Annotated in this window: 114 protein-coding genes, 1 tRNA gene, 1 pseudogene and 1 CRISPR repeat array (2 of these 117 only partly in view); of the genes and pseudogenes, 67 read left to right on the top strand and 49 right to left on the bottom strand. The window is 47.1% G+C overall.

Annotated features, from left to right (window positions below):
- The 4 genes in view from THAL_RS01145 to THAL_RS01135 are tightly spaced (each overlapping or abutting the next) and all read left to right on the top strand, a layout consistent with a single transcriptional unit that may run on beyond the window.
- On the top strand, positions 1–20 hold the 3' end of the coding sequence (locus THAL_RS01145; RefSeq protein WP_012991274.1) for a hypothetical protein. It extends 406 nt beyond the left edge of the window; the window shows 20 of its 426 coding nt (coding positions 407–426); its start codon lies off the left edge, out of view; its stop codon occupies positions 18–20.
- Positions 20–418 carry a phosphatase PAP2 family protein gene (locus tag THAL_RS01140; protein ID WP_012991273.1) on the top strand — a complete coding sequence of 133 codons (399 nt, stop codon included), beginning with the start codon at positions 20–22 and terminating at the stop codon, positions 416–418. Before THAL_RS01145 ends, THAL_RS01140 begins: the two co-directional genes overlap by 1 nt.
- Positions 352–528, top strand: coding sequence for a phosphatase PAP2 family protein (locus THAL_RS08495; protein WP_281054481.1), 177 nt, complete (start codon positions 352–354; stop codon positions 526–528). Before THAL_RS01140 ends, THAL_RS08495 begins: the two co-directional genes overlap by 67 nt.
- Complete coding sequence (locus THAL_RS01135) at positions 521–1759, top strand: ArnT family glycosyltransferase (protein WP_012991272.1); 1239 nt, start codon at positions 521–523, stop codon at positions 1757–1759. The genes THAL_RS08495 and THAL_RS01135 overlap by 8 nt, the downstream gene beginning before the upstream one ends.
- Here THAL_RS01135 and THAL_RS01130 read toward each other — a convergent pair.
- Entirely contained in the window at positions 1738–3918 is a 2181-nt protein-coding gene (locus THAL_RS01130; protein ID WP_012991271.1) for a lipoyl protein ligase domain-containing protein, read from the bottom strand. The genes THAL_RS01135 and THAL_RS01130 overlap by 22 nt on opposite strands.
- A gap of 101 nt (positions 3919–4019) precedes the next feature.
- Here THAL_RS01130 and THAL_RS01125 point away from each other — a divergent pair, with 101 nt between their 5' ends.
- The 18 genes and pseudogenes from THAL_RS01125 (at position 4020) to THAL_RS01045 (ending at position 24286) form a co-directional block, all read left to right on the top strand.
- Complete coding sequence (locus tag THAL_RS01125) at positions 4020–4232, top strand: FeoA family protein (protein WP_012991270.1); 213 nt, start codon at positions 4020–4022, stop codon at positions 4230–4232.
- On the top strand, positions 4229–6160 hold the full coding sequence (gene feoB, locus THAL_RS01120; RefSeq protein WP_012991269.1) for a ferrous iron transport protein B: 1932 nt from the start codon (positions 4229–4231) through the stop codon (positions 6158–6160). Before THAL_RS01125 ends, feoB begins: the two co-directional genes overlap by 4 nt.
- A gap of 118 nt (positions 6161–6278) precedes the next feature.
- The gene (locus THAL_RS01115) at positions 6279–7790 is read left to right on the top strand and encodes a hypothetical protein (RefSeq protein ID WP_012991268.1); all 1512 of its coding nucleotides are present in this window, start codon (positions 6279–6281) and stop codon (positions 7788–7790) included.
- Positions 7787–9946 carry a BadF/BadG/BcrA/BcrD ATPase family protein gene (locus THAL_RS01110; protein ID WP_012991267.1) on the top strand — a complete coding sequence of 720 codons (2160 nt, stop codon included), beginning with the start codon at positions 7787–7789 and terminating at the stop codon, positions 9944–9946. Before THAL_RS01115 ends, THAL_RS01110 begins: the two co-directional genes overlap by 4 nt.
- A complete protein-coding gene (locus tag THAL_RS01105; RefSeq protein WP_148209085.1) occupies positions 9870–11042 on the top strand; it encodes an acyl-CoA dehydratase activase-related protein in 1173 nt (390 codons plus the stop codon). Before THAL_RS01110 ends, THAL_RS01105 begins: the two co-directional genes overlap by 77 nt.
- A gap of 6 nt (positions 11043–11048) precedes the next feature.
- Entirely contained in the window at positions 11049–12044 is a 996-nt protein-coding gene (locus THAL_RS01100) for a 3-dehydroquinate synthase II (RefSeq protein ID WP_012991265.1), read from the top strand.
- On the top strand, positions 12041–12886 hold the full coding sequence (locus THAL_RS01095) for a glycosyltransferase family 2 protein (RefSeq protein ID WP_012991264.1): 846 nt from the start codon (positions 12041–12043) through the stop codon (positions 12884–12886). Before THAL_RS01100 ends, THAL_RS01095 begins: the two co-directional genes overlap by 4 nt.
- Entirely contained in the window at positions 12865–13401 is a 537-nt protein-coding gene (gene hpt / locus THAL_RS01090; protein WP_012991263.1) for a hypoxanthine phosphoribosyltransferase, read from the top strand. Before THAL_RS01095 ends, hpt begins: the two co-directional genes overlap by 22 nt.
- A 7-nt stretch (positions 13402–13408) precedes the next feature.
- Entirely contained in the window at positions 13409–15688 is a 2280-nt protein-coding gene (gene pheT, locus THAL_RS01085; RefSeq protein WP_012991262.1) for a phenylalanine--tRNA ligase subunit beta, read from the top strand.
- A gap of 201 nt (positions 15689–15889) precedes the next feature.
- A complete protein-coding gene (locus THAL_RS01080) occupies positions 15890–16465 on the top strand; it encodes a 5-formyltetrahydrofolate cyclo-ligase (RefSeq protein ID WP_012991261.1) in 576 nt (191 codons plus the stop codon).
- A complete protein-coding gene (rny, locus tag THAL_RS01075) occupies positions 16458–18068 on the top strand; it encodes a ribonuclease Y (protein WP_012991260.1) in 1611 nt (536 codons plus the stop codon). The genes THAL_RS01080 and rny overlap by 8 nt, the downstream gene beginning before the upstream one ends.
- Positions 18049–20595 (top strand): DNA mismatch repair protein MutS, encoded by a 2547-nt coding sequence (gene mutS, locus THAL_RS01070; RefSeq protein WP_012991259.1) that lies wholly within the window; start codon positions 18049–18051, stop codon positions 20593–20595. Before rny ends, mutS begins: the two co-directional genes overlap by 20 nt.
- Positions 20589–21326 (top strand): annotated as a pseudogene (gene ispE, locus THAL_RS08555) (4-(cytidine 5'-diphospho)-2-C-methyl-D-erythritol kinase); the annotation flags it as partial. The gene mutS and the pseudogene ispE, both read left to right, overlap by 7 nt.
- Positions 21327–21393: 67 nt before the next feature.
- A tRNA-Gln gene (locus THAL_RS01065) sits at positions 21394–21466 on the top strand.
- Between the two features lie 32 nt (positions 21467–21498).
- Complete coding sequence (locus tag THAL_RS01060; protein ID WP_012991258.1) at positions 21499–22428, top strand: ribose-phosphate diphosphokinase; 930 nt, start codon at positions 21499–21501, stop codon at positions 22426–22428.
- A 105-nt stretch (positions 22429–22533) separates the two neighbouring features.
- Positions 22534–23115 carry a 50S ribosomal protein L25/general stress protein Ctc gene (locus THAL_RS01055; protein WP_012991257.1) on the top strand — a complete coding sequence of 194 codons (582 nt, stop codon included), beginning with the start codon at positions 22534–22536 and terminating at the stop codon, positions 23113–23115.
- Entirely contained in the window at positions 23112–23684 is a 573-nt protein-coding gene (pth, locus tag THAL_RS01050; RefSeq protein WP_012991256.1) for an aminoacyl-tRNA hydrolase, read from the top strand. The genes THAL_RS01055 and pth overlap by 4 nt, the downstream gene beginning before the upstream one ends.
- Entirely contained in the window at positions 23681–24286 is a 606-nt protein-coding gene (locus tag THAL_RS01045) for an L-threonylcarbamoyladenylate synthase (protein WP_012991255.1), read from the top strand. Before pth ends, THAL_RS01045 begins: the two co-directional genes overlap by 4 nt.
- On the opposite strand, the gene secA is transcribed toward THAL_RS01045, so the two are convergent.
- Together secA and THAL_RS01035 are read right to left on the bottom strand one after the other, a co-directional pair.
- The gene (gene secA / locus THAL_RS01040) at positions 24266–27064 is read right to left on the bottom strand and encodes a preprotein translocase subunit SecA (protein ID WP_012991254.1); all 2799 of its coding nucleotides are present in this window, start codon (positions 27062–27064) and stop codon (positions 24266–24268) included. The two genes, THAL_RS01045 and secA, sit on opposite strands and share 21 nt — an antisense overlap.
- 15 nt (positions 27065–27079) lie before the next feature.
- A complete protein-coding gene (locus THAL_RS01035) occupies positions 27080–28474 on the bottom strand; it encodes an FAD-binding oxidoreductase (RefSeq protein ID WP_012991253.1) in 1395 nt (464 codons plus the stop codon).
- A gap of 29 nt (positions 28475–28503) precedes the next feature.
- Between THAL_RS01035 and THAL_RS01030 the strand changes: the two genes are divergently transcribed.
- A complete protein-coding gene (locus THAL_RS01030; RefSeq protein WP_012991252.1) occupies positions 28504–29508 on the top strand; it encodes a hydroxyacid dehydrogenase in 1005 nt (334 codons plus the stop codon).
- On the opposite strand, the gene THAL_RS01025 is transcribed toward THAL_RS01030, so the two are convergent.
- Positions 29477–29695, bottom strand: a complete 219-nt coding sequence (locus tag THAL_RS01025) for a hypothetical protein (RefSeq protein ID WP_012991251.1) — start codon at positions 29693–29695, stop codon at positions 29477–29479. The genes THAL_RS01030 and THAL_RS01025 overlap by 32 nt on opposite strands.
- 30 nt (positions 29696–29725) lie before the next feature.
- On the opposite strand from THAL_RS01025, the gene THAL_RS01020 reads away from it, so the two are divergent.
- The 6 genes from THAL_RS01020 to THAL_RS00995 are packed head-to-tail and all read left to right on the top strand — an operon-like array spanning position 29726 to position 34489.
- On the top strand, positions 29726–30352 hold the full coding sequence (locus THAL_RS01020) for a 3'-5' exonuclease (RefSeq protein WP_012991250.1): 627 nt from the start codon (positions 29726–29728) through the stop codon (positions 30350–30352).
- 56 nt (positions 30353–30408) lie between these two features.
- Positions 30409–31401, top strand: coding sequence for a phosphate ABC transporter substrate-binding protein PstS (gene pstS / locus THAL_RS01015; RefSeq protein ID WP_012991249.1), 993 nt, complete (start codon positions 30409–30411; stop codon positions 31399–31401).
- A gap of 7 nt (positions 31402–31408) precedes the next feature.
- The gene (pstC, locus tag THAL_RS01010) at positions 31409–32353 is read left to right on the top strand and encodes a phosphate ABC transporter permease subunit PstC (protein ID WP_012991248.1); all 945 of its coding nucleotides are present in this window, start codon (positions 31409–31411) and stop codon (positions 32351–32353) included.
- On the top strand, positions 32353–33231 hold the full coding sequence (pstA, locus tag THAL_RS01005) for a phosphate ABC transporter permease PstA (RefSeq protein WP_012991247.1): 879 nt from the start codon (positions 32353–32355) through the stop codon (positions 33229–33231). The genes pstC and pstA overlap by 1 nt, the downstream gene beginning before the upstream one ends.
- The gene (gene pstB, locus THAL_RS01000; protein ID WP_012991246.1) at positions 33228–33983 is read left to right on the top strand and encodes a phosphate ABC transporter ATP-binding protein PstB; all 756 of its coding nucleotides are present in this window, start codon (positions 33228–33230) and stop codon (positions 33981–33983) included. The genes pstA and pstB overlap by 4 nt, the downstream gene beginning before the upstream one ends.
- Positions 33984–33985: 2 nt before the next feature.
- Positions 33986–34489, top strand: coding sequence for a DsbC family protein (locus tag THAL_RS00995; RefSeq protein ID WP_012991245.1), 504 nt, complete (start codon positions 33986–33988; stop codon positions 34487–34489).
- Between the two features lie 10 nt (positions 34490–34499).
- On the opposite strand, the gene THAL_RS00990 is transcribed toward THAL_RS00995, so the two are convergent.
- Complete coding sequence (locus tag THAL_RS00990; RefSeq protein ID WP_041434149.1) at positions 34500–36512, bottom strand: heavy metal translocating P-type ATPase; 2013 nt, start codon at positions 36510–36512, stop codon at positions 34500–34502.
- Positions 36513–36602: 90 nt separating this feature from the next.
- Here THAL_RS00990 and THAL_RS00985 point away from each other — a divergent pair, with 90 nt between their 5' ends.
- Genes THAL_RS00985 through recG form a run of 5 tightly spaced genes read left to right on the top strand, consistent with a single transcriptional unit; the run spans position 36603 to position 43191 of the window.
- Positions 36603–37901 carry a succinate--CoA ligase subunit beta gene (locus THAL_RS00985; protein ID WP_012991243.1) on the top strand — a complete coding sequence of 433 codons (1299 nt, stop codon included), beginning with the start codon at positions 36603–36605 and terminating at the stop codon, positions 37899–37901.
- Between the two features lie 2 nt (positions 37902–37903).
- Entirely contained in the window at positions 37904–38929 is a 1026-nt protein-coding gene (locus tag THAL_RS00980) for a succinate--CoA ligase subunit alpha (RefSeq protein ID WP_012991242.1), read from the top strand.
- Positions 38926–40395, top strand: a complete 1470-nt coding sequence (gene metG / locus THAL_RS00975; RefSeq protein WP_012991241.1) for a methionine--tRNA ligase — start codon at positions 38926–38928, stop codon at positions 40393–40395. The genes THAL_RS00980 and metG overlap by 4 nt, the downstream gene beginning before the upstream one ends.
- On the top strand, positions 40392–40862 hold the full coding sequence (locus tag THAL_RS00970; RefSeq protein WP_012991240.1) for a nucleoside deaminase: 471 nt from the start codon (positions 40392–40394) through the stop codon (positions 40860–40862). Before metG ends, THAL_RS00970 begins: the two co-directional genes overlap by 4 nt.
- Positions 40840–43191 carry an ATP-dependent DNA helicase RecG gene (gene recG, locus THAL_RS00965; protein ID WP_012991239.1) on the top strand — a complete coding sequence of 784 codons (2352 nt, stop codon included), beginning with the start codon at positions 40840–40842 and terminating at the stop codon, positions 43189–43191. The genes THAL_RS00970 and recG overlap by 23 nt, the downstream gene beginning before the upstream one ends.
- Here the strand turns inward: recG and THAL_RS00960 are convergent.
- The 12 genes from THAL_RS00960 to THAL_RS00910 all read right to left on the bottom strand — a co-directional run bounded on the left by THAL_RS00960 (position 43179) and on the right by THAL_RS00910 (position 56081).
- Positions 43179–43934, bottom strand: coding sequence for a hypothetical protein (locus THAL_RS00960; RefSeq protein ID WP_041434049.1), 756 nt, complete (start codon positions 43932–43934; stop codon positions 43179–43181). The genes recG and THAL_RS00960 overlap by 13 nt on opposite strands.
- A gap of 34 nt (positions 43935–43968) precedes the next feature.
- On the bottom strand, positions 43969–45399 hold the full coding sequence (locus THAL_RS00955; protein WP_012991237.1) for an ArnT family glycosyltransferase: 1431 nt from the start codon (positions 45397–45399) through the stop codon (positions 43969–43971).
- A complete protein-coding gene (gene plsY / locus THAL_RS00950) occupies positions 45396–45977 on the bottom strand; it encodes a glycerol-3-phosphate 1-O-acyltransferase PlsY (protein WP_012991236.1) in 582 nt (193 codons plus the stop codon). Before plsY ends, THAL_RS00955 begins: the two co-directional genes overlap by 4 nt.
- A gap of 27 nt (positions 45978–46004) precedes the next feature.
- Complete coding sequence (locus THAL_RS08395) at positions 46005–46151, bottom strand: hypothetical protein (protein ID WP_012991235.1); 147 nt, start codon at positions 46149–46151, stop codon at positions 46005–46007.
- A gap of 190 nt (positions 46152–46341) precedes the next feature.
- A CRISPR array of direct repeats spans positions 46342–49035; the repeat unit is 29 nt; unit sequence GTTTCTAATGTACCGTGTGGAGTTGAAAG.
- A gap of 210 nt (positions 49036–49245) precedes the next feature.
- Complete coding sequence (locus THAL_RS00945) at positions 49246–49692, bottom strand: delta-60 repeat domain-containing protein (RefSeq protein ID WP_012991234.1); 447 nt, start codon at positions 49690–49692, stop codon at positions 49246–49248.
- Between the two features lie 84 nt (positions 49693–49776).
- Positions 49777–50502: a tRNA pseudouridine(38-40) synthase TruA gene (gene truA / locus THAL_RS00940; protein WP_012991233.1), complete on the bottom strand. Its 726-nt coding sequence runs from the start codon at positions 50500–50502 to the stop codon at positions 49777–49779.
- Positions 50495–51211, bottom strand: coding sequence for a PP2C family protein-serine/threonine phosphatase (locus tag THAL_RS00935; RefSeq protein ID WP_012991232.1), 717 nt, complete (start codon positions 51209–51211; stop codon positions 50495–50497). Before THAL_RS00935 ends, truA begins: the two co-directional genes overlap by 8 nt.
- Positions 51212–51231: 20 nt before the next feature.
- Positions 51232–51465: a DUF167 domain-containing protein gene (locus tag THAL_RS00930; RefSeq protein ID WP_012991231.1), complete on the bottom strand. Its 234-nt coding sequence runs from the start codon at positions 51463–51465 to the stop codon at positions 51232–51234.
- Positions 51428–51916 (bottom strand): hypothetical protein, encoded by a 489-nt coding sequence (locus THAL_RS00925; RefSeq protein ID WP_148209113.1) that lies wholly within the window; start codon positions 51914–51916, stop codon positions 51428–51430. Before THAL_RS00925 ends, THAL_RS00930 begins: the two co-directional genes overlap by 38 nt.
- On the bottom strand, positions 51900–53597 hold the full coding sequence (gene uvrC / locus THAL_RS00920; protein WP_012991229.1) for an excinuclease ABC subunit UvrC: 1698 nt from the start codon (positions 53595–53597) through the stop codon (positions 51900–51902). The genes THAL_RS00925 and uvrC overlap by 17 nt, the downstream gene beginning before the upstream one ends.
- A gap of 2 nt (positions 53598–53599) precedes the next feature.
- Positions 53600–55099 (bottom strand): L-aspartate oxidase, encoded by a 1500-nt coding sequence (gene nadB / locus THAL_RS00915; RefSeq protein ID WP_012991228.1) that lies wholly within the window; start codon positions 55097–55099, stop codon positions 53600–53602.
- Complete coding sequence (locus THAL_RS00910; RefSeq protein WP_012991227.1) at positions 55089–56081, bottom strand: gluconeogenesis factor YvcK family protein; 993 nt, start codon at positions 56079–56081, stop codon at positions 55089–55091. The genes nadB and THAL_RS00910 overlap by 11 nt, the downstream gene beginning before the upstream one ends.
- 24 nt (positions 56082–56105) lie before the next feature.
- On the opposite strand from THAL_RS00910, the gene THAL_RS00905 reads away from it, so the two are divergent.
- Genes THAL_RS00905 through THAL_RS00880 form a run of 6 tightly spaced genes read left to right on the top strand, consistent with a single transcriptional unit; the run spans position 56106 to position 61162 of the window.
- A complete protein-coding gene (locus tag THAL_RS00905) occupies positions 56106–56585 on the top strand; it encodes a YceD family protein (protein WP_012991226.1) in 480 nt (159 codons plus the stop codon).
- A gap of 28 nt (positions 56586–56613) precedes the next feature.
- Positions 56614–57870 (top strand): adenosylhomocysteinase, encoded by a 1257-nt coding sequence (ahcY, locus tag THAL_RS00900; RefSeq protein ID WP_012991225.1) that lies wholly within the window; start codon positions 56614–56616, stop codon positions 57868–57870.
- Positions 57867–58898 (top strand): glycine cleavage system aminomethyltransferase GcvT, encoded by a 1032-nt coding sequence (gcvT, locus tag THAL_RS00895; RefSeq protein WP_012991224.1) that lies wholly within the window; start codon positions 57867–57869, stop codon positions 58896–58898. Before ahcY ends, gcvT begins: the two co-directional genes overlap by 4 nt.
- Positions 58895–59668 carry a pyrroline-5-carboxylate reductase gene (gene proC, locus THAL_RS00890; protein WP_012991223.1) on the top strand — a complete coding sequence of 258 codons (774 nt, stop codon included), beginning with the start codon at positions 58895–58897 and terminating at the stop codon, positions 59666–59668. The genes gcvT and proC overlap by 4 nt, the downstream gene beginning before the upstream one ends.
- Entirely contained in the window at positions 59668–60258 is a 591-nt protein-coding gene (locus THAL_RS00885; RefSeq protein ID WP_012991222.1) for a purine nucleoside phosphorylase YfiH/LACC1 family protein, read from the top strand. The genes proC and THAL_RS00885 overlap by 1 nt, the downstream gene beginning before the upstream one ends.
- A 10-nt stretch (positions 60259–60268) precedes the next feature.
- Positions 60269–61162 (top strand): cation diffusion facilitator family transporter, encoded by an 894-nt coding sequence (locus THAL_RS00880; protein ID WP_012991221.1) that lies wholly within the window; start codon positions 60269–60271, stop codon positions 61160–61162.
- Here the strand turns inward: THAL_RS00880 and dnaA are convergent.
- The 8 genes from dnaA to THAL_RS00840 form a co-directional block, all read right to left on the bottom strand.
- Entirely contained in the window at positions 61130–62314 is a 1185-nt protein-coding gene (gene dnaA, locus THAL_RS00875) for a chromosomal replication initiator protein DnaA (RefSeq protein ID WP_012991220.1), read from the bottom strand. The genes THAL_RS00880 and dnaA overlap by 33 nt on opposite strands.
- Before the next feature lie 100 nt (positions 62315–62414).
- Positions 62415–63425 (bottom strand): aldo/keto reductase, encoded by a 1011-nt coding sequence (locus THAL_RS00870; RefSeq protein ID WP_012991219.1) that lies wholly within the window; start codon positions 63423–63425, stop codon positions 62415–62417.
- 3 nt (positions 63426–63428) lie between these two features.
- Positions 63429–63875 (bottom strand): 50S ribosomal protein L9, encoded by a 447-nt coding sequence (rplI, locus tag THAL_RS00865; protein ID WP_012991218.1) that lies wholly within the window; start codon positions 63873–63875, stop codon positions 63429–63431.
- 11 nt (positions 63876–63886) lie between these two features.
- A complete protein-coding gene (gene rpsR, locus THAL_RS00860; RefSeq protein ID WP_012991217.1) occupies positions 63887–64102 on the bottom strand; it encodes a 30S ribosomal protein S18 in 216 nt (71 codons plus the stop codon).
- Positions 64103–64206: 104 nt separating this feature from the next.
- Positions 64207–64626 (bottom strand): single-stranded DNA-binding protein, encoded by a 420-nt coding sequence (gene ssb, locus THAL_RS00855; protein WP_012991216.1) that lies wholly within the window; start codon positions 64624–64626, stop codon positions 64207–64209.
- Positions 64616–64954: a 30S ribosomal protein S6 gene (gene rpsF, locus THAL_RS00850; RefSeq protein ID WP_012991215.1), complete on the bottom strand. Its 339-nt coding sequence runs from the start codon at positions 64952–64954 to the stop codon at positions 64616–64618. Before rpsF ends, ssb begins: the two co-directional genes overlap by 11 nt.
- A gap of 69 nt (positions 64955–65023) precedes the next feature.
- Positions 65024–65683, bottom strand: coding sequence for an energy transducer TonB (locus tag THAL_RS08160; protein ID WP_012991214.1), 660 nt, complete (start codon positions 65681–65683; stop codon positions 65024–65026).
- Positions 65684–65685: 2 nt separating this feature from the next.
- The gene (locus THAL_RS00840) at positions 65686–67680 is read right to left on the bottom strand and encodes a TonB-dependent receptor (RefSeq protein WP_012991213.1); all 1995 of its coding nucleotides are present in this window, start codon (positions 67678–67680) and stop codon (positions 65686–65688) included.
- Positions 67681–67779: 99 nt separating this feature from the next.
- On the opposite strand from THAL_RS00840, the gene THAL_RS00835 reads away from it, so the two are divergent.
- Positions 67780–68556, top strand: a complete 777-nt coding sequence (locus THAL_RS00835; protein ID WP_012991212.1) for a ribonuclease HIII — start codon at positions 67780–67782, stop codon at positions 68554–68556.
- On the opposite strand, the gene speE is transcribed toward THAL_RS00835, so the two are convergent.
- A complete protein-coding gene (gene speE / locus THAL_RS00830; RefSeq protein ID WP_012991211.1) occupies positions 68544–69386 on the bottom strand; it encodes a polyamine aminopropyltransferase in 843 nt (280 codons plus the stop codon). The two genes, THAL_RS00835 and speE, sit on opposite strands and share 13 nt — an antisense overlap.
- A 58-nt stretch (positions 69387–69444) precedes the next feature.
- On the opposite strand from speE, the gene trpB reads away from it, so the two are divergent.
- The 3 genes from trpB to miaA are packed head-to-tail and all read left to right on the top strand — an operon-like array spanning position 69445 to position 72129.
- Complete coding sequence (gene trpB / locus THAL_RS00825; protein ID WP_012991210.1) at positions 69445–70641, top strand: tryptophan synthase subunit beta; 1197 nt, start codon at positions 69445–69447, stop codon at positions 70639–70641.
- Positions 70625–71191, top strand: coding sequence for a thiamine phosphate synthase (gene thiE / locus THAL_RS08550; protein ID WP_012991209.1), 567 nt, complete (start codon positions 70625–70627; stop codon positions 71189–71191). Before trpB ends, thiE begins: the two co-directional genes overlap by 17 nt.
- On the top strand, positions 71188–72129 hold the full coding sequence (gene miaA, locus THAL_RS00815) for a tRNA (adenosine(37)-N6)-dimethylallyltransferase MiaA (RefSeq protein WP_012991208.1): 942 nt from the start codon (positions 71188–71190) through the stop codon (positions 72127–72129). The genes thiE and miaA overlap by 4 nt, the downstream gene beginning before the upstream one ends.
- On the opposite strand, the gene THAL_RS00810 is transcribed toward miaA, so the two are convergent.
- Entirely contained in the window at positions 72062–72598 is a 537-nt protein-coding gene (locus THAL_RS00810) for an NTPase (protein WP_012991207.1), read from the bottom strand. The genes miaA and THAL_RS00810 overlap by 68 nt on opposite strands.
- Complete coding sequence (carB, locus tag THAL_RS00805; RefSeq protein WP_012991206.1) at positions 72595–74193, bottom strand: carbamoyl-phosphate synthase large subunit; 1599 nt, start codon at positions 74191–74193, stop codon at positions 72595–72597. Before carB ends, THAL_RS00810 begins: the two co-directional genes overlap by 4 nt.
- 26 nt (positions 74194–74219) lie before the next feature.
- Here carB and THAL_RS00800 point away from each other — a divergent pair, with 26 nt between their 5' ends.
- Entirely contained in the window at positions 74220–75740 is a 1521-nt protein-coding gene (locus tag THAL_RS00800) for a bifunctional ADP-dependent NAD(P)H-hydrate dehydratase/NAD(P)H-hydrate epimerase (RefSeq protein WP_012991205.1), read from the top strand.
- Entirely contained in the window at positions 75703–76155 is a 453-nt protein-coding gene (locus tag THAL_RS00795; RefSeq protein WP_012991204.1) for a murein hydrolase activator EnvC family protein, read from the top strand. Before THAL_RS00800 ends, THAL_RS00795 begins: the two co-directional genes overlap by 38 nt.
- Here the strand turns inward: THAL_RS00795 and THAL_RS00790 are convergent.
- Positions 76116–77636 carry a tRNA nucleotidyltransferase/poly(A) polymerase-related protein gene (locus THAL_RS00790; protein ID WP_012991203.1) on the bottom strand — a complete coding sequence of 507 codons (1521 nt, stop codon included), beginning with the start codon at positions 77634–77636 and terminating at the stop codon, positions 76116–76118. The two genes, THAL_RS00795 and THAL_RS00790, sit on opposite strands and share 40 nt — an antisense overlap.
- 1 nt (position 77637) lies before the next feature.
- On the bottom strand, positions 77638–79080 hold the full coding sequence (locus tag THAL_RS00785; protein ID WP_012991202.1) for an RtcB family protein: 1443 nt from the start codon (positions 79078–79080) through the stop codon (positions 77638–77640).
- A gap of 58 nt (positions 79081–79138) precedes the next feature.
- Here THAL_RS00785 and argF point away from each other — a divergent pair, with 58 nt between their 5' ends.
- Positions 79139–80053 (top strand): ornithine carbamoyltransferase, encoded by a 915-nt coding sequence (gene argF, locus THAL_RS00780; protein ID WP_012991201.1) that lies wholly within the window; start codon positions 79139–79141, stop codon positions 80051–80053.
- On the opposite strand, the gene glmS is transcribed toward argF, so the two are convergent.
- The gene (glmS, locus tag THAL_RS00775) at positions 80040–81818 is read right to left on the bottom strand and encodes a glutamine--fructose-6-phosphate transaminase (isomerizing) (RefSeq protein ID WP_012991200.1); all 1779 of its coding nucleotides are present in this window, start codon (positions 81816–81818) and stop codon (positions 80040–80042) included. The two genes, argF and glmS, sit on opposite strands and share 14 nt — an antisense overlap.
- Before the next feature lie 21 nt (positions 81819–81839).
- Here glmS and yihA point away from each other — a divergent pair, with 21 nt between their 5' ends.
- Positions 81840–82355, top strand: a complete 516-nt coding sequence (gene yihA, locus THAL_RS00770) for a ribosome biogenesis GTP-binding protein YihA/YsxC (RefSeq protein ID WP_012991199.1) — start codon at positions 81840–81842, stop codon at positions 82353–82355.
- Between the two features lie 3 nt (positions 82356–82358).
- Here yihA and THAL_RS00765 read toward each other — a convergent pair whose 3' ends face one another.
- The 4 genes from THAL_RS00765 to THAL_RS00750 are packed head-to-tail and all read right to left on the bottom strand — an operon-like array spanning position 82359 to position 86508.
- Complete coding sequence (locus THAL_RS00765) at positions 82359–83003, bottom strand: response regulator transcription factor (protein WP_012991198.1); 645 nt, start codon at positions 83001–83003, stop codon at positions 82359–82361.
- Complete coding sequence (gene radA / locus THAL_RS00760) at positions 82978–84342, bottom strand: DNA repair protein RadA (RefSeq protein ID WP_012991197.1); 1365 nt, start codon at positions 84340–84342, stop codon at positions 82978–82980. Before radA ends, THAL_RS00765 begins: the two co-directional genes overlap by 26 nt.
- Positions 84339–85379 (bottom strand): glycosyltransferase family 9 protein, encoded by a 1041-nt coding sequence (locus THAL_RS00755; protein ID WP_012991196.1) that lies wholly within the window; start codon positions 85377–85379, stop codon positions 84339–84341. Before THAL_RS00755 ends, radA begins: the two co-directional genes overlap by 4 nt.
- Positions 85363–86508 (bottom strand): hypothetical protein, encoded by a 1146-nt coding sequence (locus tag THAL_RS00750; RefSeq protein WP_012991195.1) that lies wholly within the window; start codon positions 86506–86508, stop codon positions 85363–85365. Before THAL_RS00750 ends, THAL_RS00755 begins: the two co-directional genes overlap by 17 nt.
- Positions 86509–86520: 12 nt before the next feature.
- Between THAL_RS00750 and rsmH the strand changes: the two genes are divergently transcribed.
- Both rsmH and THAL_RS00740 read left to right on the top strand, forming a co-directional pair.
- The gene (rsmH, locus tag THAL_RS00745) at positions 86521–87390 is read left to right on the top strand and encodes a 16S rRNA (cytosine(1402)-N(4))-methyltransferase RsmH (RefSeq protein ID WP_425598184.1); all 870 of its coding nucleotides are present in this window, start codon (positions 86521–86523) and stop codon (positions 87388–87390) included.
- Positions 87387–87626 (top strand): hypothetical protein, encoded by a 240-nt coding sequence (locus THAL_RS00740; RefSeq protein ID WP_012991193.1) that lies wholly within the window; start codon positions 87387–87389, stop codon positions 87624–87626. Before rsmH ends, THAL_RS00740 begins: the two co-directional genes overlap by 4 nt.
- On the opposite strand, the gene tyrS is transcribed toward THAL_RS00740, so the two are convergent.
- The 4 genes from tyrS to THAL_RS00720 are packed head-to-tail and all read right to left on the bottom strand — an operon-like array spanning position 87619 to position 90368.
- Entirely contained in the window at positions 87619–88803 is a 1185-nt protein-coding gene (gene tyrS / locus THAL_RS00735; RefSeq protein WP_012991192.1) for a tyrosine--tRNA ligase, read from the bottom strand. The two genes, THAL_RS00740 and tyrS, sit on opposite strands and share 8 nt — an antisense overlap.
- A 19-nt stretch (positions 88804–88822) precedes the next feature.
- A complete protein-coding gene (gene mltG / locus THAL_RS00730) occupies positions 88823–89788 on the bottom strand; it encodes an endolytic transglycosylase MltG (RefSeq protein WP_012991191.1) in 966 nt (321 codons plus the stop codon).
- Positions 89785–90186: a Holliday junction resolvase RuvX gene (gene ruvX / locus THAL_RS00725; RefSeq protein WP_012991190.1), complete on the bottom strand. Its 402-nt coding sequence runs from the start codon at positions 90184–90186 to the stop codon at positions 89785–89787. Before ruvX ends, mltG begins: the two co-directional genes overlap by 4 nt.
- Positions 90183–90368, bottom strand: a complete 186-nt coding sequence (locus tag THAL_RS00720) for a YgaP family membrane protein (protein WP_012991189.1) — start codon at positions 90366–90368, stop codon at positions 90183–90185. The genes ruvX and THAL_RS00720 overlap by 4 nt, the downstream gene beginning before the upstream one ends.
- A gap of 85 nt (positions 90369–90453) precedes the next feature.
- Here THAL_RS00720 and THAL_RS00715 point away from each other — a divergent pair, with 85 nt between their 5' ends.
- Positions 90454–91212: an SAM hydrolase/SAM-dependent halogenase family protein gene (locus THAL_RS00715; RefSeq protein ID WP_012991188.1), complete on the top strand. Its 759-nt coding sequence runs from the start codon at positions 90454–90456 to the stop codon at positions 91210–91212.
- A 29-nt stretch (positions 91213–91241) separates the two neighbouring features.
- Positions 91242–91505: a flagellar biosynthesis anti-sigma factor FlgM gene (locus THAL_RS00710; protein ID WP_012991187.1), complete on the top strand. Its 264-nt coding sequence runs from the start codon at positions 91242–91244 to the stop codon at positions 91503–91505.
- Here the strand turns inward: THAL_RS00710 and THAL_RS00705 are convergent.
- Genes THAL_RS00705 through THAL_RS00695 form a run of 3 tightly spaced genes read right to left on the bottom strand, consistent with a single transcriptional unit; the run spans position 91492 to position 93046 of the window.
- Positions 91492–92235 carry an ABC transporter ATP-binding protein gene (locus THAL_RS00705; RefSeq protein ID WP_012991186.1) on the bottom strand — a complete coding sequence of 248 codons (744 nt, stop codon included), beginning with the start codon at positions 92233–92235 and terminating at the stop codon, positions 91492–91494. The genes THAL_RS00710 and THAL_RS00705 overlap by 14 nt on opposite strands.
- Complete coding sequence (locus THAL_RS00700) at positions 92229–92720, bottom strand: HIT family protein (protein WP_012991185.1); 492 nt, start codon at positions 92718–92720, stop codon at positions 92229–92231. Before THAL_RS00700 ends, THAL_RS00705 begins: the two co-directional genes overlap by 7 nt.
- The gene (locus THAL_RS00695; RefSeq protein ID WP_012991184.1) at positions 92717–93046 is read right to left on the bottom strand and encodes a thioredoxin family protein; all 330 of its coding nucleotides are present in this window, start codon (positions 93044–93046) and stop codon (positions 92717–92719) included. Before THAL_RS00695 ends, THAL_RS00700 begins: the two co-directional genes overlap by 4 nt.
- Before the next feature lie 32 nt (positions 93047–93078).
- Between THAL_RS00695 and THAL_RS00690 the strand changes: the two genes are divergently transcribed.
- From THAL_RS00690 to THAL_RS00640, 12 genes are all read left to right on the top strand, one after another.
- Positions 93079–94365, top strand: a complete 1287-nt coding sequence (locus tag THAL_RS00690; protein WP_012991183.1) for a flippase — start codon at positions 93079–93081, stop codon at positions 94363–94365.
- The gene (gene wzy, locus THAL_RS00685) at positions 94346–95743 is read left to right on the top strand and encodes an O-antigen polysaccharide polymerase Wzy (RefSeq protein WP_012991182.1); all 1398 of its coding nucleotides are present in this window, start codon (positions 94346–94348) and stop codon (positions 95741–95743) included. The genes THAL_RS00690 and wzy overlap by 20 nt, the downstream gene beginning before the upstream one ends.
- On the top strand, positions 95740–96897 hold the full coding sequence (locus THAL_RS08155) for a glycosyltransferase (RefSeq protein WP_012991181.1): 1158 nt from the start codon (positions 95740–95742) through the stop codon (positions 96895–96897). The genes wzy and THAL_RS08155 overlap by 4 nt, the downstream gene beginning before the upstream one ends.
- Positions 96894–97880: a hypothetical protein gene (locus THAL_RS00675; protein WP_012991180.1), complete on the top strand. Its 987-nt coding sequence runs from the start codon at positions 96894–96896 to the stop codon at positions 97878–97880. Before THAL_RS08155 ends, THAL_RS00675 begins: the two co-directional genes overlap by 4 nt.
- Before the next feature lie 73 nt (positions 97881–97953).
- Positions 97954–99057 (top strand): glycosyltransferase family 4 protein, encoded by a 1104-nt coding sequence (locus THAL_RS00670; protein WP_012991179.1) that lies wholly within the window; start codon positions 97954–97956, stop codon positions 99055–99057.
- Positions 99054–100163, top strand: coding sequence for a glycosyltransferase (locus tag THAL_RS00665; RefSeq protein WP_012991178.1), 1110 nt, complete (start codon positions 99054–99056; stop codon positions 100161–100163). The genes THAL_RS00670 and THAL_RS00665 overlap by 4 nt, the downstream gene beginning before the upstream one ends.
- 104 nt (positions 100164–100267) lie before the next feature.
- Positions 100268–101299, top strand: a complete 1032-nt coding sequence (gene gmd / locus THAL_RS00660; protein WP_012991176.1) for a GDP-mannose 4,6-dehydratase — start codon at positions 100268–100270, stop codon at positions 101297–101299.
- Positions 101300–101332: 33 nt separating this feature from the next.
- Positions 101333–101512, top strand: a complete 180-nt coding sequence (locus THAL_RS00655) for a hypothetical protein (protein WP_041434038.1) — start codon at positions 101333–101335, stop codon at positions 101510–101512.
- A complete protein-coding gene (locus tag THAL_RS00650) occupies positions 101505–102329 on the top strand; it encodes a Wzz/FepE/Etk N-terminal domain-containing protein (RefSeq protein WP_012991175.1) in 825 nt (274 codons plus the stop codon). The genes THAL_RS00655 and THAL_RS00650 overlap by 8 nt, the downstream gene beginning before the upstream one ends.
- A complete protein-coding gene (locus THAL_RS00645; RefSeq protein ID WP_012991174.1) occupies positions 102326–103408 on the top strand; it encodes an MraY family glycosyltransferase in 1083 nt (360 codons plus the stop codon). Before THAL_RS00650 ends, THAL_RS00645 begins: the two co-directional genes overlap by 4 nt.
- Before the next feature lie 6 nt (positions 103409–103414).
- Positions 103415–103591, top strand: coding sequence for a hypothetical protein (locus tag THAL_RS08390; RefSeq protein ID WP_012991173.1), 177 nt, complete (start codon positions 103415–103417; stop codon positions 103589–103591).
- Positions 103560–104534 (top strand): RluA family pseudouridine synthase, encoded by a 975-nt coding sequence (locus tag THAL_RS00640; RefSeq protein WP_012991172.1) that lies wholly within the window; start codon positions 103560–103562, stop codon positions 104532–104534. The genes THAL_RS08390 and THAL_RS00640 overlap by 32 nt, the downstream gene beginning before the upstream one ends.
- Here the strand turns inward: THAL_RS00640 and lpxB are convergent.
- Both lpxB and THAL_RS00630 read right to left on the bottom strand, forming a co-directional pair.
- On the bottom strand, positions 104496–105599 hold the full coding sequence (gene lpxB / locus THAL_RS00635) for a lipid-A-disaccharide synthase (protein ID WP_012991171.1): 1104 nt from the start codon (positions 105597–105599) through the stop codon (positions 104496–104498). The genes THAL_RS00640 and lpxB overlap by 39 nt on opposite strands.
- Positions 105596–106015: a hypothetical protein gene (locus tag THAL_RS00630; RefSeq protein WP_012991170.1), complete on the bottom strand. Its 420-nt coding sequence runs from the start codon at positions 106013–106015 to the stop codon at positions 105596–105598. The genes lpxB and THAL_RS00630 overlap by 4 nt, the downstream gene beginning before the upstream one ends.
- 25 nt (positions 106016–106040) lie before the next feature.
- Between THAL_RS00630 and THAL_RS00625 the strand changes: the two genes are divergently transcribed.
- Positions 106041–108833 (top strand): [protein-PII] uridylyltransferase family protein, encoded by a 2793-nt coding sequence (locus tag THAL_RS00625; RefSeq protein WP_012991169.1) that lies wholly within the window; start codon positions 106041–106043, stop codon positions 108831–108833.
- Here THAL_RS00625 and THAL_RS00620 read toward each other — a convergent pair whose 3' ends face one another.
- The 4 genes from THAL_RS00620 to THAL_RS00605 all read right to left on the bottom strand — a co-directional run bounded on the left by THAL_RS00620 (position 108834) and on the right by THAL_RS00605 (position 112940).
- Positions 108834–109919 (bottom strand): DUF4382 domain-containing protein, encoded by a 1086-nt coding sequence (locus tag THAL_RS00620; protein ID WP_012991168.1) that lies wholly within the window; start codon positions 109917–109919, stop codon positions 108834–108836. It abuts the gene before it with no gap.
- A 74-nt stretch (positions 109920–109993) separates the two neighbouring features.
- The gene (gene lpxA / locus THAL_RS00615; RefSeq protein ID WP_012991167.1) at positions 109994–110779 is read right to left on the bottom strand and encodes an acyl-ACP--UDP-N-acetylglucosamine O-acyltransferase; all 786 of its coding nucleotides are present in this window, start codon (positions 110777–110779) and stop codon (positions 109994–109996) included.
- Positions 110776–111447: a CinA family protein gene (locus THAL_RS00610; RefSeq protein ID WP_012991166.1), complete on the bottom strand. Its 672-nt coding sequence runs from the start codon at positions 111445–111447 to the stop codon at positions 110776–110778. Before THAL_RS00610 ends, lpxA begins: the two co-directional genes overlap by 4 nt.
- Positions 111444–112940: a molybdopterin-dependent oxidoreductase family protein gene (locus THAL_RS00605; RefSeq protein WP_012991165.1), complete on the bottom strand. Its 1497-nt coding sequence runs from the start codon at positions 112938–112940 to the stop codon at positions 111444–111446. The genes THAL_RS00610 and THAL_RS00605 overlap by 4 nt, the downstream gene beginning before the upstream one ends.
- A 28-nt stretch (positions 112941–112968) precedes the next feature.
- Here THAL_RS00605 and THAL_RS00600 point away from each other — a divergent pair, with 28 nt between their 5' ends.
- Positions 112969–113646: a YggS family pyridoxal phosphate-dependent enzyme gene (locus THAL_RS00600; protein ID WP_012991164.1), complete on the top strand. Its 678-nt coding sequence runs from the start codon at positions 112969–112971 to the stop codon at positions 113644–113646.
- On the opposite strand, the gene THAL_RS00595 is transcribed toward THAL_RS00600, so the two are convergent.
- Positions 113617–114297, bottom strand: a complete 681-nt coding sequence (locus tag THAL_RS00595) for an ABC transporter ATP-binding protein (protein ID WP_012991163.1) — start codon at positions 114295–114297, stop codon at positions 113617–113619. The genes THAL_RS00600 and THAL_RS00595 overlap by 30 nt on opposite strands.
- An 18-nt stretch (positions 114298–114315) precedes the next feature.
- Here THAL_RS00595 and THAL_RS00590 point away from each other — a divergent pair, with 18 nt between their 5' ends.
- Positions 114316–114670: the 5' end (the start) of an NAD(P)H-dependent glycerol-3-phosphate dehydrogenase gene (locus THAL_RS00590; protein ID WP_012991162.1), read on the top strand. The gene runs 626 nt beyond the window's last position; the window shows 355 of its 981 coding nt (coding positions 1–355); the start codon lies at positions 114316–114318; its stop codon lies beyond the right edge, outside the window.

Raw genomic sequence — 114670 nt, 5'->3', positions numbered from 1 at the left:
TAGTTTACGTGTACAGTTGATGGTTTTTGAGGATTTACCGCTAAATGTGGAGCTCTTTTACCTTATCAACCACAGTAGGCATCCTCTGTTGGATTCTTTTTTCTCCTACTTCTATCTTCTTGGGAAGGGCTGGGTACTTCTGATCCCTCTTTCCTTCCTCCTTTTATTTCAGAGAAAACACTTAAGGACTTTCCTACTCACCTTATCTCTGGAAACCCTCCTTGTGGAAGTTCTTAAAACACTCACTGGACAACCGAGACCTGCCTCTTTATTACCCGACGTGTATCTAATAGAACCTGTGTATCACCGTTCCTTTCCTTCCGGAGATACAGCTATGGCCTTTATGCTGGCTTGTTTTTTTTTCCTCGTGTTGGTCCATACGGAAGGCTGCTTCTGTCAGTGTATGCTCTACTCATAGCTTATGGTAGGATATACGTAGGTGCTCATTTCCCGTTAGATGTCCTGGTGGGTGCCCTCTTGGGGTTAGCTTCTTGCCTCTTTGTAAGACGTGTCACAGGCTATGGTTAGGATACTACTTCTGGGACTCTTCTTTTATGTGGTAGGAAACTGGATCCTTAGTTTCACATCTTTGGACGAGGGTAGGAACGCATTTGTCGTGTGGTATATGCTGGTGAGAGAAGACTACCTTCTGCCTTTCTACAACTGTCATCTTAGGTTAGAGAAACCTCCCATGCTTTACTGGATGGCTCTTCTCACCTCTCTTCCTTTTGGCATCAACGAGTTTTCTCTGAGGCTAGTCTCGGGTCTTTCTGGGATAGGGCTTCTTTGGATCACCTATAAGGTGGGAACAACCTTTTACGACAGAGACACCGCCCTTAAAGCCACCGTTATACTTGCCACGCTTCCCCACATGTGGATAGAGACCCGTGCCTTCGTACCAGAGATGCTTTTTACCTTTTTTATGCTCTCATCTCTTTACCTTTTCCTTTCTGGCAGATACCTTATGGGTCACCTTCTCCTGTCCTTAGCTCTCCTCACCAAGGGACCTGTGGCTCTCCTTTTAGTTCTGCCTTTGGCCCTAATCTGGAAGAGGGACCTTAATATTCTACACTGGCGCTATCTTCTTCTACTGTTCCTCTTGGGTGGTAGTTGGTACTTTCTGATGGTCTACAAGCTGGGACTTTACTACCTTTACCGTTTCTTTGTAGAAGAGAACATAATGCGCTTTACAGGACAACGTATTATACATCCTTACCCCTTTTATTACTATCTGGTGGTACTGGCTGTAGCCTTCCTCTTCTACATACCCAAGATCCCATCTGTGGTGAAAAACATAAGGAAAAATCACGTGTTTCTTCTGTTGTGGGCCGGCTGGGTGATAGTTTTCTTTAGTTTGGCTAAAAACAAACTACATCATTACATCTTGTTTTCTTATCCTCCGATAGCTCTCCTTTTGGCTAACAGCGTTAGTTTCAGATATATAAAAAGGGTTCTTTTTCTAGCTTCTGCTCTGTTGTTGATGCTTCTTTTTACGGCAAGCGTTTTAGAAAAACAACGCTTTTTGTCAAAAGCTCTAAAAGTTGTTGGTAAAGAGGATGTTCCCCTTTACTTTTACAGGGCGGAGTTATCGCCGGTCCCTTTCTATCTCAGAAAGTGCGTGCCTACTACGGAAAGTACAGCGGTGGATGGCTACGTTATAACAAAGGAAACTGTAACGAACTGTACCCTCCTTCTGGAGGGTTACGAGCCTGACGGCCGCTACAGACTCTACAGATGTCAGAGTAGTCGAGAAAGATAATACAGCTTTTCTGCGTCAGTGAAGCTCACCGAGAGGTGAGCGGTTGGATGTCCGTAAAGTCCACAGAGGGTAACAACACGGGTGGGTGTGTGTTTTCTCAGTAGCCTTATAACAAAGTCGGTACGGTAACAGTGAACACCCACCAGCAGTGTAAGATCGTTTCTGTCGTGAAGCACGCATTGATGAGGGTTGGGCGGATCCATCTCCACCGATGGGTCGTACTTACCCAACTTGGGTCTGTAATCGGGCAGCACCTTTACCTTAAGGTGGGGTATCTTCTCTATCAGTGTACGCAGAGCCTCAGCCTTCTGTCGTAGTTCTTCCTCTCCCCAATCCCACACCAAAAGGGGACCAACCACAAGGGTTGGTCTCTCTGCTCTCTTTATCCAGTCGGCAAGGGTAGCCAGGGCTTCAGAAGAGCTAACTATTCTGTCTTCTATGGTAGCTTCGCCGAGAAAGACCTCTTCTTGAACAGCTGTTCTCGTTCTGTCTTCCTCAGGTGATGGCACAGCCTTAGGTTTCTTGTAATAGGTAGGAACAAAGTCACGGAAGTATGGGGAAAAATCGAAGGTTCTGCTCTGTCTCTTGGGTTTCTCCCACACATCTTCCTTTACCTTTAACGTTTTGTACAGCTCTTCTTTAAGGAGGTCTAACTCCACAGTGAACTCACCGTGATAAGCTTTTTCCTCTTCCTCTACTCCTAAACTGTAACAAGTGGTACCCACAATATCCAACAGAACCCCCTTGGCTCCTTCCTGTGCCGCCCTTTGGAATATCTCGTACCGTTTTTCGAAAAACTCGTAACAACAGTGACCTATGTAGGTGTATCCGTTTCTGGCGCACCATAGAAGTGTGTCCCGTAACAGTTCAAAGGAAGTTATAGTAATAGGTATCATACCCTTCTGGTAGGCTAACCTATAAGCGTCTCCTACCGTGCATCCTCCACACTCACCGCAGTCATCTAGATGTCGGTAATCACACCAGCGGGGTTTTGCACAGTAAGGGAGGAGCATCACCTTTGCTTTACGGAGGTTCTCTATAAGGCCATCTCCTATGCTGGCTATTATGTTGTTAAGTTTTTTTTTATCTATTCCCAGCTGCAGTCCCTCAGCCTTTCTGATGGGAAACAGAATAGCTTCCACAAAGTCGTTCACCGTCAGGTTAAGACCCTCCCACTGACGTTGGCTGAAGAACTCCTCCACCTTAGTCTTCACATCCTGAAGGGGAGTGTGCTTGAGGTACGCTTCCAAATCGTAGACCAGTCTTCTGGGATTTACGAAAAAGTCTCCGTTTATGTTCACCTGCTGTAAGATGTTTCTCTCTAGATCAACGCGCACCGACACACGGAAGGTACCACCGGGACACCTGTAGATACCGTAAAGGCTCTGCATCTGGTGGGGAGCTCTCCTTATGTGAAAAACCCAGTCTTCACTCCTGTAGTACTCCTTGTTCTTCTCCAAAAGACTTTCCTCTTCCGGCGTGAGATGTCCCCAGTTATACTCTATGCCCAGTTCCTCCTTAAGTCCCTCCAACAAGGCGGAGAAAATCTTCTCGTCAGAGGGCAGATATCCCAGGTATCTTTTTACCCACTCTACCCTGTCCTCGGCGGCCTTTATTCCTTTAGAGGTGAGTTTCTCCACAGGTATCTGGAGAGATTTGAGCATCCTTTCCACGTTGAAGTCCATGAGAAGGGTTCCCTGATAAAGAAAGGCGTTACCTTCAAAGACACCACCTGTTCCGGAAATCTTCCTACCATCCACCTCTATGTCGTTACGCGGCCTAAACTGGGCGGGTATACCCAGCTTTCGGAGCCCTCTAGCTATACCTCTGCATATCTTTGCTGTTATCTCTTCAAAGTTTCCGCCTCCCACACTTTCTCTGTCTGCTATGATCTCCCACCCTATCTGGGTTTCGTCAAAGTAAATGGCTCCTCCTCCCGTTATCCTCCTTCCTACCTGTATACCTTCTCTCTCCACATACTCCAATCTCACCTCTTGCTCCACAGCTTGATGAAAACCTATCAGCACACATTCAGGCTTGAACTTGAGGAACCTTATAGTGTTGGGTATCTTTCCCTCTCCTCTCAGATCCAACATTATCCTGTCTAGGGCGACGTTCTCGTAGTGGGGCCTCTCTCCCGTAAATACCACACGCCACATGCCTTTAAATTTTATGAGTCCAAAGAGCTTCCCATTATGACTTAGGTCACCCCTTGACAGATTATCTTGAGATTGTATATTAATATCCACAGGAGGCAAGGATGCGTCTTGAGGATATCCCGGTGGGTGCCATCGTGCGAGTAGAGGGTTTTGATGGTGAGGATGCTGTCATAAGAAAGTTGGAGGCCATGGGTTTGAGAAAGGGCAAGGAAGTACGCATACTTCAGAGAGTGGGTCGTGTCATACTGTTACGTTTAGGTAACTCACGTCTTGTACTCAGCAGAGATGTGGCAAGTAAAGTAAGGGTGGCATGAAGAAAGTTTTGGTTGCCCTGGTGGGCAACCCTAACGTAGGTAAGACCAGTCTTCTCAACCATATCGCCGGGACCACCTTACGGGTGGGTAACTGGCCAGGTGTCACGGTAGAGAAAAGGGAGGGAAAGATCTTTTACGGTGATTATGAGATAACCTTTGTAGATCTACCGGGTATATACACTTTGGAACCTGTTTCGGAAGACGAGCAGATAGCCTACCATTTCCTGAAAGAGGAGAAAGTGGATCTCATCATAAACGTCATAGAAGCACCCAATATGGAAAGGGATCTCTTCTTAACGGCACAACTCATGGAGTTGGGGAAACCGATGGTGATAGCCCTCAACATGTGGGATGAGGCACTGAGATTGGGTATAGATATAGATACTTCCAGAATGCAGGAGCTGTTAGGCTTACCTGTAGTGAAGACCAACGGTAGAAAAGGTGAGGGTGTAAAGGATCTTCTGGAGGCTGTAGTGAGAGCTATAGAAAGTGACCTCCGCCCCTTCCCATTGCCTTACCTGAGAACTCCTCTCCAGGATCAGGAACTGAGAGACAGAAGGTTGGGTTTTGCCCACGGCCTCTACACGGAAGTGGTGAAGAGAAGGTCTACCGTATCACAGGACATCACGGAAGCCCTTGACAGGATAGTGTTACACCCTGTAATGGGACCCGTGTTCTTTGTTTTTGTTATGTTTCTTCTCTTTAAGGTGGCCTTTGACGTTTCTTCACCCTTTATGGATTGGCTGGACGGTTTCTTCCAAAACTTTCTGGGACCGTTGGTGAAAAGGTATGTGGGGAATGGCTTTTGGGGAAGTTTCCTATCGGAAGCTGTGGTGGGTGGAGTTGGTTTTGTACTAACCTTTGTTCCCCTCATAGCATCTCTGTTCTTTCTTCTGTCCTTTCTTGAGTTTTCCGGTTACATACCAAGGGTAGCTTTTCTCACCGATCGTTTTATGCACAGAATAGGTCTTCACGGTAAAGGTGTGATACCTCTTCTTCTGGGTTTTGGATGTAACGTGCCTGCTGTTTTAGCTACTCGTACTCTTGATACCAAAAGAGATAAGATGTTGGTACTGGCCATGATACCTTTCATGAGTTGTCCTGCACGCTTGGTGGTTTTCTCCTTTTTTGCAACCCTCTTCTTTCCATCTCCCGTCCTCGTTATGCTAGGTCTCTATCTGATGGGCGTGATGACAGCTATTGTAACGGGTTTTGTCTTAAAGAAACTGGTTTACACGGGAAGTTTGACCCATTTTGTTATGGAGTTACCACCTTACCGGCTTCCTACCCTCAAGCTCCTTTTACGCATCACATGGGTACACGTTAAAGACTTCCTTTACAGGGCTGGAACCCTCATCTTGGCGGTGGCGGTGGTGGTGTGGTCCCTCTTACACTTACCGGTAGGAGTCAGTAAGGTGGAGGACAGTGTGGCCGCTCACATAGGAAAGGTGCTGCTGCCCATCTTTGAACCTATGGGAATACACGACTGGAGGATAACCACCTCTCTCATCCCAGCTTTTATGGCAAGAGAGGTGGTGTTAGGTTCCATGGCCACCATATACGCGGTGGAAGAAGAAAGTAGAGAGTTAGAAGACCCATGGAAAGCTCTTGAGGAACAAGGAGTGGCACTGTTGAGCGCCTTTAAAGAGGCCGGGAGAAACCTCCTGAGTCCTGTCCCCAAAGTCTTTGAAGTGAAGGAGGAACACTCTCCACTGAGACAAGCGGTGTCCCGTGTGATGGATCCTCCCACGGCTTTGGCCTTTATGGTGTTTATGCTCCTCTATATGTCCTGTTTGGGAACCTTTTCTGTGTTGAAAAGAGAAGCAGGAGGTAGATTTGCCCTCCTCTTTCTGGCGTACAGCTTTTTGATTGCTTGGATGGCGGGTGTAGGAATCTACAGGCTATGGAGTATCTTGTTATCTCTGTGACAGCCCTACTGATTCTGGTTTTCCTCTTTAAAAGGAGACGTTGCTGTGAATGATTAAAATCATCTTACATCCCTCCAACACCCGGTAAATTTATGGTAAAAACGTCAGGGGGAGAGTCATGAGAGGACAGCAGGATTATCTGGCATACAGACCAAGGCCTTTCAGGAAGGAGGAGAGATCCAAGGTTACCCTTCTGTACGGAGGTCTTACCTGGAAGCACGAGAGATTACTGCAGGGAGCTCTTGAGAATATGGGCTATAGAGCTAAGCCGTTACCTCAGATAGAGAGGAAGGATTTGGATATAGGTAAGGAATTTGTAGATGTAGGTGCGTGCTGCCCCACCACTTTTACAGCGGGTAACTTGGCAAGAACTCTGGAAACTCTTAAGAAAGAAGAAGGGGAAGATGGGGTGAAGGAGAACTACGTTTTTGTCACTGTAGGTGCTTGTGGGCCCTGCAGGTTCGGGCAGTATCATGAATCCTACGAGAGGGTCCTTGAGGGACTTAATCTGAGAGAGTTCAGAATGTACCTGTTGGATCTTATGCGTATGGAGCAGGCGGTGGAAGGGGGTGGTCTGGAGATAAACACGCCCCTGACGCTGGGACTCTTCATGGGTATGTTCTTGGGAGATCTCATAACCGATATGGAGTACAGCACGAGACCTTACGAAAAGGAGCAGGGAAAGACCGATAAGGTGGTGGAGGAGAGCATCCAAATCCTCTACGAGGCCCTCAAAAACAGACCTTTGAGGGGTAAAAAGTGGGGAAATCTTCTGTGGCATCTGTTTACCGATTACTTTACAAAGGCTTTGAAAGAGGTTAAGAAGCTTTGGGACGAGGTGGAGGTGGACAGACTCCAACCCAAACCAAAGGTGAAGATAACGGGAGAGTTCTGGCTTCAGACCCACGAAGGTGAAGGTAACTACAATATAAAAAGATGGTTGGAGAGGGAGGGGGCTGAGGTCATACCTCCGCCTGTAGCCGTGTGGATGGATTATCTGATTCATATGGAGATCTTTAAGCTAGAGGATGCGAAACCCTTCGTGAAGGGTTATTTCCTCAAGAAGACGGTGGCAACTTTGGTGGCCTATCTTTATAGAAGAACTTACGACAGACTCCGAAAGGCTCTTGGAAACATTCCAAACCCTCTGCCTTCCCAGAGAGAGCTGCGCCGTTTGGCGGAACCTTACTTTCATTACCGCCTCACAGGTGGTGAAGGACACATGCTGATAGGTAAGGCTCTGTACGCTCTAAAACACAAACAGGCTCATATGATATGCGAACTGTCACCTTACGGATGTTTGCCCAACACTATGTCGGTGGGTGCCATGGCAAAGGTTTTGGCTGATTATCCTCACCTGCTCTATGCACCCATAGAGGTAAAAGGTGACGCAGAGGTCCACGCTCTCTCCCGTTGTCAGATGGTGCTCACGGAGGCTAAGAAAAGAGCTAAGGAGGAGTTTTACCAAGTGTTGGAGATGACTGGTCTTACCTTGGAGAGGATCAGGGAATTTGAGGAGGATAACCCTCATATAAGGAGAGCCACCTATCACGTACCTCGTTACGGTTTTGTTGGGACAGCTGCCAATTACGTGTATCACGTGGCACAACTTATGAGGGGTAGAAGATGATAGTGGGTATAGATGTGGGAAGTACCACATGTAAGTATGTCCTCGTGGACGACAACGGTAACATCTTGGATAAAGCTTACGAACGCCATAACACTCACACTGCAGAGAAGGTTTTGGAGTTCTTAATTAGGTTGGAAGAGAAATACCATCTCAGTCCTGGTAAGGACAGGGTCTATTTTACAGGCTCTGGGGCGAGTTTCATACACACCTTGGTGGGGGGCAGGTTTCTGCAGGAAGTTGTGGCGGTTTCTACAGCGGTGGAGAAGCTCCATCCTGATGTTAGGTTCGTCAGCGAGATAGGTGGTGAGGATATGAAGGCGGTTTTCATAAGGGAAATAGACGGAAGAAGGACGAAACAGGTGGTTATGCAGAACGCCTGCGCAGGAGGGACAGGTACCTTTATAGAGAAAACGGCGAGAAAACTGGGTATTCCCCCTGAGAAACTTATGTATATGGGATACAAAGGTTACAGTATTCACAGGGTGAGTTCCAAGTGTGGTATCTTTGCAGAGGCAGATGTGAACACCCTCATAAAGGCGGGTGTGCCGGTAGAAGAAGTTATGGCTTCCCTCTTTGACGCTGTAGTTTACCAAAACCTTACGCAGCTTACAAAAGGTAACACACCTTATCCTAAGGTGTTGCTGTTGGGGGGCCCTAATCTCTTCTTCAGAGGCCTGAGGGAGGCTTGGATGGTACATTTACAGAGACTTTGGAAAGAGAGAGGTGTAGGAGACTTCAGCGATCAGGAGATGGAAGAGCTGGTGGTAGTTCCCGAAAACTCTCTGTATTACGCCTCCCTTGGATGTGTTCTGACCGCCATGGAAGAGGAAGGAGGTGTTTATCAGGGTACAGAAAAACTCCGTTGGTGGGTGGAGGAAGGTCAGTACCAGCAGAAGTTGAAGGAAGGTAAAGGTGGGCTCGTGAGGTCTCCCAAGGAGTTAGAGAGTTTTCTTAAGAAGTACAGCAGCAGCTTCTCTCGTGTTACACCTAAAAAGGTTGACAAGATAGTGGTGGGATGTGACTTTGGTTCCACCAGTGCTAAGGCTGTGTGCCTTTCTGAAGAGGGTCAGGTAGTTTACACCTGCTACACCCTTAGCAAGGGTAACCCCATAGAGGATGCTCGCTCCATCTTCGGTCAGATACGTGCCTTTATGGGCGATGTTCAAGTGCTGGCATTAGGTGTCACAGGATACGGCAAGGACCTGATGGGAAGTGTGCTGGGTGCTGATGTAACGGTGGTTGAGACTGTGGCGCATGCTACCGCAGGGCTGCACTTTTTCCCCGATGCTGATTGTATATGCGATGTGGGTGGTGTGGATGTTAAGATCCTGATACTGCGTAACGGCTCCGTTGTAGACTTCAGGTTAAACTCCCAGTGTTCTTCAGGAAACGGGGCTTTCCTGCAGGGTGTGGCCGAAAGGTTCCAGATACCTCTGGAAGAGGTAGCAGATAGGGCTTTTTCTGCGAAGGCTGTACCATCCTTCAGTATGGGATGTGGAGTTTTCCTTCAGAGCGACATAGTAAACCAACAGAGAAAAGGCTGGAAAGCGGAGGAAATACTGGCGGGTCTGTGTGCCGTTCTACCCCTCAACGTTTGGGTGTATGCGGGAAACATCAACAATCTGGCTCAGGTGGGCAGAAAGTTTATACTTCAGGGTGGCACTCACCGTAATCTGGCGGTGGTGAAGGCGCAGGTGGATTTTATAACGTCCCGTGTCCCAGACGCTGAGGTGTACCTGCATCCCTTCCCTGGAGAGGCGGGTGCGCTGGGTGTAGCCCTTCTGGCACTGGAGTATTACCGTAGAGGTAACAAAAGCAACTTTCGTGGCTTCCCCCTTCTAGAGAAACTCAACTACAGGGCCACCACTGACTCACGTACCGTCTGCAGGTGGTGTCCCATCCATTGTCAGAGAACCTTCATAGACGTAGATGTAGGTTATGGCGAGGGAAGAGAATGGAGTCAGGTACCTCTCGAAAAAGGATGGATAAGGTTAATTGTGGGTAACGCATGTCCCAAAGGACTGGTGGAGGATGAAAGAGAGCTGGCCGTTATAAAAGAGAGATTGAGGAGGGTGCAGAATGAGTTTCCTAACGTCGCTCACTTTGTTAAAAAGGAGGCCTTCAGGTACAGAAAGGAAAAGCAGGGAGTGGGTTAAGGTAGGTATACCCAGGTTCCTGAACGTGTGGGGAACAGCACCTTTCTGGACAGCCTTTTTCCAGAGTCTTGGAGTGGGTAAGGTGGTCTTCAGCTCGGAGACTTCGGAGGAGCAGTACAGAACCTACGGTAAAGGTAGAGTAACGATGGACAGCTGTTATCCGGTAAAAGCCCTTGCCGGACATATAGGAGAGTTACTTCATAAGGACATAAACTTACTGGTGGTCCCCATGATATACTCCCTTCCCTCCTTCCTAAAGGGTTATGTTCAGGACACCTTGTCCTGTACGAGGGTGATGATGGCACCTGAGAACATAAAGGCAGGCTTTCTACGGGAGGGTGATGAGTTTGCAAAGAGAGGAATAAGGTACGTATCTCCCTTCGTCCCCTTCGGTGAGCCAGAACTTCTGCCCCTGTATCTTTACCGAGCCCTACGTTCTGCAATTGAGGATATAACGATGGAGGAAGTTAAGCTGGCCGTTGAGGAAGGCTTCAAAGCCCTTAGGGAGTTTGACAGAAAGGCCAGAGAGCTTTCCTTGAAAATTATAAGATGGTGCACCACCAACAACAGGCCCGCCGTTCTGATCTTAGCAAGACCGTACCACATGGATCCGGGTATAGGCCATGAGATAGATGCAGAATTTCAGCTACTGGGATATCCGGTGTTATGGTACAACTACCTACCGCTGGAGGATTGGCTTTTGAACTGGCTCTTTGGAAAAGATGTGGAAGAAGGAAGAATAAGACATCCCCTTGACATCTCCGATGTGTGGACTTCTTCGTACAGTTCTAATACCAACGAGATCATATGGGGTGCCAAGTTCGGTAGTAGACTTCCCTGGATAACCGCCGTGATAAGGCTCTCCTCCTACGAGTGCGGCATGGACCAACCTACCTTCACCCCCGTTCAGCGTATTGTGGAAAGTTCGGGAACTATGTTCTTCAAGTTTGGTGAGCTTGACGAGACAAAACCTTCGGGAAGTGTGAGGATAAGGGTGGAGACTATAGCCTACTACCTCCAACAGTATTCCCAGAAGATTATCGAAGCTAAGCTGAAGAGACTACCTCCTGTACCACACCAGCTGGTGGTATACTAAAACTCTATGAAGGAACTGTGGGTTTGGCCAGATGTGCCCGACAAAAATGTGGTAACCGCGGCTATAGAAGCCGGTGCCAAAGTTTTGGTGCTTTCAAAACCAGAGGATGTGAAAGAGGTCAAAAAACTCAGTAGGATCCTGGTGGCAGGTCCGGAAGGTGATCTCAAAGAAGGTGAGGACTACGTGTATGTTCTCATAAAGGGAAAAGAGGATGAGGAGCGTGCCGCCAAGTTCGCGCCTCATGTTAAGGTGGTGGTGGAGACCACCGACTGGACCATTATACCCCTTGAGAACCTTATAGCCCAAAGGGAGGAGCTTTACGCCGTTGTGAGAAACGAAGAGCAGGCCAAGACAGCCATCAAGATTCTGGAAAAGGGGGTCAAGGGTGTGGTCTTGAGAACCTCGGATCCAGATCTGGTGAGAAAAGTGGCCAGAGTTTTGGAAGAGGAAGAGGAAACCATACCTCTGGTGAAGGTGCGCATAACCAGGGTGCTACCCCTCGGACTGGGAGACAGGGTGTGCGTAGACACCACGTCTCTCCTGAAGAGGGGAGAGGGCATGTTGGTGGGTAACTCTTCGGGGGGTATGTTTTTGGTACATGCCGAGACAGAAGAGAACCCTTACGTGGCGTCAAGACCTTTCCGTGTGAACGCAGGTGCCGTTCATATGTACATAAGAGTTCCGGAAAACAGAACGCGCTACCTGTGTGAGCTTAAAGCGGGAGATGAGGTTATGGTATATGACCACACAGGTAAGGGAAGGGTCGTTTACGTGGGAAGGGCTAAGGTGGAGAGAAGACCCATGCTTCTGGTGGAGGGTAAGGTAAACGGTAAAAAGGTGAGTGCTATTCTCCAAAACGCAGAAACTATAAGATTGGTCAAACCTGATGGTAATCCTGTGTCGGTGGTGGAACTCAAGGAAGGAGACGAGGTTTTAGGTTATGTGGAAGAAGCCGGCAGACACTTCGGTATGAAGGTGGAGGAGACCATCTTAGAGAAGTGAAGGTATCTGTAGTTATTCCCGTTTATAACGGTGAAAACTTTGTGGCCAGAGCCATTGAGTCCGCTCTGGCTCAAACTTATCCCGTGGAGGTGGTTGTGGTGGATGATGCCTCCACCGATAACACATCCAAGATAGTGAGTTCTTACCCTGTGGTGTATTACAGAAACCAGTACCGACAGGAGAGGTGTTTATCTCGCAACCTAGGTGTGGAGATAAGTTCCGGTGATGTTATATTCTTTCTGGATCACGATGATCTTTGGGACAAAGACCACGTGATTCGTATGCTGTCCCTGTTGGAAGATGCGCAGGTGCTTTACTCTGTGCCGCGCACCTTTGTGGATGGTGAGGGGAGGGTTATAAGAAGATCCCATAAAAAAATACCCAAAGATCCCCTTCTTCTCCTCTTTGGTGGAGAGGTGGGCTACCCTTCTGCCTGTGCCTTCAGAAGAAATGCCTTTCTGGGTTATAGAAACGAATACCTACATAGAGAGGACTGGGAATTACTCCTCAGAAGTGCTGTAAACGGTTTGAAAATAAAGATAGTGGACACAGACACCGTTATGATAAGGGATCATCCTCACAGAAACAGTTATAAGAACATAAAGCTATACACAGTTACCCTCAAGATCTACGAGGATTATGTGGGTAGAATACCTGTACAGTATGTGCCGGCTTTTACCTTTCATGTGGGTGACGTGTGTCTGCGTTTTGGAGACTTTAAGAGGGGTTGGGCCTTTGTGTTTAAAGCCTTTACCGCGCAGCCTTCTATCCTGATGGATAAAAGGCGGATTTTAAATCTTCTTAAGAGGGGGTTCCGACTATGGAGAAGACTCCCAGTATAAAGGGCAGGCCGTTGAAACTCCTCATACCTGAAAGGAAAATAAAGACAAGGGTACGCCAGCTGGCTAAACGCATACAGCGAGATATGGGGGGACCCTTCTTGGTGGTGGGGCTTCTGAAGGGCTCCTTCATCTTTGTGGCTGACCTGATACGCTTTATGGAGATCCCTGTGCAGGTGGACTTTATGTGGGTCTCCAGTTATGGATCTTCTCAGGAGAGTGAAGGGAACGTAAGGGTCATACAGGATCTGAGTGTGGACATAAAAAACAGAAAGGTGTTGCTGGTAGATGATATACTTGATACAGGTTACACCCTCAGGGAGATAGTGGAACTCCTTAGGTTGCGTGAACCTGCAGATCTGAAGGTATGCGTCCTCTTGGATAAGAAACCGAGGAGAAAGGTACACGTAGATGTGGATTACGTAGGTTTTGAGGTGCCGGATATGTTTCTGGTAGGTTACGGTCTTGACTGGGATGAGGAAGGCAGAAACCTGAGAGGTATCTACGGCGTAGTATAATAGTCTCATGATAGTCCCCTTCTCTCTTCTTTCTCAGCTGGTGGACACAGAGGGATTAAAGCCGGAGGAGATAGCTCACCGACTAACTCTTTGCAGCGCGGAGACCAGCTTACTGGTGTGGGAGAGGGACATAGAGGGAGTTTTGGTAGGTAAAGTACTGAGTTGTGAACCCCATCCCTCCGACATAGGTCTCCTTTTGGTGAAAGTTTACACAGGTAGGGAGACCCTTCAGGTGATCACCCGTGACGGTGGAGTTAAAGAGGGACACTTGGTCTTGTTGGCACCTGCAGGATCTTTCGTTATGGGTAAGCGCGTGGAGAAAAGGACCATAGGTGGTGTGGTTTCGGAGGGTGTACTTCTCTCTTACCAAGACCTTAAGCTGGAGGACTCGGAGCAGGGTGTTATAAAGTGGATGGATGACACACCTCTCGGAACAAGTGGGAGGGATCTCCTATCCTTTGGGGAGATTCTTTTGGAGATAGATGTGACACCCAACAGAGGAGATCTTCTGAGTGTGAGGGGTGTGGCTCGTGAAGTGGCGGCTCTTTTCGGAAGACCTATGCTGAAGGAAGATACACCCACCTTTGAGGAGACAGGTAGTCTGGACATAGAGGTACATGACGGGGACTGCAAACGCTACAGGGGTGTCTACATAGAGAAGGTGAAGGTGGGACCTTCTCCTCTCTGGCTTAAGAAAGTCTTGTGGCAGTGTGGCATGAAAAGCATCAACAACGTGGTAGACGTGACCAACTACATAACCATTAGAGACGGACAACCCCTTCATGCTTTCGATATGGACCAAGTAAAGGGTGGTATAAGGGTAAGATCTGCTGAAGAAGGCGAAAGATTAATCACATTGGCCCACCAGGAGATAACCCTTACCAAAGAAGATCTCGTCATAGCGGATCAAGAGAGACCTCTTGCACTGGCGGGAGTGATAGGTGGTCTGGACAGTGGTGTGACTCACTCCACCAACAAGATTCTGTTGGAATCGGCCTTCTTTGATCCCGTGAGGGTTAGACGTTCAGCCAAAAGGCACAAAATCCAGACAGAGAGCTCTTATCGCTTTGAGAGGGGTGTAGATATAGAAGGTGTAGCCTTCTATCAGAACTCAGCGGTGGATTTAATCCTCCGCCTGGCTGGTGGCCAGCTGGTAGCCGTCAAGGACATCTACCCAACACCTTACACCCCAAAAACCATCATGGTGACCATCGGTAAGATGGAGAGGTACACAGGCAAAAGGTGGGATCTAAGAGAACTTCAAAAACGGCTTGAGCCACTAGGTTTTCAGACAAACCTTCTACGGTGTGGTCTTGAGGTGAAGGTGCCTTCCTGGAGGAGTTTTGACATAAAGGAAGATGTGGATGTTTTGGAAGAGATCTTGAGGTTAGAGGGATATGATCAACTACCTTCCCATCCTCTTTACTTACCTGCCAGAGTATCTTTCCCAAGCTCGGAGGTGGAAAGATGGGCAGACTTTCTCGCCCACGTAGGTTTTAGAGAGGTCATCACTTTCAGTTTTGAAGATGACCAGCTTTATCATCTCCTCAACTTGGAGAGACCTACACTGAGCCTTGTGAACCCTCTGGCTAAGTCTCAGAGTTACATGAGATCTTCCTTAGTGCCATCTCTTCTGCGCACGTGCCTTTACAACCAGAGGAACTACAACCAGCAGGTGGCCATCTTTGAACTGGGGAAAGTATACCACAAAGATGGAGAGGAACTGAGGTTGGGTCTTCTCTCCACCAATCTTCACAGCGTGGAGGAGTTTAAAAACATAGTCTACCGTCTCTTGGAAGGTTACCACCTGGAGACAGAGTTTTCTGCAATACCTTTCCTACATCCCCACCTACAGGTTCTTTTGAAGGTAGAAGATGAGGTTATCGGTTTCATGGGAAGGCTGCACCCTGCGCTAGAAGAAAAGTTGGAGATAAAGGGAAAGGTACTTCTGGCGGAGCTCAGGCCCCCCTCTTCTGGAAAAAAGAGGGAAGAACTTGGCACCGTGTCTCCATTTCCACCCGTGGTGAGGGACATATCCCTGGTTATGGACAAGGAGGTTTCTGTGGCTAAATTAATATCCAGTATCAGGAGAATGGAAGGAGTAGAGGACGTGAGTGTTTTTGATGTTTACATAGACCCTGTAATTATAGGGGAAGGCAAGAAGAGCGTGAGCTTCAGGTTGATACTGAGAAGTAATGAAAGAAGTATGTCGGACGAGGAGGCCAACGCTCTGGTAGACAGAGTGGTGCGCCTTCTTGAGGAAACTTATGGTGTGAGGCTCAGGTAAAGCCTGCCCTGTGGGTGGTGGAGAGGTTTTTATTGGGGTCCACAAAGTGAGGCCTTAGGGAGTCCGGTCTCCGGGACGGCTCCACCGAGGGCTTCCCGGGAGGGCACCCACCTATGGAGATCTGGGGCCCACAGTTGCCTCTTCTGCCACCCCATGGGTGGGTTTCTATCTTGCCTTCCCCTCCGTTAAGGAGGCGGAAGAATGACTACTATCACAAAAAACGACCTTAGAAGGACTCTTCTCCGAAAGAGGAGGAGTCTGACAGCGGACCTGCGTCAAGAGTTTTCGGATAGGATCCTCAGACACCTTCTCTCTTTGGACCTTTTTTGTAACGCCAAGAGCATACTACTCTTCTGTCCCTTTGATAACGAGCCGGACATTACCCCGGCCTTTGACTATGTTCTCAAGGAAGGGAAGAGTCTTGTGTTACCCAAGGTGGAAGGTGACCATCTACTGTTACTGAAGACAGAAAGACTGGAGGATCTTAGGGTGGGAGCTTTCTGCATAAGGGAACCGGTAGAGGGTGAAAAAGTGGAGCCTGAGGATCTGGATCTGGCGGTGGTGCCGGGTGTTGCCTTTGATAGAAGGGGGTATCGTCTGGGTATGGGTAAAGGATACTACGACAGGCTTCTGGTAAGGGTAAAAGCTCCAAAAGTAGGTGTAGCTTACAGCTTTCAAGTCTTAGAAAGAATACCCGTAGACCCGTGGGACCAGAAGGTGGATCTGGTCATCACGGAGGAAGGAATTCTACCAACAGGAGGTGTGAACCATGATTAACGTAGTTCTAGCATCGTCCCTTTTCTTGATTTTAGGTATGGCCGTGGGTTGGTGGCTGGGCAAGAGGAAGAGGGATATAGATGTCCAAGCTATTTTGGAGAAAGCCAAGGAGGAGGCCAGACAGATAAAGGAAGAGGCCCAGAGGGAGGCCCAGCGCATAACTCAAACGGCCTCTGAAGAGGTGGAGAGGATCATCCGACTGGCCAAAGAGGAGGCTCAGAGCATCAAGGAGGAAGCAGAGAGGAAATTAAAGGAGAGGGAAAGCTGGGTGGCTCAAAAAGAGCAGACTTTGGATAGGAGACTCAGCGCTCTGGAGAAGAGGGAAGAGGAACTCTACAGGAGAGAGAAGGAGATAAGGGAGTTGGAGAAACAGCTGGATCTGGCACAGAGGGAGATAGAGAGAAGGATAAAAGATCTGGAAGAGAAGGAGAAGGAGATAGAAACCCTCCGTCAGCGTGAGCTTCTTGAACTTCAGAGGATAGCGTCTCTCACTATGGAAGAGGCCCGAATAGAGGTGCTACGCAAAGCAGAGGAAGAAGCCAGAGTGGAGGCTATAAGGGTTATGAAGAGGATAGAGGAAGAGGCCCGTCAGATGGCTCAGATGGAGGCGAAAAAGATAGTGGCCACAGCCATACAGAGACTCGCCCCCGAAATAGCCATCAACTACACCACCACCACCGTAGAACTTCCCTCCAACGACTTTAAGGGTAGGATCATAGGAAGAGAGGGAAGAAACATAAGAACCTTTGAACTCCTCACAGGTGTTGATCTCATCATAGATGACACACCCGACATAGTCACCATATCCTCTTTTGACCCCTTGAGGAGAGCGATAGCAAAGGAAGCCCTTGAGAAACTGATAGAAGACGGAAGGATACACCCCGCCAGGATAGAAGAGGTTGTCACCGAGGTAAAGAGGGAGTTTGATGAAAAGATCAGGAAGATGGGAGAGGAGACATGTGTGGAGCTTGGTCTTTACGATATAAACCCCGGTCTTTACTACTACATAGGTAAACTGTACTTCAGGACCAGCTACTCTCAGAACGTGCTACTCCATTCTAAGGAAGTGGCCTACCTGGCAGGCCTCATGGCCGAAGAGCTGGGTTTGGATGCCAAGATGGCCCGTAGGGCTGGACTTCTTCACGACATAGGGAAAGCTGTGTCCCACGAACTGGGAGGTTCCCACACCGACATAGGTATAGAGCTCTGTAAAAAGTACGGAGAGCCGGATCCCGTGCTGAACGCTATAAAAGCTCACCACAACGAGGAACCTGTGAGATACCCTGAGGTGGCTTTAGTGTGTGCAGCGGATGCCCTCTCAGCAGCAAGGCCTGGAGCCAGAAGAGAGAGCCTTGAGGCCTACATCAAAAGGTTAGAAAAACTGGAAGAGGTAGTAAAGTCCTTTAAAGGTGTTGCCAACGCCTACGCTGTGCAGGCGGGTAGAGAGATAAGAGTTATAGTCAACCCTGAGGAGATCTCCGACGAGGAGGCTTACGTGCTGTCTAAGGAGATAGCCCGTAAGATCGAAGAGGAGGTAGACTTCCCAGGTCAGGTGAAGGTGGTGGTTATAAGGGAGGTCAGGCATGTGGAGTACGCCAAGTGATGACCTAACTCCCATGCTGGCCCAGTATCATGCGTTAAAACAACAGTACTCTGACTGTCTTCTCTTCTTCCGGTTGGGGGACTTTTATGAACTTTTCTACGAAGATGCTCAGATAGGCTCCAAGGAGTTGGGCTTGGTGCTCACGTCACGACCAGCTGGCAAAGGGAAGGAGAGGATACCTATGTGTGGTGTACCTTATCACTCGGCTTCCTCTTACATATCCCGTCTCGTCAGTAAGGGATACAAAGTGGCTCTGTGCGAACAACTGGAAGACGCTTCTCAGGCCAAGGGTATAGTGAGGAGAGACGTAATAAGGGTCATAACACCCGGTACTTACTTTGAAAAGGAAGTGTGCGGCGTAGCCGCCGTTTACGTAAAAAACAAAAAACACCACTGCGCTTATCTTAACCCCTCCACCGGTGAGTTTGTGGCCGGTAGTTTCTCATCGGAAGGTGCCCAAGAGTTCCTCCTTAAGTTTTCTCCCAAGGAGCTTCTGGTACTTCCCAACTATCCCACGGAGAAACTCCAGAAGATACTGAAGGTTTTTATAAATCCCATAAAGGAGGAGGACGTAGAGGAAGGATACAGGCTCCTTAAGGAAGATATGGGTGTTTATCATCCTACTGCTCTTGGTTTTGAAGAAGAAGGACCTCTCTATGCCTGTGGTGTACTTTACAGATACCTGAAGATCACACAGAAGGGTTTTATGCCCCTCGTAGGGAGACCAAAGCCTTACTCGGATGAAGGTTACGTAAGGATAGATTACAGAACGAGGAGGGGTCTTGAGCTGATAGAGAGTTACGAAGGACGAGAGGATCTTTCCCTCCTCGGTGTAATAGACAGAACCCTCACCTCCATGGGCAGAAGACTCCTGCGATTCTATCTTCTTCACCCTTTCGGTAAAAGGGAGAAGATCTTGAAAGTTCAGGAAGCGGTGGAAGAGCTTCTAAAGGACAGGGAGCTTCTGAAAGATGTTAGAGAAGTATTGGAAGGCATGCCGGATTTAGAGAGACTTGTTTCTCGTATAAGTGGAAACGTAGCCACACCCAGAGACCTAGTTCTCCTAAAGAAGGCTGCGGAGAAGGTCTCAAAGCTCAAAGCTCTGTTGATGGAAAGGGCAAAGTCTCAGCTACTCAGAGAACTGGCGGAGAAGATGGAGGATCTGGAAGATCTTAGAAGAGATATAGACAACACCTTAGTAGAGGACCCTCCCCTTCATGTGAAGGAGGGTGGTCTCATAAAGGAGGGTGTGAATCCTACACTGGATGAGTTGAGAAGTATAAAGGAAAAGGGTGAACAGATCCTTAGGGAGTACGAAGACAGACTCAGAAGGGAAACAGGTATCAACAGTCTGAAGATAGGTTTTAACAAAGTGATGGGCTACTACATAGAGGTCACAAAACCCAACCTGCGTTTCGTACCCTCTTACTTTAAGAGACGTCAGACCCTTTCTTCTGGTGAGAGGTTCACCACACAGGAACTTGAGACCCTGGAGGAGAAACTCCTGTCTGCCGATGTACGCATCAAAGAGTTAGAGTATCAACTCTTTCTACAGCTCAGAGAACGGGTTTTGGAAAAACTCCCCGCCGTTTCCTCCACAGCGTCACCTGTTGCTCACGTAGATTACCTCCAGTCCTTAGCTTACGTAGCCCTTCAGAAGGGTTGGATAAAACCCCAAATGGTGGAAGAGCCAGTCCTCCATATAGAGGAAGGCAGGCATCCGGTGGTGGAAGCTTACGTAAAGGACTTTGTACCCAACGACACTCACATGGATGAATCTAGTTTTGTGTACATTATCACAGGCCCTAACATGGCTGGTAAGTCCAGCTACATAAGACAGGTAGCTCTCCTCACTCTTTTGGCTCATATGGGATCTTTCCTTCCCTGCCGCTCTGCTCGTATAGGCATAGTCTCCTCCATACATGCTAGGGTAGGTTCGGGTGATGTTCTGGCTTTGGGTATATCCACCTTCATGAACGAGATGCTGGAGGTGGCAGGTATTCTGTCTTCCGCAGACAGAAGAAGCCTCATAGTGCTGGATGAGGTGGGTAGAGGAACATCTACCCACGATGGTATAGCTATATCCAAAGCTATAGTGGAGTACATCGTTCGTAAAATAGGGGCAAGGACCTTAGTTGCCACCCACTACACAGAACTTACAGAACTGGAAGATAAGCTACCCCACGTGGTGAACTATCATATGGCTGTATCCCGTGATGGTTCCCAAATAAAGTTTCTGTACCGACTCAGGAGAGGCAAAGCAGAGGCCAGTTTGGGTATATACGTGGCCAAGATGGCGGGTCTACCTCAAGAGGTGGTAAACAGAGCTCAGGAACTTCTGTCAGAACCCATTTTGGAGAAGGTGTACGAAAAGAGTCAAGAGGAGGAAGCTAAGAGACTTACGGAAGAAATTCTACGCCTCATAGAAGGCATAGACATAGCCACCACCACACCTTTGGATGCTCTTATAACACTGGCCAGGCTTAAGGAAATGGTAAAGAATATAAGGTACACTCACAAATGGTGAGGAAGTTTATCTCTCCCGCCAAGCTGAACCTAGGTCTTTGGATTTTGGGGAAAAGGCCTGATGGGTATCATGAGATCTTCACCATCTATCAGGCCATCAGTCTGTGGGACGAGATATACGTAAAGGAAGGACCCCTGAAGGTTGAGACTTCCATAGATATACCTCAAGAGGAGAATCTGGTTTACAAGGCTCTGATGGAACTGCAGAAAGTTACAGGAAAAGAGATAGAGGTAAGCGTTTACATCCAGAAGCGTATACCTGTAGGTGGCGGGTTAGGTGGAGGTTCCTCCAATGTGGCCACAGTTCTTAAGGCGGTGAACCAACTTTTGGGACTATCCCTCTCTCAGGAGGAACTGGCTTACGTGGCAGGCAAGGTCTCCTCCGACGCCCCCTTTTTCTTATGGGGTGGCAGCGCGATCGGTGAGGGAAGAGGAGAGAAGATAACACCGGTGGAGCTTCCTCACGCTGTATTCACGGTGATATATCCGGGAGTGTCGGTATCCACCCGGTGGGTTTACCGACATGTAGGACAGGAAGAATTGACAGACAGGGTGGACAGTGATAAAATAATAAGCTTGCTGAAGGAAGGGCGTTGGGAAGTTTTGGAGAACGCCTTGGGAAGGCTGGCGGCAAGGCTGGTGCCTGCCGTGGGTGAGGTGGTGAGGTTTTTGGAAGATTTAGGCTACAGGGGTTTGGTAAGTGGATCTGGAGCGTGTGTGTTTTACGTGGGAAGGTTGGACGAAAGGGTGAGAGAAGGAGCTCACCTAAGAGGTTGGAGAGTTTTTGAGGTGGAGAGCTTGGGGTGTAGCTCAACTGGCAGAGCACCGGACTTTGGATCCGGGGGCTCCTGGTTCGAGTCCAGGCACCCCAGCTTTCCCCTTTTATAAATAAGGAGAAGTCATTATGTATGGTTCTATAAAGCTCCTGACGGGAAACAGTAATCCTACTTTAGCGAGAGAAGTGGCCGAGTATCTGGGTGTTCCCCTCACCGATATGCTGGTGACCCGTTTCAGTGACGGGGAGGTCAGAGTCCAGATAAATGAATCTCTGAGGGGTGAGGATGTATTTGTGTTACAATCTTTGTGTCCTCCTGCCAATGAAAATATAATGGAGCTTCTCCTTATTCTGGATGCTATAAAGAGGGCATCTGCCGGCAGAATCACCGCCGTCATCCCTTACTACGCTTACGCGCGACAGGACAGAAAGGACAGGCCCCGTGTTCCTATAAGTGCTCGCTTGCTGGCAGATCTGATAACTACCGCCGGAGCTCAGAGGGTAGTGGTGGTGGATCTCCACTCACCCCAGATACAGGGCTTTTTCGACATACCTGTGGACAACCTCTACGCTCTTCAGGTCCTTCATCAGTATCTACAGGAAGATGCCGGTAAAGACACGGTGGTGGTCTCTCCCGACGCCGGTGGTGTGGAGAGGGCACGTCTATTGGCCAACAAACTGGGAAGTTCCATAGCCATCATCTACAAACGTAGACCTGAACCCAATGTGGCAGAAGTTCTGGACATAATAGGAGATGTGGAAGGTAAGAGAGCGGTTATAGTGGACGATATCATAGACACGGCGGGAACCGTGTGCGCTGCTGCTGAACTTCTACTGGCGCGTGGAGCCACAAGGGTGGACGTGGTGGCCACCCACGGTATCTTTTCGGGTCCAGCAGTGGATCGTCTCATGAAATCACCCATTCAGGAGGTGGTGGTGACCAACACCATCCCTCCCAAAGACTTTCCTAAGTTAAGAGTGGTATCGGTGGCTCCTCTCCTAGGGGAAGCCATAAAGAGAATACACGAAGGAGAGTCCGTGAGCTCTCTCTTCACATAAAGGTGTCCCAAAGGCCGCCTGCTGGGGATGGGCACCTTTAAAAGGGCGGGATACAAATACCCCAGCCCCAGGCACAGTTAGTGTCTGGGTTGTAGGACGTGGAAGATGAAGAGGATAGAGGTAAAACTGATTCCCAGAAAGCCTGGCAAGAAAAGTGAGATAAAGCGCATGCGTAAGGAAGGTTATGTACCTGTAGAGATCTACGGTAAGGATGTGGAGAACACACACGCCTATATGAAAGTGAAGGATCTTCTCAGCTTGCCTCACGGTGAAACCTTCCTTCTGGTGGCAGAGATAGAAGGAGAAAAAAGAGTGTGTCTCCTTAAGGAAGTTCAGACGGGTTGGTTAGGTGACGATCCTCTCCACGTGGATCTGTACGATATATCCCACGTGAGAGAGTTGGAGTTGGAGGTGCCCGTAGAGTTTGTAGGCACACCGGCAGGTGTAGGGTTGGGTGGCACCTTTGAAGCGGTACTAACTACTCTCACCGTAAAGGCACCCATAGACAGGATACCTGACAAGATAGTGGTGGACGTATCGTCCTTAGGTTTAGGTGATGCCCTTCACGTTAGAGATATACAGCCTCCGGAAGGTTGTATCATCATGGATAACCCTGAGGAGGTGGTAGCTGTTGTGCTAGAACCTGAGGTAGAAGAAACCACAGAAACTACCGAAACCACCGGATGATAAAGGCGGTCGTTGGATTGGGTAATCCCGGTAAAGAGTATGAGAGAACCAGACATAACGTAGGTTTTATGGTTTTGGATCAGCTGGTGAGTAGACTTAGGGTAAGGGATTACACGGAGGAGTGTCTTTCCCACCTGTACAGGGCTAAGGTGGGGGGCAGAGAGGTGTTCCTGGTAAAACCACAGACCTATATGAACAACTCTGGTCTTGCTGTGTTTAACCTTCTGGAGGATTACCAAATACTACCGGAAGAGCTTCTGGTAGTACACGACGATCTTGATCTTCCTTTAGGTAAAATGAGGTTGAGAACGGAAGGGAGTAGCGGCGGACATCACGGCGTAGAGTCCATAATAAGGGAGATAAAGACGGAACGTTTTCCGCGCCTTAAGATAGGTATAGGAAGACCTAAAGACAAAAGTAAGGTGGTTCAGTACGTGCTTTCTCCTTTTTCAAAGGAAGAAGAGCCCATACTCCTCAAGGTGCTGGAGCGAGCCACCGAATGTATCCTGCGGGTTTTGGAAACATCACCCGAAAGTTCCATGAACTTCTGTAACGCTCCCATACTATGAGTTTGGTGGTGAGTCCCTCCAAGGTGTTTCGGGTGGCCGAGGTTATACTGGAAGGAGGGATAGCTTTTGCACCCACCGATACCATATATGGCCTTCTGGCTAACGCTCTAGACAGGAGAGCGGTGGAGAGACTCTTCGCCATACGAAGACCTTCAGGAAGACCTTTTCTTCTGCTGATTCCTCAAGAGGACTGGATAGAGGAGCTGGGTCTCATTATAGGCCCACGCCAGAGAAAACTCCTCTCCCTTGGTATAACTCTGGTGATCCCTAAGAGAACATCTGTACCCCTTTACCTTACGAGGGGTAGGAAAAGTCTTGCCGTCAGGTTACCTTCTTCTACGGCAGGTTTCATAAGAGATCTGCTAAAGGTGGTGGGAGTTCCTCTCGTAGCACCCAGCGCAAATCCAGAAGGACTGAAACCAGCCACCAGCGTGAAGGAAGGTATGGCCTACTTTGGTAGGAGAGTGAATATTTACGTGGATGCAGGTAAGATAGTGGGTAAGCCCTCCACCATAGTGAGACTTATAGGTTACAGGAGTGTAAGACTGGTCCGTGAGGGGAACGTTCCTTTTCGGGAAGTTCTACGTTTTCTTTCTTCTTGATTGAAGCCGCTCCTTAAGAGTTTTCCTCTTTGGCCCTTTTTGATCTGCCTTTTCCTGAGGAGCCAAGTAAACGGCTTTCTTGAGGAGCTCTTCCTTCTCTTCCTCCTCCCTCTGTATCTCTTCTTCCAGCTCCTCCGGAGATCTTACCTGTAGTCTCAGTACATCTCCTAGCACACGTTCTTTGAAGTTTCTCATCATGTCCTCAAAGAGGTAAAAGGACTCCTTCTTGTACTCCACAAGAGGATCCTTGGCTGCGTAACCTCTCAGGTATATACCCTCTCTTAGCCTGTCCAGTATGTGCAGATGCTCCCTCCAAAGATGATCAAGGGTGGACAGCATAACTATCTTAAGAACTTGTTGGTATAGTTCTTCCCCTAGCTCTTCCTTCTTCTTACTCAGTGTCTCCATAACCTTTTTCACCACTAACTCCACCAGTTCTTCTCTATCCCTAACGGTAGGCAAGTTTATCTCCTCACCTGTGAGGTCCCTAAGGTACTCTTCCAGAGATTTTGTATCCCATAACTCCGGATCATCTTCTTGCAGAAACTCCTTCACTCGTTCCGACAGAACATCTCTCACAAACTCCTCCAGATACTCCTCCAGACCCTTACCTTCCAGTATGTCTCTACGCATAGCGTAAACAGCCATCCTCTGGGTGTTCATAACGTTGTCGTACTCCAGCAGTCTCTTCCTTATCTGGAAGTTCTGGGCTTCTAATCTCTTCTGGGCGTTCTCAATGGCCTTGGTAACCATCCTGCTCTCTATGGGTTCACCTTCCGGGATCTTCAGGACTTCCATAAGTTTCTTTACTCTGTCACCCCCGAAAATGCGCATAAGATCGTCCTCTAGGGATAGTACAAAGCGCGATTCACCGGGATCTCCTTGCCTACCTGCTCTGCCCCTAAGCTGGTTATCTATACGCCTGCTCTCGTGTCTTTCGGTTCCTATCACCAGAAGACCACCCAGTTCTACTACCTTCTTTTTCTCCTCTTCCGTAATTCTGTAAGCTTCCTCAAGGGCCTCTTTCCACTCCTCCTGGGAAGCTTCCTGAGGATCCTTACCCCTCTTGATAAGGATCTCTCTGGCCAAGTACTCAGGATTACCTCCCAGCAGTATGTCGGTCCCCCTACCTGCCATGTTGGTGGATATGGTAACGGCACCCAACCTCCCAGCCTGGGCTATAATCTGAGCCTCTTTTTCGTGATGCTTGGCGTTGAGAACGTTATGAGGTATTCCTTCCTTCTGGAGAAGTTGTGACAGATGTTCGGAGTCCTCTATGGATATGGTACCTACCAGTATAGGTCTTCCTTTGGCATGTTCTTGTTTTATGATGTCCACCACCGCTTTCCATTTTTCTTTCTTGGTTTTAAAAACCAGATCAGGATGATCTATCCTCCTCATGGGTCTGTGGGTAGGTACCACCACTACATCAAGACCGTATATCTCCTTAAACTCTAAAGCCTCCGTTTCTGCCGTTCCTGTCATACCGGCCAGTTTGGTGTAAAGTCTGAAGTAATTTTGGAAGGTTATAGAGGCAAGAGTTTGGTTTTCTTGTTGTATAGGCACACCTTCCTTTACCTCTATAGCCTGATGCAGACCATCCGACCAGCGTCTTCCGGGCAGAACCCTTCCTGTAAATTCGTCCACTATCAGTACTTGGTTATCCCTCACTATGTAGTGAACGTCCCTCTTGAAGAGATGATGTGCCCTTATGGCCTGGTGTATAGCATGTAGGAGGTCTATGTGTCTTATGTCGTAGAGGTTTTCTACTCCCAGAAGCTGTTCCAGTTTCTTTATACCTGACTCCGTGAGATGAACTGTCCTGTGTTTTTCGTCCACCGTAAAATCTTCGTCCTTGACCAGCTTACGCACTACCCTGTCCGCCGTGTAGTATATCTCCGTGTCCATTTCTGCCGGTCCTGATATGATGAGGGGGGTTCTCGCCTCATCTATGAGTATAGAGTCCACTTCGTCTACTATAGCGTAGTGGTGTCCTTTCACCTGTACTATCTCTTCCAAGGAGAAGGCCATGTTGTCTCTTAGGTAATCAAAACCAAACTCGTTGTTGGTACCATAGGTGATGTGAGCCTCGTAGGCCTCTCTCCTGGTGGTGGGTACCAGCTTGGTAAAGAAGGCCTTCTTGGCCTCCACACTGGCAAGATGAGAAGGTAAAACCTCTTCGGTATAACCCGCCGGCCAGACTCTCAGGTTTTCCTCTATAGCTCTCTGGGCAAGTTCCTCATCCACCCACTCCACCAGATAAGAGGAGTAGTCAGAGTTTATTACCCCCACCTTAAGCCCCAAAAACTTGTAAATGGGACCCATCCACTGAGCATCACGCCTCGCCAAATAGTCGTTTACCGTCACCACATGAACACCGCGATCTGTAAGAGCATTCACAAAGGCTGAGGATGTAGCCACGAGGGTTTTACCTTCTCCCGTCTTCATCTCCGCTATCTTGCCTTCGTGAAGCACCAAACCACCCAGAAGTTGCACGTCAAAGAACCTAAGGCCTAATGTGCGTTTTCCTGCCTCCCGCACTATGGCAAAGGCCAGAAGAACTTCTTCCCTTATCTTTCCTCGGGTTATGTCTTCTCTCAGTTCTTCGTCGTTGAGTACCTTAGTGTAAAGATCCTGAGCCAGCTGTCTTATCTCTCTGTTGGTGAGAGGATCCAGCTCCTTCTCTTTTTTAGTTATCTCTTCCACAAACCTCTTTAATCTCTTTACTTCCCTTTCGTTCTTTGTACCTAATATTTTCCGGATGATCCAGCTTAACATAACATTAAGTATAAACTATACTTCCAGCATCTTACCGGGATTGAAGAGGTTTTTGGGATCAAAAACAGACTTTATAGACTTCAGTAGCTCGTAACCAACATCTCCCATCTGCCACTTCAAAAACTTTCTTTTCGTGAGTCCCACACCGTGTTCTCCTGTTATGGATCCACCAAAGGCCAGCGTCATCTCAAAAACCTCATCCACAGCTTGTTCTGCCCTTTCCTCTTCTTCTCTGTTAGCTTTGTCATAGAGAAAGTTCACGTGGAGGTTTCCATCACCTATGTGTCCAAACACCGCTACCATAAGCTGGTACTTTTGGGCTATCTCTCTCACCTTGGGTATCACCTGGTGAAGGGTGGAGCGTGGGACCACTATATCTTCGTTTATCTTTCCTGTTTTGAGATTTCCGAGAGCAGGACCTAAGTTTTTCCTAGCTGTCCACAGCTTCTGAGCTTCTTCCTCGGTACTGGCCGTTTCCACCTTAACCTTCATGCCTTCTAACAGCTCTTTTACCAGCTTTATGTCTTCCTGCACGCTCTGAGGTGTGCCGTCCACCTCTATGAGGAGGACCGCTTCCGCGTCTTTGGGTAGTCCCACCGGTTTGAACTCTTCCACCGCCCTTATGGCGTTCTTGTCCATAAACTCAAGAGCAGAGGGAAAAACTCCCGACGTGAAGATTTTGGTGACCGCATGTCCTACATCTTCCAGGTTGTGAAAGATAGCTAAAGCAGTCAGTCTCGCCCTTGGCTTAGGGATGAGTTTCAAAACAGCCTCTGTGATGAGTCCTAACGTGCCTTCCGAACCTACCAGTAGTCTGGTGATGTCATAACCGGCTACGTCCTTTATCACAGGGCCACCTGTCTTTACCGTTTTCCCCTCCTTTATGACGGCCGTAAGGCCTAACACGTACTCTCTCGTGACACCGTACTTGAGACATCTGGGTCCACCGGCGTTCTCCGCTATGTTCCCCCCTATGGTGGAGTATTTGAAGGAAGAAGGGTCCGGAGGATAGAACAGTCCCAAGGACTCTACATACTCCTGCAACTGAGCGGTTACGACACCCGGTTCAGCGTAAGCTACCGCGTTATCCAGATCTACCCTAAAGCGATTCATCCGTTCAAAGGAAACCACCACACCCCGTTCCACGGTAGGAACCGCACCCCCAGTCAGTCCTGATCCTGCACCTCTCGGAAAGATGGCTATATCTTCCTGATAACACACCTCCACCAGTTTCTCCACGTCATGGTGATTTTCCGGAAACACCACCGCCATGGGAACCGCTCTCTCTATAGGTATGGGTGTGGCATCGTAGGAGTAGAGCTTCCTCTCCACCAATGAAGTAAGCACCTTGTCTTTTCCCAGTATCTCTATAAGCTTGTCCTCTGGCTTCCGTCTCAGTATGCCCAACATAAGTTAGAAATTTATGTGATAATTACTGTATGACCACAGTAGTTTTCACCAGCTTGTGGAGGGAGGATGAGGAATACTACAGGGAACATCTGAAAGGTATGAAGGTCCTTACCTTTTCTCAGAGTATAGAGGAGCTTCCGGAAGAGGTTCTGTGTGAGGCAGAGGTGGCCTGTGTCTTTGTGATGGATCGCGTATCTTCTCAGGTTTTGGAAAAGATGCCTAGATTAAAACTCCTTCACACCCGTTCGGTAGGTTATGACCACATAGACATAGAGGAGTGCAGAAATAGGGGTATAGTGGTCACTCATCTGCCCGAATACTCACCTTCGGCAGTGGCTCAACACGCCTTTGCCCTCCTACTGCATCTAGTAAGAAAACTGGATACGATAAAGGAGCGCGTCAGAAGGATGGATTTCTCCCAGTCTTATCAACTGATGTCCAGAAATCTGGAGGACATGACTTTGGGGATCATAGGTACCGGTAGGATAGGTTCCCTTATGGCCAGGTATGCTCTGTCTTTTGGTATGAAGGTTCTAGCCTACGATGTGGTTACCCGAAAAGATCTGCTAGATCTGGGAGTCAGATACACATCCTTAGAAGATCTGCTGAGGGAAAGTGACGCTGTATCCCTTCACGTACCTTACACACCCCAGACCCATCATCTTCTCAACGCCTCCAACATGTCCCTTCTTAAGGACGGCTGTATCATTATCAACACATCCAGAGGTGCTGTTATAGACACAAAGGCCCTGTATCACTTTTTCCGAGAAGGAAAGATAGGAGCTGTTGGTTTAGATGTTTTTGAGGAGGAGAAGACTCTAATTTTGGGAAGGTACAGAGATGGTGAAGGTAGCTCACTACTCTTAAAACTCCTGGAGATGACCCACAGTGACAGAGTCATCATAACACCTCACGTAGCCTTCCTGACAGATAGGGCTGTCAGTAAGATAAGGGAAGAGACCCTCAGGATCCTGAGGGCCTACGCTGAAGGTGATATGACTTTTATTTCATCTTATTCTGTTTTCCGTGCTTGATGTGTCCCTTCTTTTTACCATGAGCCTCTTTGTGCTTCCTCTCTGCCTTTCCCTTATGGGGTTCTGCCGGTACGGCGGGTTTCGCTCCCGGAGTACCCGGTGTAGGTTCTGCAGGTGTGGCAGGTGTGGCACCTTGCTGTGCCATAACAAAACCGGCTGTTGCTAAAAGTAGCATCAGTTTTCTCATGGTTCACCTCCTTAGAATATAAAACTCGTCATGCTGTATGAAAAGAAGATGAAAAGAGGCATTCTAAAGTTTCTTTTGGGAGACAGGTTCTACGATGTTAACTGGGATGTGGACAGAAACAGGAGGGTGGAGGATACCGTTTTCGTGGTGCTGGATACAGAAACCTCTGACATAAAAGGTACAAACCTCCTCAGTGTAGGTGCACTAAAGGTGGTGAACCTTACTCTAGATCTCTCCACAGCCTTTCACGTAACGGTAAAGAGTACGCCCACAGACCACACGGGGATAAAGGTGCACGGCATAACACCTCACGACATCAGACAAGGTATGAAAGAGGAAGAAGTGTGTGACCTTTTCTTAGCCTATGCTAAGGGAAGTGTTCTCGTTGGTTACTTTTTAGACTTAGACATAAGGGCTATAAACAGAGCACTGAGAAGACACAAGAAGCCACCTTTCTGTCCTCCTTCCCTGGACCTTCTGGATCTTCTTCCACCCAGTAAGAAAAACATCCCTTTAGAGGAGCTCTTACTCCACTATGGTCTTCCGGTAACCCAAAGGCACTCTGCCATCGAAGATGCCTACATGACGGCCCTCCTCTTTCTTGTACTTATGACGAAACACAGAGGTAAGAGACTCTCCCAGCTTCCCGTATCTTAACAGATTCTTAACAGACGATCGGTATACTGAAAGGTAAAACCTTAGGAGGTATGGCTATGAGAAAAACTTTGGCTGTTCTTGCCGTATCGGCCCCCCTTTTTGCTATGGAGATAACAGGTGCCGGTGCTACCTTCCCTCAACCCCTCTATCAGCGTTGGGCTTACGAATTTGAGAAGGCTACGGGTTATAAGGTGAACTATCAGGGAATAGGGTCGGGTGGTGGTATAAGGCAGATTACCAACAGAACCGTAGACTTTGGTGCATCGGACGCTCCTCTGACCCCGGAGGAGTTGGAGAAGAACAAGCTTCTACAGTTTCCCACCGTCATCGGTGCTGTGGTTGTTACCTACAACGTTCCGGAGTTGGGTAAAAGGGTCCTCAACTTAGATTCAAAGGCGGTGTGTGATATATACCTGGGTAAGATAACCAAGTGGAACGATCCTTACCTGCAAAGTATAAACCCTGGCGTAAGACTTCCCGATAGGGACATAGTGGTGGTACACAGATCTGACGGATCAGGTACCTCCTTTATATTCACCACATGGTTGTCTCAAACTTGTCCAGAATGGAAGGAGAAGGTAGGTGCGGGAACTGCGGTAAACTGGCCCACAGGAATAGGTGCCAAAGGTAATCCCGGTGTAACCAACTACGTGAAAAGATCCGAGGGTGGGATAGGTTATGTGGAGTACATATATGCCAAGGAGAACAACCTTCCCATGGCCAGGATAAAGAACAGCGCAGGTCATTGGGTTGAGCCTTCTCCCAAAACCATGCAGGCAGCAGCAGCGGGAGCTAAGTGGGATCCTTCCAAGCACTTCTATGAGGTTTTGGTAAATCAACCTGGTAAGGACAGCTATCCTATAGCGGGTGCCACCTTCATCTTGTTGGCCAAAGACCAACCCGAAAGATCCAAGAAGGCCACCACCTTTTTCCGTTGGGCCTTTGAGAAGGGTGACAACACCGCTCTTCAGCTCCATTACGTACCTCTTCCCAAAAAGGTTAAGGAAGAAATCTTCAAGTACTGGCAACAGCACGGTGTAAATCCTTGATGGTATAATGCATACAGTGGCTGGTCTGGGAAAAAAACTTCTGGACAGAACACTGGCCTTACTTTTGGCGCTGTGCAGTTTGGGGGTGGGGCTTCTCTTCCCACTCCTTGTTCTTACAGTACTGGTTAAGGAAGCTCGCTTAGCCATAAACACCTTTGGACTTTCCTTTTTGGTAAACACCACGTGGGATCCGGTAGCTCAGCAGTTTGGGGGTGCCACCATGGTGGTGGGCACCTTGCTGAGTACTTTTCTGTCCCTTCTGATAGCTGTGCCCGTAGCTATAGGAGTGGCCATATTCCAAACAGAGATGGCTCCCCGTTGGTTAAGACCTATAACGGCTTCCTTGGTGGAACTTCTGGCCTCTATTCCCAGCATAGTTTACGGTATGTGGGGGTTTTTGGTGCTGGCTCCCATAATGGCTCAGAAGGTGGAACCTTTCCTACAGAAAAGTTTGGGTCAACTGCCTTTGGTGGGTAAACTCTTTGATGGCACACCCACAGGCATAGATCTTCTCACCACCAGCGTTATCCTCTCCCTTATGATAATGCCCTTTATGGCCTCCGTTATAAAGGATGCTTTTCAGATGGTACCACCCGTGATGAAGGAATCTGCTTACGCCATGGGTGCTACGCGTTGGGAGGTTATAAGGAAAGTGGTGATGCCTTACACCATGTCCGCCATGGTGGGTGGTGCCATACTGGCCACAGGAAGAGCCTTGGGAGAAACTATGGCTGTGGCCTTCTTGGCAGGTAACACTCCCCAGATACCCAGATCTCTTCTGGACTCTTTTACCACTATAACGGTGGCCTTGGCCAACCAGTTCACAGAAGCAGATACGGATCTTTATCTTTCCTCCCTTTACTACCTTTCTCTCCTGCTCTTTCTAGTTTCCATAACCCTACTGGCGGTGTCTAAGTACCTTCTGGCGCGCTTTGAGGGGAGGACAAGCTAATGAAGAGGCGCAAGCTCATCAGCAACCTTATGATGATACTCTCCGGCTTGTTGGCCTTTTACGGAATAGCCTGGCTCTCTTGGATCTTCTTTACCCTTTTCATTAACGGAGTGAGATACATAAATGTGGATTTCTTTACCCAAGACCCAGTTCCTGCCGGTATGGAAGGAGGTGGTGCCAAAAACGCTCTTGTAGGCCACCTTATCATAACCGCTCTGGCCACCATGATGGGAGTACCCATAGGTGTAATGGCAGGTGTGTACTTTTCAGAATACGGGAAAAACTCTCCCCTTTTTAGGGTTTTGCGTCATGTTACCGATATTATGGTGAGTGCCCCTTCTATAGTGGTGGGTGCTGTAGTTTACGCTCTTATGGTGAAACCTATGGGTCATTTCAGTGCTCTTGCTGGTTCCGTTGCTTTAGCCCTCATAATGCTTCCCGTTATAGCCATAACCACCGACGAGATGCTGAAACTTGTTCCTCTTCAGATGAGAGAAGCTGCATACGCCTTGGGGGCTTACCGTTATAATGTCATCTGGAAAGTAGTACTCAGAGCGGCCAAAAGGGGTGTTATGACAGGGATCCTCTTAGGTATAGCTCGTGTGGCAGGTGAGACAGCCCCACTTCTTTTTACCGCCTTTTACAACGATGATACCTCCTTCTCTTTGCTCAAGCCTATGGCTTCTCTCACTGTTATGATGTATAACTACGTGATGGGACCTTATGAGGAATGGCACCAACAGGCCTGGGCTTTAGCTCTGGTTTTAACAGTGGGTGTGTTGTTTCTCTTTCTCCTGTCCAGAATACTGCTCCATACCCGTTTCACCTCTCCCATATACTACATCATAAAATCTCTGTTACGGAGGAACGGGTTATGAACTCACCTAAGATAGAGGTGATAGATCTGAACTTTTACTACAACAAGAATCACGTCCTTAGGAACATCAACATGCCTGTTTACGAAAACAAAGTTACCGCCATAATAGGACCATCCGGTTGTGGTAAGACCACTTTATTGAGGTGCTTCAATAGGATGCATGACCTTTATCCAGGTAACAGGTACGAAGGTAAAATTCTTCTGGACGGTAAGAACATACTGGACAAAGACGTAGATCTTATGGAACTCAGAAGTAGGGTAGGGATGGTGTTTCAAAAACCTACTCCTTTCCCTATGTCTATATTTGACAACGTGGCCTTTGGTCTCAGGTTGAGGGGTGTGAAAGGCAGTGAGCTCCGCGATAGAGTGGAGCAGGCACTGAAGGACGCAGCCCTCTGGGAAGAAGTTAAGGACAGGCTCAAGGAGTCCGCCTTCTCCCTGTCGGGTGGACAACAGCAGAGGTTGTGCATAGCAAGAGCCATAGCCATAGAACCTGAAGTGCTTCTCTTTGATGAACCAACATCAGCCTTAGATCCCATCTCCACCGCTAAAATAGAGGAGCTGGTGGTGGAACTTAAGAAGCGTATAACGGTGGTTATAGTAACCCATAACATGCAACAGGCTGCCCGTGTATCGGACTACACCGCCTTTATGTACTTAGGTGAGTTGGTGGAGTTCGGTCCTACAGAAAAGATCTTTACCAGACCTTCTCAAAAGTTGACAGAAGACTATATAACGGGGAGGTTTGGCTGAACATGGTACGTTTTGTCTTCTTCCTCTTTCTCATCGCCTCCTTTGTGCAGGGAGAGGATATAGAGAAGGAGTTTCTAAAGGAGCAGATCAAGAGTGTTCCTTTAAACAAAGCGGTGATAGTTGGCAAAGGAAAAGAGAGAGTTTTGGTTTTTATGAACCCTGACTGCCCTCACTGTAGAAAAGAATGGCAGGAACTGAAGGGTTGTCTTCATAAACTGCGCCTTTACGTGTTTTTGGTACCTTTTCCCAGATTTCCCGAAAGCTATCAAAAGTCCGCCTATGTGGTCTGTTCTAAGAATCATCTAAGAGCCCTCGACGAGGTTCTTTCGGGAAAATGGGATCAAAGGCCTCTACCTGTAAAGTCATGTCCTCTTCTCAAAGAGCACGAAAGGATAGCTAAGGAAATGGGTGTGTCTGCAGTCCCCTATAATATCCTCCTAAGAGATTATACGGTGGTCAGTGGTTACTCACCTGACCTTAGAAAAAAGTTATCGTGTGACAGGTAAACCAAAAACATCATGGTCTTACAGAGTTGATCACCACAGCCACCGAGGATAGGACCATGAGAAGTCCTGCCCATTCGGGTTTTAGGGATATGCCAAAACTGGCCAGTCCTCCGGCCGCCACAGGAATAAGAAGTACGTTGTAAGAGAAGGCCCAAAAAAGGTTCTGTTTTATTCTCCTACTTACAGTTTTCTTTATACGAAACAGTTCCACGAGCCCACCTATACCTCCAAGGAGCACTACATCTCCCACCAGTTTTGCCACTTCAGTACCCGATCCCATAGCCACCGACATGTCCGCTTTGGCCAACGCAGGAGCGTCGTTTATGCCATCCCCCACCATACACACTCTGTACCCTCTTTTCTGATACTCCTCCAGCACTTGCATCTTGTCTTCGGGTTTTACCGAAGCGTACCATTCTTCTATACCTAGCGCATCAGATATGCTCTTGGCTCTCTCTTCTCGGTCTCCCGTAAGCATCACCACCTTAAGACCCATTCTTTTTAGTTGGTCCACCGCCTGTGGTGCGTCCTCCCTTAATGTATCTTCTACGTAAAACTCCGCCAAAACCTCCTCACCTCTGTAAATGGCCACCCAGCCGTTCTCCTTACCTTTAAGGGCGTACTCATCGCACAGAATACCTACACCCACCACCTCTTTACAGTGGGATGGAGGATCTGCCGAGATACCCAAATTGGCTGTGTATTCCCTTATGGCCTTAGAGTAAGGGTGATTGGAGAGACTGCTAAGAGCGTGAGCTACTCTCAAAGCTTCCTCATCTCTTACTCTGACTTTCACCACCTTAGGCTTTCCTTCTGTAACCGTCCCTGTCTTATCCAAAAACACCACATCCACTTCCCTCTCAAAAATGGAAGGTTCCTTTATGAGGATACCTCTACTGTATGCACGGGAAAGACCCACCACTATAGCTAAAGGCACAGCTATTCCAAAAGCGCACGGACACGACACCACCACCACCGCCAGAGCGTAAGTTAAGCTTCTCTCAAGATCGTGGGTTCTCCACATCCAAAAGGCAAATACTAACAGCGCCAGTATCAGTACGCCCTGCACGAAATAGTGGGCTATCTTGTCGGAAATTCTCTGTATGTTGGGCTTTTCTGATAGAGCTTTTTCCACCAGCTTTATGAGAAAAGACACGTAGCTACCGCTAAAGGTTTTCTCCACCTTCATCACACCGTATCCATCCACCACCAAACTACCCGACAGAAGAAGAGCACCTGCCTCCATCTTCACCGGTTCTGACTCACCTGTTATGAGAGACTGATCCAGCCACACAGTACCTTCTTGCAGATGGCCATCCACCGGTATCAGATCACCTTTCCGTAGAATTACCCTATCTCCCTTAAACACCTCGGAGGGACTTTTCTCCTCCTCACCTTTAGGACCCAACACCCTCACCTTGACAGTCTGAAAACCAAAAAGATCCCTAAGCTTACGGGTGGCACGTTTTTTAAATCTGTCTTCCACCCACTTTCCCGTCCTTACGAAGGTAATGAGAAGAGCAGAAGTCTCAAACATAGGATGCGCCTTTAGGAAACCTACGAGGCTCAGGAGGCTGTAGAGGTAAGCGGTGGTACTACCAACAGCCACCAGAAGGTCCATGTTGCCCACACCTGCCCTTGCAGAGAGGTAAGCAGATCTGTAAAAACTCCACCCACCCACCAGTTGTACCACACCCGCTAAGAGAGCTTGTAAGTACAAACTCCAAGGTTGGTGTAAAAACATAAGGAAGACTATGGGGACACTCAGGATATAACACAGCGCCAGCACCACAGCAGAGAAATCTCTACCCGTCAATGAGTCCTCCACACGGTAACCTAAGGACTCTATGACGGCCACCACATCTTGAGGAGATATAAGCTCTTCCTCTATCTCCACCCAAACTCTTCCCAGTTCAAAGGAGACCTTAACGTCCTTAACCCCGTGCAGTCTCCTCAGGTTAAGCTCTATGGCTCGTGCACAGTTAACACATGTCATACCAGAAACCTTAAGACTCAACCTCATGGGTTCCAATATAAAGGCACAGGCATGTGAATTCAATCTTTCAATTTGTGTTATAATTCTCATCATACCTTTTTGACGGAGGCAGACGGGATGAACCTCTACGAGTACGAGGCCTACGATAAGATCTTTAAGAAATTTGGGATACCTGTCCCCAGATACATGTTTGCCGACCATGTCAACGACCAGCTTGTGGAGTTTATAAACCAGCTGGGTGAGTGTGTGGTTAAATCTCAGGTGCTGGTAGGAAAGAGGGGTAAAGCGGGTGCGGTGAAGGTGTGTAAGAACCCTGAGGAGGCTGTGGAAACCGTTGAGGCTCTCCTCCAATATCCCGTCTACGGTGAGATGCCTGTAGGTGTTTTGGTGGTGGAGAAAGCCAACATACTGAAAGAGCTCTACGCTTCCATAACCTACTCTACAGAGGTTAGAGCTCCCGTAGTGACCCTTAGCTTAGAAGGTGGCATGGACATAGAGGAAGTCCCTCCGGAGAAGGTAAGAAGCTGGGTTATAGATCCACTGAAGGGCCTGTATCCTCATATGGTGAGAAACTACCTTTTGGAGCTGGGTTTCCCTCAGGAGTACATGGGTGTTCTCAGGGAGTTGTCGGAAGTGATAGCCAACATGTGGAGGGCTTTTTGGGAGTCGGAGGCGAGACTTTTGGAGATAAACCCTCTTGCCATATGTCAGGTGGGTGATAAGCAGAAGGTCTTAGCGTTGGATGCTGTTGTCACTATAGATGACGATGCTTCTGTACCTCCCACAAAGATATACGGTGTGCGTACGGCTCTCAAGAGACCTCCTACAGAGAGGGAGATACAAGCTTCTCTCATAGATAGAGATGACCACAGAGGGAAGGCTGGTTCCTACGTAGAGATGGACGGTGATATAGCTATGATGACCTTCGGTGGTGGTGGTTCCACCGTTACCATAGAGACCGCTTACGCGGTGGGACTCAAGCCTGCCAACTTCACCGACATAGGTGGTAATCCCCCTGCCGAGAAGATGTACAAGATAACCCGCATCATCCTCTCCAAGCCTGGTATAAGGGGTGTTCTGGTGTGTGGAGGTACCGCCAACAACACGCGTATAGATGTCACTTTGGGTGAAGGTGTGGCTAACGCTATAAGGGATCTCTACAAGGAAGGTAAGTTAGATCCCAACTGGATATGGGTGGTGCGTAGGAATGGACCAGAAGCGGAGAAAGGTCTCCGTATGTTGTACGAAGCCTTCAAAGAGTGTGGTGTTAAGGGAGAGATATACGACTCCACACTGCCTCTTACGGAGGCACCTATAAGGCTCAAGGAACTGTTAGATAAGTGTCAGTCTGTAGCCAAAGAAAAACAAGAAGACAGAGCTCTTACAGAAGAGCAGGCAAAGGATCTGGGGGTGTAAAAATGGTAGGAACTGTCTATCTTAACGACCAAACAAGAATACTGGTGATGGGCATTACGGGGAGAGAAGCCTCCCAGGTGGTAACCGAATCGGAGGCTCTTTACCCAGGCTTTGTGGTGGCAGGTGTCACTCCCGGTAAGGGTGGATCACAGGTAGCGGGTAAGCCTGTCTACAACACAGTGAGAGAAGCCCTCCAAAACCATCCTGAGATCAACACGGGACTGGTGTACGTGCCTCCCACTTCCGTAAAGGATGCTGTTATAGAACTGGTGGATGCCGGTATAAAGCTCATCTACATCATCACCGAGCACGTCCCCATAAGAGATACAGTGTACTTTTATCACTACGCCAAGGAGAGGGGAGTTATAATAGTGGGGCCTACCTCCTTGGGTTGTATAGTACCACGCATACCTGCCAGGATAGGTGCCATAGGTGGTAAGGACCCTTCCATAGCTTACGCAGACGGTGGTCTCGTTATTCTCTCTAAGTCAGGAGGTCTCACCACCACCACGGCGGAGATGTTCAAGAGGAGAGGTTGGGGTGTTTACATGGCTCTCGCTTTGGGAGGAGACGTCATATCCTGCACCACTTTTGCCGACGTATTGGAAAAAATAGCAGATGATCCCAACGTGAAGGGCGTTATAATACAGGGAGAAGTGGGTGGCTCTTACGAGGAACAGGCTGCTCAGACCATTCTGAGACTGTACAAGGAGGGTAAATGGAACAAACCTGTTGCTGCCTTTGTAGCAGGGAGATTCCAGGAAAAGCTGGAAGGTGTGTCCTTCGGACACGCAGGTGCCATAGTGGAAAGAGGAAAAGGTAAAGCAACGGACAAAATAAGGGCCTTCAACGAGGTAGGCAAGGAGACAGGTCTGGTGATGGTGGCCGAGTTTTATCACGATCTGGTACACTGTATAGAAGAGCTGGGTGTTCCAAGAGACTTTGAAGACAGTACACCTGAGGGCAGAGTAAAACCTCTCTACTCCACCATAGATGAAGAGACTTGTAGCTTTAAACCCAGCGTATGAAGTTTTACGTCACCACACCTATATACTACGTAAATGACGTGCCCCACATAGGGCACGCTTACACTACTGTGGCGGCCGACACACTGGCCCGTTTTTACCGTATGAGGGGTTACGAGGTTTTTTTCCTCACCGGTACCGACGAACACGGTCTTAAGATCCAGAAGACGGCGGAGGAAAAAGGAGTACATCCCAAAGATCTGGCCGACCAGAATGCATCCAACTTTATGGAGCTATGGCGTTTTATGAACATCAGCTATGACCGATTCATAAGAACCACAGATCCAGATCACCAGGAAGTGGTACGTGAGATGTTTCAGAAAAGTTGGGAGAGGGGAGACATATACTTGGGAGAGTACGAAGGTTGGTACTGTGTAGGTTGTGAGGAGTTTAAGTCAGAATCAGAACTTCTGGAAGGTAAGTTATGTCCCCTTCATCTAAAACCTTGTGAGTACGTAAGGGAACCCTCTTACTTCTTTCGTCTCTCTAAGTATCAGGAAGCTCTTCTTAAGCTGTACGAAGAGATGCCCGACTTTGTAAGACCTGAACACCGCCTGAGGGAAGTGGTGTCCTTTGTAAGTATGGGTCTCAGAGACCTTTCTGTTACGAGACCTGCCAGTAGAGTTAGGTGGGGTATAAGGGTTCCCTTTGATGAAGAACACACCATCTACGTGTGGTTTGATGCTCTCTTTAACTATGTGTCCGCCGTAAGAGAAAGGATGCACCTATGGCCAGCTGACTTACACCTGGTGGGTAAAGACATACTGCGTTTTCATGCCGTTTACTGGCCTGCTTTTCTTATGTCAGTAGGTCTGGACATACCGCGCACCGTGTTCGCCCACGGGTGGTGGAAGGTGGAAGGACAGAAGATGTCCAAATCTTTGGGAAACGTGGTGAGTCCCGTAGACTTGGTGAAGGAGTACGGTTTGGATCCGGTAAGATACTTTCTCCTTAGAGATATGCCTTTTGGAGACGATGGAGATCTTAGGAGAGATAACATCCTCAAAAGGATAAACGGTGAACTGGCCAACGAGATAGGCAATTTGGTGAGTAGAGTGCTGTCTATGGTTCTTAAGTACACACAGGGTAAAGCGACGGGTGGTAAGGATGCTCAGTACGAAAAGGTGTGCGGTGAAACTATAAAAAGGTATGAGGAACTTATGGGTAGAGTGGACTTTTACAACGCTCTGGAGGAGGTCCTCAAATTCTCCTCTTACCTTAACAAGTACGTGGACAGTAAAGCTCCGTGGCAGATGGCCAAAGTGGGTGATCCCTCTCTGGATGATGTTCTCTACACTCTTGTGGATGGTTGTTTTGTCGTGGGGTATCTCCTCTATCCTTTTGTGCCCCAAAGCATGGAAAAACTCATGCAAGCCATCGGGATAGAAAAACTTCCCCAGCAGATAAGACCTTACAGTTTTGCCGGTTACACCGTCAGAGAAAAGGTGAACCTTTTCCCCCGTATATGAAGGACTCTCACGAACCTTTTGTGAAGGCTTGTCTTCTGGAGGCACACAGAGCCTTTAGAAAAGGCGAAATACCTGTGGGTTGCGTGGTGGTAAAGGAAGGCAGAATAATAGCGAGAGCCCACAACAGAACGATAGCCCTGAAAGATCCAACAGCCCATGCTGAGATACTGGCTATAAGGAAGGCCCTCAAAAAACTGGGTGAAAGCTTCCTCTACGGCTGCACCCTTTATGTGACCCTAGAACCCTGTGCTATGTGCGCTTACGCTCTTGTGTTGGCCCGCGTGGATAAAGTTATATTTTTAGCACAGGACGAGAAGCTGGGTGCTGTCATGAGCCTTTATAATCTTCTGGATGAGACCGCCTTCAACCACAGGGTAAGGTGGGAGTTTCTTCCTGTAGAGGAAGCGGGTAGACTTCTGAGAGACTTCTTTAAGAATCTTCGACATGGAAAGGCTGGAGAAGGCTAAGGACTTTATAAAGCAACTGGAGGAACAAAACTATCTCAGACTAAAGAGGAGCTGGGGAGCGGGAATGTACCTTTTTAACCTCCTCAAAGAGTACCTGGAACCTTCCTGCCTTGAGCTTCTGAAAGAATTTGACAAGCTTCCCTTTGAAAAGAAAGTGGCTGTACTACGACTAATTAAGGAGGCCATCAAAGAGCCCACTGTTCCCGCCGTTAGTTTCCAAAATGAGGAAAAGTATCCGTTAGAGTGGTTCTTGGAACCTTTAGATAAAGTAAAGGGTCTGGATTTCAAGGAAAAGAAACTCCTCAAGAGCCTTGGAGTGGAGGATATTCTTTCCGCCCTTTGGTTTCTTCCCGTGAGATACGAAGACAGAAGACTCTCTACCAGCGTGCGCACAGCCCTTCCAGGCAAGCGTTACGCCCTAAAGGTAAAGGTGGTGGAACTAAGAGAGGACAGTTCTGATACATATCCTCTGCGCGTGGTGTGTACAGACGGTACAGGTTATCTGGTTCTCAGGTTCAGATACAAAGATCCCCGTGTTAAGCTTCGCTTTAAACCCTCCACACAACTGATAGTTTACGGAAGAGTCAAAGAGTTTCAGGGAGAAAAGTACATGGTACATCCCGAGATTCTATCGGAGGAAGAGGCAGGATCAATACTACCTTTTTACAACATCAGAACCAAAAACGAACAGAGTCTATCCGCTAAGACACGGCACAAGCGCGTAAGAAAGGCCATGTTTCACATAACGGAATTGGCCAAACACATGCCAGAATACATACCTCGGGAAATTCTGCAGAAGTATAACTTCTTGGAAATAGGAGAAAGTTTCTATCTCACCCACAGACCTCCAACCGGTGATGAGGAGACCCTCAACAGCTTTTTGGCACCCTTTCAGAGAAGGCTTGTGTACGATGAACTTTTCATCTTCCAATTGGCTTTGCAGCTAAGACGTTCGGAGATACGCAGCCAGAAAGCCCCTACCCTGAAAGAAGGCAAAGAATGGGTGGAGCAGTTCGTAAGCAGCCTGCCCTTTGAACTTACCGGTGCCCAAAAAAGGGTTATACAGGAGATACTGACTGACGTGGAAAAGGAAGTACCCATGAGCAGACTCCTGCAAGGAGATGTGGGAAGCGGTAAAACAGTGGTGGCTATGGCCATAAGCTACGCCTTTGCTAAAGAGGGTTACCAGACGGCGGTGATGGTACCTACCGAGATACTGGCCCGTCAACACTACGAAAACTTCAGAAAGTTTCTGGAACCTATGGGGGTAAGGGTGGGTCTTCTCACCAGCTCTGTAAAGGGAAGAGAAAGGCTCAGCGTTAAGTATCACACCGCCAGAGGCCACCTCCACATACTGATAGGTACTCACGCCCTTTTACAGGAAGAGGTGGAATTTAACCGTTTAGGTTTTGTGGTGGTAGATGAACAACACAGGTTCGGCGTTCTTCAGAGGAAGATACTTCTTCAGAAAGGGAGAGGGTTTTACCCTCACTGTTTGGTGATGAGTGCCACCCCCATACCCCGTACCTTAGCCCTATCCCTCTACGGTGACCTGGATGTGTCCTTTTTGGATCAGATGCCTGCTGGCAGAAAACCTGTCATCACCACTATAGTTTTTGAGTCTCGCACAGAGGAAATGCTGGAAGTTATAAGAAGAGAACTCCAAGCAGGTCACAGAGTTTACGTGATATATCCCCTTATAGAGGAGTCAGAAAGGTTATCTTTGAAAGCTGCCACCACCGAGTACGAAAGGTGGAAGAACCTGTTTCCTGAGAGGAACGTTCTCCTGCTGCACGGTAAGATGAAAGATTCAGAAAAGATAGCCATCATGGAGGAGTTTAGAGAGAAGGGAGACATACTGGTGTCTACCAGTGTGGTGGAGGTAGGTGTTGATGTGCCTACCGCTACCGTGATGGTGATAGAGTCGGCTCACAGGTTTGGACTTTCTCAGTTACACCAGCTTAGAGGTCGCGTAGGGAGATCTAACCTCACCTCCTACTGTTTTCTGGTGGTACCCGATCAAGAAAGGTATTCGCCAGCCATGAGAAGACTCAAGGTTCTGGTGTCCACCTACGATGGTTTTAAGATAGCAGAAGAGGATATGTTGATGAGAGGTCCCGGAGAGCTTCTCGGAGAGTCTCAATCAGGCTTCTTTGGTTTCAGAGTGGCCAACTTTATGAGGGAACAAGACAGAAGACTTCTGGAGCTGGCCCGAGAAGATGCGTCAGAGCTCATAAAGAAGGATCCCTTCCTCCTAAACCATGCTGATCTCAGAAAGATGGTCCTTTATCGGTACGGTGATAAGATGGATCTTTCTCACATAGCCTGAACCTTGAAGGGTGGAAGGCACGAAACAAAACGCAGTCCCATAAATATGTTCCATACGCGCAGTTTGTAAGAGAAAATCTCCACGCGATAGATCCCTTCCTCTGTCAGGACCAGGCTTAGACCGCTTTGCGGGTAAACGCCCCATAGCTCTTGATTCTTCCACACCAAAACCAACGTGTTACCCTCCGTGTTGAGGGTCAAAACAGATTGGAGAGGTACCTCTTTGTCTCCCAAAAAGAAACCCTTAGGTGAATATATGTAGACACTAAGGTTCCTTCCTACTACAGGCACCGCCTTACTCATATCCTCCTCATCACACCTAAGTAGCAAGTTATACCTCTTACCCAATATGAAAGAGTAGGAAGGAAAGTCCCAGTTCCAGACAGAGATAAGGACCGGAATGTCCGATAAGATGGGTTTACAATCACCTTTGGGTAAAAGTTGGTAAGGATCAGGAGGCTCTGCACGTAGAAGGTATGATGGGATAAAATCAAAAAGGAAGTAAGAAAACCACCTTATCACGCCTATGTCCTCAAAACCGTAACCCTCTTGGTAAGGTACTTCTTTGTGGATACCTAACAGAGAAAGTTCCTGTTGTAGTTTGTGGGGGTTACCTAAGGGAGCGTTGTAAACGGTCCTAACACCCAAAGCTACCCTACACTCTCTACTATAGGGAATTGGAGATGGTCTTAAAGGTGAGTAGTTGGTGCTGGAAAAGAAAGAAACAGGATACAGATGATACACAAAAAACAGGGCCAGATATACAGATAGAAACCATCTAATAACCTTCAGGCATGCTTTCCTCCATATGACCGTTGAATTTTCTCAGCTTGTATATATAAAACCTTCTCACCTCCTCACCTCTCCATTTGACAACAAGGCTCCTCTCCTCTATTATACCTTCAAAACCTGAGAGGACTCTGCTGTCTATGGGTTTAAGGTCCACAAAGATAGCGTCTTTTCCCACATAGTTCTTCATGCCTTCTCTCCAAAGATCGTACTGGTTCATCCTCCTACCCAGATTTACGCAAAAGGTGCGAGGATTACCCTTGGTGTAAAAGGCCAGTTCCGCCGATATCTGATACTGAGGACTGAATACCATCTCCTCACCGGTATAAAGTCGGCTTACCTCATCCCCCAACAAGCTCCATCCTACGCCCATCTTAGTAGGATCCCTCTGAGGAGGTAGTATCTTCCTTAGACCCACCACATCCAGTAAAGGTGTAAAGTGAAGAAACAGGAAAAGAAAGAGAGAAAGACCAAAAGAAGGAACAAGCCACCTGCTTCTGGCCAAGTGGTAGGATGCCAGTATGCTACCTGTAAAGTAGGCAAACCCTGGCCAGTTGGCCTCCACTCTTTTGTGAAGAGAAAGCATTGAAAAAAACAGAAAAACAGGCAAAGAGTAAAGGGACAGAAAGGCTGTGGTACTGTTCTTCCATCCTTTTAACCAACCCATTAACATGAAGAAGAAGGGGATAACTGAAAGAATCAGCATCTGCCCTCCCAGATATTCCAGGATATGCTCCCACACAGAACCGCCACCCTTTGTGGCCAGAGTGGAAACATGCAAGAAGGAAACCATACCGTGTTTCATGTTCCAGTATATGACCGGTGTAGCCAGAAAAAAGGCAGGCAGAAGAGCTACGTAAGGCTTGTAACTAAGGAGAACATTCCTTCGGTAAAGGAGAAGATAGAGGAGAGTACAAGGTAATAGAAAAACAGCAGGATACTTACTAAGAAAAGCAAGACCGGCTAAAAAACCTGCCAAAAGCCACAATCTTAGAGAGTTTTTTTCTGACGCATGGTAAATAGTCATAACACTCAAGGACCAGAAAAACAAAAAAGGAGCATCGGTAGTCATAAGAAGGGAGTTTACGGAAAAACCCACAGACAGCTGTGGTATCACAGATGCCACGAGAGCTGTTTTCTCATCAAACAACCTTTTTACAAAGATGTACGTAAAAACAGACAGAAGGAAAGAGAAAAAAATGGGCCATACTCTTACCGCTATCTCTGTGTTTCCTAAGATAGTTCTGCTGATAAAGTTAAGGTAAGCCACCATAGGAGGCTTAGAGTAATAGCTAAGATCCAGATCTCTTGACCAGTCCCAGTATTGAGCCTCCTCCGGAAATAGGTCCAAAGGATAGAAAATCACATACAGAATTCTGAAAAAGGTTATTGATGAAAGAAAGAAAAGAAGACCCCTCATGAACCCACTTTTAACTCTCTACCCTCCATAAGTCTCTTTATGTTGTCCTTGTGCCTGTAAAATATCAGAACAGTAATCACCAGTGCCAGTAGAAAAATCTTAGCGGGCATAAAGAAGAGGGAAAACACCACAGCAAAGACACAGGCAGTTAAGGAAGCCAGAGACACATAACCCTTCCACTTAAACACCATAAGCCAGACCAACAGCGTAAGAAAAGCTAGGAAGGGAGAAATTCCCAAAAGTACACCAAAAGCGGTAGCCACACCCTTTCCCCCTTTCCAGTTGTGAAAAATGGGATACATGTGACCCAGCACACTGGCCACACCCACTAAGAAAACAGTCCACGAGTCAATTCCCATGTAAAAACGAGCCAGCCAGACAGGAACAAGACCCTTTGACATATCCAACAGAAACACCAGTAAGGCATACTTTTTACCTAAAGCACGAGCCACATTGGTGGCACCTACGTTTCCACTACCCACGCTTCTTATATCAACCCCCTTCCACTTAGCTATATGCTCTCCGAATAGGACGGAACCGTAAAGGTACGCCAACAGTACCAGCAGTATGGAGTCCATAGGTAGTATTATCTTATGGTTACTTTCCTAATGCAAGGGGTCAAGAAGAACCTTGTCATCTTCCTCCTTTTGGTATATAATATCCACCAAGACGGAGGGTCCACATAGGACCCTTGTTATCTTGGCAACTGAATAGAGGGTTGGTATTTCTTTGCAAGAGTGACTTTTAGGCATCTAGACATTTTTTAGTATTGATGTCTTGATGCAGAAATTTCTAATGCTTGAGAGAGTAAGCTCAGAGAGGGGTACTTTTGGATGCTATCCGAGACACCTGGAGTTTCCGAAAATAAACTTCATTTTGCGAAGGGTACCCCCTCTCTAAAGTTATTGATTCTGTAGGATAAGATTAATATGAAGAGTTAGGGTTTCTAATGTACCGTGTGGAGTTGAAAGATGTTGGTATTTCTCATCTGTTTTGAAAAAGATATCGTTTCTAATGTACCGTGTGGAGTTGAAAGCATTATCTTTCTTATGACAAGCAGTTCTTTTACCTCGGTTTCTAATGTACCGTGTGGAGTTGAAAGTCTATGTATGCCCTTGCTCTGTCTTTTGCAGAAAAGATGGTTTCTAATGTACCGTGTGGAGTTGAAAGCCCATCATGCCACCACCCATTCCTCCAATTAACATACCGTTTCTAATGTACCGTGTGGAGTTGAAAGCAAGCTTGCTCTCAAAAAGCTAAAGAAGTTAATACTTGTTTCTAATGTACCGTGTGGAGTTGAAAGCTATTTAAGAACATTACCATTCAAGGACTGGCTAAAGTTTCTAATGTACCGTGTGGAGTTGAAAGGAGTTTTTTGCCGTCGGAGTCTTCTGGCACATATTCAGTTTCTAATGTACCGTGTGGAGTTGAAAGGAAATTCCTCAGGAGGTGAAAAGCCTCTATGAGGAATGTTTCTAATGTACCGTGTGGAGTTGAAAGGAAAATAAGGAAGCATGTAATCAGCAAGAACTATGTAGATGTGTTTCTAATGTACCGTGTGGAGTTGAAAGGTAAATGTAATGATAACTGAGCGAAAGACCTGACGTTTGTTTCTAATGTACCGTGTGGAGTTGAAAGGTTATTGATTGTAAAAATCATATAACCATTATGGAAGCAGTTTCTAATGTACCGTGTGGAGTTGAAAGTGTCAAATCTTATCAAGAAAGCATTGACAAGATTACAGTTTCTAATGTACCGTGTGGAGTTGAAAGCTCCTCAAGGCGGGCAAGGAGTTGGAACACTATCAAGAGTTTCTAATGTACCGTGTGGAGTTGAAAGTCTCAGTTGTCTGGGGTCAAACTCCTCCCTGACCACTGTTTCTAATGTACCGTGTGGAGTTGAAAGTCTCAGTTGTCTGGGGTCAAACTCCTCCCTGACCACTGTTTCTAATGTACCGTGTGGAGTTGAAAGACAGTATTTAGCCATGAGGTCGTGGGAGTTTGAACCTGTCGTTTCTAATGTACCGTGTGGAGTTGAAAGAAAGCATCCAGAGCCTCATCGGGGCTATCTATCTTCACGTTTCTAATGTACCGTGTGGAGTTGAAAGTCATTATTCTTTTCAAGAACTCTCACCGTGATCATGGGTTTCTAATGTACCGTGTGGAGTTGAAAGTGCAAACACACTGTCATAACAGCAGTACATGTATTTCTGTTTCTAATGTACCGTGTGGAGTTGAAAGCATAGGCTTGACATAGAAGGCATGAGGGATGTCCCTAAAAGGGTTTCTAATGTACCGTGTGGAGTTGAAAGTTTTATCCTTGACCGAATTTAATAGCATTAAGCCCTTGTTTCTAATGTACCGTGTGGAGTTGAAAGGCACGCACGCACGCACGCAACAAAAACGTCCCTGTTTCTAATGTACCGTGTGGAGTTGAAAGTCTCATTGGGGTAAGGAACTACGGGTAGCGGTGTACGGGTTTCTAATGTACCGTGTGGAGTTGAAAGAAGGTGATTCCAACGCAGATAGTGAAGATTGTGGACAGTTTCTAATGTACCGTGTGGAGTTGAAAGGATGCTCAAGGAAATATGCGACAGGCTCATAGTTAAAGTTTCTAATGTACCGTGTGGAGTTGAAAGCAAACTACCCAACCCGCCGAAGCTCCTAAACTGCCCCGTTTCTAATGTACCGTGTGGAGTTGAAAGAGCTTTAGTGCCTTACGGATTTCATCCTTGTCTAGTATTGTTTCTAATGTACCGTGTGGAGTTGAAAGATGGGAGTAGTTTTGACACGGGGACTTCCTTCACTGGGTGTTTCTAATGTACCGTGTGGAGTTGAAAGATAGCAAACATCGTGCCAATCATCTGACTTTTAGGCTGTTTCTAATGTACCGTGTGGAGTTGAAAGCAAACTACCCAACCCGCCGAAGCTCCTAAACTGCCCCGTTTCTAATGTACCGTGTGGAGTTGAAAGCAGGAAGTGGCGGGAGCTTTGGAGAACGTGTTTTCTTGTTTCTAATGTACCGTGTGGAGTTGAAAGTGAGGGGATAAATTACATAGATAAGTCTCTCACGCATGGTTTCTAATGTACCGTGTGGAGTTGAAAGCTTCAGATCCATTAACTTCTCATACGCTTCATAGCTGTGGAGGTTTCTAATGTACCGTGTGGAGTTGAAAGATGCTCTGACAGATGAAGTATCCGCTTTACGGGGAGAGTTTCTAATGTACCGTGTGGAGTTGAAAGGTAACGTTCAGCCCAGAATTTACTAAGACCTCTCTGTGTTTCTAATGTACCGTGTGGAGTTGAAAGTTATGATTTGAGCAACGAAAAAGTTTTTATAGTCAGGTTTCTAATGTACCGTGTGGAGTTGAAAGGGGAGACAACAGGGAACGAGTTTTCATCATCTTCTAGTTTCTAATGTACCGTGTGGAGTTGAAAGATGCTCTGACAGATGAAGTATCCGCTTTACGGGGAGAGTTTCTAATGTACCGTGTGGAGTTGAAAGGTAACGTTCAGCCCAGAATTTACTAAGACCTCTCTGTGTTTCTAATGTACCGTGTGGAGTTGAAAGTTTGAGTTTCAAAGAAAATCTGAACTTGCAAGAGCTAGTTTCTAACGTACCGTGTGGAGTTGAAAAGTTTTTAATATCTCTATCTGTATGGTCTGTTTGCCTATTATCCTCTGGGGCCTCTCTATCTCTGCCTTGTAATGATTATCGTCAGATCCTCCATTAAGAAGCTCCCTCTTGCCAGACTCAAGAAATCTGTATGATCTTTATTGAAATTGAATATCAAAAATAAAAGGGCAGGACTATGTTCCTGCCCTTCTATTTTTATAGATTCTGTCTCTATGGCCAATACCTCACTATGGCAAAATCACCGTCTGAAGTTCCTGCGACCACAATCTTACCGTCTCTCTGGATGGCAAGGGCATAGGCTTTATCCTCACTATTCGTTCCAATATCTGTCGTTACTATGCCGTTTGTGCCGAAGCTGGTATCAAGGCTTCCATCTGGATTATACCTCACTACGGCAAAATCAGTGTTTGTGCCATTATAGGAATATCCTACGACCACAATCTTCCCGTCTGACTGGATGGCAAGGGCTTTGGCTTCATCCTCCCTATTCGTTCCAATATCTGTTGTTACTATGCCTCCTCTGCCGAAGGTGGTATCAAGGCTTCCAGATGGTGCTGTTATAACTCTTCCACCACCTCCACCGCCTCCACCATAACCACTAAAAACAATCCCCATTGCAATTAAACCGAAAACAAAATAACCTACATACCTCTTCATTTTATCCCTCCTCACAAAATAATTTTAATACACAACATACTTTCCTATGTCCCACATGGTACTGTGATATGGGCTAATTGACAGTTAGCTAAAGTGGATTTTTTCCAATGTGAGACCTTTTGCGGGAGCTGTGTATGGGCAGTTTTCACCTGATAGATAGCGCTCTATCTCTTCTTTTCCTATCTTTTCTAACCCTACCTGTACCAACGCACCTACCATTCTCCTTACCATGTATCTTAAAAAACGCCGTGCTCTAAAACTCAAAATAAGTATATCGCCTTCCTGTAGGAGGACCAATTCCTCTAAGTCTATAATAGGGTTCTTATCATCCTCTTTTTTAGAAAAACCGGAAAAGTCATGAGTTCCCACTAAAAGCTGACTGATCTCTCTCATCTTGTCCACCTGTAAGGTATAGGGGATTCTCCAAACAAAGGGCTCCAAAAAGGGATCTCTGGCATGGGACATATGGATTCTGTATACGTAAGTTTTACCTTTGATAGAGTAACGGGAGTTCCACTTCTCTTCTGCCAGCCAAACTTTCTTTACTCCTATGTCGTGAGGTAAAAGGGAGTTAAGGGCTTTCAGAAGCTTATCTGGTTCTATAAAGGTGGGTGCTTTAAAGTTGGCTGCATACTCCTTGGCGTGTACTCCTGCGTCTGTCCTACAACACCCTATAGGTTTGATGGTGCGATCAAAAATCTTGCTAAGGCAGGAAGAGAGTTCACCTTGAACGGTGCGTAGGGAGGGTTGTATCTGCCAACCGTGAAAGTGAGTACCTACGAAGGACAGAATTAGACCGTAGTTAAACATTCCTTTTCAGAAGAAGAAAACTCACGTTGTCCTTCTGAGGTTTTTCTTTTAACACCTCCATGATGAGATTCACGTCTGTGCCACAGGCGTTAAGGTCATCTTCCATTTCTTCCCAGAAACCGTCGGAACATGCCAAAAGAGCCACTGGTATATCCACCTGTCTTATGTAGATCTCAAAGTCCGACATATCTCCCGTAAGGGCAGAGGTAAGAATATGTCTGCGGGGATGGTTCTTTGCCTCCTGGGGTGTAAGTTGACCTTTGTCTATTAGATCTTCAACCACCGTGTGGTCTTTGGTGAGGCGAACCCAACCTTTTGAGTAGCCGTAAACTCTACAGTCACCCACGTTAAAAACCAAAACATCCTCTTCCCTTACAAGGAAACCTGCCAAAGCTGTGCCTAGCCCGTAAGCTTGAGGATGCTGACGCGCGTATTCTAAGAGTACATCCTTGGCTTCCCAAAGGGTAGACATAAGACTCTCCTTATCCTGAGGGTTTCTTTCCTGCAGAATCTCCAACACTATCCTGGAGGCCACCTCACCCCTGGCATGACCGCCTAACCCATCAGCCACAACCAGCCAACCACCTTGAAAGTTCTCGCTTTGTACCACATCCATAGCTTCTGTTTGGAAGACTCTTCCGTTCACCAAAAGAGCGTCTTCGTTGTTGGTTCTTTGTTTACCCCTGTGAGTGTAAAAGTAAACCACCATAGGACTTTTAAGATTATAAATCAAAGCTGTGAGATGCAGAATACTTTTATCCTTGAGGAAGTCCCTCTAAGGAGCTTTATACGACTCTTGGGTACCTTTAGATGTTTTGACAGTAGTTCCAGTATCCTTTCGTTAGCTTTTCCGTCTTCGGGTGGTTCCTTTACCGCCACCTCGTAAAAGTTGGGGGATAATTCCTTCACGTACTCCTTAGAGGCCTTAGGTTTTGCTTTCACGTGTATAACTATCATTATCATCCTTTAAATTATAGAGGGCACCGAGGGTCACTCCCCATACGACGTGTAGTAAAAGAAGGGTCAGGTGTTGATGTAGATGGTGGGGTAACATAAGCTCTGACATACGGGCACCTAATAGGGAAGTTATTACCAAAAAGGCTAAAGCAAGGGCATGCCAACAGATGCCAAAGAAGAGCCCTTTGACAGCTCCCCACGGCGACGGTAATCTGTGGTACACTTGAGGTGTAACAAAAAAGATAGCAAAGATCATAGAATTGAAAGTGTGTCCTATAACCATCGCTAAATCCTCGTATCCTCTGAAAAGTCCTGTGTAGGAAACTATTTCTACATACTGTCTGTAACTACCAAAAAGCCCTAGAAAACCCTCCAACATAATATCCACACCCATCATAACGTAGCCTGCTACCAGGCTGGCAAACACATAACTGGGGAAATTAACTCCCTTTATCACCTGCAAGGTACTTTTCTACCTCCTGTTTTAGGGAAGGGTCTATACCTAACTGCTTCAGATAGTTAGGGTCTGCCTGAAGAAACTCATAAAGGTTGTCAAAGTTCCTGTAGATGATGCGCTTCTTTACCTCTCCTATACCTTTCACTTTGTCCAGTATGTCGGTGAGGGCGTTTTTGAGTCTCAGCTGTCGGTTGTAGGATAGGGCAAAGCGGTGTGCTTCGTCCCTTATAAGACCAAACACCTTGTAGAGGAGTGGGTTCTCTTTGAGGGGGATCTTCCTACCATCCTCCGTTATGAGGAGTTCCTCCTCTTTGGCGAGAGCCATGACTTTAATGGGTAGATCCCATCTATCCCTCACCCTTATTCCTACGTTCAGCTGCCCTACTCCTCCATCTATGAGCCATATGTCGGGCATTTTTTCCTCTCCCTCTTTCAGGCGCCTCGCCCTTCTGGATAGTATCTCTTCCAGTGCCATATAGTCGTTTATACCTTCAAAGCTCTTTATCCTGTATCTCCTGTAACGCTTTTTGTTCATGAAGCCTTTTTCCCAAACCACACAAGATCCTACCACATACTCCCCGTAAAAATGGGAGACATCAAACCCTTCTATCACCTCCGGTAAAGGTACAGATAGGGTTTTGAGAAACTCCTCCCTTAGGACCTGGTAGGGTACGGCAGCACCTACGTTCTCCCTCAGGAGTTTTTCCAGCTCAGGATCTTCTAATGGAAGTATCTTGCAGGCTCCCCTTTTCTGTAACCACTGTATTAGTTCCTCACTGATGGGAAAATTCACCAGCAGTACCTGAGGCAGCACGTTGGCGTAGTAGAAACCTGCCAGCATCTCTTCCAGTTGGCTCTCACTCTCCAAAGTGTGTATCTGTTTGTCCACCAACTTATGGGAACGGATAAGAAATATTCCCACCACGTTACCCATTCTGTAGAAGACATCTGCACTGGCGTAAGGTAATGGACTTACCTTTTGCCCTTGTCCTAAACGCTCTAAAGCCTGTATCTGATCCCTTATGACGGCACACTTCTCAAACTCCATGTTCACCATAAGCTGGTCTATGCGCTGGTAGAGCAAGGGTAACACTTCTCCCACTTCTCCCGAAAGCATAGACTCCGCAGACATAACCGACAGTAGATAATCCTCCCTATCTATCTTTCCGCAGCACGGACCACTGCAGAGGCCCAGATGATAATCCATGCAAGGTTCCTTCCTGATAGGCATAGGATCACATGTGCGTAGTTTAAAAAGACTGTGCACCAATCTTTTAACTTTGTAGGCCTTACTGGCTGTAAAGAAAGGACCGAAGAGTTTGCCTCTGTGATGGGCACCTCTCACAACGCGAAGGGTGGGAAAAGGATCCTCGGTGATGAGGAGCATGGGATAACCTGCACCGTACTTGTGAAGTATGTTGTATTTGGGTTTATGAGTTTGAATGAGGTCTATCTCTAAAGTTAGAGCTTCAAACTCGTTACGGGTGATAAACCAGTCCACACTGTCGGCTTGCTCCAGTATGGCTTTCTCTCTGGGATCTGAGGTAGATGCCCTGTAGTGCTGTAACAGTCTTTCCTTTATGTTCTTTGCCTTTCCTATGTATATAGGTCTTCCCTTTCTTTGAAAAAGATAAACACCGCAACTTTCGGGAGCTCTTTTGAGGGTTTCAAGATCTATCATACTTACCAATTTAGTCCCACGCTTATCAATGTGTCCTTTCTGTATCGGTCATCTTGGTAAGGATAATCTTTCCTGAAGTGGACACCCCTACTCTCCCTTCTGTTTAAAGCTCCCTGCAGTGTTCCTAATGCTGTCAGAGATATATCCAAAAGAGCCCTGTTCTCCGGTGTTCTTCTCCAGCTTTTCCAACTGTGCAACCACTCGGTCAGTATCCCTATGGCGTGTTTTAGTCCCTCCTCATCCCTCTCTAATCCACAGTACTCCCACATGAGTTCTTTCAGATGGGTGAGGGTAAAGGGGGGTTCTTCCTTTCCTTCATGCATGTTCCTGAAGGAAGAGGAAGAAAAGGTTAGGGTGCTAAGGTCATGTAGTACTCTGTGGGCCACACGGAATCCAAAAACTAAACCCTCCAGGAGAGAGTTAGAAGCAAGGCGGTTAGCTCCGTGAACACCTGTACATGCCACCTCTCCAACAGCGTATAGCCCGGGTAGCCTTGTTCGCCCCCACAGATCTACTTCCAAACCTCCTATGTAGTAGTGAGCTGCCGGAACCACAGGTATTGGGTCCTTCAATGGGTCTATACCTTTCTCCCTCAGGTATGAAACTATAGTGGGGAAACGTTCCTCTATGTTGACACCTTTACCCACGATGGGTCTCATGTCCAAGAAGACACGATGGCCTTCCTTCAGCTTTCTGTATATAGCTCTGGCTACCTGGTCTCTGGGGAGGAGCTCATCCACGAATCTCTCACCCCTTTCATCTATCAGAGTGGCTCCTTCACCTCTTACCGCCTCCGATATCAGGAAGCTGGTTCCGTCAAGTACCGTGGGATGAAACTGGACAAACTCAGGATTTACCAGAGGGATACCTTTTCGGATGGCTATACCGATGGCGTCACCACGGGTAGGTGAAGGGTTGGATGTGTGAAGGTAAAGGGAGGCAGCACCGCCTGTGGCCAGTACCACCGCCTTTACTCTCAAGAAACGGATGCTACCATCCTCTACGTACAGTACACCCTCCACTTTGTCATCCCCCAGTATCTCCACCAGCTCACCCCTGAGAACTCTTATACCCAACTCCTGAACCTTTTTCCAAAGAACTTGGTATATGGCTCTTCCTGTGTAATCCTTTACTTTAAGAACACGAGGGAAAGAATGTCCCCCTTCGGTGGTGGTCTCGGCATCAAAGGTCACACCCCACCTTATCAGGTCACCGATACGCTGGACGCCTTCCTCCACCATAGTCGTAACCGCCTGGTGGTGGCAGAGACCACGACCCGCCTTTACAGTATCCATAAAGTGAAGGTAGGTGCTGTCCTTGGGATGGAAAGCACAGGCCACACCCCCCTGTGAGTAGTAGGTGTTTCCCAGCCCTCTGGTGAGGAGGAGGGGCTCCCTACCTAGTTCCGCCAGAGTGATGGCGCACACCAAACCAGCTATACCGCTACCGCATATGAGGATTTCCTCTCTTTCTTCGGGAAGTAGGGAGGTGTCAAAGTTCATAAAGTACGTCATTGGATACACGTTGCTGGTACACCCTTATCAAAAGATCCGCCAGTCTTTCTGGATCGTGCCTAACAAAATCGTCCTTCTCTCCTATTAGGTCCTCTGCGTAAACGAGAACACCTTCTTTTGCTATCTTAGCTACATCGGGTACTACAGGTTCTTGGCCTTGCTCCACATACCTTTTTAGGACATGACTGGAGGGCATACGAGTGTTCACTACTACCACGTCCAGTTTTTCCAGGGAAGAGTGTTCCAGAAAGGCCCTGTAATGGTCGTAAGCTGTGTATCCATCTGTCTCTCCAGGTTGGGTCATGGCGTTCACCACCAACACTTTCAGCGCTAAACTCCTTTTGACGGCATCCCTCAGATCCTCTATGAGGAGGTTGGGTAGTATACTGGTGAACAGGCTCCCCGGACCAAACACCAATACGTCGGCGGCTTCTATCTTGGCTATAGCGTCTATGGGTGGTTTGACATCCTGTGGCTCCAGCCAGATTTTCTTCACTCTCTTTCTGTTCTCCCTTCCGTACTTGGTTATCTCTTCCTCTCCTTTGACGACCGTTCCGTCCTCGAAACTGGCACAGAGATTCACGTTTTCCAACGTGGCGGGAATTATCTCTCCCTTCGTTCTCAGTATCTGGGAGGCTATACGTATAGCGGACATAAAACTACCTGTTATGTCGGTGAGAGCCACCAGAAACAGATTTCCGAAGGCGTGTCCATCAAGTTCGCTACCTTTGAATCTATACTGAAAGAGGGCCTGAAGGATCTCCTCACTCTCTGAGAGAGCCACCAGGCAGTTGCGAATATCACCGGGTGCCGGTATGCTGTAAGCTTTCCTGAGTCTCCCCGTGCTCCCACCACTGTCCGCCACCGTCACTATGGCAGAAAGATCCTTTATCTGTTCACCTGTGTATCTCTTTAACCCCCTCAAAAGAGTAGATAATCCGGTACCACCTCCTACCGCTACCACTCTCATGATGTTGGGTTTATTTTAACATCTATGGTGATTTTAAACCTGAAGGAAATTTTTAAAAGGTCCAATCGTTTCACCGGCTACTATAGACTCTCGCCCTCCGAGATAAAACTGCCTGCAGACATAGGAGAGATAACCAAGCCTGTGGAGGTGCAGGTGGAGATAACAAAAGAAAGGGGTGGTTATCGCCTGCATCTTCACATACAGGGTGAGGTTACTTTGGAGTGTAGTAGATGTCTTCAAGTGTATCAAAAGGATATAAGTGGACAGGAAGTTATAAGGTTGGAAAGATATCCAGAGGAGCACGTGATACACATAAGACCACAGGACCTTAACGTGTCTTTCTACGAGGATGAAGAGGCCTTTGATCTTGTCTCCCTGGTGAGGGAGCAGATCATACTGAGCATACCCACAAAGCCTCTCTGTGATCCTAACTGTGAGGGTATACCTTACCAAAAGGAGGAAGAAAGCCCCTTTGCATCCCTTAAAAACCTGCTAAAGAAGTAAGAAAGCAAATGTTAAAATATCCTCCATTATGGAGTATCACGTAAGGGACTTACAGCTGGCAGAATTAGGGAAGAGAAGAATAGAGTGGGCCGAGAGGGATATGCCGGTTCTCAGAAGCATAAGGGAGCGTTTTGCCAAAGAAAAACCCTTCGTGGGTGTGAGGATATCGGCATGCCTTCACGTTACCACCGAAACAGCCAACCTAATGATAACCTTGAAGGAAGGTGGAGCAGAGGTTTTTCTCACAGCCTCTAACCCCCTCTCCACACAGGATGACGTGGCGGCCGCCTTGGTGCACTACTTTGGTATACCCGTCTTTGCCATAAAGGGTGAGGACAGGGACACCTACTACAGTCACCTGCACGCCGTTATAAGGAAGGAGCCTCACATAGTGATAGATGACGGAGCTGATCTGATATCTACCCTTCACAGGGAATACCCTCAGCTGGCCCAGAAGATTCTCGGGGGTATGGAGGAAACCACCACGGGAGTGATAAGGTTGAGGGCCATGGCGGAGAGAGGTGTTCTTCTCTTTCCTGTCATAGCTGTAAACGATGCCATGACGAAGCATATGTTTGACAACAGGTACGGCACAGGTCAGTCCACCATAGATGGTATACTGAGAGCCACCAACCGCCTCATAGCGGGTTCCACTTTTGTGGTGGCAGGATACGGGTGGTGCGGGAAAGGGGTGGCTCAAAGAGCCAGGGGTATGGGTGCCACAGTGGTGGTGACAGAAGTGGACCCTATAAAGGCTCTGGAGGCCAAGATGGACGGTTTTCTGGTAATGCCCATGATAGAAGCAGCCAAGATAGGGGACTTTTTCGTAACGGTAACAGGTAACACCTCCGTTATAAGGGAAGAACACTTTAAGGTGATGAAGGATGGTGCCATAATATCCAACGCGGGACACTTCGACGTGGAGATAGACATAAAAGCTCTGGAAAAACTCAGTGTAGGCAAGAGGGAGGTCAGAAACTTTGTGGAAGAGTACACCCTCTACGACGGAAGGCGTATCTATCTGTTGGCGCAGGGAAGACTGGTGAACTTGGCCTCTGCGGAAGGACATCCGGCCTCGGTGATGGACATGTCCTTTGCCAACCAAGCCCTCTGCGCCGAGTACATACTGAAGCATCACTCCCAGTTGGAGAGGAAAGTTTACAAGGTTCCCAGAGAGATAGACACCCAAGTAGCCCAGTTGAAACTGGCCAGTATGGGTGTTCAGATAGACCAGCTGACGCCGGAGCAACTAAGTTATCTTTCCAGTTGGGAGATAGGAACTTGAGAAGGACACCCCTTTACCCCCTTCACAGAGAGCTGAAGGCTCGTTTCTTTTCCTTCGCAGGTTACGAGATGCCCCTTCAGTACACTTCCATCTTGGAAGAGGCAAAGGTGGTTAGGGAAGGAGCGGGTGTTTTTGATGTGTCCCACATGGGTCGCCTCTACGTTAAGGGAAAGAATAGTTTGGTTCTACTGGAAAAACTTACCACAAGACAGGTGGAAAAGCTTCGGGTAGGTAAAGTACAGTACAACCTCATCAGTAATCCAGAAGGGGGAATCAAGGACGATGTAACCATCTATAGACTGGATGAGGATGTTTTTATGATCTGTGTCAACGCCATCAACAGGGAGAAGATAGTAAACTGGTTCTCTCAGAACCAGCTGGAAGTGGAAGATGTTACAGAAAAAACCGTCCAGATAGCCCTTCAGGGGAAAACATCTTCCCAAATTCTGAGTAAGTTTTTCCCTATCGATGATATAAGATACTATCATTTCAAGGTGGTGGATTCTTTTCTGGTGTCCCGAACAGGGTACACGGGAGAGGATGGTTTTGAGATATATGCGCCGGTGGAGGAAGGCAAAGAACTTTGGAGCGAGCTGGTCAAGTGGTGTCCTCCGTGCGGTCTTGGTGCCAGAGATGTGTTACGTATAGAAGCAGGTCTGGTCCTCTATGGTCACGAGATATCAGAAACCATCTCACCTCTGGAGGCGGGTCTTGAAAGGTACGTAAGTTTTCAGAAGGAGTTTATCGGAAAAGAGGCTATGCTTTCCAAGGAGGTGAGGCGAAGACTCTATGGTCTAAAGCTCCTACAAAAAGGGGTTCCGCGTGAAGGCAGCAGGATCTTTCTGGACGGAAAAGAGATAGGAGTTGTTTCTAGTGGTAGTTTCTCTCCTGTCCTCAACAGGGGTATAGCTCTCGCTTTTGTGGACAAAGAGTTTCTTAAGGAAGGTCTTAGGGTAAAGGTAGTGTCGGGAAACAGGGAGTTGGACGCTGTTCTTAAGGCTCCTCCCTTTGTGAGGAAAGGGTCATGAGGATCGGTATAGTGGGTTACGGTAATATGGGATCCGCTTTTGCCTCCGCACTGAAGGAAAAAACACAGGTGGTGGTGTATGATGTAGATCCTGCCAAGATAGATAGGGCACGGCAGGATCATGTGGCAACAACAGAGAGTTTGGAGTTTTTGGTTTGGAACTCGGATGCTGTGTTGGTGGCTGTGAAACCTAAGGATGTGCCCTCCCTTCTGGAGGACTTGAAGGGTCTTCTGGAGGAGCGTCTTTTGGTGAGTATAGTGGCAGGACTTTCTATTGAGAAGATTCAGCGAACACTGGGTGAGAAGAAGGTTATAAGGGTTATGCCTAACGTGAACGTGCTGGTACGTAGAGGGGTTATGGCCTTCTGGGCCTCTCCTCAAGTGTCTTCTGAGGAGAAAAAGGCCTTTGTGGAACTTTTCTCCTCCTGCGGGAAACTTTACGAGATAAAAGAAGACATGATGGACAGTTTTACCGCTCTGGCAGGTTCAGGTCCGGCCTTTGTCTTTAAATTCCTTCACGCTATGGCCCTTTCAGGTGTTATGGAAGGCTTTCCTTACAGCACTGCTCTGTCCATAGTACTGGATACGGTGGTGGGTAGCTGTGAACTCCTCAAAGAGATGGGTGGTGTTCCGGAGGAGTGGGTGCTACGTGTGGCTTCTCCGGGTGGTACCACAGTGGAGGGTATAAAAGTACTGGAGGAAAGAGGGTTCGTGGGTACGGTGATGGAATGTGTAAGACAGACCTCTCAGAAAGCCAAAAGACTCACCTGATGTTCTCCTTCAGGTACGGAAAGGTGCTGGTGGGAATGGAAGAGCATAGCCCTGATTCTTCCGTCATTACCCTCCAACAGGTACATTCCTCCCGAGTGGTTCCTTACACCGGTCTACCCTTGGGTGGTACAGAGGGCGATGGCATCATCACCACCCTCAGGGGAGTTAGGGTAGGTGTGAAGACAGCTGATTGTCTGCCGGTGGTGTTGGCCACCGGTAACGCTGTGGCGGTTGTGCATGCCGGTTGGCGAGGTTTGGCTCAAGGTATCTTAGAAAGGGCTGTGGAGATGTTGAAACCTATGACCCAAGAAGATGCCTGGGCTTTTTTGGGACCTTCTGCCAAACACTGTTGTTACCGTGTGGGAGACGAGTTTATAGATATCTTCACCGCCATACACGTAAGGAACAGAGAACTTTACATGGACCTGCAGGAGGAAGCACTACTGCGCCTCAAAAAGCTGGGGATCAGACGTTTTTTCCTTTACCAAGTCTGCACAATATGTCACTCTTCCTTACCTTCCCACAGAAGGGATAGAACCACCAGAAGGATACTGACGTGGGCCATGTTATTACCAGAAGAAGAAACCTAAAATTTCTGATATGGAACGCTACTGCAAGGAGGAGTTGATCTTTTACACGGGGGACCAGTCCGCCAAAAGAACTCTCTGGGTGCTGGTGATAACGCTGGTGGTTATGTTGGTGGAAGTGGCAGCGGGAGTAATGTACAACTCGGTGGCTCTTCTTTCGGACGGTGTCCATATGGGTACCCATGCGGTTGCCTTTGGTATAGGTTATCTCTCTTACTACCTGGCAAAAAAGTGGGCACACGATAAGCGCTTTAGTTTCGGTGTATGGAAGGTGGAGGTTCTGGGTGCTTATACCAGCGCGGTGATACTGGGGGTGATGGCTCTTTTGGTTTTGCAGGAGGCCATCCTCAGACTTTTAAAACCTGAGAGTATAGCATACAGACAAGCCATTTTGGTGGCCCTGCTAGGTCTTTTAGTAAACCTATTGAGTGCCTTACTCCTCGGAGGGCACCACCAACACGACCATGTGAGAAGGGCCTCTTACCTGCACGTCCTGGCAGATAGCTTCACTTCTGTCCTTGCTCTTGTGGCCCTTACGGTGGGGATGAAGACAGGTTGGTGGTTTCTAGACCCTCTGGCCGGTGTGGTAGGTTTTTTTGTCATAGCTATGTGGTCCTATGATCTCATAAAGGAAACAGCCTTTGTACTTTTGGACAGGGAGATGGATAACCCGCTGGTGCAGGAAGTCATAAAGCGTATAGAGGATGATCAACACAGCAAAGTAAGAGATATACACCTCCTGAGGTTGTATCACGACAGATTTGCCTGCATAGTGAGTATAGACACTTACGTACAGAAGGACGTGGACTATTACGCTCAGAAACTGGCCGATATAGAAGAGATAGCTCACACTACTTTTGAGATAAGGGTGTGTTCAAGAGAGGTGTTTCCTGAGTCCGTCCTCTAAGAACTTTAGCATATGGTGAAACTTCCTGTCTGTCCTTCGCTTTTCCTCCACCTTCTTTATGGCATATAGGGCGGATGTGTGATCTTTCTTACCAAAGTATCTGCTTATCTCTGTGTAAGAAGATCCCAACAAGGTTTTACAGAGGTACATAGCTATCTGTCGGGCACTTACCACCTTTCTGTCCTTAGAATCTGTACGCAGAAGTTCTGGATCCACTTTGAAGTTTTTGGCCACGTATCTTACCACCGTCTCTATACTTCTCTGATCTCTTCTTACAGGTTTCGGTACTTCACCCAGTATCTTCATAGTCCTTATGAAACCCTCTATCTCTCTGACGTTGTAACCTGTGTTTTCGGCCACATAGCTCACCACACTATCTTCGGGACTAAAGCCGTACTCCATAAGTTTTTTCTTTATTACGCTGATACGCGTTTCATCGTCAAGACCTATCTCCAGTAGGAGCCCACTCTCAAACCTACTCACCAGTCTGTCAGGTACATCCTTGAGATCTTTGGGATGTCTGTCACTCACCAAGACTATCTGCTTTTCAAAAGTCTGTAGTTTCTCAAAAACACGGAATAGTTCCATCTGGGTTCTCTCTTTGCCCGCCAAAAACTGCACATCATCCAGAAGAAGTATGTCTACATTTATGTACTTCTCCCTGAACTTCTCTATCTTCCCTTCTTTGAGAGCCTTTACCATCTCTTCGGAAAAATCGTTTATGGAGCTGTACATAGCTCTGTAACCTTTGGTCTTGGCCCTGTTACCTATAGCGTGGAGCAGATGGGTTTTACCCAGACCTACGCTACCGTACAGAAAGAGAGGACTGAAGGATCTACCTGGGTTTTCTGCCACCTCCAAGCATACCTTGTAGGCCAGTTGGTTGGAAGGCCCCACCACAAAGTTTTCAAAGGTGTAACGGGGATTTATGTTGTCCTTTACCTGATCCTGCTGGGCCGATTTGACCACCACTTTTTTGGGATAATCCTTGAGCCTCGTCTTTATGTAGGCGTAAACCCACTCCTTGTACTCCTCCGTGGGTGTTACTATCAGCACCATGTCCCCTTCCTCTTGGATGAGGAACTGACGGAACACTCCCGCCGCAAACCTATCTTGTTTTTCCACGAAGGGTAAGAACTCCAACCTCTCCATACCTTTTAGTTATCATAAACACCCTTCCTTAAGGTGGTGATGCACAGAGTCAAAAAACCATAACGCCTTGGAACCAATTGCCTATCTCAATGACTAAGCATCACTTCCTTTCAAAGAGGGAAAGGAAGCGGTCCGTGTCCACGGGCTCCCTCTCAAAGATCTTAAAGTTTTCTTCCAGGTGGTGGGGCTTACTCATACCCACGAGCGCTGTGCCCACCCCTGGTGTACTTCTAACAAACTGCAGAGCCGCGTGTACATCCTTCTCAACACCGAAAAAGTCTCTTAGCCACTGAGGTACCCTCCCCACTACTCTACCCTGGAAGATGGATGCACTGGTGTAAACGTATATACCGGCCTCTTTACAGAACTCCAGAAGGGACACTTCCCTCCCGTTGAGGAACTGATTCTTGAGGGTGAAGGCTTCTGTCATACCCAGGTTGTAAGGAAGCTGAACAAAACGCATACCATGATCCTCTCCTCCAACACGGTGAGCTATCTGCAAAATCCTGCTCATATCTATGTAGTCTCTTTGATGAGGTGGGACCCTAAGACCATGCCACGTGGCAAGTCCGTAAAAGCGCAACTTTCCTGCCTTTCTCTGATGTTCCAGATACTCAAAACACTCCTCTATCTTTTTGTAAAAGGTATCTCTGTCGGTATACTGAAGCTGCTCTTCCGGATTGTGAAGGAAGTAAACGTCTATGTAAGAAGTCCTTAGATTCTCCAGACTTTTGTGAAAACACCAGTCTATGAAAGATACCTTGAGGGAGTGCCCGGTGAGATCTTCCTCTTCTATCAGCCCCTTCCTCACAAAGGTTTCGTAAAAGTACTCCCTTGGGTCTACCCCCGCCTCTATGTCGTAAGGGAGGTATCCCCCTTTGGTGGAGACAAAGAACTTCTCCCTCCCCACCGTGGCAAGAACTTCTCCTATGTCCCTTTCACTCTTCATGTATCTGTAGACTATAGCGGTGTCCACTACGTTTATGCCGAGCTCCAGGCCCTTCAGAAGGACCTTCTTGTAGCCTTCCGATGTCTCTCTATCGGGGTTTCCCAGATAGGTGCCTATTCCCAGTTCCGAAAGCCTAAAACCCAGAAAATCTCTGTATAACACTCTTCACTCCGCAGGTTTCACGTCTACCTTTATGTTGACCACCACCTCAGGATGGAGCTTTATCTGGACAGTGTGTACACCTATATCCTTTATGGGTGTCCTAAGAAGGATCTTCTTTCTGTCAACAGAGAAACCTTTTTGAGACAGAGCTTCCGCTATGTCGGAGGCTGTGACGGAACCGTAGAGTTTGCCCTTCTCTCCTACCTGTTTGAAAACTTCTACCATTGCGCCCTCCAGCTTTCTGGCCAGTTCCAGAGCCTTTTCCTTCTCCTTCTGAAGCTTGCGAGCCTTTTGGGTCAGTATGTGCTGTATGTGGCGCAGGTTTCCCTCTGTGACAGGTATGGCTATACCTCTCGGGATAAGATAGTTTCTGGCAAAACCGTCCTTTACGTTCACCACGTCACCGAAAGTGCCGTAACCTTCCAAGTCCTGAAGCAGTATCACCTTCATGGCAAACCTCCTTACATCACCACATAGGGAAGTAAGGCCAGCTGTCTGGCCCTCTTTATTTCACGAGCCAGTATACGCTGATGTTTGGCACAGAGATTGTTCTGCCTCCTGCCTATGATCTTACCCCTTTCGGAGAGAAACTGAGCCAGCTCCTGGTAGTTTTTGTAGCTGGGATCCTTCTTTTGGTCACAGAAGTAACACACCTTCTTACTCTTCTTCACCTCCATGGTTCCCTCTTTCTACCGGAGTTAGTATCTCCGGTGCCGGGCTATTTGTATCCCGCCACAAAAGGAACATCCCGAACCCGGCAGGCGGTAATGGGATGCTCCCGTTAAAAGGGTATCTCATCATCTTGGGACATGAAAGGTGTGTCTGTCCCCGCCATGTCTTCTTCAGGCACACTCTCTTCCTCTACAGGACCTTCAATACGTGGTTTTCTGAGGATACGAACCGTCTCTGCCACTATCCTCACCTTGCTCCTAGGGTTTCCTTCTTTGTCCTGCCACTTCTCTTGAGCCAGCCTTCCCTCTACCACCACCGTGTAACCTTTGAAGAGTTTGACGGAGAGCTTTTCGGCCAGTTTGCCGTAAGCCTTCACATCAAAAAAATGGGACTCCTCCCTTACCTGATCTTCCACCTGGTACCTTCTGCTCCAGACTATAGAGAACTCCAAAAGTTGTGTACCCGAAGGAAGATACCTTATCTGGGGATCCCTCACGAGAGTACCTATGATGATGACTTTATTGAGCATGAGCTTTCTCCGTTTGTCTCTTTACCTTGATGTTGAGCCACCTTATCACATCATCGTTGATCTTGTAGAAGAAGTCCAGTTCGTTGGGTAGCTCCGGATTTTCGGATCTTATCAAAAAGAGGTAGTACCTACCGTGCTGGAACCTGTTTATGGGATAGGCAAGCTGCTTTAGGCCCCAGTCTTGCTCCTCAAGGATCTGGCCACCCTTCTTGGTGATGAACTCTCTCACTTCCTGGAGACGTCTTTGCACCTCCTCCTCGCTGAGGGTAGGTTTGAAAACCACCACACTCTCGTAATGTCTTACCGTCTCGTAGTACCTTCTCGCCATAACACACCTCCTGGTCTGGTTTCCCAGGTCCCCACCCTTAGGGTGGGAACGAGGCCTACTTATTATAACTTATTCTAAACGGAAGGCCACAGGTAAAAGAATAACCACTTTTATACCCGGCTTAGGGAAAAAAGAGTGGGCTCTTTCTACAGCCTCTAAGGCTGCCTGATCCAGCAGCTGGTAACCGGAACTTTTCTGTATTGTCAGGTCAAGAAGCTTGCCTTCCTTGTCCAGCACTATCCTCAGGATGACCTTACCCTCCCATCCCATCCTCTTGGCTAAAGGTGGGTAAGAGAGGTATCTGGCCACAGCATCCCTTACCAGCTGACCGTAGTTCTTAAGATACTCCTCTCCAGCCTCTTCGGGGGAAAAAACCCTCTTGGGTGGCTCCTCTGCCACACTCTCACTTTTGGATGCTTCCTTCTCTGTTACTGCTGCGGCAGGTGTTTGATTTCCTTGGGATACCTGAAACTCCTTTTGGGCGGAGGGAGTTTGGTGGTCGCTTTTTACCGAAGAGGGGGTCAGACTTCTTACTGAGGATCTCCTTTCTTTATGGGCACTTTTTGGAAAGGCTTTTGCGGGAGCCGAGACCTGCTGAAGGTCTGTCAAGTTTACCAAAAGCACCCTCCCCTCCGGAGCGGTCTGAGGAAGGGGAGGGGTGAGGTGAAGATGGACAAGCACGAGGGCATGGGCCACAGCACTCAATAAAAGGGCACCTCGTGAAATCATGGTTAGAAAGTGTAGTTGGCACTCACGTAAAAGGTCCTTCCAGGTTCCGGTACCTTAACACCTGCTTTGAAGGGATTTCTCAGATAAGAGAGATAGTCATAGTACTTTTTGTCAAAGAGGTTATCCACACCCGCCGTTAAGGTAAGTCCTCTGTAACTGCCACCTACTTTTACGTTCACCACGCCGTAGCCGGAGGTTCTCTGTTCCTTCAAATCTGTGTCCACCCTGTACTGGGTGGCGGATAGAATGGTTTCCACCTCTCCGAAGTACATACCTGTGTCGTACCTAAGGGACAGTCTTACCCTGGCGGGTGGAATCTCGGCCACTCGGGAGCTAAGTATGTTCTTGCTGGGATCGGTTTCCTTCCTTGCTTGTACGTAAGAGAGTCCACCGTAGAAGAAGATTTTGTCGGTGAGAGCCACACGGTTCTCTAGTTCTCCGCCAAAGAAGTAGGCATCCACATTGGTGTAGGACATAGCACTTTTAATGGGCCCTACCACTTTGTGAAGGGTTATGTAATCTTGCACGTAGCTGTAAAAGAGGGTGAGCTTAGAGTGTATCCTGCCGTTGTTGTAGCGTATACCTAAATCTACCTGGGTGTTACGGGAAGGTTTAAGTTCAGGGTTGCCCACCCAGTCTGGGGCGTTCATCCTCTTCAGAGCAAAGTATCTTTCCTGTGGATCGGGTACTCTTACCGCATGACCTACACCTAAGAAGAGCTCCCATTGAGGTGAGAAGGTGTAAAAGAGCTGTACGTTGCCGGAGGGGTACGTGTCAGTTTTGGAGGTGCTGGTAGTATTTTTGTAGGTTTTGTAGAGGTTGATGTTGGCTTTTGACCCATCTGCCTCTGTCTTGGTGGTGTCAAGACGAAGCCCCACCACCGCCCTGAGTTTGGGAGTTACACTCTTTCTGTACTCACCGTAAATACCTAAGTTCTTTACATCCACGTCGGGAACTATGTACTGGGTGTCCATACCCATGTAATTGACGGCATCCCAGTTTCTTTTGTAGGCCTCCAAGCCTACCAGAAGAGAACCAAAGGATGCCTCTAACCTACCACCGTAGGTTTTTGTTTGGGCATCAGTAGCCATGGACCAGAGGTTACTGCCGGCGGATGTTCTGTACCTGTCGTCCATCCAGTGATCCACCTTGTTGTAGTAGAACTGAAATCTCAGGTCTTTCAAGGTATCGGATATGTTATCTATACGGTAGCCTATGTTAAACCTGTCTGTTTTGTCGTAGATGGCATCCATCATGAGGTACGGATACAGAACGTGTCTTGCATCTTGCTTGGTGTAAGATAGTTCCAGGGAGTGTTTTTCCACAGGTTTAAAGCCCATCTTAATCCAGTAGGTGTTTATCTCAAAGGCTTTAGAGTTCATGAACTGAGGTTTGTAATTGGTGTATTCAGTAAACTTCTTACCATCTCCGTCTTTGTAGGGTTTGGAGTACTTGTAAGAGTATCCTGCAAGACCGAAGAACCTATCGTCCGCGTAGGATATAACTGGAGAGAGGTTTATGAAGTTAAAGGAACCTGCGCTGGCGTTGAGTTGAAGGTGAAAGCCTTTCTCGGGTTCTTTGGTAATAATCTCAATGAGACCAGCCATAGATCCTTGATTTCTAACATCGTAGGGACCCTTTATGACTTCTATTTTCTTCACCTCAGAGAAATCTACATGGAAGGCGGGAGGATCCATCCTGTTGGGACACGCTCCGTAAATCCTAACACCGTCTATCAGGACGTTGATGTTATCCCTGTAAAAGCCTCTGAGAACGGGATCGTTGGCTATCCCTCCCTTTCTTATCTTCCAAATACCTTCCAGTTTTTGGACAGCTTCTCCCACGTCTTTGGCAGAACTTTCCCTTACCTCCCTTATTTCTAGGCTGTCTTGGAAGTGAGTTTTCTTGGCCCTCACCTCCAGTTCCTTAAGGAGAATCTCCTGGGCTTGACCCAGCGAGTAGAGAGCGAGGGTAAGTAGAAACACTCTCCCTTTCATGTTAAACCTCCTCCTAGATTTTGCATAATTTTAACACAAGATTAACAAAAGATGACAAAGATCACCTTAACATGGACCTGAGGATGCATTTTCTGTAGTATGAACCTGACCCTTAAGATACCGGAGGAACTGTCGGAGGATCTGCTGTCTTATCTGAGGGGTTTTGGTCTAAAGGAAGCATGGGTGAGAGGCGCTGTTTGGTCTTTGCAAGGTGAAGGTGTCAAAGTTTCCTACTTTCCCAGCGGGGTAGTGCTGATACAGGGCAAGGGGGCGGAAAGGATAAGGGACCTTCTCCTCGAGAAATTGGGGGGTTTAGAGGGTCCTGTTGTGGGTTGTGATGAGTCGGGCAAGGGGGACGTTTTCGGGCCTTTGGTGGTGTGCTGTGCTGTGGTCAAACCGGAGAACTATCTAAAGCTGGTACAGGTAGCTCCCAGAGATGGAAAATCCCTTACACCCCAGCAGATAGCCAAAAAATTTTCCTTGATGCAAGATCTGGTGGATATAAGGTGTAGAATAATGCCACCGGAGGAGCTCAACGCCTTGTACAAGGACATGCCCAACATGAACAGGGTGCTAACCTACCTTTACAAAGAGTTACTAAAAGAGGTCCCCTGCCAGTATCCTATAGTGGTGGATGCCTATGCCTCCCGTAACCCTTTCGGACCTAAGGTCACCTTTGTTCCAAAAGGAGAGAAGAACATAGCGGTTGCCTGTGCCTCCATAGCTGCCAGATATCACTTCCTCCAATGGCTACAACGGGAAGGTTTACCTGCCGGAAGCTCTGCTAAAGCTATGCAAGAAGCCCACCGTATACTGAGGGAGGATCCTGAGAGAGCCAGAAGGACCATTAAACTCTTCTTCCTTCAGAAAGAGTAATCACCATTCAGAATTCTCTGGTAAAAGCTTTCGGGAAGGAAGGCATACCTATGCATGTCAGCACTGTAAAGTTTTGTGGAAACGGTAACTTCTCTGGAAGGTTCTCGTACAGGGTACTTCTTGGAGGCTATGGACATAGTCCACCAGTAGCCTGCGTAACCTGGTATGACGGCCGTGTAGAGATCCACTATGGGGAAAACCTTCCGTAGAGCCTTCTGTACTCTCCTCACTATCTCCACGTGGTAATGTATGGATTCTGTCTGACCTACGTATATACCGTCCTCCTTAAGGGCTCTGTACACGTACTTGAAGAACTCTTCGGTGGTAAGCACGTGAGCGAAGCCTACTGGGTCCGTAGAGTCCACTATTATCACGTCAAACTCACCTTCGTAATCCTGTATGTACTTGTAGCCGTCTTCGTTGATGACTATAGCCCTAGGATCGTCAAAACTGCACGCCATGGTGGGAAGGAACTTTTTGGACACCTCTATCACCTCCTTGTCTATGTCTACCAGAACCGCCCTCTTCACCTCAGGATGTTTGAGAACTTCCCTCAGAACGCCACCATCACCACCTCCTATGATGAGGACATCTTGGGGATTGGGGTGCGCGTAAAGGGGTACGTGGGCCATGAATTCGTGATAGATGAACTCAAACCGTTCGTCACACTGAGCTACACCGTCCAGTATCAACACCTTTCCAAAGTGGGGGGACTCCACCACCATGATTTCCTGATAGGGGCTCTTGCCATGGTAAAGGACTTTAGACACAGGATAGCAGTGTCTTATGGGTGCGTAAGGATCCCTCTCCATAAAGAACACGTCCGTCATGCCAAACCACCTCTTGCCTTTTTGGTGTCATATATTAACACGGTTATAATGAGAGATTATGAAGAAACTTCCCGATGAGAGAGGATACTTCGGTGAGTTTGGTGGAAGGTTTGTTCCAGAAACCCTCATGTACGCTCTGGAGCAGCTGGAAGAAGCCTACACAAAGGTAAAAGAAGATCCCACCTTCTGGCAGGAGCTGGAAAACTACCTTCATCACTACGCAGGAAGACCTACACCCCTTTACTTGGCTGAGAATCTAACCCGTTACGCAGGTGGTGCCAAGATCTACATAAAGAGAGAGGATCTTCTCCACACGGGAGCCCACAAAATCAACAACACCTTAGGTCAGGTACTCCTCACCAAAAGGATGGGTAAGAAAAGGGTCATAGCGGAGACAGGTGCGGGACAACACGGTGTTGCCACCGCTACAGCCTGTGCCCTTATGGGTCTTGAGTGTGTCATCTACATGGGCGAGGAGGACGCTCAGAGACAGAGACTTAACCTCTTCAGAATGGAGCTTTTGGGTGCCAAGGTACACATAGTGAGGAGTGGTAGCAGGACCCTCAAGGACGCTATAAACGAAGCTCTCAGAGACTGGGTCACCAACGTGGATACCACCCACTACGTGATAGGATCCGTGGTGGGTCCTCATCCCTTTCCCATGATGGTGAGAGATTTTCAGAGTGTGATAGGTAAAGAAGTAAAGGAGCAGATCTTACGTGCGGAAGGAAGGCTTCCCGATGCTGTGGTGGCCTGTGTGGGTGGTGGCTCCAACGCTATGGGTATCTTTTACCCCTTCGTAGAACATCCGGAAGTCAAACTGATAGGTGTAGAAGCAGGTGGTATGGGTCTCCATACGGGCCAACATGCAGCATCTATAAACGGTGGCTCCGTGGGTGTTCTTCATGGTATGAAATCTTACTTCCTGCAGGACGAGGAAGGCCAGATACTACCCACCCATTCCGTGTCGGCGGGACTAGACTATCCCGGAGTAGGGCCAGAACACGCCTACCTTTTTCAATCAGGTAGGGCCATATACCTCACAGCCACTGATGAGGAAGCACTGGAGGGCTTTAAGCTTCTGGCCAGACTGGAGGGTATAATACCCGCTCTTGAGCCTGCTCACGCCGTTCTGAAAACAGTAGAGATAGCAAGGGAGATAGGGAAAGGTGGCATCGTGGTTCTAAACCTCTCCGGGAGAGGTGATAAGGACATACAGCACGTTATCGAGCTTTTGCATGGCTCAGCTACCTAGACTTTACGCCATCACCGACAGTAAACTCTATGGTGACAGATGGGAGGAGATTTTACTGCGCCTCATGGAAAGGGGTGTGAGAATGATCCAGTTGAGGGAGAAGGATATCTCAGCATCTCAGTACTATCAAAAAGCCCTAAAAGTGCGCGAGATAACGGCACGCTACGGTGCTCTCCTTTTTATAAACGACAGGGTAGACATCGCCATGGCCGTGGAGGCAGATGGTGTTCATCTACCCTCTTCTGGACTTCCACCTTCGGTGGTCAAAAAACTCAGCCCAAAGCTCCTGGTAGGTTTCTCTGCCCATAACATGGAGGAAGCCCTTCAAGCGGAGAGGGAGGGAGCTGACTTTATAACCCTCAGTCCCATATTCCCCACCAGGTCCCATCCCAACGCAGAGCCTGTTGGTCTTAAAACTTTAGCGGAAGTGTCCAGAGCTGTTTCCATACCTGTTTACGCTCTTGGTGGTGTTACGTGGGACAAACTGAAGCTGTGTTATAAGAACGGAGCCTACGGAGTTGCAGGCATAAGCCTATTCTTGGAAGAATGATTCTGGTGGTTGCAGGTCCCACCGCTAGCGGAAAGTCGGAACTGTGTTGCCTTCTTGCCAAAAGACTGAACACCGAAATAATAAGTGCCGATTCCATGGCGGTATACAGAGGTATGGACATAGGGACAGCTAAGCCCGTGCAGTGTATGAAAGAGATAAAACACCACTTGGTGGATGAAGTGGATCCCGGTGTGGTGTTTGACGCTCGTATGTTTGAAGAGAGGGCGCTGCGCGCAGTGGAAGATCTTCTAAGGAGAAAGAAGATACCTCTGGTGTGTGGTGGGTCCTACCTTTACCTGCAGGTGCTTCTGTACGGTATAGAGGACACACCTCCACCTGATTGGAAACTGAGGGAAAGGCTGTACCTTATAGCCAGGCGTAGAGGAAATCTCTGGCTTTACCAAAAGCTGCTGGTGGTGGATCCCCTCTACGCCGGTAAGATATCCCCCAATGATCTGAGGAGGGTGGTGAGAGCTCTGGAGGTCTTCTTGCAAACAGGAAGGCCCTTCTCCTCCTTTCACAGATGGTCCAGTCCACGCTTTCAATGTTTGTGCTTTTATCTGAAGCGTAGCAGAAGCGTTCTGGCAGAGAGGATAGCTCAACGTGCCCAGCTGATGATACAGCAGGGACTGGTGGAGGAGGTAAGAAGGTTGATGCAGATGGGTCTAGAAAACTTTTTGACCTCTCAGCAAGCTATAGGTTACAAGGAGCTTATCCCTTACCTGAAGGGGGAGATAACTCTGTCGGATGCGGTAAACAACATCATCAGAAACACTCTCCAGTATGCCAAAAGACAGATGAGGTGGTTTTCAAAACAAGGTTGGATAGAGGTAGACATGGATGCTCTTGGAACAGAAGGGGCATTGAGTTTTATCTTAGAGAAGTTAAAAGAAGCTGGAATATATCCTGATGTATCCGCTCACGGTTCTCAAGGGTGAGTTCTATAAGAACAGCACCTTTGAGCCTCCTTATCTCCTTCACAAGAGGATGCACATCCCTTATGGGAATGGTGACCACCACCCTTTTGGTGGGATCATGGAGTATCTGTCTTACCAGCTCTCTGAAAGGTCTTGAAAAGAGCTCCATCTTACCCACTTCGTCTATGACAACCACCTTATCCTTTTCGGCCTTTATGGCCTCCTCCAGAACCGGAAGAGCAACCTTTTCAAAGCGTTCCACGTTAACGCCGTAAGAACCCACCAGATGGCGCGACGTGAAGAACTTGGATGCAAAGACAACCTCCTGTCCTTGTGTGTTTATCACCTTAAACCCTGTTCTTTTTCCTGTCTTTTTATCCCTTATCTCCTCCGTCCAGAATCCTACCGCTCTGTCTCCCAACATTTGGACCAGTTTTTTAACGAGGGTGGTTTTACCGACACCCGGTTCTCCCGTTATGACTATCTTCATGGAAAAATGTCCTGAAGGGCACGCACCGTCAGTTTACCACCGGAGTTCTTGTAACACCTTATAGCCTCCAACATAGCGTAGCCACCCCTCACGGTGGTGGTATAGGGTACAGAGTACTGCACCACAGCCCTTCTGATGTAATAAGCGTCGGTTCTAGCGCGCTTTCCTGTAGGTGTGTTGATGACGAGAGATATCTGCCCGTTTTTGATCATGTCCACTACGTGAGGTCTTCCCTCGGAGACTTTTAGGACATGTTTCACCTCCAGACCCTTCTCCTTCATGTATTGGTAGGTGCCCGATGTGGCCAGCACCTCAAAACCCAGTTCTAGAAAGCCTTTCACCAAATCCACCGCCTTAGGTTTGTCCTTGTCGGCCACACTGACAAACACACTCCCCTCCGTCGGTAGTCTGTTACCGACAGCCAGCTGAGCTTTGTAAAAGGCCAGACCAAACACAGTGTCTATGCCCATCACCTCACCCGTACTCTTCATCTCAGGACCCAGTACAGGATCCACTTCGGGAAAGCGGTTCCAAGGGAAGACCACCTCCTTCACACAGTAAAGGTTCCAGTCAGAGGGTAAAAAGTCGCTGCACGGATGAACATTACCTTCTTCTAATCTCCTAAAGACCTCAGGAACCAGCTCCCTCAACTTTCTCCCTATGGACACCTTGGCAGCCAGCTTGGCGAGAGGGTAGCCTATGGCCTTACTGACAAAGGGAACGGTACGGGAAGCCCTTGGGTTTACCTCCAGTACGTATACCTCACCGTCTTTCACCGCAAACTGAAGGTTTATGAGACCTACCACTCCGAGACTTCTGGCTATTTCCTTAGACTGACGCTTTATCTCCTCCACCACGTCAGAAGGTAACGTGTAGGGGGGTATAGAGGCTGCACTGTCTCCGGAGTGTACACCAGCCTCCTCTATGTGCTCCATGACGGCACCCACCAGAAAGTCCTCACCGTCACCAATAGCGTCCACATCCACCTCAACGCTGTCGGACAGATAAGCGTCTATAAGGATGGGTCTCTGATAGCTTACTTCCACAGCTTCCTCCAGATAGGTGACTAACTCTTCCCTGTCGTAGATGATCCTCATAGCCCTGCCACCCAGAACGTAGGAAGGTCTTACCAAAACAGGGTAGCCTATAGCTTCTGCCACCCTAATGGCCTCTTCCTTGGATCTCACCGCCTCACTGGGAGGTTGGCGTAGTCCCAGTTTCTGTATGAGCCGACGAAAGAGCTCTCTGTCCTCGGCTATGTCTATACTCTCAGGAGGAGTTCCCAGTATAGTTACACCAGCATCCCTCAACGGGAGGGATAGTTTTAGGGGGGTTTGTCCCCCAAACTGAATCAGTACACCGTCAGGTTTCTCCCTCCTTATGACTTCCAGGACGTTCTCTAAAACTACAGGTTCGAAGTACAAACGGTCCGCTGTGTCGTAATCGGTAGAAACCGTCTCAGGGTTACAGTTGATCATTATGGTCTGAACACCTTCCTCCCTCAGGGAGAATATGGCCTGAACGCAGGCGTAGTCAAACTCTATACCCTGACCTATCCTATTGGGTCCGCTTCCGAGAATGACCACCTTCTTCATGCCAGTCTCAGTTATTATAAGCTCTTATGAAGGTTCTGAAGGCTCACGAAATGGCACAGGCCGACAGAGAGGGTGGTATACCTTCCCTGGTACTTATGGAGAGGGCAGGGTTGGGTGTGTGCAGAGTCATAAGGGAGTACTTTAGGGACGTCAGGAAGGTACTGGTGTTGGTGGGAAAAGGCAACAACGGTGGTGATGGTCTGGTGGTGGCGCGCCAGCTCCACCTTTGGGGGTATAAGGTGGATTACTTTATGGTGCAGGGAGAGGATCTTAAGGGTGATGCCCTCACCCAGCTTAATATCCTCAAAACCATAGGTCTTGAGCCCTTACATCAAAAACCTTTCTTAGGAGACTACCATCTTGTGGTAGACGCCATCTTTGGAACGGGTTTTGTACCTCCCGTAAAGGATCCTAAAGTGGCCGACATCATAAAGGAACTCAACGATAGCGGGGCAGCAGTGCTTTCGGTGGATATTCCTTCGGGACTTTGGGCAGACAGTGGCCTTATCTTTGAACCTTCTGTAAAGGCCAGTGCCACCGTCACCTTTCAGTATCCCAAACTGTGTCACATCCTTCATCCTGCTGCCAAAAGGTGTGGACAACTCTACGTGGTGGACATAGGCATACCACCCCATACGGTAGATAAGGTACAGAGAGAACTGCTCCTGAAGGTGAGTGTTCCCGTTAGGGAAAAGGATGTCCACAAAGGTAAGATGGGGCATGTTCTCCTCTTGGGGGGTAGCTTGGGTAAACTGGGTGCGATAATCATGGCGGCAAGAGCCGCCACACGGGCAGGTGCCGGTCTGGTAACGGTGGGAGTACCTAAAAGTCTTTGCACCACGGTACACTCCCAACTTACAGAAGAGATGTGCCTGCCCCTTATGGGAGAAGAGAGGATTTCCTCCTCTTCCTCTCATATTCTAAGAGAGCATCTTGGAAGGTTCTCCGCCGTGGGTGTAGGCATGGGTATGGATAGGTACGAGGACGGTATCAAGCTGGTGAAGTTCCTCATAGAAGAGGTGAAGGTACCCCTCCTTCTGGACGCTGACGGTATCAACAACGTGGCGGATGGGAAACTCCTTCCGGCCCTCAGAGAAAGGGAGAATCCTGTGGTCCTTACACCCCATGTAGGTGAGATGGAGAGACTCACATCCCTTCCTAAGGAAACCATACTGGGTAGTATGGTGGATGTGGCGGTGGACTTTGCGGTAGAAAACCGATGTTACCTTGTTCTTAAGTCTTCGCGCACCGTCATAGCCACTCCCGAAGGGAGGGTTTACATCTCCACCAGAGGGACACCTGCCATGGCAAAGGGTGGTACAGGTGACGTTCTGGCAGGCGTACTGACAGCACTTTTGGGTAGAGGACTGCCTACAGAAGAGGCCTTAAAGGTGGGAGTTTTTCTTCATGGGCTCGCGGGAGAGCTGGCAGAAAGGAAGCTGCACACGGAAAGCGTGACACCCTCTTACCTCATAGAGTGTATACCATCAGCCTACAGGATGCTGGAAGATGGGGGCTTTGATCCTCCTTTTGTTGATCTTTATTGAAGCCTGCAGTGTCCTGCAGGTGGAGATAAGGGACAGACCCACAAGGCCTAAAACAACCCACAGAGAAGAGTACCAGGTTTTAAGGGTCGCCATGCCTGTTTATGGAAGTGTGATGCGGGATGAGAGGGGTGTTTTTATAAAAACCAACTGCGGTGAGTTTTTCCGTAGTGTGCAAGAAGGTACTGTCCTGTACGCAGGCAGCGATCTTAAAACCTACGGAGAGGTTCTTGTGGTAAACCACGGAGATTTTATGACCGTTTACAAGTACGGGAGAAACCTTCTGGTGAGGAAAGGGGAGAGGATCAGAAAGGGGCAGGTTCTGGGCCAGGTAGGAAGGTGGCGTGGGCAATGCGGTATAGGCTTTGAGGTAAGAGATCAGGAGGGTTCACCCATCAGGTTTGAGTTCCTAAGGTAGTTTTTTACAAAATCTATCGCCTCCTCACGGGTGGACACTTTACCCTCCAACTGAGCCTCCTCCAGCGCTCTCTTTATTTCACCCACCAGCGGACCGGGTGGTATGGAGAGCAACTCCATTATGTCATGACCGGTAAGCAGAGGTTTTATCGGTTTAGTTTTACTGCGCATCGCGAAATGGGTAAGATCGTGGATGGTGTCCATAAGGTGATGTAGCTCCTCTTCACTGTCGTGGGAAGCTCTCGCGTCCGCTATGGAATGAAGGAAAAGCCACGGTGCTATGTGACCACACTCCTTCCAGAACTTACCCCTTCCCCTGTCGGTGAGTTCTCCCTTCTTTAGGGACTCTTTCAGATAAAACACCCTCAGGTGATAGGTCACAAGATCGGCCACAAAGCGCGTAAGATCTTCTCCCCATCTGTAAGCTTTACCGTACTCCTTCACCAAAAGGGCACCTAACTGGTCGTGTTGATAGAAAGTGGGTTTGCCATCCTTCATCTGGAAGGTGTGAGGTTTTGCTATGTCGTGAAAGATGGCAGCCAACTTCAGAGCGGCAAGGTCAGAGAACTCTCCCAGAAACTTTTTACTCCCTATCTGGCTCAGAAGTTCGGCATGCAGGAACTTCTCTTTTTCTTCCACCACTTTGTCCATCTCTTCCCAAAGGAGATCCATGTGCTTCTCTAAGGAGTAATGGGAGGTGGTGACCTCCTTCCATCTGGCTATATCGGGAAACAGCTCCTGGAGTAGTCCAAGCCGATACATCTCCCTTAGAGCACGCGCACTGTTAGGGAGTTCCAGAATACGCAACAGTTCCACCGTTATCCTTTCGGGAGATGCCTTCCGTATTATGTGTTTTTTACGGAGGACAAACTGGTAAAAATCCTCAGTGAGCTCAAGATCTTTCTCCACACTCAGCCTCACACCCCTGAGGATTCTGACAGGATCTTCCTCAAGATTCTTGATGGAGACCGGTCTCAGAACACCCATCTCCAGATCTTCTACACCGTGAGCGGGATCGTAGATGATAGTTTGTTTGGCTCCTATACTGAGAACGTCGTCCAAACTCACCGCCATAGCGTTGGCGGTGAAGTCTCTGGAAAGGAGATCCTCCACCAGAGCTTTCTCTATGTCCTTACCCTTTATCTGGGAAAAATCAAACCTGTACCTGTAAGGAGGAATCTCCAAGATGACGGTGGCCACCGTCGGCCTTCTGAGAAGTCCCTTCTTTTCAAACTCAAAGTAGGTGCCTCCTATAGCCTCTGCCAGATCTTTGGCTATCTTACGTGGGTCACACGTGACGAGAAGATCTACGTCTATCTTGTATCCTACCGGCTCACCCAGAAGTCTGTCTCTCACCCATCCACCTACCACGAAACAGAGCTCATCTCTGGGAAGAAGACGGGCTATATCGTCAAAGTAAGACATGTAGAAGTTAAGACCGTGAGCTGTGTGCTTTATACCCTTCTCAAACACTATATCCATGCTATCCTTTGAGGGTACCCAGTGGGCGCATACGGGCTACCAGTTTGGCTATGCCCAGCTCATGAACCACCCTTACCACCTCACTAACGTCCTTGTAGGCCTGAGGTATCTCTTCCGCTATAGTACCCTTACCTTTGGCCACCACCACTAGACCCTCCAGTACCTTTTCCAACCCTTCTCTGCGTACCAACTCCTTGGCTTTGGAACGGGACATGAGCCTCCCCGCCCCGTGACAGGCACTGCCGAAGCTCATCTCCATGCTCCTTTCCTGACCTACCAGAAGGAAAGAGTACCTTCCTACATCTCCGGGTATGAGAACAGGTTGACCTATACTTCTGTAGGCAGGAGGTACCTCACCGTGGAAGGGTGGAAAAGCTCTCGTAGCCCCTTTTCTGTGCACCACCAGCTCCATAACTTTACCGTTTACCCTATGCTTTTCCACTTTTCCTATGTTGTGAGCAAGATCGTATATGAGTCGGTAGCCTAGATCTTCCCAAGATAGACCAAAGAACCTTCTCACCGTGTCCGCCGTCAGGTAACCTAGTATCTGTCTGTTGGCGAAGGCATAGTTGGCCGCAGCTTTCATAGCACCAAAGTAAGACTGCCCTTCAGGTGAGCTAAAGGGCATACAGGCCAACTGCATGTCGGGAAGACTTATACCGTACTTGGCCAAGCTGTCCTTTGCCACCTTTAGGTAGTCCACGCACACCTGATGACCCAGTCCTCTGGAACCTGAGTGCACCATTATGGTCACCTGTCCCTCGTAGAGACCTAAGGTTTCCGATATCTCCTCGTCGTATATTTCATCTACCACCTGTATCTCCACAAAATGGTTACCTGAGCCTACCGTACCCAGCTCACCACTTCCCCTCTCGTAAGCGGTGTTGGATACCTTACTGGGATCAGCACCAGGTAGAGCACCCTCCGACTCTATATGCTGAAGGTCTTCCTCGAAACCGAATCCTCTCTCCACAGCCCATCTTGCCCCCTTTACCAGCACCTCCGCCAGTTCCTTCTTGGAAAGCTTGAGTTTACCTGTGGAACCTACTCCCGCAGGTACGTTCCTGAGGATCTCTTGCATAAGTTTTTCCCTAACAGGATACACTTTGTCGGCGGTAAGGGAGGTGGCTATAAGTCTGACCCCACAGTTTATATCGTATCCTATGGAACCGGGACTTATGATCCCCTCCTTGGTATCGGTGGCCATAACACCACCTACCGGGAAACCGTAGCCTACGTGAACATCTGGCATAACGTATATAGCCTTCACCACACCCGGTAATGTGGCGGCGTTGGCAGCCTGCCTTATGGCATCCTCTTCCAGCAGCTCCAGAAGTCTCTCGCTGAGGTAAAAGTATACAGGTACTTTCTGGCCCTGAACTGTTCCCTCCGGTAGAAGGTACACGTAGGGACTCTTTTTCTGGAGCGCTTCCTTGAGGCTCATAACAAAAATAAATATATGCTAGTCTGTACTCTGCCGGTGGTGGCGTATAATATTAAAAATGAGGAACTTCATAGATCTGTGGGATATAACACCCGAAGAGGGATGGGAGCTTCTGCAAAGTGCGGAGAGCTTCAAAAGGGGTCAAGAGAGCCAGAAATACCTGGAAGGTAAACATATAGGGCTCATCTTTACAAAACCTTCCACAAGAACCCGTGTGTCCTTTGAGGTGGCCATCAGCTCCCTCGGTGGTCATCCCGTCTTTATGATGGAAAACAGTCTTCAGATCTCAAGAGGAGAGGACATAAAGGACACGGCCCGTACTCTATCACGGTATCTGGACTGTGTGGTGATAAGGACAGACTCCCATGAGAAACTGAAAGAGTTCGCCCTTCATTCCTCCGTACCTGTGGTGAACGCTCTGACCGATATGTCCCATCCCTGTCAGATACTAAGTGATATCTTCACTCTCTACGAAGTTTTTGGTGAAGAGATAACCTCCATCAAGATAGCTTATGTGGGAGATGGTAACAACGTTTGTAACACCTGGTTGGTGGGAGCCGGTCTGTTTGGTCTTAAGCTATTTGTGGCCACACCAGAGGGTTACGAACCTTCCTCCTACTACTACCAGGCGGGAGAGGATCTATGCAGAATAACGGGAGGTAGCATATACCTAACTCCCAATCCCGTAGAGGCTGTGAAGGACGCGCACGTTGTCTACACGGACGTATGGGTCAGTATGAACCAGGAAAGGGATGAGGAGAAGATAAAGGTGCTAAGGTCCTATCAGGTGAACAAGGAGCTGTTGTCTTATGCTAGACCGGACGTAAAGGTGATGCACTGTCTACCTGCCAGAAAGGGGGAGGAGATAACGGAGGAGGTGTTCGAAGCCTTTGCCGATTTCATATTCACTCAAGCAGAAAACCGTCTACATACTCAGAAGGCTCTACTAAAGTTCCTACTCACTCAACGGTAACAGTTTTGGCTAGGTTTCTGGGCTGATCCACGTCCAGACCTAGGTAATCCGCTATGTAGTAAGCCATGAGTTGTAGGGGTACCACCGTCAGGAAAGGTGTGAGATCCTCCTCCACTGCCGGTACAGGTATAAAGTGTAGGGAGAGTTTCTCCAGCTGCTTGTCTCCCTCAAAACCTACACTGATCACCTTACCTTTCCTTGCCAGAACTTCCTCTATGTTGGAGATGACCTTTTCGTAAACCCTGTCGTGGGGAGCCACCACCACCACCGGCATACTGTCATCTATAAGGGCTATAGGTCCATGCTTCATCTCACCGGCAGGTAAACCCTCTGCGTGGATGTATGATATCTCTTTCAGTTTGAGGGCTCCTTCCATGGCCACCGGATAGCTGAGATACCTTCCCAAGTAAAGCACACTCTTGACATGGGCGTATTTGAGGGCTATCTCCCTCACGTAGTTGGCCTCTGCCAGAACCTTCTCCACCAGAGAAGGTATACGCATGAGAGACTGCATGAGTCTGTCTTTGTCCGGGCTGTGTATGGCAGCGAGACTGTAGAGGACCGTAAGCTGAGCCAAGAAAGTTTTGGTGGCTGCCACACCTATCTCCGGTCCCGCATGAGTGTAAAGAGTGTAATCAGACTCCCTACTGAGAGCACTACCTACCACGTTCACCACCGACACTAAGGTGGCACCCTTCTCTTTAGCACTGAGGGCAGAAAATCTGGTATCCGCCGTTTCCCCAGACTGAGATATAGCTATCACCAAATCTTCCGGACCAACCGGAGTGTCGGAGTATCTAAACTCCGAAGCGTAGGCCACCTCCACCGGGATCTGGGCGTACTTTTCTATCCAGTACTTGGCGATGAGTCCAGCGTGGTAAGAAGTGCCACAGGCGGTTATGATAACTCTTCTGAAGTCTTTCAGGGAAAAGGGAAGAGAGTAGTCCCGTGAAACAAAACCGCTCAGAGTATCTCCTATGACCCGTGGTCCCTCAAAGATCTCCTTCAGCATAAAGTGCTTAAAGCCTGCCTTTTCGGCAGAAACTATATCCCACGTAACTGTTATGGGATCTTTTACCCTTACGTTACCCTCCGTATCGTATATGACCACACCTTCAGGTGTTACGTCCACCACTTCACCGTCGTCAAGGGGTATCACCTTCCTGGTTAAAGGAAGAAGGGCAGGAATGTCGGAAGCTATCATGTTACCATCCTCTCCCAAACCCACCACCAGCGGACTGCCGTACCTTACGGCCACTATCCTGTTGGGTTCCTTGGTGGTGATGACGGCAAAAGCGTAAGCACCCTTCAGGTAAGGAAGAGTGGACATTACAGCTTGCAAAAGATCACCCTTGTAGTGGAGGGACACTAAGTGTACTATAGCCTCCGTATCCGTTTCTGACTTATACTCCACACCTTTGGACCGCAGAAACTCCTTCAGTTCCATGTAGTTCTCTATGATGCCGTTGTGGACAAGGGCAAACTCACCTGTAAAGTCGATGTGAGGATGAGCGTTCAGTTCACACACACCTCCGTGAGTGGCCCAGCGAGTATGACCTATGCCTGTTGTGCCCTCCAGGGTCTTGCCCCACAGACTGCGCACCAGCTCCCTTATCTTTCCTACCTTTTTCTCCACAAAGAGCTTACCCTTCTCTATTATGGCAACACCCGATGAGTCGTATCCCCTATACTCCAACCTTTCGAGAGCCTCAAGAAGTATCAGAAGAGCGCTGCTTCTTCCCGTGTATCCCACTATACCGCACATGCACGGATATTATAAAACTTTATGGAGGAGTGGTTGGACAAACCCCACGTGGTGCTGGTGGGAAGGTCCAACGTAGGTAAGTCTTCCCTCATCAACATGCTGTTGGGTAAAAAGGTGGTGGCGGTAAGTAAGGATCCAGGAAGAACAAGAAGGGTGACCTTCATACCCTTTGGTGAAAAGGTGTACCTGGTAGATGTTCCAGGTTACGGTTATGCCCGTGTGTCCCACAGAGAAAGGGAAGCTTGGAGACGGATGATGGAGGAGTATTTTTCCCGTTATGGAGAGCTCATAAAGTGGGTTTTTCTCCTCATAGATTCCCGAGTAGGTGTGACACCTTTGGATGTCCAAATGATAGAATGGCTCCATTACAGGAAACTTCCCTACAAGGTGGTCCTCACAAAGGTGGATGCAGCAACTCAGGACGAGATATCCTCCGCCATCAAGTCGGTGAGAAAACACACCACTGTGGAGATCCTCTTCACTTCCTCACGGGAGGGAAAGGGAAAGAAGGAGCTTCTTCAGTACTGCCTTGACTGAACTTTAGGGTATACAGTAGCCTCTACCCTTTACTGTCACTATGGTGTCGGGTGGTAGTATCTTACGTAAGTTCTTTATGTGGGCCCTCACTACTTCTTCACCTACAGGTTCATCCCCCCAAACGTAGTTAAGAAGCTCCTCGCTACTTACGCATCTTCCCCTGTTCTCCACCAGGTACTTGAGGAGGAGCCACTCTTTACGGGACAGGAGGAGGACTTTAGAATCCAACCACACCTTCTCTTCTTCTAGATCCACCTTGAGCCTGCCTATCTCCACCTGTTTGGAAGGTAACTTCCTCCTCACTAAGGCTTTCAGCCTCAAGAGGAGTTCCTCAGGTTCAAAGGGTTTGGTAAGGTAATCATCGGCTCCCAGATTAAAACACACCTTTTTGTCCTCCAGTCTTCCCTTGGCCGTCAACACCAGAACAGGTACCTTCTGGTCTTTCTTCCTTATCTCCTTGAGCACCTCCTCTCCCGACAGGTGAGGCATCATCAGGTCCAGGATTATCACATCGTATATGGAAACCTCCAAAAGATCCTTAACCTCTCTCGGATCCCACACCCAGTCCACTGTACACCCGTTCTCCTTGAGAAACTCCTTCACACTCTCCCCCAAAAGATGGTCATCCTCCACCAACAGCACCTTCATGGTGGTTTTCCAAAATATACTCTATAGCTTCTCTTATGTGAGAAACGGGTAAAATCTGCATACCGTCTATTTCCAGATAACATCCTTTAGGAACTATCGCGGTGTTTATACCAAACTTAGCACCTTCCTTAAGCCTCAGCTCAGGAAGATGCACACCCCGAACCTCCCCAGCCAGACCCAGTTCGCCGAAAACGAGAAGATCGGGCAGCACCTTACCTTTTACCGATGATACCACAGCCAGAGCCACAGCCAGATCACCGGCAGGTTCTTTCACCTGCATACCTCCCACCACGTTGATGAACACATCCTTATCCCTCGTGAATACCTTAGCCTCCTTCTCCAAAATAGCCAGTATGAGAGAAAGGCGGTTGGGATCAAAACCCTGCGTCCTCCTTTGGGGTGTTGTGTAAAGGGCATCTATGGTGAGAGCCTGCACCTCCAAAAGTACAGGCTTACTACCTTCCGTACTGGGAAAGATGACACTGCCAGGAGCTCTCACTTTTCCTTCCAGGAAGAAGGCCGAGGGATCGGGAACCTCCTCAAGCCCGATGGAACTCATTTTAAACACCGCCAGCTCTCCGGCAGACCCAAACCTGTTTTTCACCACCTTTATGACTCTATGGAAGCTGTATCTTTCACCCTCAAAGTAAAGGACGGTATCCACAAGGTGTTCTAACACCTTAGGACCTGCTATCATACCTTCCTTGTTGACCTGACCCACCAAGAAGAGGGGAATCTCTCTAGCTTTGCACCACTCGGCAAGGCGAAAAGAGCACTCTCGTACCTGAGAAACGGACCCTGCGGAAGACTCTAGCTCCTGAGAGTGGAGGGTCTGCACCGAGTCCACCACCACCATTTTGGGAGAAAGCTCCTCCATCACCTTCAGAACTGTTTCCAGATGAGTTTCCGAAAGCACAAGAAGTTGGTCACTCTTCACTCCTATCCTCTGTCCCCTCAAGCTGATCTGAGGCCCCGACTCTTCTCCAGATACATACAGAACTTTTCCGTAAAGGCGTGAGAACCTGTCCGATACCTGAAGGAGGAGAGTGGACTTACCTATACCCGGCTCTCCCGCTATGAGGATTACTTGTCCGGCCACCAAACCTCCCCCCAGCGCCTCGTCCAGATTCTTAAACCCTGTGGTGAACCTATCTTTACTCTCTACCTCCCACATAGATATTGGTCTGACATCCACCTGAGAAGTCCTTACTTCCGTCACGGGCTGATCTTTTTCCTCCACCATGGAGTTCCAGCTACCACAGGCAGGACACTTCCCCATCCATCTTACCGATGTGTAACCGCACTCCTGACACACAAAGAAGGTTTTGTTTTTTCTCATAGCTCTTTTTGGGAGAATTTAAGAAGTTCCATAGCCTTTTCAAGAAGCTGAGGAATGTCCTCCTCTCTCTGTAAAACACCTATCCTGACCCACGGGTGATGGTGGTAAGAGGAGGGAAAGGGTTTTACAAAGATGGCGAGAGTAGGAACCCGTAGAGCCACACTCATGTGGTAGGGTCCACTGTCGGTGGACACAAAAAGCTGACAACTCCTTATGAGTCCCGGTAGCTCCAGTATGTCGGTTAGTCCTGCCATGTCGGTGGCAGGTAAGGGATACCCTTTTAGAAACTCTTCGTTGATATCCTTCTCAAAAGAGGCTCCCGTCAGAAGGAGATGTCCCTTCATTGCTCTCTGTATCTTTTCCATGAGTTTTCTCAGCAAAGGTATAGGAGGTCTCTTCCATAGAGCGTCAGGTGTTCCACAGCCTATGTTGAGGCCTATAAGAGGTGTACTTTCTTCTATGCCCAGTCTTTTCCTCAGGTTCTTTCTGAAGGCAACGGCCTCCTCTGTCTCCTCCAGCTCTATGGGTATACCCCTTCTCTCTATACCCAATGCCTTAAGGACTACGAAGAACCTATCTGTGTAATCTTCAGTTTTGAGGACCTTACGACTGGATGGTGCCCTTATCTGGTAAAAGAGACCTCTCAGAGGAAACTCATCCACCCCCACGGTGGGTATACCCCATCTTATGCGAGCGTAAAGACAAAGGACAGAGCTTTTGAGTCCATGAGGTTCGAAGTCTATTATGAGGTCAGGCTTTATCCTTTCCACCACTTGAGAAAACTCCCTCAGCATCCTCTTCCAGTCCTGCAGGTTTCTTATCCTTTTGTCTATTGTGTGAAAGGAAGACAGAAGATGGTGGTGAGATATGAGCCTTTCGGAAACATAGCCAGGATCCTTCGTCATAAAGAGAAGATGTAGGTGAGCGTCGGGATAAGCGTTTTTGAGAGCTCTCCAGCTGGCGGAAGCACGCAGAAGATCACCCACACCTGCAGAGTGACCCAAGATCATCAGGATGTTTTCAACCTTCTTCAGCACTCTTTATCACCTCCACAACCCGTAGGTAAAGGAGAAAGAGGGGAAGCATGGCGTCCCAAAAACCTGTGAAAATACTACCTATGAGATGTACCGACATCATACCCACAAGAGGTATAAGGAGAAAATCCTCCTTCTGTTTAAAGCGGAACCTGATAAGATAACGGTAATAAGACCAAAATATCCAAAGGATAGCAGCAAGGCCCAAAAGCCCCTTCTCGGTAAACTCGGAGATAAGGATGACAGATTCGTAGGTACCCCCTCCTATGGGTGATGGAGGGTTAAGGCGATAGGCGGGGTCCATGCCGTGTCCCAGAAGAAGGTTAAGGATTCTCCCCTCCTCTATATCTCTCCGTATCACCTCAATACCTGCCTTTGCCAAGTCCCACCTATAGCTGGATATAACAGAAAGAGATCTGTCATCTATGGATCTTTGGTGGGTTATAACCTCGTACAGAGCTCTGAAGCGAGGGTCCTTCTCCACCAAAAAAAGAAAAGCCACGGTGGACCCCACCAAAAGTATCCCTACTGTTGCCACCACCACCCTCTTACCTACTCTATCCCTCATAAGAAACAGAAGAAGGAGTAGGGTAAAGAGGAGACCCAGGAGGGTAGATCTTCTGGCACTAAAAAAAACAACTCCCAAGAAGAATACAAAAGCTAAAAAGTAAAACCAGCTCCTCTTGTAGAGGAAAAGGCCCAAAGAAGATAAGGAAAAGAGGGAGTAAAGTATGGCCACTTCAAAGACACCTCCCCACAGAGGAGCCGGCGTTCCCGTCTTGAGAAACTTGTAAAGTACTACAGGAAAAAGTAAGAACCCTGCCAGTGTCAGAAAGTTACAAAAATAGCTGAGCTTTTCCCTTCCAAGGTGCCACCTTTCTCCCAAAGGGTAAACCAGTAAGAAGACGCTTCTCTCCACCGCTTTACCTATGTACTCCTTAGGAGCAAAGAGAAGGTTAGACAACAAAACAGTCACAGCGTACATTAATAAAGGCTTCATCATAACGCCACCAAAACTGAGCTTACCCTTTAGGAAGAGGATTCCCGTGTAGATGAGAAGAAGGATGAGGAAAGCTTCCCAAACACTTATAGATAGGATCACCAACAGTGTAGCTAAGAGAAGAGGACTCATTTATTATGTATGATAATGCATCACTTTCCTGTTTTGTTGGAGACAGCTACGGATCTACTTTTAGGAAATGGAGGCAAACTTTACGTGGACTGCACGGTAGGTGCAGGAGGTCACACAAGAAGGATCTTGGAGAAAAACCCTCAGGCTTACGTGATAGGTATAGACAGGGATCCTCAGGCTCTGAAGTTGGCGGAGGAAAACCTGAGGGAGTTCGAAGGAAGGTTTAGTCTGTACCACGCCAATTTTGTGCACTTAGACGAGGTGTTACTTCAGGAAGGTGTAGAGCAGGTGGACGGTTTTCTCTTTGATCTTGGCATGTCCATGATGCAGCTGAAAAGCGCAAGAGGTTTTTCCTTCCAGAGGGACGAGTTTCTGGACATGAGAATGGATCCATCAGATCCTATTACCGCTTACCACGTGGTTAACAGATACTCCCAGAGAGATCTGGAGCGTATACTGAGGGAGTACGGAGAAGAACCCTACGCCTCCAGAATAGCGAGAGCCATAGTCCTCAGAAGAAAGGAAAAACCTATAGAGACAACGGGTGAGCTGGTGCAGATAGTTCTGTCTGTGGTACCTTACAGAAGGGGAAGGATACATCCGGCCACCCGTGTCTTTCAGGCCATAAGGATAGAGGTAAACGGTGAGCTGAGAAACCTCAAAGAAGCTCTCCCAAAGACCCTAAAGTTTCTCAGAAAGGGAGGAAGACTGGTGGTGATATCCTTCCACTCTCTGGAGGACAGAATAGTGAAGAACTTTTTCAAAGAACACTCCCACGAGATAAAGCCTCTCACCAAAAAACCCATAACACCCTCCCGGGAGGAGATAGAGAAAAACCCTCCCAGCAGAAGCGCCAAACTGAGAGCAGGGGAGAAGGTATGAGATGCCTTTTTCTAATAGTGATCCTTATTATTTCAAATCTGGCTTACTCCATATACGCCCTGCAGGTATCCAAGCGCTACACCGAAACCCTCAGACAGTACAAAGCTGAGTTGGAAAAGAACCTTACCCTGAGAACCGACATAAACAGAATAATCAGTTACCAAAAGGCCAAGAAGGAGGCCAGAGACGAAGGTTTTAAGCCGGTAAACTGGGAGAGGGTCAAGCTGGTCAGATAGGTTTTATGCGAAAGAACCTTTTCTTACCCACCTGGAGTCTGAGTTCCTCTGTCACCTCTATCTCTTCGTTGGGATCCTCTATTCTTCTACCGTTTATCCTAAGACCACCCCCTTCTATGACTCTGCGTGCCGAGTTCTTAGAGTTCTCTATACCTAAGCTGTAAAGCAGTTCAAAGGCCTTTTGTCTGTATCCCATGGGCAGTTCCAAAACAGGTGCGTCCTCAGGAAACTCCTTACGGGAAAAGGTTCTCTCAAAGTTACTCAGAGCCTTGTCTGCTGCCTCCTTACCGTGGAAACGCTCCACAATGTAATGGGCAAGGCGCTTCTTGGCATCTGCAGGATGCCACTTCTCCTTCATGTTTTTTATCTCCTCCTCCTCTATATCGGTGAGGAGGGTGTAATACTCCCACATAAGTTGATCCGATATGGACATAATCTTACCGAACATGGAATCAGGATCTTCCTGAAGACCTACGTAGTTACGGTAAGATTTAGACATCTTCCTAACACCGTCCAATCCCACCAACAGGGGTAAGGTGATACAAACCTGAGGTTCCTGTCCGTAAGCCCTCTGAAGATCTCTTCCCACCAGTAAGTTAAACTTTTGATCCGTCCCACCCAGTTCCACATCGGCTTTGAGAGCCACCGAGTCATAACCCTGCAGTAGTGGATATATAAACTCGTGGATGTAGATGGGTATGCCTTCCTTGAACCTACGGGAGAAGTCATCCCTCTCCAGCATACGTGCCACCGTGTAGTGGGCGGAGAGCTTTATGATACCCTCCGTTCCGAGGGGAGTGATCCAGGAGCTGTTAAAAACCACGTTGGTTTTCTGAGGATCAAGAACCTTAAAAACTTGATGTTCGTAAGTTTTAGCGTTTTCCAGAACCTCCTCTCGGGAAAGGGGTGGTCTTACCTCGTTCCTTCCCGTGGGATCTCCTATCATGGCGGTAAAGTCTCCTATCACGAAGTAAACCTCGTGACCCAGATCTTGAAACTGCCTCAGCTTGTTAAGAAGCACCACGTGACCCAGGTGAAGGTCCGGAGCGGTGGGATCAAAACCCGCCTTGATGCGAAGAGGCCTTCCCTCTGCCAGTTTTTTCCTTAGCTCCTCCTCCTCTATGATCTCCACAGTGCCTCTCTTTATGATGCGGAGCTGCTCTTCCACCGACAGCATAGGGAGATATTTTAAAAGCTCATTGGCGGTGCATCTGTCTGTAGAGATTAACTTTCTTCAAGTGGTCCTCGTAAGTAACGCTGAAGAAGTGCCCTCCCTCTCCGTTGGCCACAAAGTAAAGATAATCCACCTTGGCAGGTCTAAGAGCAGCTTCCAGAGAGTCAAGACCCGGATTGCATATGGGTGTAGGTGGAAGACCAGGATAGAGGTAGGTGTTGTAAGGGTCATCTATCTTAAGATCCTTCAGCGTCAGTTTTCCATCCCACATGTTCTTTCTTTTGAGGGCGTAGATCACCGTAGGATCTATCTGTAACTTCATCCCTCTTTTAATGCGGTTGTAGATGACAGCGGCCACTAAGGGCTTTTCTTCCTTCACGGCTGTTTCTTTTTCTATCATAGAGGCCACAGTCACCCATTCTTCCAAACTCATTCCTTTCTGGAGGAGTTCTTCCCTCAGAGGTTTTGTCCTTCTCAGAAAGTTGTGGTACATGGTGTCTATGATGGTGAGGGGATGAGTGTTACGGGAGAAAAAGTAAGTGTCCGGAAAGAGGAATCCCTCCATACCGTACACCCTAAGACCGTACTTTTTGGCCACCTGAGGAGAGGTGGCCCACTTTAAAAAGTCCTCTCCCTTTGTTATGCCGTTATTTTCCAGAATACGAGCTATGTCGTATATGTCCGAACCTTCAGGTATGGTTATCTTGTAAGTTTTCTTAAGACCGTATCTTATCTTCCTGTAAACGTCCCACGGCCACGTCCAACCTTTAAACTCGTACTCTCCCGCCTCCAGCTTTCCTTTCACCACCACGTGTAGGAGGAGAAAGGAGAGGGGAGTCCTCAGAAGGCCTTGCTCATATAGATACATGGCCATTTGGGGAGTGGACATTCCGTAAGGGATATCCACCGTCTTGTCGGCCTTCACAGGAAGGAAGCCGTAGAAAAGAAACAGCAGGAACAGTATAAGAACAGAGAGGAGGAATCTCATAAGCTATCAAGATACTCCTGAAGTATAATAAGAGCGGATACAGAGTCCTTGAGTTCTTTTACCTTCTTCCTACTTTTCCCCTCCAGAAGCTGCACAGCCTCGTAGGTGGTGTAACGCTCATCCCACAGTTCCACACCTACGTGCTCAGGCAAAAGAGCGGATAGCTCTTCCACAAAGCTCCTCACCTGAGAAGCCCTCTGACCCTCCCTACCAGAGGGAGTGAGAGGGAGCCCAACCACCACCAGCCTTACATCGTACTCTTTTACAAGCTCAGCTATCCTCTCCAGAACCTTCCCTCTGTTGGGAATGGGTTTTAAGGGCGTAGCCAGTTTAAGATTAGTATCACCAAGGGCTAAACCTAAGGATTTGGTTCCCCAGTCTATACAGAGAACCCTCAACCCGTCCTAAATCCCACCACCCTGTAGAGAGGACAGAAGCCTATTATGGAGGTGGCTATGAAGACTATACCTATTATACCCAGTATCCACCAAGCACCACCCTTGCTAAGAGCAAGCCAGATAAACAGTATGCCCAGCACAACCCTCACCAGCCTATCCCATGTGGCCATATTCTTCTCCATAACTTACCTCCTGTTTTGTGGGTTAAGTAAAAATTTATACCCTACCCTTTCCGGAGCAAGTTATAATTAGAAAAAACTAAAGATTATGGCGGATAGCCCGGTAATAGCTCTCCTCACCGACTTTGGAGACAAAGATGGTTTCGTGGGTGCCATGAAGGGCGTCATTCTGTCCATAAACCCAAAGGCTCGCATAGTGGACATCACTCACAGCGTGACTCCTTTCTGTATACAGGAAGGAGCCCTTCTACTTATGGCCCACTACTCCTACTTTCCACCTGGCACCATCTTCGTGGGTGTTGTGGATCCTGGGGTAGGATCTCAAAGACCTGCCATAGCCATGCGTTGTCAGGATTATTACTTTGTAGGTCCCATGAACGGCCTGTTTGATCTTGTAGTCAGAAAACTGGGAACGCCTCAGTGTCATCTGATAGAGAACTTCACCCTTCCGCGCAAAAACCAGACCTTTCACGGAAGAGACATCTTTGCCCCCGTGGCAGCTCACCTCAGCAAAGGTGTGCCGTTAAAGGACGTAGGAAAAGAGATACCCTACAGGACACACCTGGTTTGGGAAGAACCTACCCTTTCAGGAAACACGCTGGTGGGAAAAATCCTTTACTTTGACAGATTCGGAAACGCCATCACCAACGTGGAGTGTGGACCCTACCGCGAGGCTATCTTTCGTGGAGAGAGGATTAAGGTGGTTACCCATTTTATGGAGGGAGAGCCTGGTAAACTGGGTAGCCTGTGCGGCAGCTTTGGGCTCATGGAGATTTTTCTACCCATGGGGAACGCCCGTGAGACGTATGGTATAAGCTTAGGGGAGGAAGTGATCTTTAACCTCTAAGGAAAGTTCCGATATTATACTATATAGCCATGCTGGATAAGGTGGAGTTGGCACGTCTTACCCAATATTACCTCAGACTGGAGAAGGAAAGGGAAGCAAGGGAAAGGAAGATAGAGGACAGAGATGGAACGGTCAGGTTAGATATATCTCACGAAAGCGTGACCAATCCCGTGGAGGAGGACGAGATAAGCAAAAAGGCGGAGGAGATAAAACAGAAGCTGGACAGCGGAACCTACCAGGTGAGTTCTCACAAAGTTCTGGAAGGTCTGGAAAAATTCTTCAACTTGTACTGATAAGCTGACGAGTGTATGGATGTTGAGGAGCGTCAAAGATCCTAAAGACATCGCCCTCTTCCAGAACTTCACCCTCCTTTATGACAAGAACTCTGTCCGCACACTCGGCCACCACTCCCGGATCGTGAGTTACCAACAGAATACTTTTACCCTCATCTCTTAAACTTCTCAGAAGGTGCAGTATCCTCTTCTGTACTGTGAGATCCAGAGCGGTGGTAGGCTCATCGGCAAGAAGAAGGGGAGGATCACACACTATAGCCATAGCTATGCACACCCTCTGTTTTAGACCACCCGAAAGCTGATGGGGATAGGCCCTGTAGATCCTCTCCGCATCCTGAATACCCGCCCTCTTAAGAGCCTGAACAGCCCTATCTCTGGCTCCCTTTTTGCCAAAATGAACCGTGTAGGCTTCCTCCACCTGACTTCCCACCCTAAAGAGAGGATCCAGATACAGGGAAGGCTCCTGAAAAACCATACCTATCTCCCTTCCCCTTATCTTTCTGTACTCTCCCTCACTCAGACCTATGAGCTCCTTACCCCTCCACCTTATACTTCCCCTGAGGACAGCCCCCTTAGGTAGGAGTCCCATAATAGACATGAGGATAGAACTTTTGCCAGAACCCGATTCCCCCATGATGCACAGTATCTCACCCTCCTTGACGGAGAAGCTTACACCCTTCAGTATGTGTCGTTGTCCGTAGTAAAGGTGAAGATCATGAACTTCTAACATTTATCCCACACAGGTTTTAGCCTGTCGTATAGATCCCAGAGATCTTGGGATATCACCTTGGTGTTAGCGGTCACAGGCATAAAGTTGGTGTCCCCGTTCCAACGAGGCACTATGTGAAGGTGAAGGTGGTCCTCAAGCCCAGCCCCCGCGCTCCTTCCCAGATTGTAGCCCAAGTTAAAACCGTGAGGCCGTAGGACCTCCTTCAGAACCCTTATGGCCTTCTGAGTCAGCGTATGTATCTCAAGAGCTGTCTCCTCGTCCAACTTCAGGAAATCTCCAATGTGATCCACAGGAGCCACCATAAGATGCCCCGCGTTGTAAGGATACTTATTAAAGATGACGAAGGCCCTTCTACCTACATGAAGTACCAAAAGTTCCCTGTGTCTCTGTTGGTCAGCTCTCGCCGCATCACACAGAAAACAACCCTCCTGCTCGTCTACCTTCTCCACGTAACCACTTCTCCAAGGTGCCCACAGGATCCTCATAGTCTTAGCAAACGCCTTATAGACCTCTCTACCTCTTCCTCGGAGGGGAAGTAGTCATGCCTGTCCAGCTCCATAGTGTCTCTGAAGTAAAGCACGGTAGGAAAGACAAATATTCCCAGATCCTGGTAACTGGTGGTTTTGGAAGTATCCATGTAGAAGAAGTTCACCTTGTCACCGTAGAGTCTCTGTAGTCGGGAAAACAGAGAAAACCACCTTTCGTTCTCAGGATCTTCCGGCTTTATAAATATCACCACCGCAGGCTTATCTCCCGAAATGGCTCTGTCGTATATATCTTTATCGGTGAGTTCTTCAAAACCTTCCCACATAGTGGTTAAAATTATAAAGGGTAAAGGGAGTTGTGAAAGGGTTTAAGGTTCCTCTTTTGGAAAAGGAAAAGAGAGTTCTTTTAGAGAACTTTTTATCCCTTTCTGTGCTACAGGCTGTAAATTACTTAGCACCTTTAATAACCCTTCCCTATCTGGTGAGGGTATTGGGACCTGATAAATTTGGACTTATCGCCTTTTCTCAGGCTTTTATTGGATACTTCATGGTTTTAACGGATTACGGATTTAACCTTTCAGCCACGCGGGAGATATCAATAAATCGTGACAATAAAGAAAAAGTTTCCGAAATATTCAACTCCGTTATGATTATAAAGCTTGGATTGTTGGTTTTAGCTCTTTTGTTAATGACGGTTATTGTTTTTTCTTTTGAAAAGTTTAGAAAAGACTGGATAGTTTATTATCTTACCTTTGGGATGGTGGTTGGTCAGGTTTTGTTTCCTACATGGTTTTTTCAGGGGATGGAAAGGATGAAGTATATAACCTTTTTAAACATCCTTGCTAAGCTGATATTTACGGGAGCTATTTTTGTTTTTGTTAGAGAACAAGCTCACTATATCTATGTCCCGCTTATTAACTCCCTTGGGTTTATAATATCAGGTATTCTGGCTTTATGGATTGTGTTTAAAGATTTTGGAGTTAAGATTATGCTTCCGTCTTGGGAGGCTGTGAAGAGGGAGCTGAGAGATGGCTTCCCGTTGTTTTTATCCACAGCTTCTATACCCCTTTTTAATGATACCAACATATTTATATTAGGATTATTTGCAGATAATACTACAGTTGCTATTTATACTTTAGCTGCGAGAATAATTGGTGCTCTAATCGCAACACAAGTGCCAATTGTTAATTCTATATTTCCATGGATGTCCCGCGAACTAGAATTAAACCCTTCAAATGCTCTAAAAAAATTGAGAAAAATAAGAAATGCTGGGGTAATTGTTTATCTTATAGCCTTGTCTACTATTGGGATATTATCTAACTGGCTTATCCCTTTTATCTTTGGTGAGGAGTTCAAGCCATCAATTTTCCCTCTACTTATTATGCTATATGTTCCGTTAATATGCTATATTGCAAATATTTATGGTAATCAAATCCTTATAAACTTAAAAAAGTCGGAATTGTTTTCAATTTCCTTAATCTTAACAGGAATTTTAAATATAATAATAATCATTCCTTTAGTTCTACTTTTTAAAGAAAACGGAGCAGCTATATCCAGATTAATAAGTGAATCATTTTTAATGCTTATGCTTTATGGATTTTCAAAAAGGGAGTTAAGAAAAATTGATGAGACGTTATCGCTATAGTGATAAAATCTTGGTTTTAAGTTTTGTTTCATTATTTATTGGGGGTAATATTTTTTTAATTAATTTCATTGATATAGCCCTATTAAAATATGTGTATGTATGTAATATAGTTTTTGCATTTCTGCTTTATCTCCTTGTTTTCGGAAAAAAATGGCATCCTGTTTTAATTTTTATGGGAACATTAACTCTGTTTCAGGGTGGTTTGATTATAAGCTCCATATTTGATACAAGCATAGATATATCTTTTGTATTTTTAATGGAAGCAAACCTTTATTTACAGGAAGACTCTCTTAGAACTGCTATGTTAATTATTAATTTGAGCTACTGGTTTGTGCTCTTGGGTGGTCTCTGGGGAAGTATTTCTGATAACTATAAATTGAAGGACTATTACAATAACAACGGATTTTTGAAAAAGTTATTTTTAGCTATTTTCCTGATAGCACTACCATTCTACATTTACAAAATTTTCATTTATTTCTTTTATTTTCTACAGGGTGGCTATATGGCGTTTTATCAATCGACGGAATACTTAGAAAAAGCTGGGTTTATAACAAGGGCTATAAGCTATTTTGCTTACATAGGTTTGTTAGGGTATTTCCTACAAGAGCAAAATAGGAAATATATATTTACTGTTTTATTTATTTGGTTGTTTATGACACTTCCGGTTCTCTTGAGCGGTTTTAGAGGACAATTTTTCACCTTTTGGCTTACTATATTTTTGTTTTATAAAAAGAGATTTGATAAAAGATTAAAACTTAGAGAGATTTTTATTGTATTTATTATCGTGTCTGTTCTTAGTTTGATAGTTTCCTACTACAGGGAAGCAGGTACATTAGGATTTCTTTTGCCTAAAAATCCTGTTTTGGAATTTTTGAAACAACAGGGAGTTTCTTTCTTTGTAACTGCAATGGCAGTGGAATTTAGTGATGAGTTTTCTGGAAAAATCTTGAAGTATCTACTATGGGAACCTCTTGGAGCTATATACTCACAGTATTCTTCTCTTCCAGACAGGGCTTTTGCCACAGACCTCATGATAAAAATTAACTATCAGGGGTATTTGATGGGATATGGTGTAGGATCTTCTTATTTGGCGGAAGCGTATTTACTTAGTGGTATTTTAGGTACTTGTATAGTTTCCTTCTTTATAGGGTTCATATTAAGCAAACTCTGGAATATGTTTGACTCAGTTAATATTTATGGGAAAATCCTAGTCTTCGTAGCGGTTCAAGGTATCATCTATCTGCCAAGAGATCTACTCCTTATGCCTTTATCTTATGTTATAAAAGCTGGTGTTTATGTTTTGGCTTTATACATCATGATAGAATTTATAAAAGGTAGTCCTAACTTAAAATTGATTGAAAAAGGAAAGGTATCATGAAAATAGCTATTGTATCCAATAACACATTCTCTATATACGGGGGATATGAGAAAGTTACGAGCTTGGTTCTTAAAACTCTAAAAGAGAAGTATCACTGTGAAGTTTTTATAATTTCTGTACCTCACTATGTTTCTTTACTTAACAAGCCTCCTTTAGAAATCTTCACAAACTTTCCAATATACAGAGATTCTGACTACGAAAGTAGGGCTAATTACATTACTACTGTATCCATCAAAAGGTTTTTGGGTAAGGATTTATTGATGAATCTTAGATCACTTAAACAAGCATTTAGTGGTTTACCTTATTTTGATATAGCACTCGTAACAGATCCTCTACTGTTAAATAGTACTAAAGTTGCACTTATAGAGAAGGGTATGAAAGCAAAGGTAGTATACTGGGATCATGGTAGCCTGTTTGGATATCTTAGGGGAAAAATTCAAAAGGTCATTTACGAAAAAGAAATCCTAAAAGGGATCTTTTCCACAGATGCTTTCTTATGTATATCCTCTGAAATATGTGACTTTGTTAAGGGTATAAAACCTTCTGCAAACACCTATCTGGTATACAACCCTGTTATGCCCTATGAAGGTCCATTGATCAAAAGATCTGCTTATCCAAATTTTGTATATGTTGGCAGACTCACAGACTCTGATAAAAACATATCCTTTCTACTAAAAGGGTTATCAATGTTAAAAGACAGAAACTGGGAACTCATTATCATAGGTACAGGACCAGATGAGCAAAAACTGAAAAACTTAGCCAGTAAACTTGGCATATCAGAGAGAATAAGGTGGTTAGGCTTTAAAGAAGACCCCTTTAGTCATATAGAAGAAGCCACAGCCCTTGTGCTCACCTCAAGATGGGAAGGATTTCCTATGGTACTTGTGGAAGCCAATCAGAGGGGGATACCTGTTATATCTTCTGATTGCAGATCAGGACCAAAGGATATTGTTATAAACGGAGTGAACGGCTACCTTTACAGGGAAGGTGATATAAAAAACTTTCTGGAAGTCATCTCAGGAGTTATAGATGGCAGGTTGAAATTTGATACTCCAGAAAATATAGCAAAAACAACAGAAAGATTTGATGCAGATAAGGTTTTATCAAATATATACAACGCATTACAAAAAATAGTAGGAGGGAGCTTAACATGAGTAGGTTTGAGAGACCGGTCCTCTTTATAACTTTTAAAAGGTTAGACACTACTCGCAGAGTGTTGGAGGCTATTAAAAAGATCAAACCTAAAAGGCTATATATTGCATCTGACGGTGGCAGGACTGAAGAAGAACACGAAAAAGTTCTAAAGGTAAGAGAATTTATAGTAAACAGCATTGATTGGGACTGTTCAGTTAAAACAAGATTTAGAGATAGAAACTTAGGCGTTGGGTTTGGTCCAAATGATGCCATAAGTTGGTTTTTTTCTGAAGAAGAGGCGGGAATAATACTGGAAGATGATTGTCTGCCTTCCGTGAGTTTCTTTAGATTCTGTGATGAACTGCTTGATATGTATAAGGATAATAAAAGAATTGGTGTTATACAGGGATTTAATCCATTTCCTAGGAAAGATTATCCATACAGTTATTTCTTTTCTAAATATGACTTAAAATGGGGGTGGGCTACTTGGAGAGATAGGTGGCAGTATCAGGATATGTACACATCCGACTGGCCACAGGTTAAAAACACAGATTTTCTTGACAGAATCTCTCAGGGAAATAAGATGGTCAAACTTTATTGGGAAGCCATTTTTGACGAGATACACAAATACCCTCATCTTGCATGGGATACCCAGTTTACCTACCAGATGTTGAAACGAGGTATGCTGGCAGTGGTTCCAAAGAAAAATATAGTGTTGAATATTGGATACCATGCAGAAGCTACTCCTACAAAATGGGGAATACCAAAGCACATAAGAGCTTTGAGCCTTGAAGAGTTAGAATTTCCTCTGAGCCATCCTGAAGAAATTAAAGTTAATTTTGAGTATGATAGGTTGGTTGAAACAGTGCATTTTGAGATGAACATTAAAACTGTGTTTAGGCTTAAGCTTAAGCGTAAGTTAGATGAGAATAAATTATTGAGGACTACTATCTTACCTGTTCTTGTTAAAATATATAGAGGTTATAAGAGTTTAAAAACATGAATAATACCATTTACATCTCCGCAAGATTTTTAACTCAACCCATAACCGGAGTTCAAATATAAGGAGCTTTAAAATGATCCTCTATATTGACGGGCTATTCTACAAAGGTTCTGGGATAGGTAGGTATTACGAATCTCTTACAAAAGAGTTTGCAAAAAGGGGAATAAGGATTTATACATGCGTACCACAAAGATTAAAAGATGCATTTGAAAAAGACTTTCAAACTGTAGCCACCAATATAGAACCTATTTTTGTAGATTATGAAAAATTTTCTATAAAAGGATTTTTTAACCAATCAAAAATACTAAAAGCGTTAGAGAAAAAAGTAGATTTATTCTTTTACCCTCATATAAATCTACCTTTATACATACCATCAAACACAATTACAACTATTCTTGATTTGATACCTTTTACGCAGTTTTGGGATAGAAGTGCTCTTAAAAAAGAAATATTTAGAGTCTATATAAAAAGAGCTCTAAAGTACTCAAAAGGGATTATTACCATATCAAATCATGTTAAATTTGAACTTCAGAACTTTTTCAAATCTCATCAAAACAAAATTAAAGTAATTTACGCATTTATAGATGATAAATTTTATCAAAAAAGCAAAATACAAAAACCTATTGTAGAAGGTGATTATATACTGTTTGTAGGGAATCGCAAAAAACACAAAAACTTAACAAATCTTATTTTAGCTTTTAATAACATAAAACATATGATAAACTCAAAGCTTGTTATAGCAGGCTCCAAAGACAGATCTTCAGAAGATGAGGTTGATAAACTCATAAAGACACTTAACCTAAAAGAGTTTATAGTAGAAATTTTATCACCTTCTGATGACGAGCTCATAAACCTTTATCAGCATGCAAAGCTTTTTGTGTTCCCTTCTTTCTTTGAAGGGTTTGGATTACCCCCATTAGAAGCAACTGCTTTGAACTGTCCTGTAATAACTTCAAATATTCCTGTGTTAAGAGAAATTTTAACAGATGAAATAGCATGTTTTAATCCGTATGACCCTAAAGACATATCAGATAAAATATATAAAGCCATGACAGATAATGAGTTTAGACTAAAACTCCTTAATACTGCGAAAAGAAGGCTCCAGCTTTTTCAAAAAGAGAAAATAATTGAAGAATTTATAGAATATTTTCATAACATATTAAGAGGCAAAATATGAAAGTGCTACACCTTGGCAAACTATGTCCTCCAAAAGAGGGAGGAATAGAGATTTTTTCTTATGACTTACTAGAATATCTAAACAAAAAAGGAATAAGAGCAGATTTATTATGTTTTGGTGATGAAACTGCTAAAAAGGAATATAGATCTTTTGAATATTTTGAATCAAAGATGAATATAAAGCTAAACTCTGCTCCTTTATCTTTGGATTTTATTAAAACTTTCAAGCAAATAGAAAAGAATTATGATATCACTCATGTACATAGTCCAAATCCTTTAGCTGAAATCCTTAGTTTATTCGCATCAAAAAAGGTTATAATTCACTGGCACTCTGATATAGTAAGGCAGAAAATATCGTATATGTTCTATAAACCTATTCAACAACTAGTACTAAAAAAAGCGGAAAGAATAATATGTACATCACCTCAATATCTCGAATCTTCAAATCAGATAAAAGGCTTTAAAGAAAAGGCAGTTGTTATACCATTGGGATTAAACCCCGATAGATTAAAATCAGACAAAGAAGATAAAAAATGGCTTGAAATAAGAGACAAACTAAAAAATAAAAAGGTAGTTTTATCAGTAGGAAGGCTCGTGTACTATAAAGGCTTTGAATATTTAATAGAATCTGCTAAATATTTGAATGATAATACCATTGTATTGATAGTTGGAGCAGGTCCTCTCTATGAAGATCTTATAAATCTTATAAAGAAGCTTGCTTTAGAAGAGAAAGTGTACCTCATAGGTAAAGTAGAAAACATACAAACATTTATCAAAAAGTGTGATGTATTCTGTCTTCCTTCTGTTGAACGTTCTGAAGCTTTTGGACTTGTATTGGTTGAAGCTCTTTTTTATGGAAAGCCTCTTGTAACCACAGAGGTATACGGTTCTGGTATGAGTTATGTAAATAAAAATAACATCACAGGGCTTGTTGTTCCTCCAAAAAATCCTAAGGCCTTAGCAGATGCTATAAATAAAATTTTAATGGACAAAGATTTATATCAAAAATTTTCAAAAAATGCTCTTGAAAGATTCAAAGAATTTGAAATAAGTTCAGTGGGTGATAAAATTTTAGCTTTATATGAGGAGGTGTTGATATGGTCATAGCTTCTAAGTGGCTGTGTAGAAGATTCGGTCTTGTTGCCGATGAAACAAATGCAAGCTTTTTGATGGAGAAAGGAATAAGATAAAAAACCAAAGGAGGTAATCAAATGTTTAAAAAGGCATTAATAACAGGGATCAGAGGGCAGGACGGAGCTTACTTGGCAAAATTTTTACTTGAAAAGGGTTATGAGGTATGGGGAGCTGACAGAAGAAGCGGGGATTCGAGTAATTGGAGATTAAAAGAGTTAGGGATTGAAAAAGAGGTAAAGATTATTTACATGGATTTAATGGAATTAACCAACATAATGAGAGTAATAGAAAAGATTCAGCCAGATGAGGTTTACAATCTTGCTGCTCAAAGTTTTGTGAGTGCATCATTTGAACAGCCGATTTTAACAGCGGAAGTTAACGCTATAGGAGTTCTAAGAATCCTCGAAGCTATAAGGAGCTTAAAGCCTGATACAAAGTTCTATCAAGCCTCCACAAGTGAAATGTTTGGAAAAGCTCAGGAAATTCCTCAGAATGAAAAGACTCCTTTTTATCCCAGAAGCCCTTATGGAGTAGCCAAACTATTTGGACACTGGATAACTGTAAATTACAGAGAATCATTCGGAATATTTGCATGTTCAGGCATCTTATTTAATCACGAATCACCTTTAAGAGGACTTGAATTTGTAACAAGGAAAATTACTTATACTCTAGCAAGAATAAAGTATGGTTTGGCGGATAAACTTGTACTTGGAAATTTAGATGCTAAAAGAGATTGGGGATATGCACCAGAATATGTTGAAGGAATGTGGTTAATGCTCCAGCAGGAAAATGCGGATGACTATGTTCTTGCTACTGGAGAAGCTCATTCGGTAAGAGAGTTTGTGGAAAAAGCTGCGGAAATAGCAGGTTTTGATATAATATGGGAAGGGGAAGGAGTTAATACTAAAGGAAAAGACAGAAAAACAGGGAAAGTAATAGTAGAAGTTTCTCCAGAATTTTATAGACCTGCAGAAGTAGACATCCTTATAGGGAATCCAGAAAAAGCAAAGAAAAGATTAGGCTGGAGTCCGAAGACCAAATTCAGTGATTTAGTGGCAATTATGATGGAAGCAGATCTAAGAAGAGTAGCTAATGAAGCAAGGCGATGAGGAACATTAAACCGGAGGTGTAGAGATGAAGCTATGAATATTCCATACTTAAGCGGACAGGGCTCCTACAAAAACAAAAAACTTCTCGCATACCATATAGAAAGTGCCATAAAATATTTCAACAAATGGGGTTGGTTTATAGACAGGGAGAGGGACTTAATAAACAAACGCACTTTAGAAAAACTAAGGTTCAAGGAGGGTTTGTATGCCTGAAGAAAGGCCTCAAGAAGAGATAGATTTGTGGGAGCTTTTTTCTGTACTGTGGCACTGGAGGAAGGTTCTCTTAGCTTTTGTGGTGATAGGGACTCTGTTGGCGGGAGGCGTAGCCTATCTTATACCCAACACCTACCAATCGGAGGCCAGAATTCTGCCTTTGGGAGGGGAAGGTTCCAAGCTTCTGACCTACACCCTTACCAAAAGCGCTACCGGTTTTTCTGGTATGGCCAGCTTGGGTAATCTTGCTTTGCAAAATGCAAGATCCGAAATACTGGGTGCTCTCTCTGGTCAAAGTCTTTACTTGGACATAGTGGAAAAGTACCACCTCACCCAAAGGATCTCTGCTAAGACTCCCCAAGAGGCTGCGGAAAAGCTCAGGAAGATGGTAAGCTTTCAGGACGATCCTAAAACCGGTGTTATCGTAATAAGGGTTAAAGGTAGAACACCGCAGGAAGCTAAAGAGTTGGGAGAGTACGTTCTGAAGACTCTAAAGGAGAATCTGAGGAACAGTTTTGTAAACAGTTTACAGAACCAGATAAACGAATTGGACAAAATTATGGCCAGTACAAAGGACACCTACGTGCTTAACAAGTTAGAGAACATGAAGTTAAACCTTTTGGAGGAGCTTTTGGAGGCACAGATAGATCCTGACTGGAAGTTTAAGGTGGTAGATCCACCTTCTACTCCCGTTGAACCATCTTCTCCTAAGCGGTTACTGATACTGGGTGTGGGTTTTATAGGATCACTGTTTTTGGGGGTCTTTGTGGTGCTTCTGATGGAGTATGTAAAGTCTAGGAGGGGGGCTTCTCCTTGATATTTCTCCTGATAGCCTTTGGGGTGTCTTTCTTGCTGTGTTGGTGGATGGTAAGATACTGGGGTGTGAAGGATGTCACAGAGGGGGTCCAGAAGTTTCATAGTTGGGATGCTGTTAGGACGGGAGGAGTTGCCCTCTACGGTTCCATGTTGGCGGTGGGTGGGGCTTTTTGGTGGGTGGGTAAGGATTTTTGGGGTGAGTTTTTTAAGGTGCTGGTGGTTTCCCTTCCTGTGTTTCTGGGTGGTCTTGCCGAAGACATAACCAAAAGGGTCTCTCCTAGGGTTAGGCTTTCGTTGGCTTTTCTTTCTGGGTTTATGGGGGGTCTCCTTTTGGATGCTCATCTGCTGCGGGTGGATGTTCCTTTTGTGGATCCTTTGCTGGCAAAGGTGACGGTTTTTTCCCTTCTTTTTACCTCCTTTGCTCTTGCGGGCAGTTCCAACGCCTTCAACATAATAGATGGGTTTAACGGTCTTGCGGGGGGTGTAGGAATAATAGTTTTCCTCGCTTATGCTTACGTTTCTTTCCTCCTCAATGACTGGTTTTTACTTTATCTTAGCCTCGCCTTTGCTTCGGCTCTTTTGGGTTTCTTTCTGTGGAACTTTCCTATGGGTTTTGTGTTTTTGGGAGATTCGGGGGCGTACCTGAGTGGGTTTTTGGCTGGGCTTGTGGGTGTTCTTATGGTAAACAGACACAGTGAGGTATCCGCTTGGTTTCCTCTCACTCTGCTGTTTTATCCCATATGGGAAACCCTTTTTTCTATTTTGAGGAAAAAGTTTTTGAGGGGAACCTCACCTTTTGAGCCTGATCCCCTTCACTTTCATATGATGATTCACAGAAGAATAGTGAAGATGTTTTTGGGGGAGGTGGTATCGGAGCGACTGAAAAACTCCCTTACATCACCTTACCTGTGGTTTATGCAGATCTTGTGTACTGTTCCGGCAGTTCTTTTCTGGAAAAGCACTCCATTACTGGTGCTGAGTTGTGTCTTGTATGCTACTTTCTATGTGTGGCTTTACTTTCGCATAGTGTCCTTCAAGACTCCCTCTCTTCTGAAAGGGTTCCTCAAGCTTTTAAAATAAGATGCCATGGAAAATAAGGTGGTTATAAAGGTGAATGGAAAGGAGCTTAACCTTAAAGATTTTCCCAGAAGAGTGGCCTATAACGTGGTTCTGGGTTTTATAAGGAGTCTCAATCTGGAAGAAGAGCCTGAGTATATAGAGATCCACATACATGTGTCCGGAAAGAACAGAGGAGATTCTTGAGTTTAGGGTAGAAGAGCACCAGGCAGGTAAGAGGTTAGACCAGTTTCTTGCGGAGGCTTATCCGGACTTTTCGCGCAGTTACATTAAAGAGTTGGTGGAGGGAGGATACGTGTTGGTGGATGGTCAGGTGGTTTACAAGCCTTCCAGAAAGGTAAAAGGGGGTGAGGTTGTTGTGCTGTGTGTACCTAAGGTGGAGCCTCTTTCGCTGCCTGCAGAGGACATACCTTTAGAGATCCTCTACGAGGATGACGATCTGGCGGTGGTAGTAAAACCCTGTGGTCTTGTGGTACATCCTTCACCTGGCTATACGTCGGGCACTTTGGTAAACGCTCTTCTCTTCCGTTGGAGGGATCTCCCCACAGTGGGCGAATGGTACAGGCCGGGCATAGTGCACCGTCTTGACAGGAACACTATGGGTGTTATGGTGGTGGCCAAAAGGGAGTTGGCGCACCGAAGGCTGGCAGAGCAGTTTGAGAAGAGAAAGGTTCTAAAAGTTTACAGGGCGTTGGTGAAGGGTCTGGTGGAGAGGGATGAGGGGACCCTAAGCATGCCTCTGGCGAGAGATCCCCGTCACAGAAAGCGTTTTACTGTATCGGAAAAGGGGAGAGATGCCATCACCCACTACAAGGTTCTTAAAAGGTACAGGAGCCTTTCTGTGAGTCTTTTGGAGATAAGAATTTACACAGGCAGAACTCACCAGATAAGGGTTCACATGGCCGGCATAGGGCATCCTGTACTAGGTGACAGGATCTACGGGTATGTGCCTTCCTCTTTACCTCAGGAAATAAACGAGGCTATGGGAGAGTGTCATATGCTGGTGAGCTACAGACTGGGTTTCTACCACCCTGTAAGTGGGCAGTGGATGGAGTTTTCTAAGGAGGACATTCAACCCTTCAGTGATGTGCTATCTCTCATAGAAAAGCTGGAGAAAGAGAGATCGTAGGCGGTCCAACACACCTTCAGGACCCAGTATATTTCTCATCTCTCCAAAATACTCCTTCTGTTGGGAGAGAAGTTCAGGTGAGTTTATCAGCTGTCTGAAGGTGTTGTATAACTCAGAGGGGCTTTTTTGCACCAGCTCAGGAACTACCTGCCTGCCGGCCACCAAGTTGGTAAGAGCGATGTAAGAGACTCGGGCCAGCCTTTTACCTATAAGGTAGGTGATAAGATGGGTACGGTAAAAGGTAACGTGGGGGCAAGAGAGTAAAGAGGCCTCCAGGTCGGCGGTTCCACTAGCTATGATGCCTGCCTTTGCGTAGCTCATGATGTTGCGAGAGGGTTCCGGTAGTGAAGATGGGGTAAAGAACTTGACGGGAAGATCCTTCCACTCCTTTTGAAGATATGGGAGAAAAGCTTCAAAGGTGGGCACCACCAAGTAAAGGCCTGTCTCCTTATAAAGCATATCCAGAACCGGACGCAGATAGGGAGCGTGTCTTTTTATCTCACTCCACCTACTTCCCGGAAGAACAGCTACGTACTTTTCTGTACCTACTTTCTCCACCACCTGCTGCTGGGTGAGGGTAGGTTTTGCTAAGTCCACAAGAGGGTGACCTACGTAATGGACCTCTTTTCCCCATTTTCTGTAAAAGTCCACCTCAAAGGGAAGAATCACCACTATCTCATCGGCGTACTGAGTTACCACGCGAGCTCTCTCTTCCTTCCATGCCCATGCTTGAGGGGGTATAAAGTAGATGATCTTTTTGGCCTTTTTTCTCACCCTCTTGAGGAGGGGAAGATGAAAAGCGGGAGCATCGCACAACACCAGAACATCCATCTTCTCCGCCATCTCCTCTATCTTACGGAGGAGTCCTATAGCTTTGGGAATACGGGGCAGAGCCTCCCAGAAACCCACCACCGACAGATCGTCCACAGAGGCCAGTCTCTTAACACCCAGCTCCTCTAAGGAACTGTCCGTCACACCGTAAAACTCTATACCTTCCAGTCCTTTTATGATGTGTCTGATGTACAGGGCTGCCGATCTGTCAGCGAGAGAGATGAGAACTTTCATAAAGTTTTGAGGAAGACTGTAAAACCGCCTTTCGCTCTTCTTTCTACCCTCCCTCTCACGTTGCCTATGGTTACGAAGAGGGCATGGGTTATCTCCACCCTTCCTGAACTGCGCACACTCACGTACCTCTCTTGAGTGTAGTTTTCATACTCGTTGCGAAAGGTAGCCTTAAGGTAAGCACCATCGTGGTGTTCCATTATCTCGGTGTAGGATACCTCCATGTAGTTGTTGTTCTCCACCTTCTCCTGCCAGAGTTGGGCCAGTTGCGGATCTTCCTCCAAGCTCACCTGAAGTCCCATCTCCAGATCTTCCGGATCTATGTCTTCCAGATAACTTTTGAGGACTGTTTCAAAGGCTTTTCCTACTTCTTGTAGTTTCCTTATAGCTTCTTGGCGAAAGGATTCCTGTACAGGCATAGGAAGAATTATAATGCTGTTTTGTATGTGGAACGAGAAGCTGGAAAGGTGGTGGCTCCAGAACTATAACCAGTTTTTTAATCCCCAACGAGTGAAAGAAAGTCTTCAAGAACTTCTACAAAAACATCCCCACCCCCAGAGCCTCATGGACTACCTCAATGAGAGGCGTTTTTATCTTCTGGGTAAGCTGATGGACATGTCCGAGTGTGTTCGGAAGTTTCTTCTTAATCACCCTCAGGAGTTTGAAAAAACCATACCCGGGCTGTGGTACGTCTTTAAAGACAGGGAAACCTATAGGAAAGAACTTTCCGGGATGGTTCATGACAGCATGTCTGATGAAGAGTTTTCCCAAAGGCTGGCTTACTATCGCCACAGAGAGCTTATGAGGATTCTCTCCAAAGAGATACTGGGCACCGCACCCCTACAGGACATACTGAGCGAATATTCCCAGCTGCCGGACGCTATGTTACAGCTCTGTTACGAGAGGGCCTTAAGCCAGATGACGGAAAAGTACGGTGTTCCTACAGAAGAGGGAGGCAAGAGGGCCACCGGTGTTATCCTTGCCTTAGGAAAACTTGGCAGTTACGAACTTAACTACTACTCAGATATAGACGTGATGTTCCTTCACTCTTCCGACAGAGGAAATGCAGGAAAGCTCAGTCTTCAGGAGTTTTTCAGTATGGTGTTTCAGAAAGTGGTGTCTTTGATGAACAGTACCACTCAGGAGGGCAAGCCTTACGAGGTGGATCTAAACCTGAGACCCTTTGGGCGTTCTGGACCCATCACCATGTCGGTGAGGAGTGCGGAGCTTTATTACGAGTCCTACGGTAGAACGTGGGAGAGGTTCGCTCTGCTGAGGGCTCGTTTCTGTGCTGGCGACGAAGAGCTGTGGAAGATCTTTGACAGAGATGTGCGAACACCTTTTGTGTTTGGAAGAACTACCGACTACAGAATCATAGAGGAGATAAGACTTATAAAGAGTCAACTGCAGGCGGAAGCTTCCAAGAGACTGATAGGGAAGCAAAATGTAAAAACAGGCAAAGGAGGAATAAGGGAGTTGGAGTTTGCGGTTCAGTCCCTTATCCTCCTCTTGGGAGGCAAAAATCCCTTCTTGAGGGAGAGTAACACCTTTAGAGCTATATGGCTTCTCCACGAGAAGGGTGTTTTCTCTACCGAGGAGGCTCTCCAGTTGGAGAGGGCTTATACCTTCCTCAGAAGTCTGGAGCACAGAATACAGCTGAGAAACTGTTCCCAAACGCAGAGCTTTGGAGAAGGAGATCTCACCTTCTTGGCGGTAAGTATGGGCCTGAGACGGGAGCAACTGGAAGGGCTCTACCGTCAGTACACCAATGTGGTGAGAGAAGTTTTTGAAGGCCTTGTACCTTCAGAAAAAGTGGAAGAACTTCATCCCCTGTCGGCAGTTCTCCTGTCGGGAGACCTTCAGGAGCTGCAGCATTTTTTGGAAGGTATGGGATTCCGTCAAACACAGCGCACCGGCAGTGTCCTTATGTCTTACCTTCACGGTAAGGAAGGGATAAGACTCTCCACCCAAGAGAAGAACCGCCTGCTGAAGGTTCTTCCCAGATACGTGGAATGTCTGTCAAGTTCTGCAGATCCCGATGAGAGTATCATTAACTTTGACAAACTTTTTACGAACCCAACAGGAAGAAAAATCATCCTCTCCGATCCACGTGAGGACATAGTGCCCTCTCTCTGCAGGATCCTATCTCTCTCTTCCTATCTTTCTGGTATTCTGGCACGCAACCCTGACCTTCTGGAGGATGTCCTCACTCTATACCAACAGTATCCTTCTTCCCACCACATAGAGACGGAGCTAAGAAAGTACAAGGAGATTCTGAATCTCAGCTACGAAAACTTGCTGAGGCGTTTCCGCACTGTGTGGGAGGTGAGAATAGCCCTCGTTTATCTCATGAAAGAAAAAGGCTATGAGGATCTTTTGGAGTTCTTTGAGAGCCTCAGCACGCTGGCCGACGTTATCCTCGGGGACCTGTGGGAACATTTAGGACTCAGTGGTGAGAAGGTTTTACTGCTGGCACTGGGTAAGTACGGCAGCAAAGAACTCACCGTAGGTTCTGATCTTGATCTGGTCTTTGTTGCGGAACACTCTCAGGAGGAGATAGTGAGAAAAGCACAGAAGGTGGTGAAGCTCCTCACCCTTCACACTCCGGAAGGATACCTCTACAAGGTGGATTTTCGCCTGAGACCCATGGGCACCAAAGGTGATCTTGTCCCTCCTATCGCTTTTTACAGAGAGTACTTTGAGAGAGATGCACGCACGTGGGAGAGGATAGCCTGGACCCGCTGTAGGTACATAACGGGAGACACAGACCTTAAGGAGCAGATGGAAGAGCTCCTCCATAGGTTCCTCTTTGAAAAACCTCTGGGAGAAAGGGAGAGGGAAGAGATAAAGCAGATGCGCTTTAAACTGGAAGCTTCCGCTAAGAAGGGTAAAGGCATGTGGGACATAAAGCTGGGTCCGGGTGGGATAATGGACGGTGACTTTATCCTGCAGTACTACCTTCTGAAGGAGAAAAAGAGGGAAAGCTCTATGATAAGAGCTCTTAAAGAGCTGTCAACTCGCATCCCCCTTTTGGCACAGATATATCCCCACTACCTCTTCCTGAGAAAGGTGGAGACTCACCTAAGACTCTCCAGGGAAAGCGCCACGTCGGTTCTTCAGACGCAGGACATACAGAAGGTGGCCGGGTCCATGAACATGTCGCCTCAGGATCTGGAAGAAAAAATAACAGAAGCCACAGGAAGGCTGAGGGAAGCCTTCCTGGAAGTTTTTGACTGATCAGTCCTCTATCTCTATCTTGAGAGCCACGCGATATGGATCGGCTTTTACTTCCACCATCTTTCCAGGAGTAAGGTAACTGAAACAATCTGTACCGTTGTAGTAGTTGTCATTATACTCACAGTAGGTTTTGTCATTTACACCGAAGGATATCAAAAGCTGAGTGGGGGTAGAGATGGTAAGGATGCGTTGAGCAGGATCAAAAACAAACACCTGGCCTTTAAACTTGCGGATGGTGTAGTTCAAACTGCCTGTCATGCTGCACTTTTCAGGATTTTCTTGTTCCAGCTCCAGAGCTGTTATATTGGTGGTGACGGCAGGGTCACTGGTGGTCTTCACCTCAAGACACATGTTGGGTTGCACTTGGCTGACACAATCTGAACCTACGAAGTTTTCTCCCCCTATCTCACACCGGGTGTTTGGGGTGACCTTTACCGTGTAGGTCTTACCGCCCATAGTACCCGTTATGGTGTCGGAAGATACAGCTTGGACACTGAGGTACAGCTTCATCTTGTTTATGCCAGAAGGGGTAATAGGTGACACCTTTACCTCTGTTACCCTCCAAGGTTGGCCAGAGGTATCTACTTTAAACTCTTTAAGTTGAAAGTCTACTACTAGTTTACCCATAGAGAGGGGCTGTATGGTACCGTTAAACCGTATGTAGCACTTTTGGGTATTGTTATCGCAATGCACTACGTTAGGCTTGTTGGGATTTCCGGAAAAGTCTACGAATACGGCATCGTGATTAATTCCATCTGGGTCGGTGATGGTTAGGTTTTTGTCTAGAATTATCTCAAGACGGTTGTAGGTACCCTGAGGTACGTTGGCGGTGTTGATGTACTGAAGTACACCGTTTAGCTTGGCCAAGTCAACGGCAAGGCCATTCTGGTTGTCGTAGAGGTTTACTTTGGTGTTACAGTTGTTGTCGGAACAAAGGTTCACTTGGTATACCTTGACGGTGACGGAAGGATAAATGGAAGCGTCGTCTGTAAAGTAGAGGGGTACTGATCCCGAACTACTTCCACCTCCACCGCCTCCACAACCGGCTGCAAAGACCGTCAGCAGGAGTGCCAGTTTCTTTTTCATTATCGTACCTCCTCTCTGGTTTTTAAAAAAATTATGGCATCTTGCAGAAGGATTGGTGAAGTTTTTGTGAAAGTTTAGCTTCCTGCAGAGCGTGCCACTCCCCTTCTTGTGGTTTGTAGAAACTCTACCAGTTTCCTCACCTCCTGATGATGGCCGTACTCGGAAAGAAGGAGCTGTATGGCATCTTTCTTTAGCATGCCGCTCCTGAACAGTATTCTGTAAGCTTTTTTAATGATGGCTATCTGTTCCTTGGTAAACCCTCTTCTTTCTAAGCCCACTGTGTTGACTCCGTACAGGAGAGCATGCTGTCCGGAAGCCCTCGTGTAAGGGGGTATATCCAGAGACACACCCGATAAACCTCCCACCATGGCGTAAGCACCCACCCTTGCCCACTGATGTACAGCAGACAACCCACCTATGAAGGCATACTCTCCCACCTCCACATGTCCACCTAAGGTGGCACAGTTGGCCATGATGACACCTTTTCTGACGATACAGTCATGAGCCACGTGGGAGTATGCCATAAGAAGAACGTCATCCTCCACTATGGTTTTGCCTATACCTATGGCGGTGCCTCTGTGTATGGTGACGTACTCCCTTATGATAACGTTGTTACCCACTATCACCTCGGTAGGTTCCCCTCCATAACGGAGGTGCTGAGGTTCCTCTCCTATGATGGCACCGTCGTAAATTCTGCAGTGGCTTCCTATAGTCACCTTTCCCTTTATAGTGACCCTAGCTCCTATCTTAGTACCCTTACCTATCTTTATCTCACCTATCAGCACGGTGTAAGGGCCTATCTCCACATCCTCTTCCAGTTCTACATTACCTTCCAGCACAGCGGTAGGATGAACCTTCATGGGTACCTCTCCATGACAAACTTTCTGAGCTCATCGAGGGCAAGTTGGGTGAAGAGAAACCTGTTGTAATTTCTGTCTCCCTCCGTCCTGAAGTATTTTACCACCACATCCTTGTCGGTACAGACTCCCACAAAGAGACTACCCGGAGGCTTCTTCTCGCTACCCGAAGGGCCTGCCACACCTGTTATCGCTACAGCCACGTCCGCATCTGTTTCTTCCAAAACACCTATGCACATAGCCCTACAGACCTCTTCCGAAACGGCACCGTACTTCTCTATGAGGCTTTCTTCCACACTGAGAAGTTTGGTTTTAAGCTCGTTGGCGTAAGTGATAAAGCCTCCCAGAAAGTAGGAGGAACTGCCTGGTACATTCACCAGCCGTGCGCTCAGCAAACCTGCGGTACAACTCTCGGCTACAGCCAGCTTGAGGTTCTTCTCTCTCAGTAACTGTCCCACCACCTGTTCCATCTCCACCTTTTGGGTAGCATAAACGTAATCTTTGAACTCCTCCAGAGCCTTAAGCCACTCCTCTTCCCTGTCAAAGTAGAGGTCTATTCCTCCCGCCCACACTACGTGGTGGTACTTCTTTACCTTGTCCTTGCTGAGACCTACTGTACGGAGTATGTAGGGTTTTTTCTCAAAGGAAGGCTCGCACACACTCACTATCATGTGAGGACCTCGTAACGGAAGAAGGGATTCTTCATGAAAGCTCCCGGCCTCACTCCCGGATCATAAGGTTGGTATTCCTCAAAGGAGGAAGATATCCAGATGACTCCCTCTGCCACGTTGGAGCTTATCTCCACAGGAAACCTAACACCTCCTATCTCCACACTGTCCCTCACTCCCATCACTTTTGCAGTAGCAGGTGAAAGGATCGCTTTCTGATACTTGTCCAGCTCGTGGGTCCAGAGATTCCACCTTCCCAGCTCTTCCACTAAGGTGTTGTCACACACTAAGAGAATCCCTTCTTTGGGTAGAGGCTTTTCTTCCACAGTTTCTATGGGTTTAGCTTCCAGCAGTAGGTCAGTAAGCGGCTCTTCCCTCTTTTGGGTTATGAGTTGAAGGATGTAAGGTATATGAAAGGTTCCTTGAGGGGGTTTCAGAACGGGGGGTGTTCTGTAGAGGGTGCCGAACCCATTTCTGAAATGGATGAACTCCCTTTCTGTCCAGAAGGTACAAGATATGACCAGGTGGGAGTGATGAACGCTGAAGTTGGGAAAGAGGGAGAAGGTTATCACTTTTTTGCTTTTGAGAACATCAAGAGCCTCAGGAGGGAAGTATCTCAGTAGGTTACCCAGCACCAAAAAGGTGTCGTACTGTTCAAGGCGGTTAAAAAGATCCTGAAGGGTTCCTGCAGGGTAAGGCATGAGATCACCCACCAGGCTGTACTCCACCTTCCACTTTTTCCTCCACTGATAGAGTATGTTTATGACGCTGTTTTTGAAGGGAGAAGCCAGTAGAGAAGTTCCCACCAAAACCAGTGAAGGGACTGTCTGAAGAAACCTCTTTATGGGAAGAGGTGGCTCTTTGAGGAACTCTATCTGTTTCCAAGGGTTAAGAAGATGCTTTTCGGAAGCCTTGGCACATACGGTGGCGTGTATTGAAGAGAGGCACACCAGGTAGGCTCCTCTTTCTACCCCATCCACCAACCACCTGGAGGCCATAACCTCCGAATAGACGGGCTCTGCTTCCCACGACAGGATGAACTTAAAGTCCTTCCAACGGGAGAAGTCCACCGTAGAAGGTAGAAAATCCACCACGGGAGCATCTACGTAGATGTCTCCCAGTTCCCTAAGCATCAGGTAGTCGGTGTAGCTGGCTGTCTGCCGATCCATAAGAACAGCCACACGGCCCTTCAGAGCTTCTCTGAGAAAGGAAACAGCATCACCCTCAGACACCGACACAAACTCCTCCCCTTGCCTAAGATGAAAGCCTTTGAGGCGAAACGGGCTGGTGTTTACCAGCTGCACATAAGCCATCCCTTTACTACACAGACTTCCCATACCCCTTGGGTCTGCGGGATGGCCATACAGGTCCACCAACCTATCACCTTTAAGGTACGCTATGTAGCTACATCCGCACCCACATCCCATACACAGGCCTACTTTTGCCTCGTCAAACTCTTTGGCGGTTAGAGGTAAAGCTGTTGGTTTTAAAAGCATCAGGGAAGAGAATTATAAAATAAGTTCCATGATATGTGAGAGGATAGAGAGGGTTTTGGAGAGAATACATAAAGCCTGTCAGAGGGCAGGAAGAAGGGAGGAGGAGGTCACCCTTTTGGTGGCATCCAAGTATGCGGACGCTCACCAGATAAAGGAGGCCTTTGGGTGTGGTGTCAGTATCTTTGGGGAGAGTAGAGTTCAGGACTTTTTGAAAAAGTACGAGCAGCTGGCTTCTCTTCCCATAAGATGGCACTTTATAGGAAGACTTCAGTCCAATAAGGTAAAGTACATAATAGAGAAAGTGGAACTCATCCATTCCTTGGACAGAAACAGTCTGGCGGAGGAGATAGATGCAAGGGCCAAAAAGGCCGGTAAGAGGCAGGATGTTCTTATAGAAGTCAACGTAGGTGAGGAGGAGACGAAGGGGGGTGTGGCTCCTCAGGAACTGGATAGGTTCTTCCAGTACGTTCTCTCTCTGGAGGGCATCCGCGTGCTGGGTCTTATGTGTATACCTCCCTACAAGGAAGATCCTGACCAGGTTAGGCCCTACTTCAGAAGTCTGAGAGAGATGAAGGAGAGATTGGAAAGAGAGTACGGCGTTGCACTTCCTCACCTCTCCATGGGAATGTCCCACGACTTTGAGGTGGCTATAGAGGAAGGAGCCACCATAGTTAGGTTAGGATCCATCATATGGGAAGGGGACTAACCTACCGTCCTTCATCTCCACCACTCTACCCACCTTTTGGACCAACTCCATCTCGTGGGTCACCATCACCACTGTGGTACCTTCTGCGTTTATCCTACGGAATATGTCCATAACTACGGAGGTGTTGGTAGAATCCAGGTTACCGGTGGGCTCGTCTGCTAAGAGTAGAGAGGGATCGTTGATGAGGGCTCTGGCTATGGCGGTGCGTTGTTGTTCTCCTCCCGAAACTTGGTAAGGTTTTCTGTGCTCCTTTCCTTTCAGTCCCAACTTCTCCAGAAGGTACAGGGCCTTTTCCTTAGCCTCTCGTTGCTTCATACCCCGCTTGAGGGCGGGCAGCATGACGTTTTCCAAAAGACTCAGCTCGGGTATAAGGTAGTGAAACTGAAAGACGAAACCTATCCTCACGTTCCTAAGAAAGGAGAGCTTTTCTTCCTTCCGAAAGTCCACTTTCTCACCTTGGAAGAGAACTTCACCCTCTGAGGGTGAGTCAAGAAGACCCATTATGTAGAGGAGGGAGCTCTTTCCAGAGCCGGATGGTCCCACGAGAGCTACAAACTCTCCCTTATAGATGGTGAGGTTTATACCTCTCAGAATGTGTTCTTCACCTACCCTTTTGTAAACCTCCCTCAGCTCCAAGATAGGCTCCTTCATAGCATATAATGGTAAGCTATGGCGCGCATAGGTGTCTTAGGTGGGGGGCGGTGGGGAACCGCTTTATCTTTGCACCTGGCGCGACAAGGACATCAGGTCCTCGTGTTTGACATAAAGAGTGAGGTGGTAGAGAGTTTACGGCGAGGTCAGAACCCTTACTGGGAAGATGTGGATACACCGAAGGGTATAGATGCCACCACAGAGCTGCTGGAGGTTATCGGTTTCTCCCAGGTTCTTTTACTGGCTTTGCCTGTCCAGAGTATAAGGGAAGCTCTGAAGGATGTGGACCTGAACGGTAAGAAGGTGGTGAGTGCTTCCAAAGGTCTTGAGGTGGAAACCTCTCTGCGTGTGTCCCAGATACTGAAGGAGATAT

Origin of the sequence: Thermocrinis albus DSM 14484 (genome assembly GCF_000025605.1) — a bacterium.
Classification (GTDB): domain Bacteria; phylum Aquificota; class Aquificia; order Aquificales; family Aquificaceae; genus Thermocrinis; species Thermocrinis albus.
Note: the sequence above shows the minus strand (reverse complement) of the source record. Positions and strands in the feature narration are given on the sequence as shown.

Bases quoted from the DNA above. Each gene is read 5' to 3' on its own strand.
- THAL_RS01140 (WP_012991273.1), top strand. From the start codon at position 20: ATGGTTTTTGAGGATTTACCGCTAAATGTGGAGCTCTTTTACCTTATC.
- THAL_RS01135 (WP_012991272.1), top strand. From the start codon at position 521: ATGGTTAGGATACTACTTCTGGGACTCTTCTTTTATGTGGTAGGAAAC.
- THAL_RS01130 (WP_012991271.1), bottom strand. From the start codon at position 3,918: ATGTGGCGTGTGGTATTTACGGGAGAGAGGCCCCACTACGAGAACGTC.
- THAL_RS01125 (WP_012991270.1), top strand. From the start codon at position 4,020: ATGCGTCTTGAGGATATCCCGGTGGGTGCCATCGTGCGAGTAGAGGGT.
- feoB (WP_012991269.1), top strand. From the start codon at position 4,229: ATGAAGAAAGTTTTGGTTGCCCTGGTGGGCAACCCTAACGTAGGTAAG.
- THAL_RS01115 (WP_012991268.1), top strand. From the start codon at position 6,279: ATGAGAGGACAGCAGGATTATCTGGCATACAGACCAAGGCCTTTCAGG.
- THAL_RS01110 (WP_012991267.1), top strand. From the start codon at position 7,787: ATGATAGTGGGTATAGATGTGGGAAGTACCACATGTAAGTATGTCCTC.
- THAL_RS01105 (WP_148209085.1), top strand. From the start codon at position 9,870: ATGAGTTTCCTAACGTCGCTCACTTTGTTAAAAAGGAGGCCTTCAGGT.
- THAL_RS01100 (WP_012991265.1), top strand. From the start codon at position 11,049: ATGAAGGAACTGTGGGTTTGGCCAGATGTGCCCGACAAAAATGTGGTA.
- hpt (WP_012991263.1), top strand. From the start codon at position 12,865: ATGGAGAAGACTCCCAGTATAAAGGGCAGGCCGTTGAAACTCCTCATA.
- pheT (WP_012991262.1), top strand. From the start codon at position 13,409: ATGATAGTCCCCTTCTCTCTTCTTTCTCAGCTGGTGGACACAGAGGGA.
- THAL_RS01080 (WP_012991261.1), top strand. From the start codon at position 15,890: ATGACTACTATCACAAAAAACGACCTTAGAAGGACTCTTCTCCGAAAG.
- rny (WP_012991260.1), top strand. From the start codon at position 16,458: ATGATTAACGTAGTTCTAGCATCGTCCCTTTTCTTGATTTTAGGTATG.
- mutS (WP_012991259.1), top strand. From the start codon at position 18,049: ATGTGGAGTACGCCAAGTGATGACCTAACTCCCATGCTGGCCCAGTAT.
- THAL_RS01060 (WP_012991258.1), top strand. From the start codon at position 21,499: ATGTATGGTTCTATAAAGCTCCTGACGGGAAACAGTAATCCTACTTTA.
- THAL_RS01055 (WP_012991257.1), top strand. From the start codon at position 22,534: ATGAAGAGGATAGAGGTAAAACTGATTCCCAGAAAGCCTGGCAAGAAA.
- pth (WP_012991256.1), top strand. From the start codon at position 23,112: ATGATAAAGGCGGTCGTTGGATTGGGTAATCCCGGTAAAGAGTATGAG.
- THAL_RS01045 (WP_012991255.1), top strand. From the start codon at position 23,681: ATGAGTTTGGTGGTGAGTCCCTCCAAGGTGTTTCGGGTGGCCGAGGTT.
- secA (WP_012991254.1), bottom strand. From the start codon at position 27,064: ATGTTAAGCTGGATCATCCGGAAAATATTAGGTACAAAGAACGAAAGG.
- THAL_RS01035 (WP_012991253.1), bottom strand. From the start codon at position 28,474: ATGTTGGGCATACTGAGACGGAAGCCAGAGGACAAGCTTATAGAGATA.
- THAL_RS01030 (WP_012991252.1), top strand. From the start codon at position 28,504: ATGACCACAGTAGTTTTCACCAGCTTGTGGAGGGAGGATGAGGAATAC.
- THAL_RS01025 (WP_012991251.1), bottom strand. From the start codon at position 29,695: ATGAGAAAACTGATGCTACTTTTAGCAACAGCCGGTTTTGTTATGGCA.
- THAL_RS01020 (WP_012991250.1), top strand. From the start codon at position 29,726: ATGCTGTATGAAAAGAAGATGAAAAGAGGCATTCTAAAGTTTCTTTTG.
- pstS (WP_012991249.1), top strand. From the start codon at position 30,409: ATGAGAAAAACTTTGGCTGTTCTTGCCGTATCGGCCCCCCTTTTTGCT.
- pstC (WP_012991248.1), top strand. From the start codon at position 31,409: ATGCATACAGTGGCTGGTCTGGGAAAAAAACTTCTGGACAGAACACTG.
- pstA (WP_012991247.1), top strand. From the start codon at position 32,353: ATGAAGAGGCGCAAGCTCATCAGCAACCTTATGATGATACTCTCCGGC.
- pstB (WP_012991246.1), top strand. From the start codon at position 33,228: ATGAACTCACCTAAGATAGAGGTGATAGATCTGAACTTTTACTACAAC.
- THAL_RS00995 (WP_012991245.1), top strand. From the start codon at position 33,986: ATGGTACGTTTTGTCTTCTTCCTCTTTCTCATCGCCTCCTTTGTGCAG.
- THAL_RS00990 (WP_041434149.1), bottom strand. From the start codon at position 36,512: ATGAGGTTGAGTCTTAAGGTTTCTGGTATGACATGTGTTAACTGTGCA.
- THAL_RS00985 (WP_012991243.1), top strand. From the start codon at position 36,603: ATGAACCTCTACGAGTACGAGGCCTACGATAAGATCTTTAAGAAATTT.
- THAL_RS00980 (WP_012991242.1), top strand. From the start codon at position 37,904: ATGGTAGGAACTGTCTATCTTAACGACCAAACAAGAATACTGGTGATG.
- metG (WP_012991241.1), top strand. From the start codon at position 38,926: ATGAAGTTTTACGTCACCACACCTATATACTACGTAAATGACGTGCCC.
- THAL_RS00970 (WP_012991240.1), top strand. From the start codon at position 40,392: ATGAAGGACTCTCACGAACCTTTTGTGAAGGCTTGTCTTCTGGAGGCA.
- recG (WP_012991239.1), top strand. From the start codon at position 40,840: ATGGAAAGGCTGGAGAAGGCTAAGGACTTTATAAAGCAACTGGAGGAA.
- THAL_RS00955 (WP_012991237.1), bottom strand. From the start codon at position 45,399: ATGAGGGGTCTTCTTTTCTTTCTTTCATCAATAACCTTTTTCAGAATT.
- plsY (WP_012991236.1), bottom strand. From the start codon at position 45,977: ATGGACTCCATACTGCTGGTACTGTTGGCGTACCTTTACGGTTCCGTC.
- THAL_RS08395 (WP_012991235.1), bottom strand. From the start codon at position 46,151: ATGCCTAAAAGTCACTCTTGCAAAGAAATACCAACCCTCTATTCAGTT.
- THAL_RS00945 (WP_012991234.1), bottom strand. From the start codon at position 49,692: ATGAAGAGGTATGTAGGTTATTTTGTTTTCGGTTTAATTGCAATGGGG.
- truA (WP_012991233.1), bottom strand. From the start codon at position 50,502: ATGTTTAACTACGGTCTAATTCTGTCCTTCGTAGGTACTCACTTTCAC.
- THAL_RS00935 (WP_012991232.1), bottom strand. From the start codon at position 51,211: ATGGTGGTTTACTTTTACACTCACAGGGGTAAACAAAGAACCAACAAC.
- THAL_RS00930 (WP_012991231.1), bottom strand. From the start codon at position 51,465: ATGATAATGATAGTTATACACGTGAAAGCAAAACCTAAGGCCTCTAAG.
- uvrC (WP_012991229.1), bottom strand. From the start codon at position 53,597: ATGATAGATCTTGAAACCCTCAAAAGAGCTCCCGAAAGTTGCGGTGTT.
- nadB (WP_012991228.1), bottom strand. From the start codon at position 55,099: ATGAACTTTGACACCTCCCTACTTCCCGAAGAAAGAGAGGAAATCCTC.
- THAL_RS00910 (WP_012991227.1), bottom strand. From the start codon at position 56,081: ATGAGAGTGGTAGCGGTAGGAGGTGGTACCGGATTATCTACTCTTTTG.
- THAL_RS00905 (WP_012991226.1), top strand. From the start codon at position 56,106: ATGGTGATTTTAAACCTGAAGGAAATTTTTAAAAGGTCCAATCGTTTC.
- ahcY (WP_012991225.1), top strand. From the start codon at position 56,614: ATGGAGTATCACGTAAGGGACTTACAGCTGGCAGAATTAGGGAAGAGA.
- proC (WP_012991223.1), top strand. From the start codon at position 58,895: ATGAGGATCGGTATAGTGGGTTACGGTAATATGGGATCCGCTTTTGCC.
- THAL_RS00885 (WP_012991222.1), top strand. From the start codon at position 59,668: ATGTTCTCCTTCAGGTACGGAAAGGTGCTGGTGGGAATGGAAGAGCAT.
- THAL_RS00880 (WP_012991221.1), top strand. From the start codon at position 60,269: ATGGAACGCTACTGCAAGGAGGAGTTGATCTTTTACACGGGGGACCAG.
- dnaA (WP_012991220.1), bottom strand. From the start codon at position 62,314: ATGGAGAGGTTGGAGTTCTTACCCTTCGTGGAAAAACAAGATAGGTTT.
- rplI (WP_012991218.1), bottom strand. From the start codon at position 63,875: ATGAAGGTGATACTGCTTCAGGACTTGGAAGGTTACGGCACTTTCGGT.
- rpsR (WP_012991217.1), bottom strand. From the start codon at position 64,102: ATGGAGGTGAAGAAGAGTAAGAAGGTGTGTTACTTCTGTGACCAAAAG.
- ssb (WP_012991216.1), bottom strand. From the start codon at position 64,626: ATGCTCAATAAAGTCATCATCATAGGTACTCTCGTGAGGGATCCCCAG.
- rpsF (WP_012991215.1), bottom strand. From the start codon at position 64,954: ATGGCGAGAAGGTACTACGAGACGGTAAGACATTACGAGAGTGTGGTG.
- THAL_RS08160 (WP_012991214.1), bottom strand. From the start codon at position 65,683: ATGATTTCACGAGGTGCCCTTTTATTGAGTGCTGTGGCCCATGCCCTC.
- THAL_RS00840 (WP_012991213.1), bottom strand. From the start codon at position 67,680: ATGAAAGGGAGAGTGTTTCTACTTACCCTCGCTCTCTACTCGCTGGGT.
- THAL_RS00835 (WP_012991212.1), top strand. From the start codon at position 67,780: ATGAACCTGACCCTTAAGATACCGGAGGAACTGTCGGAGGATCTGCTG.
- speE (WP_012991211.1), bottom strand. From the start codon at position 69,386: ATGACGGACGTGTTCTTTATGGAGAGGGATCCTTACGCACCCATAAGA.
- trpB (WP_012991210.1), top strand. From the start codon at position 69,445: ATGAAGAAACTTCCCGATGAGAGAGGATACTTCGGTGAGTTTGGTGGA.
- thiE (WP_012991209.1), top strand. From the start codon at position 70,625: ATGGCTCAGCTACCTAGACTTTACGCCATCACCGACAGTAAACTCTAT.
- miaA (WP_012991208.1), top strand. From the start codon at position 71,188: ATGATTCTGGTGGTTGCAGGTCCCACCGCTAGCGGAAAGTCGGAACTG.
- THAL_RS00810 (WP_012991207.1), bottom strand. From the start codon at position 72,598: ATGAAGATAGTCATAACGGGAGAACCGGGTGTCGGTAAAACCACCCTC.
- carB (WP_012991206.1), bottom strand. From the start codon at position 74,193: ATGAAGAAGGTGGTCATTCTCGGAAGCGGACCCAATAGGATAGGTCAG.
- THAL_RS00800 (WP_012991205.1), top strand. From the start codon at position 74,220: ATGAAGGTTCTGAAGGCTCACGAAATGGCACAGGCCGACAGAGAGGGT.
- THAL_RS00795 (WP_012991204.1), top strand. From the start codon at position 75,703: ATGGGGGCTTTGATCCTCCTTTTGTTGATCTTTATTGAAGCCTGCAGT.
- THAL_RS00790 (WP_012991203.1), bottom strand. From the start codon at position 77,636: ATGGATATAGTGTTTGAGAAGGGTATAAAGCACACAGCTCACGGTCTT.
- THAL_RS00785 (WP_012991202.1), bottom strand. From the start codon at position 79,080: ATGAGCCTCAAGGAAGCGCTCCAGAAAAAGAGTCCCTACGTGTACCTT.
- argF (WP_012991201.1), top strand. From the start codon at position 79,139: ATGAGGAACTTCATAGATCTGTGGGATATAACACCCGAAGAGGGATGG.
- glmS (WP_012991200.1), bottom strand. From the start codon at position 81,818: ATGTGCGGTATAGTGGGATACACGGGAAGAAGCAGCGCTCTTCTGATA.
- yihA (WP_012991199.1), top strand. From the start codon at position 81,840: ATGGAGGAGTGGTTGGACAAACCCCACGTGGTGCTGGTGGGAAGGTCC.
- THAL_RS00765 (WP_012991198.1), bottom strand. From the start codon at position 83,003: ATGAAGGTGCTGTTGGTGGAGGATGACCATCTTTTGGGGGAGAGTGTG.
- radA (WP_012991197.1), bottom strand. From the start codon at position 84,342: ATGAGAAAAAACAAAACCTTCTTTGTGTGTCAGGAGTGCGGTTACACA.
- THAL_RS00750 (WP_012991195.1), bottom strand. From the start codon at position 86,508: ATGAGTCCTCTTCTCTTAGCTACACTGTTGGTGATCCTATCTATAAGT.
- THAL_RS00740 (WP_012991193.1), top strand. From the start codon at position 87,387: ATGAGATGCCTTTTTCTAATAGTGATCCTTATTATTTCAAATCTGGCT.
- tyrS (WP_012991192.1), bottom strand. From the start codon at position 88,803: ATGCTGTCGGTGGAAGAGCAGCTCCGCATCATAAAGAGAGGCACTGTG.
- mltG (WP_012991191.1), bottom strand. From the start codon at position 89,788: ATGAGATTCCTCCTCTCTGTTCTTATACTGTTCCTGCTGTTTCTTTTC.
- THAL_RS00720 (WP_012991189.1), bottom strand. From the start codon at position 90,368: ATGGAGAAGAATATGGCCACATGGGATAGGCTGGTGAGGGTTGTGCTG.
- THAL_RS00715 (WP_012991188.1), top strand. From the start codon at position 90,454: ATGGCGGATAGCCCGGTAATAGCTCTCCTCACCGACTTTGGAGACAAA.
- THAL_RS00710 (WP_012991187.1), top strand. From the start codon at position 91,242: ATGCTGGATAAGGTGGAGTTGGCACGTCTTACCCAATATTACCTCAGA.
- THAL_RS00705 (WP_012991186.1), bottom strand. From the start codon at position 92,235: ATGTTAGAAGTTCATGATCTTCACCTTTACTACGGACAACGACACATA.
- THAL_RS00700 (WP_012991185.1), bottom strand. From the start codon at position 92,720: ATGAGGATCCTGTGGGCACCTTGGAGAAGTGGTTACGTGGAGAAGGTA.
- THAL_RS00695 (WP_012991184.1), bottom strand. From the start codon at position 93,046: ATGTGGGAAGGTTTTGAAGAACTCACCGATAAAGATATATACGACAGA.
- wzy (WP_012991182.1), top strand. From the start codon at position 94,346: ATGAGACGTTATCGCTATAGTGATAAAATCTTGGTTTTAAGTTTTGTT.
- THAL_RS08155 (WP_012991181.1), top strand. From the start codon at position 95,740: ATGAAAATAGCTATTGTATCCAATAACACATTCTCTATATACGGGGGA.
- THAL_RS00675 (WP_012991180.1), top strand. From the start codon at position 96,894: ATGAGTAGGTTTGAGAGACCGGTCCTCTTTATAACTTTTAAAAGGTTA.
- THAL_RS00670 (WP_012991179.1), top strand. From the start codon at position 97,954: ATGATCCTCTATATTGACGGGCTATTCTACAAAGGTTCTGGGATAGGT.
- THAL_RS00665 (WP_012991178.1), top strand. From the start codon at position 99,054: ATGAAAGTGCTACACCTTGGCAAACTATGTCCTCCAAAAGAGGGAGGA.
- gmd (WP_012991176.1), top strand. From the start codon at position 100,268: ATGTTTAAAAAGGCATTAATAACAGGGATCAGAGGGCAGGACGGAGCT.
- THAL_RS00655 (WP_041434038.1), top strand. From the start codon at position 101,333: ATGAATATTCCATACTTAAGCGGACAGGGCTCCTACAAAAACAAAAAA.
- THAL_RS00650 (WP_012991175.1), top strand. From the start codon at position 101,505: ATGCCTGAAGAAAGGCCTCAAGAAGAGATAGATTTGTGGGAGCTTTTT.
- THAL_RS08390 (WP_012991173.1), top strand. From the start codon at position 103,415: ATGGAAAATAAGGTGGTTATAAAGGTGAATGGAAAGGAGCTTAACCTT.
- THAL_RS00640 (WP_012991172.1), top strand. From the start codon at position 103,560: ATGTGTCCGGAAAGAACAGAGGAGATTCTTGAGTTTAGGGTAGAAGAG.
- lpxB (WP_012991171.1), bottom strand. From the start codon at position 105,599: ATGAAAGTTCTCATCTCTCTCGCTGACAGATCGGCAGCCCTGTACATC.
- THAL_RS00630 (WP_012991170.1), bottom strand. From the start codon at position 106,015: ATGCCTGTACAGGAATCCTTTCGCCAAGAAGCTATAAGGAAACTACAA.
- THAL_RS00625 (WP_012991169.1), top strand. From the start codon at position 106,041: ATGTGGAACGAGAAGCTGGAAAGGTGGTGGCTCCAGAACTATAACCAG.
- THAL_RS00620 (WP_012991168.1), bottom strand. From the start codon at position 109,919: ATGAAAAAGAAACTGGCACTCCTGCTGACGGTCTTTGCAGCCGGTTGT.
- lpxA (WP_012991167.1), bottom strand. From the start codon at position 110,779: ATGAAGGTTCATCCTACCGCTGTGCTGGAAGGTAATGTAGAACTGGAA.
- THAL_RS00610 (WP_012991166.1), bottom strand. From the start codon at position 111,447: ATGATAGTGAGTGTGTGCGAGCCTTCCTTTGAGAAAAAACCCTACATA.
- THAL_RS00605 (WP_012991165.1), bottom strand. From the start codon at position 112,940: ATGCTTTTAAAACCAACAGCTTTACCTCTAACCGCCAAAGAGTTTGAC.
- THAL_RS00600 (WP_012991164.1), top strand. From the start codon at position 112,969: ATGATATGTGAGAGGATAGAGAGGGTTTTGGAGAGAATACATAAAGCC.
- THAL_RS00595 (WP_012991163.1), bottom strand. From the start codon at position 114,297: ATGAAGGAGCCTATCTTGGAGCTGAGGGAGGTTTACAAAAGGGTAGGT.